The organism is Paenibacillus sp. LPE1-1-1.1 (assembly GCF_040676435.1).
GTDB lineage: Bacteria > Bacillota > Bacilli > Paenibacillales > Paenibacillaceae > Pristimantibacillus.
Genome location: NZ_JBEGHY010000023.1, coordinates 1,091,955 through 1,204,331 on the forward strand (window position 1 = coordinate 1,091,955; position 112,377 = coordinate 1,204,331).

General features: G+C 48.7%; 120 protein-coding genes, 1 other RNA gene, 2 pseudogenes and 2 riboswitches (2 of these 125 running past the window's edge). Of the genes and pseudogenes, 38 read left to right on the forward strand and 85 right to left on the reverse strand.

Features of this window, described 5'->3' with window-relative positions; genetic code table 11:
* Window positions 1-363, reverse strand: partial view of a rhomboid family intramembrane serine protease gene (locus tag MRBLPE1_RS21890; protein ID WP_364149353.1) — the 5' portion only. 285 nt of this gene lie to the left of the window's left edge; only the first 363 of its 648 coding nucleotides appear in the window; it begins with the start codon at window positions 361-363; the stop codon falls past the left edge of the window.
* Between the two features lie 100 nt (window positions 364-463).
* Here MRBLPE1_RS21890 and tpx point away from each other — a divergent pair, with 100 nt between their 5' ends.
* The gene (gene tpx, locus MRBLPE1_RS21895; protein ID WP_364149355.1) at window positions 464-982 is read left to right on the forward strand and encodes a thiol peroxidase; all 519 of its coding nucleotides are present in this window, start codon (window positions 464-466) and stop codon (window positions 980-982) included.
* A 77-nt stretch (window positions 983-1,059) separates the two neighbouring features.
* Here tpx and MRBLPE1_RS21900 read toward each other — a convergent pair whose 3' ends face one another.
* From MRBLPE1_RS21900 to MRBLPE1_RS21915, 4 genes are all read right to left on the reverse strand, one after another.
* Entirely contained in the window at window positions 1,060-1,449 is a 390-nt protein-coding gene (locus MRBLPE1_RS21900) for a DUF1499 domain-containing protein (protein WP_308997399.1), read from the reverse strand.
* Between the two features lie 112 nt (window positions 1,450-1,561).
* Window positions 1,562-1,744, reverse strand: a non-coding RNA gene (gene ssrS, locus MRBLPE1_RS21905) — 6S RNA.
* A gap of 47 nt (window positions 1,745-1,791) precedes the next feature.
* Window positions 1,792-2,568, reverse strand: a complete 777-nt coding sequence (locus MRBLPE1_RS21910; RefSeq protein ID WP_364149357.1) for a YesL family protein — start codon at window positions 2,566-2,568, stop codon at window positions 1,792-1,794.
* A 349-nt stretch (window positions 2,569-2,917) separates the two neighbouring features.
* On the reverse strand, window positions 2,918-4,519 hold the full coding sequence (locus MRBLPE1_RS21915) for a DEAD/DEAH box helicase (RefSeq protein WP_364149359.1): 1,602 nt from the start codon (window positions 4,517-4,519) through the stop codon (window positions 2,918-2,920).
* 155 nt (window positions 4,520-4,674) lie between these two features.
* Here MRBLPE1_RS21915 and MRBLPE1_RS21920 point away from each other — a divergent pair, with 155 nt between their 5' ends.
* From MRBLPE1_RS21920 to MRBLPE1_RS21930, 3 genes are all read left to right on the forward strand, one after another.
* Window positions 4,675-5,514 (forward strand): YitT family protein, encoded by an 840-nt coding sequence (locus MRBLPE1_RS21920; RefSeq protein WP_364149361.1) that lies wholly within the window; start codon window positions 4,675-4,677, stop codon window positions 5,512-5,514.
* Window positions 5,515-5,652: 138 nt separating this feature from the next.
* Window positions 5,653-5,847: a hypothetical protein gene (locus tag MRBLPE1_RS21925; RefSeq protein WP_308997402.1), complete on the forward strand. Its 195-nt coding sequence runs from the start codon at window positions 5,653-5,655 to the stop codon at window positions 5,845-5,847.
* Between the two features lie 218 nt (window positions 5,848-6,065).
* Window positions 6,066-7,262: a putative glycoside hydrolase gene (locus MRBLPE1_RS21930; protein WP_364149363.1), complete on the forward strand. Its 1,197-nt coding sequence runs from the start codon at window positions 6,066-6,068 to the stop codon at window positions 7,260-7,262.
* Between the two features lie 71 nt (window positions 7,263-7,333).
* Here MRBLPE1_RS21930 and pfkA read toward each other — a convergent pair whose 3' ends face one another.
* The 3 genes from pfkA to MRBLPE1_RS21945 form a co-directional block, all read right to left on the reverse strand.
* Complete coding sequence (gene pfkA / locus MRBLPE1_RS21935; RefSeq protein WP_364149364.1) at window positions 7,334-8,302, reverse strand: 6-phosphofructokinase; 969 nt, start codon at window positions 8,300-8,302, stop codon at window positions 7,334-7,336.
* Window positions 8,303-8,332: 30 nt separating this feature from the next.
* Complete coding sequence (locus MRBLPE1_RS21940) at window positions 8,333-9,361, reverse strand: tetraprenyl-beta-curcumene synthase family protein (RefSeq protein ID WP_364149777.1); 1,029 nt, start codon at window positions 9,359-9,361, stop codon at window positions 8,333-8,335.
* A gap of 78 nt (window positions 9,362-9,439) precedes the next feature.
* A complete protein-coding gene (locus tag MRBLPE1_RS21945; RefSeq protein WP_364149366.1) occupies window positions 9,440-9,757 on the reverse strand; it encodes a hypothetical protein in 318 nt (105 codons plus the stop codon).
* 133 nt (window positions 9,758-9,890) lie between these two features.
* On the opposite strand from MRBLPE1_RS21945, the gene MRBLPE1_RS21950 reads away from it, so the two are divergent.
* Window positions 9,891-11,078, forward strand: a complete 1,188-nt coding sequence (locus MRBLPE1_RS21950; protein ID WP_364149368.1) for an MFS transporter — start codon at window positions 9,891-9,893, stop codon at window positions 11,076-11,078.
* An 84-nt stretch (window positions 11,079-11,162) separates the two neighbouring features.
* Here MRBLPE1_RS21950 and MRBLPE1_RS21955 read toward each other — a convergent pair whose 3' ends face one another.
* The 3 genes from MRBLPE1_RS21955 to MRBLPE1_RS21965 all read right to left on the reverse strand — a co-directional run bounded on the left by MRBLPE1_RS21955 (window position 11,163) and on the right by MRBLPE1_RS21965 (window position 13,012).
* Window positions 11,163-11,882: a YebC/PmpR family DNA-binding transcriptional regulator gene (locus MRBLPE1_RS21955; RefSeq protein ID WP_364149370.1), complete on the reverse strand. Its 720-nt coding sequence runs from the start codon at window positions 11,880-11,882 to the stop codon at window positions 11,163-11,165.
* A 152-nt stretch (window positions 11,883-12,034) separates the two neighbouring features.
* The gene (locus tag MRBLPE1_RS21960) at window positions 12,035-12,232 is read right to left on the reverse strand and encodes a cold shock domain-containing protein (RefSeq protein WP_053376915.1); all 198 of its coding nucleotides are present in this window, start codon (window positions 12,230-12,232) and stop codon (window positions 12,035-12,037) included.
* Window positions 12,233-12,310: 78 nt separating this feature from the next.
* The gene (locus tag MRBLPE1_RS21965) at window positions 12,311-13,012 is read right to left on the reverse strand and encodes a class I SAM-dependent methyltransferase (RefSeq protein ID WP_364149371.1); all 702 of its coding nucleotides are present in this window, start codon (window positions 13,010-13,012) and stop codon (window positions 12,311-12,313) included.
* Between the two features lie 154 nt (window positions 13,013-13,166).
* On the opposite strand from MRBLPE1_RS21965, the gene MRBLPE1_RS21970 reads away from it, so the two are divergent.
* The 4 genes from MRBLPE1_RS21970 (at window position 13,167) to MRBLPE1_RS21985 (ending at window position 16,457) form a co-directional block, all read left to right on the forward strand.
* Window positions 13,167-13,400: a hypothetical protein gene (locus tag MRBLPE1_RS21970; protein ID WP_308997409.1), complete on the forward strand. Its 234-nt coding sequence runs from the start codon at window positions 13,167-13,169 to the stop codon at window positions 13,398-13,400.
* Between the two features lie 133 nt (window positions 13,401-13,533).
* Entirely contained in the window at window positions 13,534-13,716 is a 183-nt protein-coding gene (locus MRBLPE1_RS21975; protein WP_364149373.1) for a hypothetical protein, read from the forward strand.
* Window positions 13,717-13,910: 194 nt separating this feature from the next.
* On the forward strand, window positions 13,911-15,701 hold the full coding sequence (pepF, locus tag MRBLPE1_RS21980) for an oligoendopeptidase F (RefSeq protein ID WP_364149375.1): 1,791 nt from the start codon (window positions 13,911-13,913) through the stop codon (window positions 15,699-15,701).
* Window positions 15,702-15,746: 45 nt separating this feature from the next.
* On the forward strand, window positions 15,747-16,457 hold the full coding sequence (locus tag MRBLPE1_RS21985) for a GH25 family lysozyme (RefSeq protein ID WP_364149377.1): 711 nt from the start codon (window positions 15,747-15,749) through the stop codon (window positions 16,455-16,457).
* Window positions 16,458-16,466: 9 nt separating this feature from the next.
* Here MRBLPE1_RS21985 and MRBLPE1_RS21990 read toward each other — a convergent pair whose 3' ends face one another.
* From MRBLPE1_RS21990 to MRBLPE1_RS22050, 13 genes are all read right to left on the reverse strand, one after another.
* A complete protein-coding gene (locus MRBLPE1_RS21990; RefSeq protein ID WP_414698916.1) occupies window positions 16,467-17,057 on the reverse strand; it encodes a GNAT family N-acetyltransferase in 591 nt (196 codons plus the stop codon).
* Between the two features lie 216 nt (window positions 17,058-17,273).
* A complete protein-coding gene (locus tag MRBLPE1_RS21995) occupies window positions 17,274-17,552 on the reverse strand; it encodes a hypothetical protein (protein WP_364149379.1) in 279 nt (92 codons plus the stop codon).
* A 13-nt stretch (window positions 17,553-17,565) separates the two neighbouring features.
* The gene (locus tag MRBLPE1_RS22000) at window positions 17,566-17,658 is read right to left on the reverse strand and encodes a winged helix-turn-helix transcriptional regulator (RefSeq protein ID WP_364149779.1); all 93 of its coding nucleotides are present in this window, start codon (window positions 17,656-17,658) and stop codon (window positions 17,566-17,568) included.
* A 280-nt stretch (window positions 17,659-17,938) separates the two neighbouring features.
* On the reverse strand, window positions 17,939-18,805 hold the full coding sequence (locus MRBLPE1_RS22005; protein WP_364149380.1) for a DUF92 domain-containing protein: 867 nt from the start codon (window positions 18,803-18,805) through the stop codon (window positions 17,939-17,941).
* Between the two features lie 34 nt (window positions 18,806-18,839).
* Window positions 18,840-19,574 (reverse strand): glycerophosphodiester phosphodiesterase, encoded by a 735-nt coding sequence (locus tag MRBLPE1_RS22010; RefSeq protein WP_364149381.1) that lies wholly within the window; start codon window positions 19,572-19,574, stop codon window positions 18,840-18,842.
* A gap of 27 nt (window positions 19,575-19,601) precedes the next feature.
* On the reverse strand, window positions 19,602-20,921 hold the full coding sequence (locus tag MRBLPE1_RS22015) for a CapA family protein (protein ID WP_364149383.1): 1,320 nt from the start codon (window positions 20,919-20,921) through the stop codon (window positions 19,602-19,604).
* 99 nt (window positions 20,922-21,020) lie between these two features.
* Window positions 21,021-22,490: a protoporphyrinogen oxidase gene (gene hemG / locus MRBLPE1_RS22020; protein ID WP_364149385.1), complete on the reverse strand. Its 1,470-nt coding sequence runs from the start codon at window positions 22,488-22,490 to the stop codon at window positions 21,021-21,023.
* 5 nt (window positions 22,491-22,495) lie between these two features.
* Window positions 22,496-23,449 carry a ferrochelatase gene (gene hemH / locus MRBLPE1_RS22025; protein ID WP_364149387.1) on the reverse strand — a complete coding sequence of 318 codons (954 nt, stop codon included), beginning with the start codon at window positions 23,447-23,449 and terminating at the stop codon, window positions 22,496-22,498.
* Window positions 23,442-24,512: a uroporphyrinogen decarboxylase gene (hemE, locus tag MRBLPE1_RS22030; RefSeq protein WP_364149389.1), complete on the reverse strand. Its 1,071-nt coding sequence runs from the start codon at window positions 24,510-24,512 to the stop codon at window positions 23,442-23,444. The genes hemH and hemE overlap by 8 nt, the downstream gene beginning before the upstream one ends.
* Window positions 24,513-24,722: 210 nt before the next feature.
* Complete coding sequence (locus tag MRBLPE1_RS22035) at window positions 24,723-25,409, reverse strand: hypothetical protein (protein WP_364149391.1); 687 nt, start codon at window positions 25,407-25,409, stop codon at window positions 24,723-24,725.
* Between the two features lie 2 nt (window positions 25,410-25,411).
* The gene (locus MRBLPE1_RS22040; protein ID WP_364149392.1) at window positions 25,412-26,014 is read right to left on the reverse strand and encodes a hypothetical protein; all 603 of its coding nucleotides are present in this window, start codon (window positions 26,012-26,014) and stop codon (window positions 25,412-25,414) included.
* Complete coding sequence (gene pilM, locus MRBLPE1_RS22045) at window positions 26,011-27,054, reverse strand: type IV pilus biogenesis protein PilM (protein WP_364149394.1); 1,044 nt, start codon at window positions 27,052-27,054, stop codon at window positions 26,011-26,013. Before pilM ends, MRBLPE1_RS22040 begins: the two co-directional genes overlap by 4 nt.
* A gap of 36 nt (window positions 27,055-27,090) precedes the next feature.
* Window positions 27,091-29,040, reverse strand: a complete 1,950-nt coding sequence (locus MRBLPE1_RS22050) for a hypothetical protein (protein ID WP_364149396.1) — start codon at window positions 29,038-29,040, stop codon at window positions 27,091-27,093.
* A 73-nt stretch (window positions 29,041-29,113) separates the two neighbouring features.
* On the opposite strand from MRBLPE1_RS22050, the gene MRBLPE1_RS22055 reads away from it, so the two are divergent.
* Entirely contained in the window at window positions 29,114-29,569 is a 456-nt protein-coding gene (locus MRBLPE1_RS22055) for a type II secretion system protein (RefSeq protein WP_364149397.1), read from the forward strand.
* A 17-nt stretch (window positions 29,570-29,586) separates the two neighbouring features.
* The gene (locus MRBLPE1_RS22060; protein WP_364149399.1) at window positions 29,587-30,096 is read left to right on the forward strand and encodes a PulJ/GspJ family protein; all 510 of its coding nucleotides are present in this window, start codon (window positions 29,587-29,589) and stop codon (window positions 30,094-30,096) included.
* Here MRBLPE1_RS22060 and MRBLPE1_RS22065 read toward each other — a convergent pair.
* The 5 genes from MRBLPE1_RS22065 to MRBLPE1_RS22085 all read right to left on the reverse strand — a co-directional run bounded on the left by MRBLPE1_RS22065 (window position 30,093) and on the right by MRBLPE1_RS22085 (window position 35,518).
* Window positions 30,093-30,866: a prepilin peptidase gene (locus MRBLPE1_RS22065; protein ID WP_364149400.1), complete on the reverse strand. Its 774-nt coding sequence runs from the start codon at window positions 30,864-30,866 to the stop codon at window positions 30,093-30,095. The genes MRBLPE1_RS22060 and MRBLPE1_RS22065 overlap by 4 nt on opposite strands.
* 67 nt (window positions 30,867-30,933) lie before the next feature.
* Entirely contained in the window at window positions 30,934-31,293 is a 360-nt protein-coding gene (locus tag MRBLPE1_RS22070) for a prepilin-type N-terminal cleavage/methylation domain-containing protein (protein WP_364149402.1), read from the reverse strand.
* Between the two features lie 242 nt (window positions 31,294-31,535).
* Window positions 31,536-32,747, reverse strand: a complete 1,212-nt coding sequence (locus tag MRBLPE1_RS22075; protein ID WP_364149404.1) for a type II secretion system F family protein — start codon at window positions 32,745-32,747, stop codon at window positions 31,536-31,538.
* Window positions 32,748-32,780: 33 nt separating this feature from the next.
* Entirely contained in the window at window positions 32,781-33,827 is a 1,047-nt protein-coding gene (locus MRBLPE1_RS22080) for a type IV pilus twitching motility protein PilT (protein ID WP_414698906.1), read from the reverse strand.
* Window positions 33,828-33,850: 23 nt separating this feature from the next.
* Entirely contained in the window at window positions 33,851-35,518 is a 1,668-nt protein-coding gene (locus MRBLPE1_RS22085) for a GspE/PulE family protein (protein WP_364149407.1), read from the reverse strand.
* A gap of 410 nt (window positions 35,519-35,928) precedes the next feature.
* Here MRBLPE1_RS22085 and MRBLPE1_RS22090 point away from each other — a divergent pair, with 410 nt between their 5' ends.
* Window positions 35,929-37,149, forward strand: a complete 1,221-nt coding sequence (locus tag MRBLPE1_RS22090) for an MFS transporter (RefSeq protein WP_364149781.1) — start codon at window positions 35,929-35,931, stop codon at window positions 37,147-37,149.
* Window positions 37,150-38,500: 1,351 nt separating this feature from the next.
* On the opposite strand, the gene MRBLPE1_RS22095 is transcribed toward MRBLPE1_RS22090, so the two are convergent.
* Window positions 38,501-39,130, reverse strand: coding sequence for an O-methyltransferase (locus MRBLPE1_RS22095; RefSeq protein WP_364149409.1), 630 nt, complete (start codon window positions 39,128-39,130; stop codon window positions 38,501-38,503).
* Window positions 39,131-39,276: 146 nt separating this feature from the next.
* Here MRBLPE1_RS22095 and MRBLPE1_RS22100 point away from each other — a divergent pair, with 146 nt between their 5' ends.
* Together MRBLPE1_RS22100 and MRBLPE1_RS22105 are read left to right on the forward strand one after the other, a co-directional pair.
* Window positions 39,277-40,422, forward strand: a complete 1,146-nt coding sequence (locus tag MRBLPE1_RS22100; protein WP_364149411.1) for a THUMP domain-containing class I SAM-dependent RNA methyltransferase — start codon at window positions 39,277-39,279, stop codon at window positions 40,420-40,422.
* 24 nt (window positions 40,423-40,446) lie between these two features.
* Window positions 40,447-42,480 (forward strand): LTA synthase family protein, encoded by a 2,034-nt coding sequence (locus MRBLPE1_RS22105; protein WP_364149412.1) that lies wholly within the window; start codon window positions 40,447-40,449, stop codon window positions 42,478-42,480.
* 95 nt (window positions 42,481-42,575) lie between these two features.
* On the opposite strand, the gene MRBLPE1_RS22110 is transcribed toward MRBLPE1_RS22105, so the two are convergent.
* The 8 genes from MRBLPE1_RS22110 to racE form a co-directional block, all read right to left on the reverse strand.
* Window positions 42,576-44,015, reverse strand: coding sequence for a PDZ domain-containing protein (locus MRBLPE1_RS22110; RefSeq protein ID WP_364149414.1), 1,440 nt, complete (start codon window positions 44,013-44,015; stop codon window positions 42,576-42,578).
* Between the two features lie 84 nt (window positions 44,016-44,099).
* Entirely contained in the window at window positions 44,100-44,399 is a 300-nt protein-coding gene (locus MRBLPE1_RS22115) for a hypothetical protein (protein ID WP_364149415.1), read from the reverse strand.
* Window positions 44,362-44,976, reverse strand: coding sequence for a DUF3990 domain-containing protein (locus MRBLPE1_RS22120; protein ID WP_364149417.1), 615 nt, complete (start codon window positions 44,974-44,976; stop codon window positions 44,362-44,364). Before MRBLPE1_RS22120 ends, MRBLPE1_RS22115 begins: the two co-directional genes overlap by 38 nt.
* Before the next feature lie 91 nt (window positions 44,977-45,067).
* Complete coding sequence (locus MRBLPE1_RS22125; protein ID WP_364149419.1) at window positions 45,068-45,295, reverse strand: DUF1450 domain-containing protein; 228 nt, start codon at window positions 45,293-45,295, stop codon at window positions 45,068-45,070.
* Between the two features lie 37 nt (window positions 45,296-45,332).
* Window positions 45,333-45,635 (reverse strand): iron-sulfur cluster assembly accessory protein, encoded by a 303-nt coding sequence (locus MRBLPE1_RS22130; protein WP_308997436.1) that lies wholly within the window; start codon window positions 45,633-45,635, stop codon window positions 45,333-45,335.
* A 44-nt stretch (window positions 45,636-45,679) separates the two neighbouring features.
* Window positions 45,680-45,919, reverse strand: coding sequence for a hypothetical protein (locus MRBLPE1_RS22135; RefSeq protein WP_364149421.1), 240 nt, complete (start codon window positions 45,917-45,919; stop codon window positions 45,680-45,682).
* An 88-nt stretch (window positions 45,920-46,007) separates the two neighbouring features.
* A complete protein-coding gene (locus MRBLPE1_RS22140; protein ID WP_364149423.1) occupies window positions 46,008-46,892 on the reverse strand; it encodes a M14 family metallopeptidase in 885 nt (294 codons plus the stop codon).
* 130 nt (window positions 46,893-47,022) lie between these two features.
* Window positions 47,023-47,832 carry a glutamate racemase gene (racE, locus tag MRBLPE1_RS22145; protein ID WP_364149424.1) on the reverse strand — a complete coding sequence of 270 codons (810 nt, stop codon included), beginning with the start codon at window positions 47,830-47,832 and terminating at the stop codon, window positions 47,023-47,025.
* A 402-nt stretch (window positions 47,833-48,234) separates the two neighbouring features.
* On the opposite strand from racE, the gene MRBLPE1_RS22150 reads away from it, so the two are divergent.
* From MRBLPE1_RS22150 to MRBLPE1_RS22165, 4 genes are all read left to right on the forward strand, one after another.
* Window positions 48,235-48,621 carry a hypothetical protein gene (locus tag MRBLPE1_RS22150; RefSeq protein ID WP_364149425.1) on the forward strand — a complete coding sequence of 129 codons (387 nt, stop codon included), beginning with the start codon at window positions 48,235-48,237 and terminating at the stop codon, window positions 48,619-48,621.
* A gap of 164 nt (window positions 48,622-48,785) precedes the next feature.
* Window positions 48,786-49,592 carry an SDR family oxidoreductase gene (locus MRBLPE1_RS22155; RefSeq protein WP_364149426.1) on the forward strand — a complete coding sequence of 269 codons (807 nt, stop codon included), beginning with the start codon at window positions 48,786-48,788 and terminating at the stop codon, window positions 49,590-49,592.
* 50 nt (window positions 49,593-49,642) lie between these two features.
* Window positions 49,643-51,388, forward strand: coding sequence for an alpha-glycosidase (locus tag MRBLPE1_RS22160; protein ID WP_364149427.1), 1,746 nt, complete (start codon window positions 49,643-49,645; stop codon window positions 51,386-51,388).
* A 207-nt stretch (window positions 51,389-51,595) separates the two neighbouring features.
* Window positions 51,596-52,816, forward strand: a complete 1,221-nt coding sequence (locus tag MRBLPE1_RS22165) for a sugar phosphate nucleotidyltransferase (protein WP_364149428.1) — start codon at window positions 51,596-51,598, stop codon at window positions 52,814-52,816.
* A gap of 127 nt (window positions 52,817-52,943) precedes the next feature.
* On the opposite strand, the gene MRBLPE1_RS22170 is transcribed toward MRBLPE1_RS22165, so the two are convergent.
* From MRBLPE1_RS22170 to MRBLPE1_RS22190, 5 genes are all read right to left on the reverse strand, one after another.
* Complete coding sequence (locus tag MRBLPE1_RS22170; RefSeq protein WP_364149430.1) at window positions 52,944-53,345, reverse strand: YtxH domain-containing protein; 402 nt, start codon at window positions 53,343-53,345, stop codon at window positions 52,944-52,946.
* Window positions 53,346-53,394: 49 nt separating this feature from the next.
* The gene (locus MRBLPE1_RS22175) at window positions 53,395-53,874 is read right to left on the reverse strand and encodes a DUF948 domain-containing protein (protein WP_364149432.1); all 480 of its coding nucleotides are present in this window, start codon (window positions 53,872-53,874) and stop codon (window positions 53,395-53,397) included.
* 257 nt (window positions 53,875-54,131) lie between these two features.
* Window positions 54,132-54,791 carry a helix-turn-helix transcriptional regulator gene (locus MRBLPE1_RS22180; protein WP_364149783.1) on the reverse strand — a complete coding sequence of 220 codons (660 nt, stop codon included), beginning with the start codon at window positions 54,789-54,791 and terminating at the stop codon, window positions 54,132-54,134.
* Between the two features lie 238 nt (window positions 54,792-55,029).
* Complete coding sequence (locus MRBLPE1_RS22185; RefSeq protein WP_364149434.1) at window positions 55,030-55,449, reverse strand: DUF86 domain-containing protein; 420 nt, start codon at window positions 55,447-55,449, stop codon at window positions 55,030-55,032.
* A 152-nt stretch (window positions 55,450-55,601) separates the two neighbouring features.
* Window positions 55,602-55,889, reverse strand: a complete 288-nt coding sequence (locus MRBLPE1_RS22190) for a Dabb family protein (RefSeq protein ID WP_364149435.1) — start codon at window positions 55,887-55,889, stop codon at window positions 55,602-55,604.
* Between the two features lie 107 nt (window positions 55,890-55,996).
* On the opposite strand from MRBLPE1_RS22190, the gene MRBLPE1_RS22195 reads away from it, so the two are divergent.
* Complete coding sequence (locus MRBLPE1_RS22195) at window positions 55,997-56,263, forward strand: hypothetical protein (RefSeq protein ID WP_364149437.1); 267 nt, start codon at window positions 55,997-55,999, stop codon at window positions 56,261-56,263.
* Between the two features lie 68 nt (window positions 56,264-56,331).
* Here MRBLPE1_RS22195 and MRBLPE1_RS22200 read toward each other — a convergent pair whose 3' ends face one another.
* The 3 genes from MRBLPE1_RS22200 to MRBLPE1_RS22210 form a co-directional block, all read right to left on the reverse strand.
* A complete protein-coding gene (locus MRBLPE1_RS22200; RefSeq protein ID WP_364149439.1) occupies window positions 56,332-56,721 on the reverse strand; it encodes a cytochrome C oxidase subunit II in 390 nt (129 codons plus the stop codon).
* A 135-nt stretch (window positions 56,722-56,856) separates the two neighbouring features.
* Window positions 56,857-57,258, reverse strand: a complete 402-nt coding sequence (locus MRBLPE1_RS22205) for a hypothetical protein (RefSeq protein WP_364149441.1) — start codon at window positions 57,256-57,258, stop codon at window positions 56,857-56,859.
* A gap of 85 nt (window positions 57,259-57,343) precedes the next feature.
* Window positions 57,344-57,736 (reverse strand): phage holin family protein, encoded by a 393-nt coding sequence (locus MRBLPE1_RS22210; RefSeq protein WP_364149443.1) that lies wholly within the window; start codon window positions 57,734-57,736, stop codon window positions 57,344-57,346.
* A gap of 190 nt (window positions 57,737-57,926) precedes the next feature.
* Here MRBLPE1_RS22210 and MRBLPE1_RS22215 point away from each other — a divergent pair, with 190 nt between their 5' ends.
* From MRBLPE1_RS22215 to MRBLPE1_RS22235, 5 genes are all read left to right on the forward strand, one after another.
* The gene (locus MRBLPE1_RS22215) at window positions 57,927-58,946 is read left to right on the forward strand and encodes a potassium channel protein (protein ID WP_364149445.1); all 1,020 of its coding nucleotides are present in this window, start codon (window positions 57,927-57,929) and stop codon (window positions 58,944-58,946) included.
* Between the two features lie 5 nt (window positions 58,947-58,951).
* Entirely contained in the window at window positions 58,952-59,434 is a 483-nt protein-coding gene (locus MRBLPE1_RS22220) for a hypothetical protein (protein ID WP_364149447.1), read from the forward strand.
* Window positions 59,435-59,725: a hypothetical protein gene (locus tag MRBLPE1_RS22225; RefSeq protein WP_364149449.1), complete on the forward strand. Its 291-nt coding sequence runs from the start codon at window positions 59,435-59,437 to the stop codon at window positions 59,723-59,725.
* A 4-nt stretch (window positions 59,726-59,729) separates the two neighbouring features.
* Window positions 59,730-61,043 (forward strand): glutathionylspermidine synthase family protein, encoded by a 1,314-nt coding sequence (locus MRBLPE1_RS22230; RefSeq protein ID WP_364149451.1) that lies wholly within the window; start codon window positions 59,730-59,732, stop codon window positions 61,041-61,043.
* 178 nt (window positions 61,044-61,221) lie between these two features.
* Window positions 61,222-61,626 (forward strand): DUF350 domain-containing protein, encoded by a 405-nt coding sequence (locus MRBLPE1_RS22235; protein WP_364149452.1) that lies wholly within the window; start codon window positions 61,222-61,224, stop codon window positions 61,624-61,626.
* 32 nt (window positions 61,627-61,658) lie between these two features.
* Here the strand turns inward: MRBLPE1_RS22235 and MRBLPE1_RS22240 are convergent, their stop codons facing one another.
* The 3 genes from MRBLPE1_RS22240 to MRBLPE1_RS22250 form a co-directional block, all read right to left on the reverse strand.
* Window positions 61,659-61,892, reverse strand: coding sequence for a hypothetical protein (locus MRBLPE1_RS22240; RefSeq protein ID WP_364149453.1), 234 nt, complete (start codon window positions 61,890-61,892; stop codon window positions 61,659-61,661).
* A 102-nt stretch (window positions 61,893-61,994) separates the two neighbouring features.
* Complete coding sequence (locus MRBLPE1_RS22245; RefSeq protein ID WP_364149454.1) at window positions 61,995-62,561, reverse strand: GNAT family N-acetyltransferase; 567 nt, start codon at window positions 62,559-62,561, stop codon at window positions 61,995-61,997.
* A 244-nt stretch (window positions 62,562-62,805) separates the two neighbouring features.
* Window positions 62,806-63,114, reverse strand: coding sequence for an ArsR/SmtB family transcription factor (locus MRBLPE1_RS22250; RefSeq protein WP_364149456.1), 309 nt, complete (start codon window positions 63,112-63,114; stop codon window positions 62,806-62,808).
* Window positions 63,115-63,245: 131 nt separating this feature from the next.
* On the opposite strand from MRBLPE1_RS22250, the gene MRBLPE1_RS22255 reads away from it, so the two are divergent.
* The gene (locus tag MRBLPE1_RS22255) at window positions 63,246-64,640 is read left to right on the forward strand and encodes an MFS transporter (protein WP_364149457.1); all 1,395 of its coding nucleotides are present in this window, start codon (window positions 63,246-63,248) and stop codon (window positions 64,638-64,640) included.
* On the opposite strand, the pseudogene MRBLPE1_RS22260 reads toward MRBLPE1_RS22255, so the two are convergent.
* The 3 genes and pseudogenes from MRBLPE1_RS22260 to MRBLPE1_RS22270 form a co-directional block, all read right to left on the reverse strand.
* A pseudogene (locus MRBLPE1_RS22260) lies at window positions 64,635-65,341 on the reverse strand (DNA alkylation repair protein). The gene MRBLPE1_RS22255 and the pseudogene MRBLPE1_RS22260 sit on opposite strands and share 6 nt — an antisense overlap.
* Window positions 65,342-65,405: 64 nt before the next feature.
* Window positions 65,406-66,776: a hypothetical protein gene (locus MRBLPE1_RS22265; protein WP_364149459.1), complete on the reverse strand. Its 1,371-nt coding sequence runs from the start codon at window positions 66,774-66,776 to the stop codon at window positions 65,406-65,408.
* Between the two features lie 101 nt (window positions 66,777-66,877).
* Complete coding sequence (locus MRBLPE1_RS22270) at window positions 66,878-67,435, reverse strand: DUF1273 domain-containing protein (protein WP_364149461.1); 558 nt, start codon at window positions 67,433-67,435, stop codon at window positions 66,878-66,880.
* Window positions 67,436-67,523: 88 nt separating this feature from the next.
* Window positions 67,524-67,626, forward strand: a riboswitch (TPP riboswitch).
* 84 nt (window positions 67,627-67,710) lie between these two features.
* Here MRBLPE1_RS22270 and MRBLPE1_RS22275 point away from each other — a divergent pair.
* Genes MRBLPE1_RS22275 through thiD form a run of 4 tightly spaced genes read left to right on the forward strand, consistent with a single transcriptional unit; the run spans window position 67,711 to window position 71,104 of the window.
* Window positions 67,711-68,481 carry an ABC transporter ATP-binding protein gene (locus MRBLPE1_RS22275; protein WP_364149463.1) on the forward strand — a complete coding sequence of 257 codons (771 nt, stop codon included), beginning with the start codon at window positions 67,711-67,713 and terminating at the stop codon, window positions 68,479-68,481.
* Window positions 68,462-69,238: an ABC transporter permease gene (locus tag MRBLPE1_RS22280; RefSeq protein ID WP_364149464.1), complete on the forward strand. Its 777-nt coding sequence runs from the start codon at window positions 68,462-68,464 to the stop codon at window positions 69,236-69,238. Before MRBLPE1_RS22275 ends, MRBLPE1_RS22280 begins: the two co-directional genes overlap by 20 nt.
* The gene (locus MRBLPE1_RS22285; RefSeq protein ID WP_364149465.1) at window positions 69,235-70,269 is read left to right on the forward strand and encodes an ABC transporter substrate-binding protein; all 1,035 of its coding nucleotides are present in this window, start codon (window positions 69,235-69,237) and stop codon (window positions 70,267-70,269) included. Before MRBLPE1_RS22280 ends, MRBLPE1_RS22285 begins: the two co-directional genes overlap by 4 nt.
* A gap of 16 nt (window positions 70,270-70,285) precedes the next feature.
* On the forward strand, window positions 70,286-71,104 hold the full coding sequence (thiD, locus tag MRBLPE1_RS22290; RefSeq protein WP_364149466.1) for a bifunctional hydroxymethylpyrimidine kinase/phosphomethylpyrimidine kinase: 819 nt from the start codon (window positions 70,286-70,288) through the stop codon (window positions 71,102-71,104).
* 52 nt (window positions 71,105-71,156) lie between these two features.
* On the opposite strand, the gene MRBLPE1_RS22295 is transcribed toward thiD, so the two are convergent.
* The 6 genes from MRBLPE1_RS22295 to MRBLPE1_RS22320 form a co-directional block, all read right to left on the reverse strand.
* Complete coding sequence (locus tag MRBLPE1_RS22295; RefSeq protein ID WP_364149467.1) at window positions 71,157-71,360, reverse strand: hypothetical protein; 204 nt, start codon at window positions 71,358-71,360, stop codon at window positions 71,157-71,159.
* Between the two features lie 196 nt (window positions 71,361-71,556).
* Window positions 71,557-72,054 (reverse strand): preQ(1) synthase, encoded by a 498-nt coding sequence (gene queF / locus MRBLPE1_RS22300; RefSeq protein WP_364149469.1) that lies wholly within the window; start codon window positions 72,052-72,054, stop codon window positions 71,557-71,559.
* Window positions 72,055-72,085: 31 nt separating this feature from the next.
* Window positions 72,086-72,817: a 7-carboxy-7-deazaguanine synthase QueE gene (gene queE, locus MRBLPE1_RS22305; RefSeq protein ID WP_364149470.1), complete on the reverse strand. Its 732-nt coding sequence runs from the start codon at window positions 72,815-72,817 to the stop codon at window positions 72,086-72,088.
* Window positions 72,807-73,256 carry a 6-carboxytetrahydropterin synthase QueD gene (gene queD, locus MRBLPE1_RS22310; protein WP_364149471.1) on the reverse strand — a complete coding sequence of 150 codons (450 nt, stop codon included), beginning with the start codon at window positions 73,254-73,256 and terminating at the stop codon, window positions 72,807-72,809. The genes queE and queD overlap by 11 nt, the downstream gene beginning before the upstream one ends.
* The gene (queC, locus tag MRBLPE1_RS22315) at window positions 73,256-73,921 is read right to left on the reverse strand and encodes a 7-cyano-7-deazaguanine synthase QueC (protein ID WP_364149472.1); all 666 of its coding nucleotides are present in this window, start codon (window positions 73,919-73,921) and stop codon (window positions 73,256-73,258) included. The genes queD and queC overlap by 1 nt, the downstream gene beginning before the upstream one ends.
* Window positions 73,922-74,066: 145 nt before the next feature.
* A riboswitch (PreQ1 riboswitch) is annotated at window positions 74,067-74,110 on the reverse strand.
* Window positions 74,111-74,249: 139 nt separating this feature from the next.
* Window positions 74,250-74,771, reverse strand: a complete 522-nt coding sequence (locus MRBLPE1_RS22320) for a hypothetical protein (RefSeq protein WP_364149473.1) — start codon at window positions 74,769-74,771, stop codon at window positions 74,250-74,252.
* A 154-nt stretch (window positions 74,772-74,925) separates the two neighbouring features.
* Between MRBLPE1_RS22320 and MRBLPE1_RS22325 the strand changes: the two genes are divergently transcribed.
* Window positions 74,926-75,507, forward strand: coding sequence for a DJ-1/PfpI family protein (locus MRBLPE1_RS22325; protein WP_364149474.1), 582 nt, complete (start codon window positions 74,926-74,928; stop codon window positions 75,505-75,507).
* A 76-nt stretch (window positions 75,508-75,583) separates the two neighbouring features.
* Here the strand turns inward: MRBLPE1_RS22325 and MRBLPE1_RS22330 are convergent, their stop codons facing one another.
* Window positions 75,584-76,687, reverse strand: coding sequence for a rhamnogalacturonan acetylesterase (locus tag MRBLPE1_RS22330; RefSeq protein ID WP_364149475.1), 1,104 nt, complete (start codon window positions 76,685-76,687; stop codon window positions 75,584-75,586).
* Between the two features lie 280 nt (window positions 76,688-76,967).
* On the opposite strand from MRBLPE1_RS22330, the gene MRBLPE1_RS22335 reads away from it, so the two are divergent.
* Both MRBLPE1_RS22335 and MRBLPE1_RS22340 read left to right on the forward strand, forming a co-directional pair.
* Entirely contained in the window at window positions 76,968-77,870 is a 903-nt protein-coding gene (locus tag MRBLPE1_RS22335) for a J domain-containing protein (protein ID WP_364149477.1), read from the forward strand.
* A gap of 158 nt (window positions 77,871-78,028) precedes the next feature.
* The gene (locus MRBLPE1_RS22340) at window positions 78,029-78,502 is read left to right on the forward strand and encodes a pentapeptide repeat-containing protein (RefSeq protein ID WP_364149478.1); all 474 of its coding nucleotides are present in this window, start codon (window positions 78,029-78,031) and stop codon (window positions 78,500-78,502) included.
* Between the two features lie 96 nt (window positions 78,503-78,598).
* On the opposite strand, the gene MRBLPE1_RS22345 is transcribed toward MRBLPE1_RS22340, so the two are convergent.
* From MRBLPE1_RS22345 to MRBLPE1_RS22385, 9 genes are all read right to left on the reverse strand, one after another.
* A complete protein-coding gene (locus MRBLPE1_RS22345; RefSeq protein WP_364149480.1) occupies window positions 78,599-79,324 on the reverse strand; it encodes a FadR/GntR family transcriptional regulator in 726 nt (241 codons plus the stop codon).
* A 91-nt stretch (window positions 79,325-79,415) separates the two neighbouring features.
* Entirely contained in the window at window positions 79,416-80,141 is a 726-nt protein-coding gene (locus MRBLPE1_RS22350; protein ID WP_364149481.1) for a LutC/YkgG family protein, read from the reverse strand.
* The gene (locus MRBLPE1_RS22355; protein ID WP_364149483.1) at window positions 80,134-81,663 is read right to left on the reverse strand and encodes a LutB/LldF family L-lactate oxidation iron-sulfur protein; all 1,530 of its coding nucleotides are present in this window, start codon (window positions 81,661-81,663) and stop codon (window positions 80,134-80,136) included. The genes MRBLPE1_RS22350 and MRBLPE1_RS22355 overlap by 8 nt, the downstream gene beginning before the upstream one ends.
* A 1-nt stretch (window position 81,664) precedes the next feature.
* Window positions 81,665-82,387 carry a (Fe-S)-binding protein gene (locus tag MRBLPE1_RS22360; protein WP_364149485.1) on the reverse strand — a complete coding sequence of 241 codons (723 nt, stop codon included), beginning with the start codon at window positions 82,385-82,387 and terminating at the stop codon, window positions 81,665-81,667.
* A 980-nt stretch (window positions 82,388-83,367) separates the two neighbouring features.
* Window positions 83,368-84,126 carry a DeoR/GlpR family DNA-binding transcription regulator gene (locus MRBLPE1_RS22365; protein WP_364149487.1) on the reverse strand — a complete coding sequence of 253 codons (759 nt, stop codon included), beginning with the start codon at window positions 84,124-84,126 and terminating at the stop codon, window positions 83,368-83,370.
* A 36-nt stretch (window positions 84,127-84,162) separates the two neighbouring features.
* On the reverse strand, window positions 84,163-85,632 hold the full coding sequence (locus tag MRBLPE1_RS22370) for a rhamnulokinase (protein WP_364149489.1): 1,470 nt from the start codon (window positions 85,630-85,632) through the stop codon (window positions 84,163-84,165).
* Entirely contained in the window at window positions 85,629-86,849 is a 1,221-nt protein-coding gene (gene rhaI / locus MRBLPE1_RS22375; protein ID WP_364149490.1) for an L-rhamnose isomerase, read from the reverse strand. The genes MRBLPE1_RS22370 and rhaI overlap by 4 nt, the downstream gene beginning before the upstream one ends.
* Before the next feature lie 27 nt (window positions 86,850-86,876).
* Window positions 86,877-87,248 carry a sensory rhodopsin transducer gene (locus tag MRBLPE1_RS22380; RefSeq protein WP_364149492.1) on the reverse strand — a complete coding sequence of 124 codons (372 nt, stop codon included), beginning with the start codon at window positions 87,246-87,248 and terminating at the stop codon, window positions 86,877-86,879.
* A gap of 14 nt (window positions 87,249-87,262) precedes the next feature.
* Window positions 87,263-89,332, reverse strand: coding sequence for a bifunctional aldolase/short-chain dehydrogenase (locus MRBLPE1_RS22385; RefSeq protein WP_364149493.1), 2,070 nt, complete (start codon window positions 89,330-89,332; stop codon window positions 87,263-87,265).
* A 431-nt stretch (window positions 89,333-89,763) separates the two neighbouring features.
* Between MRBLPE1_RS22385 and MRBLPE1_RS22390 the strand changes: the two genes are divergently transcribed.
* Window positions 89,764-91,035, forward strand: a complete 1,272-nt coding sequence (locus MRBLPE1_RS22390; protein WP_364149494.1) for an MFS transporter — start codon at window positions 89,764-89,766, stop codon at window positions 91,033-91,035.
* 152 nt (window positions 91,036-91,187) lie between these two features.
* Here the strand turns inward: MRBLPE1_RS22390 and MRBLPE1_RS22395 are convergent, their stop codons facing one another.
* Window positions 91,188-92,093: an ArsR/SmtB family transcription factor gene (locus tag MRBLPE1_RS22395; RefSeq protein ID WP_364149495.1), complete on the reverse strand. Its 906-nt coding sequence runs from the start codon at window positions 92,091-92,093 to the stop codon at window positions 91,188-91,190.
* A gap of 186 nt (window positions 92,094-92,279) precedes the next feature.
* Here MRBLPE1_RS22395 and MRBLPE1_RS22400 point away from each other — a divergent pair, with 186 nt between their 5' ends.
* Window positions 92,280-93,446 (forward strand): iron-containing alcohol dehydrogenase, encoded by a 1,167-nt coding sequence (locus tag MRBLPE1_RS22400; RefSeq protein ID WP_364149496.1) that lies wholly within the window; start codon window positions 92,280-92,282, stop codon window positions 93,444-93,446.
* An 18-nt stretch (window positions 93,447-93,464) separates the two neighbouring features.
* Window positions 93,465-94,292, forward strand: a complete 828-nt coding sequence (locus tag MRBLPE1_RS22405; RefSeq protein ID WP_364149497.1) for an aldo/keto reductase — start codon at window positions 93,465-93,467, stop codon at window positions 94,290-94,292.
* Between the two features lie 112 nt (window positions 94,293-94,404).
* On the opposite strand, the gene MRBLPE1_RS22410 is transcribed toward MRBLPE1_RS22405, so the two are convergent.
* The 6 genes from MRBLPE1_RS22410 to MRBLPE1_RS22435 all read right to left on the reverse strand — a co-directional run bounded on the left by MRBLPE1_RS22410 (window position 94,405) and on the right by MRBLPE1_RS22435 (window position 98,947).
* Window positions 94,405-95,130 carry a Stf0 family sulfotransferase gene (locus MRBLPE1_RS22410; protein ID WP_364149499.1) on the reverse strand — a complete coding sequence of 242 codons (726 nt, stop codon included), beginning with the start codon at window positions 95,128-95,130 and terminating at the stop codon, window positions 94,405-94,407.
* A complete protein-coding gene (cysC, locus tag MRBLPE1_RS22415) occupies window positions 95,127-95,711 on the reverse strand; it encodes an adenylyl-sulfate kinase (RefSeq protein ID WP_364149500.1) in 585 nt (194 codons plus the stop codon). Before cysC ends, MRBLPE1_RS22410 begins: the two co-directional genes overlap by 4 nt.
* Window positions 95,712-95,969: 258 nt before the next feature.
* Window positions 95,970-97,403 carry a serine hydrolase domain-containing protein gene (locus MRBLPE1_RS22420; RefSeq protein WP_364149502.1) on the reverse strand — a complete coding sequence of 478 codons (1,434 nt, stop codon included), beginning with the start codon at window positions 97,401-97,403 and terminating at the stop codon, window positions 95,970-95,972.
* A gap of 142 nt (window positions 97,404-97,545) precedes the next feature.
* On the reverse strand, window positions 97,546-97,698 hold the full coding sequence (locus tag MRBLPE1_RS22425; protein WP_364149801.1) for a hypothetical protein: 153 nt from the start codon (window positions 97,696-97,698) through the stop codon (window positions 97,546-97,548).
* Window positions 97,699-97,703: 5 nt separating this feature from the next.
* A complete protein-coding gene (locus MRBLPE1_RS22430; RefSeq protein WP_364149503.1) occupies window positions 97,704-98,087 on the reverse strand; it encodes a YciI family protein in 384 nt (127 codons plus the stop codon).
* Window positions 98,088-98,272: 185 nt separating this feature from the next.
* Window positions 98,273-98,947, reverse strand: a complete 675-nt coding sequence (locus tag MRBLPE1_RS22435) for an HAD family hydrolase (protein ID WP_364149504.1) — start codon at window positions 98,945-98,947, stop codon at window positions 98,273-98,275.
* A 550-nt stretch (window positions 98,948-99,497) separates the two neighbouring features.
* On the opposite strand from MRBLPE1_RS22435, the gene MRBLPE1_RS22440 reads away from it, so the two are divergent.
* Window positions 99,498-100,400, forward strand: a complete 903-nt coding sequence (locus MRBLPE1_RS22440; RefSeq protein WP_364149505.1) for a cation diffusion facilitator family transporter — start codon at window positions 99,498-99,500, stop codon at window positions 100,398-100,400.
* A gap of 122 nt (window positions 100,401-100,522) precedes the next feature.
* On the opposite strand, the gene MRBLPE1_RS22445 is transcribed toward MRBLPE1_RS22440, so the two are convergent.
* The 3 genes and pseudogenes from MRBLPE1_RS22445 to MRBLPE1_RS22455 form a co-directional block, all read right to left on the reverse strand.
* Complete coding sequence (locus tag MRBLPE1_RS22445) at window positions 100,523-102,025, reverse strand: phospholipase D family protein (protein ID WP_364149507.1); 1,503 nt, start codon at window positions 102,023-102,025, stop codon at window positions 100,523-100,525.
* Between the two features lie 226 nt (window positions 102,026-102,251).
* A pseudogene (locus MRBLPE1_RS22450) lies at window positions 102,252-102,356 on the reverse strand (VOC family protein); the annotation flags it as partial.
* Between the two features lie 198 nt (window positions 102,357-102,554).
* Window positions 102,555-102,785 (reverse strand): hypothetical protein, encoded by a 231-nt coding sequence (locus MRBLPE1_RS22455; protein ID WP_364149508.1) that lies wholly within the window; start codon window positions 102,783-102,785, stop codon window positions 102,555-102,557.
* Window positions 102,786-102,998: 213 nt separating this feature from the next.
* Between MRBLPE1_RS22455 and MRBLPE1_RS22460 the strand changes: the two genes are divergently transcribed.
* Window positions 102,999-103,388 carry a DUF1259 domain-containing protein gene (locus MRBLPE1_RS22460; RefSeq protein WP_364149510.1) on the forward strand — a complete coding sequence of 130 codons (390 nt, stop codon included), beginning with the start codon at window positions 102,999-103,001 and terminating at the stop codon, window positions 103,386-103,388.
* Between the two features lie 163 nt (window positions 103,389-103,551).
* On the opposite strand, the gene MRBLPE1_RS22465 is transcribed toward MRBLPE1_RS22460, so the two are convergent.
* Window positions 103,552-104,430, reverse strand: a complete 879-nt coding sequence (locus tag MRBLPE1_RS22465; protein ID WP_364149512.1) for a hypothetical protein — start codon at window positions 104,428-104,430, stop codon at window positions 103,552-103,554.
* Between the two features lie 201 nt (window positions 104,431-104,631).
* Here MRBLPE1_RS22465 and MRBLPE1_RS22470 point away from each other — a divergent pair, with 201 nt between their 5' ends.
* Window positions 104,632-104,910, forward strand: a complete 279-nt coding sequence (locus MRBLPE1_RS22470; protein ID WP_364149513.1) for a hypothetical protein — start codon at window positions 104,632-104,634, stop codon at window positions 104,908-104,910.
* Window positions 104,911-104,978: 68 nt separating this feature from the next.
* On the opposite strand, the gene MRBLPE1_RS22475 is transcribed toward MRBLPE1_RS22470, so the two are convergent.
* From MRBLPE1_RS22475 to yjfF, 6 genes are all read right to left on the reverse strand, one after another.
* Window positions 104,979-106,139 carry a sn-glycerol-1-phosphate dehydrogenase gene (locus MRBLPE1_RS22475; RefSeq protein ID WP_364149515.1) on the reverse strand — a complete coding sequence of 387 codons (1,161 nt, stop codon included), beginning with the start codon at window positions 106,137-106,139 and terminating at the stop codon, window positions 104,979-104,981.
* A 94-nt stretch (window positions 106,140-106,233) separates the two neighbouring features.
* Window positions 106,234-108,120, reverse strand: a complete 1,887-nt coding sequence (locus tag MRBLPE1_RS22480; protein WP_364149516.1) for a substrate-binding domain-containing protein — start codon at window positions 108,118-108,120, stop codon at window positions 106,234-106,236.
* Window positions 108,117-109,328: a response regulator transcription factor gene (locus MRBLPE1_RS22485; RefSeq protein ID WP_364149517.1), complete on the reverse strand. Its 1,212-nt coding sequence runs from the start codon at window positions 109,326-109,328 to the stop codon at window positions 108,117-108,119. The genes MRBLPE1_RS22480 and MRBLPE1_RS22485 overlap by 4 nt, the downstream gene beginning before the upstream one ends.
* Before the next feature lie 24 nt (window positions 109,329-109,352).
* Entirely contained in the window at window positions 109,353-111,125 is a 1,773-nt protein-coding gene (locus MRBLPE1_RS22490; RefSeq protein WP_364149519.1) for a cache domain-containing sensor histidine kinase, read from the reverse strand.
* A gap of 119 nt (window positions 111,126-111,244) precedes the next feature.
* Window positions 111,245-112,297 (reverse strand): ABC transporter substrate-binding protein, encoded by a 1,053-nt coding sequence (locus tag MRBLPE1_RS22495; protein WP_364149520.1) that lies wholly within the window; start codon window positions 112,295-112,297, stop codon window positions 111,245-111,247.
* A 70-nt stretch (window positions 112,298-112,367) separates the two neighbouring features.
* On the reverse strand, window positions 112,368-112,377 hold the 3' end of the coding sequence (gene yjfF / locus MRBLPE1_RS22500; RefSeq protein ID WP_364149522.1) for a galactofuranose ABC transporter, permease protein YjfF. 1,019 nt of this gene lie beyond the right edge of the window; 10 of the gene's 1,029 nt are visible here — the last part of the coding sequence; the start codon falls outside the window, past its right edge; its stop codon occupies window positions 112,368-112,370.

Sequence of the window (112,377 nt, forward strand, 5' to 3'; positions counted from 1 at the left end):
AAAGGCACTCATTGCATTGCCCCCGATCCCGCACAACAAATAAAAAAACAAATATCGGACTTGTTTTAACAAATGCTCCAGCGGCGGCGCGAAAACAAGCAAAGCAAACATGTTGTACAGCAAATGCTCTATTCCGGAATGCATAAAAATAGATGTAACATACCGCCATGGCTCCTGCATCCCAAACGGATTGTTCTCGGCATCCGTTACGAAGGCACCGAATTTAGCAGCATCGTAAGCATTATTAGGATCGCCATTCCAGGCGATTATAATGAAATATACGATGTTTAATGCAATTAAGACGGACGTTACGGGATAAAGCTTTAAGTACGAGCGAAAGCTTTCATAACGAATGAAGATCATAGGATCATCCCTTTTCTATCCAACAATTGGACAAGGCCGTTTCATAACGATTATAATTAATCAGGTATTCACCATACAATTTAGAGGAGGAATTATTCGAATGTCACAAGAACGTAATGGAGCCGCTACTTTCAAGGGCAATCCGATCACTTTGGTAGGGCCTGAATTGAAAGTAGGAGATAAAGCTCCTGATTTCAACCTTAACAAATCGCTTGTCGAGAATGTTTCTCTCAAGGACTACTCCGGTAAAATTAAACTAATCAGCGTTGTGCCATCCATCGACACAGGCGTTTGCGACGCGCAAACGCGTCGTTTCAATGAAGCTGCCGGTTCGCTTGGTGACAACGTCGTCGTATTAACCGTTAGCGTAGATCTCCCCTTCGCGCAAGCACGCTGGTGCGGCGCGGCAGGAATCGATAAAGTTGTATTGCTTTCTGACTACAAAGCACACAGCTTTGGCGAGTCATACGGCGTATACATCAAAGAACTCGGTTTAGACCAACGCTCAATCTTCGTGCTCGACGCTAACGATACGATTCAATACGTGGAATATCTGCCTGAAATGACGGAGCATCCGAATTACGAACAAGCGATCAACGCAGTCAAAGCGCTCGCATAAGAACGACAACTCCATTTTTTTCGTAATGATTGCAAACAAAGCGAGTGAAGGATACCCTTCCTCGCTTTGTTTATGTATTAATTATTAACTTTGAATGCAGCAAGCTTCTTATCAAGTGTACGGTACAGATCCAGGATGACTCTGTAATTGGAACCAAGATCCCCTAGTGAACCGCGGGAGGCTGAATAAATATCGACAGCCGATTGCAGCGGGTTTACGCTAATAACGGAAACGGTAATGTCCATCGTCCTGCCAAAGGCCGTGCGCTTCTCGAGAACAATTTCCCCAACGGATTGCACTTCGTGCAGCACCTTATAACCTTGCATTTTCTTAAGAGTCGATATCACTTCTTCCCAAGCCTTATCTTTCGACAGCTTGTAGAAATGAGATTTGAGCATTGGATCCTTAGCTCTGTCACCAGTCTGTTCATGACTACGCAGCAGCCCGATCAAGGTCCGCTTCAACAACAACGATCTCCCCCTCCGGCATCTATGTACAATACTCTATATGATACCATGATTTGTCCAATGAAAAAAGAGCTATTGCTGGATTTAACCAGCAAATGCTCTTTATTTGAAAATGGAACCCGCCTATGCCGTCCGACTCACATGTTTCTGAACCCGCTTACGCAGGTGGGTGACCGCAGAACCGCTTTTGAGATCCCCTTTCGGGGGCATGTCAGCTACGTTTCGATTTTGGTCTCCCGTGAAACAGCCATTGGTTCAAAACAGCGTAAAGCCGTAACGAGCATCGCAGGAGGTATTGCTATTATAGACCGTACAAAAGAAAAAGTAAACTTTGATCAGCTGTTATTTACTGGTGCCGGTCGAATCATCCTTAACAAGGTCGATTCGGTCAAGCTCTGCAGCTTTCTCCGCCTCTTCTTCCTCTGCCAACCGTGCTTTTTCCGCTTGATCCTGAAGCTTTTGGTAAATCAAATGAAAGTTCCAGAATGCTAGGTAAGCGATGATGCTTCCCATGAAGAACGGAATGAGAAACGTAAACCTTGTGCTGAAATAGATAACCGCACCGCTCATGATAGCTGTAGACAGCGAGCGGAAAGGTTTACCGATCGTGATAAGAACAGCATTTTTCAGCAATTGAAACGTTTTCATATGATAATGGACAAGCATCGAGAAAAAATTAAATAGCGATACGATTAACAGCACAAGAAACGCTATAAAAATATATGACAGCAAGTTCAATTGTTCACGATAAACAATAAAGTCAACAATCATAATTGCCAGCAATATCGTGTAAATAATACCGCCAAGCATACTTTGTTTATAATTTTCCTTGTAGCCGCGGAAAAACGTTTTGAATAACGCTACATCCGCCTCGCCCATTACCCATTTACGAGCAACCGCAAACATAGCTGCTGTTGCAGGAAATAAAGTAAACGGAGCAACGACCGCCATTGCGATGAGAGCAGAATACACTTGATTTGGATCCTGTGACAAAAGCAATCCCCATGCGAAGAACACGAATGGAATTGAACATACTAGCCACAATACATTAATAACCGATAACCTCATGATCCATTCGGAAATTCGGTAAAAACCACCCATTAGCCCTCTTGGTTCCATAGGATCTGCCTCCAGAAAAGTAAGATTACTCCCATCAAACTACCTAACATCGGTAACAAACCTCAGGCCTGCCAGGCTATCGTCTGCGCGGTTGAAACCTAACCGCATAGGATATATGCCCAAACGCCATTTAAAGTTCATAAGGCGTCTGCTTTACGAAAAACGCAGATTGCGGTTTATCCACCTTTGCAGGTTTCATTCTCGTTTTGTTTTTTCTTCTTGTTATCGTTAGTCAATGCGTTTCGTACTAACCCAAACTATAGAAGAACAATAAAAGAACCGAGGACGTCCGGATGCCCGTTAGGGATCACGGACTTCCTCGGTTTTTTCGAAAATATATGGTTAACGATTAGTTGTTTGAAAAGCTGTCGGTCGAGCTTTTTGGACGACGGTTCTCAGGACGTCCTTCGCTGCTTCTCTTGCCAGCATAACCGCCGCTGCTGCCGCCGCGTGTTTCGTAACCGCCGCGCGAGCTGCCGCCTGTGCTGCTGCCGCTGCTGCGTCTGTCATCGCGTCCACGGTATCCGCCGCCGCTTGTGCTGCCGCTGCGATTGCCGCCGTATGAAGAAGACGATCCGCTGCGGTTAAATGGACGACCATTGGAACGAATATCCGGCTTGCGTTTTTTCGCGCGAAGCGGATCTTCCGGTGTCAATTCGATTTCAACGTTTTTCTTCTCGCCAGTTAGCAATTTGATCGCTGCGGAAAGCAAATGCACGGAGTCATATTGCTCAAGCAATTGAATCGAAATCGCTTTGTACTCAGAGAATTCATCGTTTTGAACGACTTCAAGAAGACGTTCAGCCGTAACGCGTTGCTTGCCTTCAATTGCTTCCGCAATGCTTGGAAGCGGCTTGCGGTTCATTTTCTGGCGGGTTACTTTCTCGATGAAGTGCAGGTGATCCGTCTCACGAGGAGTAACGAATGACCAAGCTGTACCTTCTTTGCCCGCGCGGCCTGTACGGCCGATACGGTGAACGTAGCTCTCAGGGTCCTGCGGAAGGTCAAAGTTGATAACATGCGTTACGCCCGAGACATCGAGTCCGCGAGCAGCAACGTCAGTCGCTACCAATACATCAATGCTTCCGTCGCGGAATTTGCGCATTACGCTGTCCCGTTGGTTCTGAGACAAGTCGCCGTGCAAGCCATCAGCAGTGTATCCGCGTTTTTGGAGCGCTTCGCTTAGCTCGTCAACCCGGCGTTTAGTACGGCCGAAAATGATAGCTAGCTCAGGGGATTCCATATCAAGCAAACGGCTAAGTGCTTCGAACTTTTGACGTTCATGCACTTCGATGTAAGATTGCTCGATAAGCGGAGCCGTAATTTGTTTAGGAATTACGGAAACATGCTCAGGGTTTTTCAGAAATTGTTGTGCGAGTTTCTGAATGTTTGTCGGCATTGTTGCAGAGAACAGCATCGTGTGGCGCTCATCCGGTACTTGCTTCAAGATGGATTGAATATCTTCCATGAAGCCCATATCGAGCATTTCATCTGCTTCATCCAAAATGACGGTTTGTACATCTTCCAGACGAATGGTCTTACGGTTGATGTGATCGAGCAAACGTCCTGGCGTACCGATAATAATTTGAGGCTTCTTTTTCAATGCACGGATTTGACGACCAATTTCTTGTCCACCGTAAATCGGCAACGAGCGGAGACCTTTGTATCGGGTTAACTTCCCGATCTCGTCAGCCACTTGAATAGCGAGTTCACGGGTTGGCGTCATTATTAATGCGACAATGCGTTCCTCGCTTGTCGGAATTTTGTTAATGAGCGGAATTCCGAATGCCGCTGTCTTTCCTGTACCCGTTTGTGCTTGGCCAATTAGATCTTGCCCAGCCATAGCAATAGGGATCGCTTTGTCTTGAATCGGGGTAGATTCCTCGAATCCAAGTTCGGTAATTGCTTGCAACACTTTTGGTTCCAAGCCAAATTCAGCAAATGTTTTCAAACTTTTCTCAAACTCCTTTTATCTGCAGCCTACTTAAGAATATCCAAATCATTATAGCACACAATCAATCGTGAATACCAGTAAAGCAAATAAAGCCATACTAAGCATGGCAATATGTACAAATTAAACACGTCAATTACATTGGAGCGATCGTAATGAATCCCCATTCCCTGCGCTACCTAATTACCGTGCCGATTATGACATTCGGCGCCTTTCTCATCGCAATCGGCTTCAATCTTTTTCTTATCCCGCACCAGCTGCTAAGCGGCGGCATTTCAGGAATATCCATGATGATCGGGTATATTACCGGCGGGAACATCGGCTGGTTATTTTTAATCCTCAATTTGCCTGTTCTGATCTGGGGTTGGTATGCGGTGGGCCATCGGTTTATTATGTGGAGCGTCTATACCGTTATCGCATCGACATTATTTCTGCAGCTCATACCGGTTATGAAAATTGCTGACGACATCGTGCTTGGCGCCGTATTCGGAGGAATTATCATCGGCTTCGGCAGCGGGCTGACGCTTCGCTACGGGGGATCGTCAGGCGGCTTCGATATCATTGCTTCCATCGTGACGCGAAAACGCGATTTGCCGGTTGGGATGATTATTTTCATATTAAACGGCGCAGTCATTGCGATATTGGTGTTTTTTACGAAAAATTGGGATTCCGCCCTTTACTCGCTGTTGTCGATTTTTTCTGCCGGCAAGGTAGTAGATCTCATACATGTGAGGCATATTAAGCTAACGGCTTTCATCATCACGACAAAGACCGATGAGCTGCTGCTCAAGCTACTCTCTCATCCCCGCGGCATTACAATCATTAAAACCCGAGGCGCCTTTTCCTTTACCGAGCGCGATATGCTTATGACGGTCAGAACGAAGTATGAATTAGCCGAGCTTAGCAAGACCGTCACCTCGATTGACCCGCATGCTTTCATTAACATTGTAGAGACAGTGGGAGTCATCGGCGATTTTTCCAGGCCAAAAGACTAAATCATCTACGCAAGAATGGATTTTCCACAGTATCCCTATGTTTTTGAAAATGATCCTGATATAATGTTTGTATCCCGTACCTTAGGTTTCTTGCCATATGATTTCCCCTAACCATTAGATATGAAAGGGTGATGCTCAATGGATATGGAAACGGTCAAATTGTCTCAAATTGTAGAGAAGCTTGCCCCAGAGCTTAGTCCTTTTCTTACGAAACGCGAAATGGACATCAGCATTGTGCTGCGTGACGGACTTTCCTTACTCGAGCCCGCTGACGCGATGGAAATTGTTCAGCACAGTATTTGCAACCAGCAGAGAGAAGCTTTGTTACAATGACAATGCGGGACACACGGATTATTAATGCGCCAGTCGAGACAATCTCGGCTGGCTTTTTGTTTGTTTTCCCTCCGTTTCGAGTGCTATTTTTCTAAAGAAAACGAAGCCTATATGCATTTAAAATACATATACTTTCATTAGAATTCAAAAAAGTTAATGACCCAGCCCTACAACCTGCTTTATAATTTGATCAGAATAGCTAACGGGGAGAGAGCAAAATGGACATCATCATTTCTTCATTGCTGCTGCTGTACAGCTTGCTCACTGGAAGCGGAGAACCTAGCGCCGCAGCCAAGCAGCTTGCAATTGCCTACTTAAATTCCGCCGCTGGTCAAACGATCATACAACCGGAATCAACAGCGAATGGGGAAATAATTCCCGTCGCTTCGGACCCGGCAACCGTAAAAAAAGATCCTCAGCCCGACACTCCGCCGATAAAAGGAATTTACGTCACAGCGCATAGCGCTGGCGGGGCTCGCATGGAGACTTTGTTAAAACTGCTTGACGCTACCGAACTGAACAGCATGGTCATTGATATTAAAGATGATAACGGGTACATAACCTATCCGACGTCTACGCCCGAACTGCAAGAGGTTGGCGCATCCAAGAAATACATCCGAGACATCAATGGACTCATGGAAACGTTAAAAAAACATAACATTTATCCGATCGCAAGAATTGTCGTGTTCAAGGATACCGTACTCGCCCGCAAGCAGCCTCAGCTCTCCTTCCTTCACCAGGACGGTACGATTTGGAAAAATGCACGCGGCGAAAGCTTCGTCAATCCTTATCGCAAGGAAGTATGGGATTATAACATCGCTGTCGCGAAGGAAGCGGCAAAGCTTGGCTTCAAGGAAATTCAGTTCGACTATGTGCGTTTCCCTGAGGGCTTCGAGAACAAGGCCGCATCGCTCACCTTTAACAAATCGGAGCTAAGCCGCGTTGATACGGTGGCCGGTTTTGTTAAATACGCGCGCGAACAGCTGGAGCCGCTTGGCGTCAGAGTTTCGGTCGATATTTTCGGCTACGCCGCATCGGTGCCGGCTGCCGAAGGAATCGGCCAAGATTTCGTGAAAATATCCAACGACGTTCATGTTATCTCACCCATGGTTTATCCGAGCCATTACAGCACGGGATGGTTCAAACAGAAGGATCCTGACCGCAGTCCTTATGAAACCATTAAAGGAGCTATGCTCGATACCCACAAAAAACTGGATCCAACCCAAGATCTAAAGCCGATTATACGGCCATGGATTCAGGATTTCACAGCAAGCTGGCTCGGCAGCGGACATTACATGAAATACGGAAAAGCCGAGGTCGAAGCTCAAATTAAAGCATTGAAAGATACGGGGATTAACGAGTACCTGCTCTGGAATGCCGGAAACAAATATTCACCAAATGTTGCATACAAGTAACCTGGCCGAATGAAAAAAAGTCCACCATCGCCGAGACAGCGAGGTGGACTTTTTTTTCATTCGGCCGTGCTTTATTGAGAAAGGCGAAGAGCCAGTTCATACATGCCCATGTCAAACGGCTTCTTCGAATTTACGACCGTGTCAATGTCTGTCGTTACAAGTTCTCCGCGAATCACGCCGCAGGCTTTACCTGAATCGCCGGCCATTAGCTGTCTCACGGCAAAATCACCAAGACGGCTTGCCAAAATGCGATCGATTGCGGTTGGCGTACCGCCGCGCTGAATATGGCCAAGTACAGTTACACGGGGCTCAATGCCGCTGTTAGCCGTAATTTGCTGCGCGACTTCCTCGCCTTTGCCTGCGCCTTCTGCCACGACAATAATACTATGGCGCTTCCCTTTGGCAAAATTATTTTTCATACGTTCCGCAACCTCTGTCAGCTCAAAAGGAACCTCCGGCACGAGAATCGTTTCCGCGCCGCTTGCAAGACCCGCGTGAAGCGCGATATCGCCGCAATGCCGGCCCATAACCTCAACGATCGACGAACGCTCATGCGAGGACATCGTATCGCGAATTTTGTTGATGGCATCGACAACGATACTTACCGCAGTGTCAAAGCCAATGGTAATATCGGTAAACGGAATATCGTTATCGATCGTCCCCGGAAGCCCCATCGTCTTAATGCCCAGCTTGCTCAGCTTGTTAGCGCCTTGGTATGAGCCGTCTCCGCCGATAACGACCAAGCCGTCAATGCCTCTTGAACGGAGAACTTCCGCCCCGCGCTGCTGGCCTTCCGCCGTCATAAACTCCTTGCATCTTGCGGTTTGCAAAATCGTGCCGCCGCGTTGAATAATATCGCCGACGCTCCGTAAGTCCATTTGCCGAAGGTCATCGTTAATAAGCCCCTGATAACCGCGTTGAACGCCGTATACGTCCAGTCCGTGAAATAAAGCACTCCTTACCACAGCGCGAACGGCTGCGTTCATTCCTTGCGAATCTCCTCCGCTTGTCAGTACCGCGATTGATTTGACTGCAGACATGGTTCATTCCTCCACATTGTTAATTTATAGTTAAGCCTGTTGTTTGCGAATCCAGATGCTATTTATAAGGAAAAACATACGCGTTAGCGGACTGTTCTTCATTAGCCTCCTCGACACATCTCTAACATCCGCCTGATGGCGAACCTTCGGGTCTGACAAATACAAGGCTAAAAGCCCCTCAATAATCAAACGATGAAAACGCGATGCGGGAAGCTGCTTCACATCCTCACGCGCCCGGTTCACTATGGTGCCGAGGCGCTCAACAAGCAGACCTTCATTATCGTAGTAATTGCAAAAGTTAAGGTCTCCGCCTGCTTGGTCCTCTGCCTGATCAATTAAATAATCGAGCAAAATATGAAGACCGCATACATGAGGAAAATAAATATTTCGGATAGAGGCTGCGTCCTCTTTGGACAGCCGGTCCTCAGTGGCGGCTAGAAAAAGCATAAACATGCCGAGCGTCGAGCCCGCCGCCGCCGCAAATTCGTTCCACTGCAAATTCGGATAATCACTGCAATGCCGTGACCACCACGCAAGGAGATGCTCCTCGCGTAAATCCTTGCGTATATGCTTGTACACCTGCAAATCCCCATATAAGGTTACCAGTTCGGTTACTTGCTGTTGAACGCTTCCGTACGAAGGCAATAGTGCGACTTGCAATTGGCATATTCGCACGAGATGGTGCAAATAACCTCCATCTTCCTTCTCGCTGCGCAAAGCATAATAATCCTGAAGCTGTGCTTCGGGATTAACGGCATCAAGCATGGATTGATGCAATAACCGGAAATCATCGGGATCGAGCGAAGTGCTGCGGTCGCATAAATTGTCCAAATAGTCGCTAATCGTCTGCAAAGCGACAATTAACGGGATGAGCACATGTCTGTGCTCAAGGCTCGCAGCCGCGTAAACACTGCCGCCCTGGCAATGGAATTTCTTGCTGTCCATGCTGCTGAGGGCTTGATTCCGCAGCTCTTGATCCGGTATCCGCTGCGCCATCAGCCGAAGCTTCACAAGCTCCTTCTCTACTTCCGGTAATACATACTTATAAACGCGATGCATGAGTTTAAGTGGGCTTTGAGGCACCCGATTGCCTGTTAAAGTCGTCAATCTCACGATGCACGTTTCCTCCAAACATGTTCAGGAATGTCGGCGCGATTCCAATTGCTGGTCGATGCGGGACCAGATGTGGAGATCGTTAATCCTACTTGCATAATCGGCAATTTCATAGTTTAGTATACAGGATTGCTCAAAGCTCTCTTCTTCAAACAGCTCCGCCTGCTTTTTATTGATGATCTGTTCAAATTCCATTACCCGGTCAGGGATCGTCCCGCGTATCCATTCCCATCGTTCGACGATTTCAAGCTGAACATTCGCTGCATAATGCTCCCATTCCATATCCAACACGGGAATATGGATCCGAAGCCTTTCATTCCAGTCAAAACGAAAAGCATTCATTGTAAACCTCCACCTCTAAATGTAACATCTCAGGACATAATAATCCAGCTTCAAATCTCATTGGTCCGATTCTTAATCCATGCTATACTGGTATCCATATTGTTTAAGACAGAGATGGAGTGAGCTTTCAAAAATGGATACGCCCGAAACAGTCACAATAGAGCGCTCATCGACTGCCCGCAAGGAGACGCTTTCGCTCCGAATATTCAGTTTCTCCGCCTACTCGACAGCTGCGATGGTCGTTGCCTTTATTCCGCTTTACTTTCTGGACAGAGGTTTTTCGGAACAGCAAATTGGCATTATTTATTCAACCGGGCCTTTCATATCGATTTTTGCAAATATCATCCTCGGTCTCGCCAGCGATAAATACCGAACGATTAAAAAACTGCTTATGCTATTGTTATTCGGACAGCTCGTCATGATATCGCTGTTATTTCCGATTGAAAATTTTGCGCTGGTTTGCCTCGTTATGATGGGCTTTTATTTTTTTCAGACACCCATCAACCCATTAAGCGACAGCCTGCTGCTGTTATCTAGCCAATATACGGGAACGCCCTATGCCCTCATCCGGATTTTCGGCTCGCTTGGCTTTGCAGTAACCGCATTCACCTTCGGACTTATATTAAAAGAAATCGGCTCCACCTGGACTTTGCCGCTTGCTCTAACCACGATTGCCATTACGCTGATCTTAACGACCCGAATCAGGGATTATCAAGGAAGCGCGCGTAAAATCGATTTTTCCGGTTTTTTCAAGCTTTTACGCCAACGCGACGTGCTGCTGTTCTTTTTAATTATCCTAACCATCTCCATCCCCCACCGGATGTATGAAGGATTTCTAGCGGTAACGATGCGTCAAATGGGTGCAAGTGATTCTCTTGTCGGTCTTGCTTGGCTCGTATCCGCTTTGAGCGAAATTCCGATCTTGTTCCTGCTCGGCAAATACGGCCATAAATTCAAGGAGCTTCCTTTGCTGATGATTGCTTCTATTATGTATGCCGTAAGATTGTGGCTGCTCAGCGATATACAGGATCCGCGCTGGGTGATCGCGACGCAGGCGATGCACAGCATTTCGTTCGGCATTTATTTCTCTACGGCGCTCCGTTATCTTTCAAGGCTCATTCCCGATGAGTACCGTGCGTCCGGCCAGGCAGTGTATGCCGTTATCTGGACCGGCCTGGCAGGCGTAATCAGCGGGATGTTCGGCGGTTTTATATACGAGCATTTCGGACGCGAGGTATTTTTCAAGATGGGTGCCGGCTTTGCCATTGCAGCAGCCGCAGCTTTCCTTGCCAGATACTACTTCAGCCGGACAGAACGGTAAAATAGCAAAAAACAACAAAAGGGCTGCTCTTAGCGTCGAATACCACACGCTAAGAGCAGCCCTTTCTATCGTGGAATGAACAGCCTATTCCGCGATTTCAAAATTCGAATAAACATCCTGCACATCATCGTTGTCTTCGAAAGCATCCATCATTTTTTGAAGCTTTTCCGCGTTCTCGCCTTCAACCTTGACCATATTTTGCGGCAGCCAACGAACGCCGGCATTTACGAACGTAAAGCCTTCCTGCTCCAAGGCATTTTTGACCTGCTCGAATTCATGCGGATGCGTCAAAATTTCAAAGCTGTCGTCATTAACGACAACATCTTCAGCACCTGCTTCAAGCGCAACCATCATCATGGAATCCTCATCGGTTTCATGCGCCTCGCGATCAACGACGAGCAGCCCTTTGTGGTCGAACATATAGCCGACGCATCCGCTCTCTCCCATGTTACCGCCGCGTTTGTTAAACGCTGAACGAACATCAGCTGCCGTACGGTTCCGATTGTCCGTCAAGCATTTTACCATGATCGCTACGCCGCCCGGGCCGTAGCCTTCGTACATGATATCCTCGTATTCGACGCCATCGCCGGCGCCTGCCGCCTTTTTGATCGCACGTTCAATATTATCATTCGGCATTTGCTCTGCTCTTGCATTGGCAATGGCTGTTTTCAACCCGAAGTTCGCATCCGGATTGGGTCCGCCTCTGCGGGCTTGAACGTAAATTTCACGTCCCAGCTTAACGAACTTGTTATTTTTAGCCTGATCGGCCTTCCCTTTACGGTCTTTGAACAATTTAAATTTCATTATGCTCGCTCCCCTGACAAAGTTTCCAAGCAACAGTTTATCACCGCTGATAGGACTTGGTCAATGAAAGCGAGATCAAACATTCATTCATTATAAGAAAGGACTCCCTGTTGTCAGGGAGCCCTTTTCCATCGTTTATTCGCACATTGTTCCTATAGTTTAGTGACGTTGGCCGCTTGAGCGCCGCGGTTACCCTCAGTAATGTCGAATTCGACCGCTTGCCCTTCATCCAAAGATTTGAAACCATCGCTTTGAATCGCCGAGAAATGTACAAATACGTCTTCTCCGCCCTCTGTTTGGATAAAGCCGTAGCCTTTCTCCGCATTAAACCATTTAACTGTTCCTTTCAATTGAACAACCTCCTAGATATGACCGCCGTTTAGAACGGCGAGTAGAATTATTATATCGATCCGAATTCCAAAAAGCAATTAAAGTAAAATCTTCAAAAAATGACTGGATCCAGGAATAAACGGCAGTCTCGATGGGCATAATTCCGTTTTGCCGCCATTTGCCTTTATGGAATCCAGAAGCTGATCAAGCTCGGGGTATGGCTTCCAGTCCAAAGAAATCAGGGGATAAATGCGAATTTGACCGCCAGGCTTACAAATCCGCATTAAATCCATAATCGCATGTATATGAAATTCAGGTCCGAATTGGTTCGCGTACAGAAACATAAAATGACTGCAAAGAATCAGTGAAAATTGATCATCGCCAAAAGGAAGCTCCGGAAGCTTACCCGCTAGATAACGCTTAGATTTTTTGCTGTCCAAAACATTCGATTTGAACAATTCGATTGACGTTTCCCTGCCTGCCCTATGCTTCTCTATCGAACCATAATAGCTCCAATCGAAATTCTCCTGCAGCTTGGCAAGCTTTGCGGTCGATGTCTCGATTTCCTGCTCGGCCTCAGTAATCCATTTCTCGATCCCAGCGTCGTATCGCGGATCTACAGCATAAGCGGAATACCCTCTCGCATTCACTTCTGCCGTAAAGGAAGATCCTCCAGCAGCTACATCGAGCACCTCTCCATGCGCCAAGTCCGAAGGCTCTAAATCAAACATCCTCACATACTCCTCATAGCTTCTGCATGTCATAGCAACACCGATTTGCTCATAGCTCATCTTACTCATTCCTGCACTCTCCTCTTCTCGTCTCATCTCTTCTCATCTCAGCAAAATCTGTGCCGACGACTTCAGCTTCTTATGGCCCCATATTGATTACCGCCGCCATAATGGCTATGATGATAAGAATACCATAATTAACTACTAAAAGGATGAAAAAAAAATGTTCAAAAAACACGAAATCTACAAAACCGACAAATACAATATGCTGACGGTAGAAGTACAAGGCAAGACGCTTATCGTAAGGGAAATTTCCGATCAATGGGGCGAAGACACGCATACGTTCATCAGTCGTCCGGAAATGCTGCACTGGGCACAAAACCGCTTCCGCGCAACCGACTTTGTTGGCCGCGAAGAAGAGCTTGAAGCCATCATGCGCGCGTTAAAGGAAGTTTAATACCGGAATTTCCGATGGACGGGCAGGAAAAATTAACCTGTGCGGCGAACATATCGTTACGTATCCGCGCATAGGTACAATTAGACTGCTGTCCTTTTTTAGCCAGTTCAGTATCAGGAGGATTTACTCGCAAATGGATGCTACAGCTTCAATTATTTTTATCATTGCAGCCTTCTCGCTTGGAGCAATCGTCATTATGAAGCGCGACTCCTTGCCCACTGGCCTGCGCCGGGGTCTTGCACTCGTTTCCATCGCATTTATTGCGTTTGCGTTTTTTATGATCGTTTATGCATTTTTTACGATGGGTAAAGCTTAGCCGGCAGAGCACTGAATATTCATGATCCTCTGCGGACATAGTAGAAACAAACTGTGTTCCGAGGTGATAAATGGATGAAATGGCTGCCTCTGCTGCTTGCTTTAAGCCTGGTCCCGGGAGCTGCTCCTTCCAATCAGGCAGCTCCCCAAACCGGGCATGCCTTACCAACCTTAACCATACCTAGGAGGAATTCGATGAATCACGTACCTAAACGATCAGAATCCGCACCTGAGACCCGCTGGAAGCTTGAGGATATTTTTGAGAGCCAAGCGGCATGGGATAAGGAATATGCGGAAGCAAAAGCACTAATCAAAAAAATACCGGAATTCCAAGGTAAACTGGCAGATGTCGCCCAGCTTAAAGCCTGCTTCGAGCTTGAAGACGAGCTTTCCATGCATGTGGAACGGCTTTATGTATATGCAAATATGAAGCATCACGAGGATACGGCGGAAGCGACTTATCAGGCGCTATCCGATAAATCCAAAAAAATCAGCGTTGAATCCGGCGAAGCGCTCTCCTTTATAACGCCTGAAGTGCTTAGCCTCTCGGATGAAAAGCTGGATGCCATCATTTCCGATGAATCCGTGGCGAAATTCCGCCATACGCTCGAGGAAATGCGCCGCCAAAAGGCTCATGTCTTATCCAAGAACGAAGAAGCGCTGCTTGCGCAGGTCGGCAATATCAGCTCCGCTCCGGGAACGGTATTCAACATGCTGAACAATGCGGATCTCAAATTCCCTAAGGTGAAAAACGAGAACGGCGAAGAAATCGAGCTGACGCACGGCCGCTACATACAATTTCTCGAAAGCAAAAATCAAGATGTTCGCCGCGAAGCGTTCAAAGCAGTATACGATACTTACGGCAAGCTGAAAAACACGCTCGCAACGACCTTGACATCAAACGTTACAAAAAATATTTTCTACGCCAAGGCGCGCAAATATGATTCCGTTCTGGATATGTCTCTCTACGGTGACAACATTCCGAAGGAAGTGTATACGAACCTAGTCGATACCATCCATAAGCATCTTCCGCTCATGCACCGCTACATGGAGCTTCGGAAAAAGCTGCTCGGCTTAGACGAGCTTCACATGTACGATTTGTTCGCGCCGCTCGTTGATGAATTCAACCTGGACATTACCTACGAGGAAGCGAAGAAAACGGTAAGCGAAAGCTTGAAGCCGCTGGGCGAGGATTATTTGAAGGTGCTGCAAGAGGGCTTTGACAACGGCTGGATTGATGTTTACGAGAATGAAGGTAAACGCAGCGGCGCTTACAGCTGGGGCGCATTCGGAACGCATCCGTATGTCCTTCTCAACCATAAAGACAATTTAAACAGCATGTTCACGTTGACGCATGAAATGGGTCACGCGCTTCATTCCCATTACTCGGACACGAATCAGAACTACCGCGATGCGCAGTATACGATTTTCCTGGCAGAGGTTGCTTCTACATTGAACGAGGCCCTGCTAATGGATTATCTCCTGAACAAATCAACAGACCCGAAGGAAAAAATGTACTTGCTGACTTATTACGCGGATCAGTTCCGTACGACCGTATTCCGTCAGACGATGTTTGCCGAATTCGAGAAAATCATCCATGAGCGTTCCGAAGAAGGCGAGTCGCTGACACCGCAGGATCTTAATCAGATTTATTATGATCTAAATGTCCAGTATTACGGCCCAGGCATGGTCGTTGATAAAGACATCGAAATGGAATGGGCACGCATTCCCCATTTCTATAACAGCTTCTATGTGTACAAATACGCGACAGGTTTCTCTGCTGCGACCAGCTTCTCCAAACAAATATTGGAGGAAGGCGAGCCGGCAGTCGAGCGATACCTCGGCTTCCTGAAGAGCGGCGGCAGCGACTTCTCGATCAACATTTTGAAGAAAGCCGGTGTCGACATGTCTTCTCCGGAACCGATCGAGCAAGCGATGAGCGTATTCGAAGAGCTGATCGGACAAATGGAACAGCTGACGAAATAGCGTATAGTTTGGAATGACCGTCAAGGGGACTTGGCGGTCTTTTTATTGTTTTTGCAAATCGCGGTCTTGCTCGGATTAGCTTTAATATGTTGCGTATTGGAGTACAAAGGCATCATTTGGCACAATAGTATTTTTGCCATGGAGTATGAAATTAAAGGTCTCGACGTTTCTCATTATCAAGGAGACGTGGAATGGAAATCGGTTGCAGAAACGGAGAAATACCAATTTGTCTATATGAAAGCGACAGAAGGAAATGATTTTACGGATGATACCTTCATGCAGAACTGGGAAGGCGCCAAAGAAAACGGCTTTTTGACGGGCGCTTACCATTTTTTCTCGGCAAGAAGCACGGGTGAGCAGCAGGCCGATCATTTTATAAGCGTAGTACCGAAAGAGGCAGCCAGCCTGCCTCCCGTGATCGATATCGAAATCGCGTTGACTCATGATCCTGCAATCATTGAGCAAGAATTAATGACGATGAGCGAGAAGCTGGAGCAAACCTATAACAAAAAACCGGTTCTCTACGTCACGTATGACACGTTCAACAAGTATATCGCCGGCGGTTTCGAGGGCTATGACATCTGGATTCGGGATATTGTGAAATTTCCAACCTTAAAAGGAAAACAGAATTGGTTGTTATGGCAGTACAGCAACCGCGGACGCGTAGTTGGCTTCGACGCCTATGTGGATATATATGCATTTAAAGGAAATCAAGCAGACTTTGATTTTAAATTTAAGGGAAAGGCTATTTTGTAACGGTTAAGATCATTGCGTTTCTAATCGGTTCAGCCAGTCCGGTTTGCTGTAAAGATAATGATTGTAAGCTTTGCCTTCAATCTCAATGATGCTTGAAAAAGCGAATCCGCATTTTTGAATGACTCTGTTCGGCGGGTGATTGGTAAGCAGGGCTATCGCATGCAGCTCGCTGATATCGGTATTTTCAAACAAATAGTTGATAAGGCCCTGCGCAGCTTGCGTCGTATAACCTTTTCCGCGATGATGCTTGGAAATGGCAAACATGATTTCCCTGCCCGGCGACGGCAGCTCCTCTTTGATTCCTGTGCAGCACCAACCGATGAACTCCCCCGTCTCTTTCAATACAATGCCCAGCCGCAATCGGAGCTCGCCAATGCGCCCTCCAGCTGCAACCGCGCTTAGGAACTGCCTGTTCTCTGCGATTTCGTAATTGGCCATCCAGTCTTGACGTGTCTCCCTAGACACGTTCCAGCCTGGCAGCAGCTCATATATTTCCGGCTGCCAGGTCAGTGCTTGCAGTGCATCCAAATCCGATAAGGCATACTCCCTTAAAAATATAGAATCGCAATCAACGATAAACCGATCATCTGCGCAAATCATACAGAGAAGCTCATTCTCAGGCGTAACGACGCCGTTTAAAAAACCATCCAAACAAAAAATCTCCACACCGCATTTGCGGCATTGACCCACTTGTTCTTGCATAAAGCCTCCTTGTGATTATTAATTTTTTAAAACTCAAAAATGTGTCCATCCCTATAAATTTTATTGAGCTCCCGGAAATATTCTTCCTTAACGAAAAACAACCGGGGACAATCATCAAACCAATCCGCATTCGTCCCAATCATCAGGGCACATAAGTATAGGCAATACTCCCTTTTGCTGTACGTATCTTCTCCTCAAAAACTCGATTTCCTCGGATTGGTTTATCCAACCGGACATGGTCGGGACTAATCCTAACAAATCTTTTCCTGGGAGTTTTTGATCCAACCACACATCAAGCGGAATATCGTTTATTACGATATTTAAATGCTCATTCTTGCAATATTTGCTTTTCATATTTTTCACTTCGATCCGGTCGTTTCGTTTAAGCTCCATCGTACCATGTCCCCTAGTTCATTTCTGAATCCCGAATAATGAGACCGTCCACCTCCAGCTCTCGAAGCTGAAGGGTGAGCATGCGCTGCGCAATCTCAGGAAAGATCCCTCTCTCCTATTATGGTTATAGCATATGAAATGAACATTTACACTATATTCTAAAAGCACATAAGGAGTAGAAAGCTATGAAGGTAACGGAAAAAAGAAGGTTTTCGTTTATGGGGTTTCAGGCAAGCAGGGAGGCTTATGCCGGTCATCATTCGGGGAACATAGGCGAATCTATGGATATCTTCGTAATAATCGAGAGAGCCCTTGGATAGGCAAGCAAATCAACATAAAAAACGGCTCAGGGGCATTCATCTCCCCTGAGCCGTCTATGGTTCCGGTCATAACATCCACTGACCGATTGCCCATGCCAGCACGCCTGCGAACAACGACGACAGGAGGTTCACCCTGTCGTTATTCAGCCAGGCGAAGCCGCGCACTTTCACCGCCGTGCTGCCGCAATGCGCGGCGCGTTCGGTTTCGCTGCCGCATACCTGGCAGCGAAACATGGCCTGGCCGGTTGCGCCGAGCAGCGAGTCGGCGAAGGCACCGGCCAGGCCGGCGGCGGCCGCGGCGGCGATGTATGCCGCCGCTGCGGCTCCGCCGCCTGGCGTACCCGCAGCAGCCTCTGCTGGCTGCGGGGCCGCGAGCAGCAGCGCGGCAACGGCGCCGATGAACACGGCGCCTGCGAGCGCTGCTGCGCTGCCGAGCGGCGTGACTCCGCCGCTCGTGCCTGCCGTAACCGGCTTGCCGCTCGTGACCGACCGCGGCGCCGTCCTGCTAAGGGCACCGATCTCGGTGGCCCAGGTATCCGCGTTAACGGCTGCCATCACGCCGATGTACGCGAACAGCCACCCTTGATCCGGCCACATCGCATTCGCGGCGCAAAGGATCAAGCCCGCGCCTCCGTTTGCCCAGACCTGGCCGGCATCGCGCCTGCCAGTCTTCTCATATTTTGCTTCAGCCGTTTCTTTGGCGTGATGCTTCCGCTTCCATTTGGACAAAAGGCTGGAAGAAACAAAAAAAGCGATCAATAAACCGAACCACACCGGTTCCCCCAGCGTAACGAAGCCTGTTCCCATCACAACCGCCGACCACGCGCCCGAAGCGGACAACGAGCGTACGCCGTAAGCTGCTGCAGCGATCATTCCGCTGCCGAGTAAACCGGCAAGGAGCCGAAGCCACCAATCATCTATCCACCCAACCATATAACGAGCAACCTCCTGCTTGTAGTGTTAGCAGCTAAACGCGCACTAAGCGCAATTCATGCCAACGCTCCGGATAATTCGTGCAGATCAGAAGCTCGGGATCGAGCGCGGCGATTTTTCGCATGGCCCGTTTTTCGTTAATCGTCCAAGCCATGACTTGTATGCCGGCTTGTTTCATAAGCGCGACCCGTTCCTTGTTCAGCTTCGTGTAGCTGATGGAAAGAAAATCCGTACCAAGCTCCTTCATTTCCTTCGGCAGCGTATTCCTCCAGCCGTCAATAATGAGACCGGTGCGAATTTCGCCGGCGAGCCGTTTCATCCGGTATAAGGTGCCTTCATGGAAGGATGTAATGACCACTTCCTTCATCGCATCGTAAGCTTCAATGCATTCCAATACCTTCTGCTCAATCATGGGATAACGGATTCCGTCTGTTTTCAGCTCGATATTGAGCTTGCAGCGGCCCACCGCCTCTTTGAGCACCTGCGCAAGCGTCGGAACAGGCTCGCCCTGATATTTTTGAGAGAACCAATTGCCCGCATCCAGCGCTGTCAGCTGCGCAGCAGACAAGCTTTTTACATCGCCTTTCCCATTCGTCGTTCTGCGCAGCGTGTAATCATGGATAACAACCGGCACATGGTCTTTCGATAGATGAACGTCAATTTCAATCCATTCCACGTTTGGATCATCCAGGGCTAACCGTATAGCTGCCATCGTATTTTCCGGCGCGCGGCTGGACCAGCCTCGGTGCGCTACGCACGGATTATTCATGAAGCGATCATCCTTTCAGCAGGTTCATTATTCAGGCTTAAGCGCGCCGTCTTCCCCCAGCGTTACGCCAAAAGAAATCGAGCTGAGACGGTCGAGTACCGCTTTTGCCTTTCCCCCCTCTAAGGGAGTCGGCTGCGCATTGACCGTAAACATCGGATGAAATGTCATTTCGCAATCGCCGCTTTTTGTGCAAACGGCATCCAGAACGCCTGTCTCGCCTGCCGTTTCCTTCGGATAAGAGGTAAAAATGAAGTTTCCTAAACTGTATGCGATCCATTTGCCTTTATACATTTCAAAGCCTTGCAGCACATGCGGATGGCTGCCGATGACGAGATCCGCGCCCGCATCAATATATTGTTTACCAAAATCCTTCTGGTACGGCTCGGGCTGATCAACCCGTTCTTTGCCCCAGTGCACCATGACAACGACGATATCCGCCACTTTTTTCGCTTTAGCGACAGCTTCCTGCGCCCGCCGCGTATCATAGCTTTCAGCTACTCCCGCAATGTTCTTGTCCGCCTTCCACGAGGAGAACGGAACGACTCGGCTCAGTCCGATATAAGCGACCTTAATGCCGCGAACCTCTTTGATCACGGGCGCAAAAGCTTCCGTATCGTTATTGCCCGCACCCATATGCGATATGCCTGCTTCGTCCAAATAGTTCATCGTGTCGAGCATGCCTTCAACACCTTGATCGAGTGCATGGTTGTTAGCCAGGCTCATAATATCAAATCCGGCATCGCGCATCGCTGGCAGGACATCCGGCGAACCTTTGAAAACATATGGCGTTCCTTCTACCGGAACTCCCCTTGTCGTAATCGGAAATTCCAAATTTCCGGCGGTTAGATCCGGCTCGCTTAAATACAGCATCGAGGGTTTGTACAGAAAAGGATAACCTTCCTTATCCGTTATCGGGCTCACATAGTCAGCGACCAGCAAATCGCCGACGAACGACAGGCTGATTTTATCCTCGTTGCTACCCTCCATGCCTGGCTCCGTCACCGTATTTTCATCTTCTGAAACAGGGGGCTCGGGTTCGTTTTCACTCGTGTTTTCAGACGCGTCTACATCTGCAGGCGCATTCAGATCTTCCGCCGTATCGGTATCGGAGACATTATTGGTCTCCCCTGCTCCATCAGGCTTAATCGCTTGTTCCTGATTTTTATTATCGCCTTTTGATATGCCAAATACATCTTTCAATTTATCTGAATTCGCTGCCGCGAGCCATGCGCCAATCACGATGATAATGATGCCTAGCAGCGTGAAATTAATCATGATAAGCCTGCGAAGCCGCTTTTTACGCTTCAGCTTGTCCTGCTGATGCGCTTCGGAACGTGAGATGGACATGGAAATAGGCTCCTCTATAATCGATTTAAAAGTCTTGTATCGTTAGACTCTCCTATTATAGCAATGAACCACCTTCGAGAGGAAAACAAATCTTGCATTTTAGTCTTTAAGAATAGCCTGCGCCGCTTCCTTGCCCTGCCTTATGCAATCCGGCAGACCGACGCCGTCGAAAGCTGCTCCCGTTATCCAGACGCCTGGCAGTTCCCGTTCAAAACGATCGCGCAGCTGCTTCATATTCGTAACATGTCCCACCGGATATTGCGGCATCGAGCGAGGCAATCTCGTTATTTCAACGAACGCCGGTTCCGCTTTAATCCCCATGGTTTCTTCGATATCGCGCCGTACGGCTTTGATCAGCTCGGCATCAGGCAGATTCACGCTTTCCTCATCGCCCGATCGTCCGACATAACAGCGCAGCAGCACCTTATCGCTCGGACTCGTATGCAGCCATTTATTCGACGTCCAAGTGCAGGCTGTAATATGCAGCCCTTCAGAGCGCGGCACAACAAACCCCGATCCGTCAAAATCAATCCCGAATGTCGCTTTATCAAAAGCCATCACGACATTCGCTACCGAGACATAATTGACCGCGCGAAGCTCGCTGCAATCCGTCAAAGGCTCCAGCAGCTCTGCTGCATTATAAGCAGGGGCCGTCATAACGATTCGGTCTGCCAGCAGCCTCTCGCCGCTATCAAGTACAATTTCGTACCTTGCCTGGTCTTCTTCCAAAGCTGTATCGTTATTTGCGTCCGCTGAGCTGCCCGTTTTGCGTTTTATCTCAATGACCTTCGTGTCCAGGCGCCTCTCCGCCTTGCTCAGCGCACGGTCAAGCGCATTGACTAGCGTACTCAACCCGCCCTTAAACGTCAAAAAGGTACCGCCCTTGGCAACGGCCGGCAAAGCGCCTGCTGCTGCGACCGCCTTGCGGTTATGCTGCATGCCGCGAATCAGGCTTCCATGCTTGCGCTCCGATGCAGCGAACTGCGGAAAGGTCGCCTGCAGGCTAAGCTTCTTCAAGTCGCCGGCATATATGCCGGCAAGCAGCGGCTCGGCGATGCGCCGCATCACTTGATTGCCGACGCGGCGCTCTAGGAAACCGCCAAGCGATTCATCGGTTTGCTCCTTGCGAACCGGCAGCACTAAATCCATTAACGCTCGCAGCTTTCCGCCCCAAGACAATAAACCGGTTTTCACGAATGGCGCAATCTCGGTCGGTATGCCCAGAACAAGTCCGGCCGGCATCGGAAACAGCTTTTGTTGATGCAAAATATAGGTTTTTTTCGCTCCCGGATTCGTTGTCGTCAACTCGTCTTCCAGACCAAGCTCCGTTGCCAAATCAATGATGGCCAGCTTCCGCGCCAAAAAAGAATCCGGCCCTTTCTCGATGACGAAGCCGTCACGCTGCAGCGTATTTATTTTTCCGCCAAAGACAGGAGCACTGTCTACGATTGTCATTTCAAGCTCCTTGCCCTGCCGCTCCGCTTCCCGCTGCAAATAAAAAGCGGAGCTCAGTCCGCTGATCCCTCCGCCAATAATGACAATTCGATCAGGTTTTCCGATTCTCCGCATCTCTTTCATTCCTTCCCGTGGCCGGCCAATGCCTCAATGACCGATTCCGCCAACGTTTCCATATATAGTGGATCGCGATTCAGCATCGCGATACGATCCAAAGTCATATCCAGCTGTTTTGCCGCAGCCTGCGCTTCGATATCAAGGTCATACAATACCTCCAAATGATCCGATACAAAGCCCACCGGCGCAACGAGCACCGCTTTAACGCCTTCTTCTGCAAGCACGGGCAAGGTTTCCAAAATATCCGGACCGAGCCACGGTTCCCTTGTGCGGCCTGCGCTTTGCCAAGTAAACTGCCAATCCTTCACATTCGCTGCTTTAGCTACCGCAGCCGAGGTCTCAAGCAGCTGCTGCTCGTAAGGATCGCCCATCTCGCGAATCTTAACAGGCAGACTGTGCGCGCTGAACAGCACCTTTACGTTTTCTTCACCGTTAGAAGCATCAGCCAAACGGGCAAGTCCGTCCGCTACACGGTCCGTAAGGGCTTGAAGCAGCTTCGGATGCATGTGATACTGCTTCACGAAAGTCATCGTTATGCCAAGCTCTTTCGCCTTCTCCTCCGCGCGCTTGATGTAGCTGCCGACGCTCATGGTTGAAAAATGCGGCGCCAGCACGATGCCGACCGCTTCCGCGATGCCGTCTTTCGCCATCTGGTCAACACCGTCTTCGATATACGGCTTTGCATGCTTCAAGCCCTGGTAGCAGCTGAATTTGCCCGGAGCCAGCTGCTCCAGCTTATCCTGCAAGCCGGCTACCTGCCCGTTTGTATTTTCGCGGAGCGGAAACACGCCGCCTACAATGGCTTCGTACCGGCCCTTCAGCTCAGCCAGCAGCTCCGGCGTAGGAGCATTCCCGCGTCTGATATGCGTGTAATAGGTTTCTACGTCATCCATTGATTCCGGCGTGCCATAGGACATGACAAGCACGCCGATCTTCTTTGCATTCGGTTCAGACATGACTTGCCTCCTTCTTGCTGCGCGCCGCTATGGCTTTATTCGAATACGAATGTACAAATGCAGTCAGTTCAGCAAGTTTCTCAAGCGAAGCTTCAGGGAATAGGCCATGGCCCAGGTTGAAAATAAAACCAGGCTCTTCGATTCCGCTGTCTATGATTTCTTTCGCATACGATTCAATGACACTTATCGGCGCCGTCAGAATCGTAGGATCCAAATTGCCCTGCACGGCGAATCCGTTATCCAGTCTTCTTCTTCCTTCCGCAATCGATACGCGCCAATCAAGACCGATCACATCAGCCTTTACATGATGCAATTCGGGAAGCAGCTCTCCCGAGCTCACGCCTGGAAAATAAATTTTTGGCTGCGGCAAATCCGACAGCTCCGCGAAAATGCGTTCAATCGTCGGCAATACGAATTGCCGGAAGTCCGCAGGCGTCAATGCGCCGACCCAGCTGTCGAACAACTGAAACGCTTTGCCGCCAGCCGCAATATGCGCGCGTAAATAAGTAATGACCATATCGCCAAGCTTGCGCATCAGCTCATGCCAAAGCTTCGGCTCGCTGTACATCATTTCCTTCGTGCGCAAATAGTTTTTCGAAGGTCTTCCTTCTATCAAATAGCTCGCAATCGTGAACGGCGCTCCCGCGAATGTGATCAGCGGAACTTCAAGCTCTCGGTCAAGAATCCGAATCGTCTCGATAACGTGACTGAGGTCCCCTTCAACGTCTATGGGTTTAAGCCGTTCAATGTCAGCCGCGGAACGAATCGGATTCGCTATGACTGGTCCGATGTTCGCGACAATATCAAAGTCTATTCCGATGGAAGCCACCGGGTTCATAATGTCTGAGTAAAGAATTGCTGCATCAACGCCCAGCTTGCGAATCGGCATCATCGTAACCTCGGCAGCAAGCTCCGGTTGTTTGCAAATTTCAAGAAGTGAATATTTTTCCTTTATTTTGCGATAGTCAGGATCGTATCTTCCGGCCTGACGCATGTACCATACAGGTATTTGATCAACGTGTTCCTTCTGGCAAGCCCGTATGAAACGGTCGTTATAAGGCATTCCCGTTCCCCATTTCTATGTATTTTCCTATGCTTCCATTATGCCCTTTTTCGGTAAACCTAACAACCGCCGTCACCAAGGTTCCTATGACAATAGTATGACAATCAGCCTTTGGTTGCATGAAGGATGAATGAAAAAAAAGATGGCTTCATAAATATGAGCTTAACGCCCCGCTTACAAAGTCATCTGCCAATGCCTATTTGGTCATAATTATGCCGCTGTTTCGGAGAGTTCTTCCGCTTCGCTTTTCTTAGTAAAGGAATCTGCAAATTGCGGGAAAATATACGTTTGAATGGTCATTCGCAAGGAAAGCACCGCTTTATCCTTTTGAATAGAAGCAAAGGTATATAAGTCGGGATAATCCTGGTTAATCGTTTCTTTGCTCAATTCGGCCATCGTCCATTTTTGCAAAGCGAACAGCCTTGGATAATTGTGCAAATGATCGATAAACAGCAGCATATTCGGCAAATGTCCAACGACATTGACTTCAAACGAGGTCGATACCGTGCCGTTTGGGCTCACGCTGCTCTCTGCCGTCTGCCCTTCATCATTCCCATTCTTTTGCGTGATATAGCCTAAAGGCGTACCAGACATTTGAGCCAGCTCGCGAAAAATTTCAACATTAACCGAATCTGCCCTCTTTACAGGCACGCGGTTCAGCAGCTCTTCTATTTGATCATCAGTTATTTTTTCGGTAGCATACTCGCTTTGAACCGTTTGCAGGGCAGCGCTGTATTGTACGACGCCTTTCTTGGCTTCCTTAAGGTCACCAAGCTCCGGCAGTACGTATAGGAATAACGCCGCGACATTCAGAATGGCAAATAGGGTTATCGCAATAACGTACAGCATTTGGCTTTGCGTTAACGGCGACTTGAACGGATTCAACTTGATCTCCATCGTTATTGAGCTCCTTTCGCGTCTGAAAGTTCAATGTTGAGCATCAGCTTATATACTGCTTTTCTTGTTGTCTTGATCGCTTGTCCGCTTGCAGTATCTGATGGCACAGCCTCCGATGTCGTTTGGTCATCCGGCTTTTTAAAGAATGAAATTAAAGCCACATCCTTCAAATCTTCTTCTTGTTCCAGCTTATGCATATAGCCGGTAACTTCCAGTGCCGTTTTGAAATCCAGCTCCATCTTTAATTTCGGTTCGTCCTCCACGCTAATCGTCACGATTTTGGTTGTCGAAGGCAGATGGCTTATGATCGCTTTCAAATAGGGCTTCCATTCGGTCCGCGTCTGTTCTAGCTCCGCTAATATTGACTGTGCCTGGTTATAACCGTCAACTTTTACTTTCAAGTCGCCGCTTTTGCGGATTTGATTGATTTCCTGTTCGAGGCGCAACCTCTCCAGCTCTACGCCGTCCGCTTCGGAATGCCATGCTGCAATATAATAGATTTGTGCGCCTAGCAAAAGGACCAACATTATCAAAAGAAGCGGCATAAGCTGCGGATTACGCGAGCTTGACTTTTGCTTCGCTGGCAATAAGTTAATGGATTTCATGCGTCCTTCCCCCTTAATGCAAGCCCTAGCGGCACAGCATAGGTCGGGATGCTCCATACTTCCGAGCTTTCGGCTACAGGCAGCTGCTCCCAATGGAACAGCGATACAGGGGGCGTAAGGCGGTCATCCATTAAAGCCGCCAGCTTGCCGATTTCCGGCACATCTCCGGAGAGCCAAATCCGGCTGAAGGTTCGCTCCCCTTTGTTTAAATTATAATAGAAGAAATTCATTAGGCGCTCCAGCTCGGCGATCAGATCCTGCGCGGCATTCAGGTAGGTTTGTTCAGGGCTGGCAAAGCTGTCCAGCCAAGCGTTTTTCTCCGCAGCAGGCTCATTGACGTAGGTTTTGAAAGAAACCTCGACATTGCGCGTTATTTTGAAATGGCCATCCTCGATAATGGTAATGTCCGCATTTAATTCGTTTACGTTGACGATTAGGTTAATCCCATCTGTCTCGAGCAAGCCCTGTTCTATAAGCCGCAGCAAAGAAAAGGACTTAATCTCGATGCTGCACGGAATGAGGTCCAACTGCTCAAAGACATCCACATAATCCTGTAAAATACTAGTCGGTGCGGCAACGACCAGCACCTCGCATAAATTCGCCCCCTCTGCCTGGGCATCCTTCGGGTCTGCCTCCGTTCTTGGAAGTTTAATAAAGTCGTAGGAAGGATCATCGAACGCCATGCTTAAATTGTTTTTCATCTCGAACTGTACAAGCTTCTTCAGCTCCGCGTTCGCAATATCCGGGAGTTTAATGCTTCTCACCATCGCTGTCTGGCTCGGAATCGCAAAATGTGCGTATTTCGTACTAAACCGTTTAGAATTGAGCGCCGTTTTCACTACAGCTTGCAGCTTCTCTTTATCGATGACTTTGCCGTCATCAACGATGCCTGCCGGTATTGGCACCGCAGCATAGTTTAATAACCGAATGTCTTTTTTTCCTTTTTGCTGAATTTCGCATATCTTCACTTGGTTATCCGTAATTTCAATGCCCAGGGTTTGGTGCCCGTTAGCTAGTCTTCTCAATATGGATTGGTTCATCTCTCATCCCCCTCAAGGCAGCGTACCTTTTAACCATTATTTAATACAAATGCTTTCCTGCTTGTTTCCGGAATTAAGATCATTGGTATACCAGCTTTCCGCATATTGCGGATTAAAGGAGGTCGTTCCCCCGACATAAAAACCTTTCATCCTGTTTTTCTTCCAATCACTCGTTAGATTATGGAACGTTGCATTCTTAAACACGAGCAGCATATTGCCGATATCGAGGCTGCCCACAAGTGTCCAGTTGTCAAACTTAAGATCGGTTTTTGATATGAGGTTTTCGCCGATTTTTATGGTTACGTCTGATTTCACCGTATTTTGAAAAGCAATGCTTCCTTTGGTGACGAATGAACCGTTAATATTGAACGTTTTCTCCAGTGTGCTCTCAGCCGTAAAGTTCCCTTCAACGACCACGTTCCCTTTTACATTAAAATCATGAATCGTATTTTTAAATAGAAAATTGCCTTTTACGAGAATGGATCCCTGTACGTTAAAGTTTTGTTTTATTACGTCAGTGAAAGTAAAGTCATTATTTACGATAACATCCCCGCCAATAACGAAACCGTACACCGTGTTGCTGAACTTCAGATATCCGTTTACTTTTAAGGAACCCCCGATCGAAAACAATCCCGGAACGTTATTTCTTGACTCGGCAATCGGATGCAAGAACTCCATGCTGCCTTTAACAGCTACGCTCTTTTTGATATCGAAGCTTGCAATTCCGTTTGTTGCTTTTATATTTCCTTTAACGACCATTCCGCCGTTCACATGCCATTGCAGTATCGTATTGTCATAATTGATATCCCCGGCAACGAGAATATCGCCTTTCACGGTAATGTTTTTAAGCGTGTTTTTTACGTTCAGGCTGCCGCCTACGATCAGGTCGCCATCGATGACGATCGTTTCATTCGTGCCGCCATCGCCAATAACGACATTCCCTTTCACGATAACATCTTGCTTAAACGTAATTTGCTTGTTGGCCTTAAGCTCCCGAAAGCGTAAATTCCCGCCGACTTTTACGTCTCCATCAAACAGGATTTGGGCATCTACAATATCTTTAAAATATAAATCTCCGTTAGCGACGACGGAGTTTCCGTTGCTGTCTGCGCTCACGATCATATCCTGCGTAATTCTCGTGCTCGATGAACCGGCAATATTCACGTTACCCGCATTAATAATCGCTGGTCCCGTTTGATATTTGGACACATCGCTTGCCGTTACCGTGCTGCTAAGCGCTGTAGCCTCATTAAAGCGATTATCAGCGAATACATTTTGGAATGCATCTGCAATCGCGGCCGCCGAATTGTTTATATAATAATCAGCCGTTCCACCGAACCAGTCTTGAAACTGCTGATCGGTAAAACTGTTCAGAATATGCGTCAACGGCAGGGTTTGTCCCGTTTCCGGCTGGATATAACATGCCGCGAATAATTTATTGTTTTGCGCAGTCGTGCTGTTTTTGAGCAGAACCTTACTGCCTGCAGCAGGTACTGGAGCTGTTGGCGTTGGCGTCGGACCTGGTGTCGGCGTCGGTGTCTGCGATGGCACAATGACAACCGGCGGGGCTGTAGGAACAAATAGCGGTGTCAGCGAATACTTGAGCGTACTTGCTCTTACTTGATTACCTACGCCGTGATCGGATTGAAAAGTAACCGCTACCGGCTTATTTGCGCTGTCCCTCACAACTTCAGCGTTAACGTTCAATTCATCCATTTGGTTTATGACTTGCACAAGCCGCTCAATGTTTAACTCCGTATTGGCAGATTCATCAAATGCTTTCATATCCTCATACATTCTAGCGAACACCGTCATGCCCGAATGCGCCTCGGTAAACGACTTCTCCGAATTGGCATTCGTCTTGGCTTGCAGCAGGCCGATATTCGTACTCATAGCAAGCGGTGCAACAACAAGAGTAAGCATGACGATAAATCCAAAAACGAGCATCAACGTGCCGCCTTTTTCAGGCTGTCTAGATTTTGTCATTGCCTTTTCCTCCTTATACATATTATTCTAGGAGTAAATCAATCTGACTACTTTACTATGATGGAGGCGCCCGATGCGTAATCAGAAGGGATTAACATTGATCGAAGTGATGGGCTCGATCGTCTTGCTTGGCATCGCTATTTTAGGCATCACCTACATATTGCAGCAATCTTCTATCGACACGAAATCGAATGAGAGAACGGATGATGCCGTTGTAGCAGCCCGCAACGTGATGGAAGAGATCAAAAGCAAGCTTAAATCAACGACACTTCAAACGACAATATATGGACAAGCCCTGTCTCTTCAAAATCTTCGTGACCGTTCTTCCGCAACGCTCTATTATCCTAATTCAGGAAATCGGCGTTATGAGCTGCGAATCCAATCGTACGCGACTACCTTGGGTGACGTTTCGCTTACGAATACCCTGGTTTCTGACTTAGATAGCCTCTTCAGAAGAGTAACCGTCACCTGCATCGATTTATCTACGAATAAGGAATTCGAGTTAGAAGCTTATGTGGAATTCAAATAAATACTGGCGGTGATGACATGCATAAGTGGCTCAAAAACGAAAAAGGACTAACTCTCGTCGAAGTAACCGGCGTACTCGTTCTTTCGGTCATCATTCTAGGTTTCTTGATCTATATGTTGAACTATTCCAACAACAGCCTGAAGCAGGTGTCAGCCAGAGAACAGACATTACAGCAATCCCGCGATATTATGAGCCAAGTTGTCAAAACGGTTCGCAAGGGCTATGCTCCGACATCCTTAATAAGCAGCTCCAGCAACCTTCGCCTTGTCAGTGCGGGCAACGATGAGGTTGTCGATTATATTTACAACAGCGCTTCGAAATCTCTTACCGTCTCCTATACCTCAAAAGACGCTAGCGGCATGATCGCTGCTTCGCCCTCCTCAAGCTTTACCTATGCGGATACCGTTCAAGCTATTTTGTTTGATGTGAAGGACGGCCGGATCGAGATTACGCTCACCATGCAGCTTCCCAACCATTTGACCAAAACAACGTCAACCGTCGTCTATACCACGCAGCGAAACAGCTAAAACGAAAGTAAAGAAAAATACCATGCAATCAAACCGTTCCCCCAATAATAGGCTGCGAGAGCACCTGCGGCTATATAGGGTCCGAACGGTATTGTTTTGCCCTTGGAATGGGCACCTGCTGCAATTAATGCGATTCCCCCGATTAATCCAAATAAACTGGCGAGAAACAGACTTAGCAAGGTAAGCTTAACTCCTAATATTAGGCCGATAAACACATACAGCTTAATGTCGCCGCCACCCATCGTCTCCTTCTTCAACAGCCAACTGCCTAGGATGCCAATAATCAGCAAAGCCCCGCTGCCGGCAAATGCAGCGAAACCATAATTCAATAACGGAAGCGGATGTACGAGCAATCGCACAAGGATTGCGCCAATGACACCGACCGTCACCACTTTATTTGGAATAATCATATCGGTAAGATCGGTTTGAACGATAATGATGAGGATACCTATCAAAAATAGCACGGCAATCAGCTCTAGCTGCCAGCCCAGCATAAACGCAGCATGCGCAAACAATAACGTAGTGACGAGATCGCCTATCGCATAACGCCAAACGACGGCTGGATTCCCCTTTGATCGTGTAAGCTTGGCCAGCATTAACGATAGTAAAGGAATAATTGCATACCGCTTCGGCTTTTGTTTGTTATTCAGGTCGTAAGTAGGCGGGTATGCGGGCAGAAGCCGACTATCCCATTGGATAGCTGCTGCGCTAAGTACACCGCTGAGAAGCAGTCCCAGAAGCGCAAAAGCAGTAATAGCTATTGGAGTCACTTGATCCCGTCCTTGCTTGGAAATTTATAGAAAGGCAACCCGGTTGGGTTGCCTTTCTATTGAAAATTTATGGAGATGCCACTTTTTCCACTTCAATTGACCATCCGCCAGTAGTTTTTGTTCCAGTAATAGTTCTTGCTGCTTTATCATTAAATGTGATTGCCTTGTTAAGATAACCACCTGTAACTAGAGTAGCTTGAGTGACTTCAGTTCCTGAAGCCAGTTCAGGGTCCTGATCTATAAAATAACGCAATGCAGCTTCCTCAATCATTTTTTCACTAGCAGTATCTGCTTTTGTTTTCGATTTTTCAATAGTTCCACCAATAGCCGGAATAGCGATCGCTGCAATAATCCCCACGATAACTAGAACTGCAAGCAGCTCGATTAGCGTAAGACCCTTTTGATTCCGTTTCAATGCCATCAACATAAAACATTCTCCTCTCAATTTTGAGAAATTATATATAACTAGTGAAACCAAGGATAAGGACCATGAAAAGAAAAAGACTGCTGCAATCCTCTTTAATGGTTGCTGTTGCTGTCCATAGAGCTATTTACCCATTTGGGCACTATAGCAAACGAAAAAGTTAACCCATTCTTTTTTTCGAATCAGCTCTGAGCATGGGGTACATCAATGCTCAGATTATGTGAACCTATTTTGAAGATGCCGAACTACAAATAACTCTGCATCATTTTAAAGGTAGGCATCATAACCGCCATTACGATTACGCCGACTACGCCTGTTAACAACACGATCATTAGCGGCTCCAGCAGCGCCTTTAGACGGTCAGCCATCTGATCAACGTCCGCTTCATAGAAATCGGCTACTTTATCAAGCATATCCTCAGTAGCCCCGGAACGCTCGCCGATTGCGATCATTTGCACGACCATCGGCGGAAACAGACTCGACTGCTTAAGAGGCTCCGACATCGATTCGCCGCTAAGCACCTTCTCCCGGATATCCGAGATAACTTTGCTGATCGCTTCATTGCCAACAACATTCGATACGATGGACAAGCCCTGCATAATCGGAATGGCTGCCGCGATAAGCGAGCTAAAGGTGCGCGAGAAACGGGCGATTGCCTGCTTATGCCATAAGGTTCCGAATACAGGCACTTTGAGCAGCAAGTAATCAAGCTTTTGTCGTCCAGCCGCTGTACGGCGTATCAACTTCCATACCAGACTCGGAACAAACATCGCACCGATGACGAGATACCAGAACCTTTGCATAAACTCGCTGACGGCCATAACGATCCGAGTAGGCAGAGGCAGCTCGATCCCCATCCCGGCAAAGCTGGTGACGTATTGCGGAATGACAAAGAGCATCATGAAGATGACCACAAGAATCATCATTACAAGCATGACTACCGGATAAACCATCGCTGATTTAACCTTTTCCCTCGTATTGCGCTCCTTCTCGAAGAAAATGGCAAGCCTATCAAGCATGACATCCAGGTTTCCTGCAACTTCTCCGGCTTGCACCATGCTGACAAATACGGTCGTGAACACGGATGGATATGCCGCAACAGATTCGGAGAACTGTTTGCCTCCGCGCATTTCCTCGGCAATCGTAACAAGCAATTTGGACAATGTTTTACTTGGCGTCTGCTCGCTAAGAATCTGTATGGACTCTACTAAACTAACACCCGCGCGGTACATGGTTGCCAGTTGTCTGCAAAACACCGTAAAATGATCCATTTTGACACGGGGGCCGCCAAACGAAATGTCCTTGTACAGCGTCGTTTCGTTTGTATCCAAAATATCTGTCACCCATAAACCCTTTTCGACGAGCGCCTCGCGTGCGCGCTGCATCGAATGGGCCTCTTGAATGCCAACTGATTTTTTGCCGCTGGAAGTGACGGCTTTGTATCGGTATTTCGGCATTTTACCCACTCCATTAAAACTCGATTGTAAATCCTACAGCTCGCCAAATCCGAATAACGCCTCGCGTGCATCATCCATTTTGACAAGCCCCTGCTGAACCAGCTCACGCAGCGCGAATTCCATCGTTTGCATACCCTGTGCCTTGCCGGTTTGCATGACGGAACGGATTTGGTAAATCTTCTCCGATCGAATCAGGTTGGCTACGGCCGGCGTGTTAACCAGCACCTCGAAGGCTGCTGTCCGTCCTTTGCCGCTTGGCATTGGGAGCAGACGCTGCGAGATCACTCCAAGTAATACGGCTGCCAGTTGAATCCGGATTTGTGATTGCATCGCTGGCGGAAACACATCGATAATACGGTCAATCGTCTGCGGCGCATCTGCTGTATGTAAGGTGGCAAATACGAGATGTCCGGTCTCTGCCGCGCTTATCGCCGTGCTGATGGTCTCCAAATCCCGCATTTCTCCGACAAGCACGATATCCGGATCCTGCCTCAGCGCTGCCCGCAAGCCGTGGGAGAAGGACGGCGTATCCAGCCCAATTTCTCTTTGGTTGACCATCGATTTTTTGTGGTCGTAAATAAACTCAATCGGATCCTCCAGCGTTATGATATGGGCGTTCTCCGTTTGGTTCAAGTGATTGATTATCGATGCCAATGTCGTTGACTTCCCGCTTCCTGTCGGGCCGGTCACAAGCAGTAACCCTTGCGGTTTCTTGGCAAAATCCATCGCTATGCGAGGGAGCCGAAGCTCCTCCATCGAAGGAATACGTCCGGGTACAATCCGTATCGCCAGACCAATGCTTCCGCGCTGCTTATAAGCATTTATGCGAAATCTTGCCAGTCCCGCAACGCCGTACGAAAAGTCGACGTCACCGTTTTCCTGCAGCGCTGCGTAATGCTCTTCCGTCATAAACTGCTTGGCAAGCTCGAGCGTATCCTTTGGCTTCAGAAGCGTGCCGTCCAATGGTACGAGCTCGCCGTGGATCCGAAAAACAATCGGCGAGTTTACCGTAATATGGATATCAGACGCTTGTTTTGAATGAGCTAGGTAAAGCAGTTCCTCCGCCTGCATGAACAGCATCCTCCTCGCCCTACGATTTCTTTTTATTCACCTTGTCCGAGAACACGGAAAACCTCGGTGACCGTTGTTTGGCCTTCGACCGCTTTCGTTAATCCGTCCACTAAAATCGGGACCATCCCCTGCTTTAACGCATGTTCGTAATACTCGTTATCGGAGCGCTTGGAAATAATCAACGCCCGCATGCCATTATCAATGAGCAGCACTTCATGAATTGCCAATCTTCCCTTATAACCGGTTCGGCCGCATTCGCCGCAGCCAGTGCCCTTATACAGATGCTCCGCGCGGATTCCCTGCGCCGCAATCAGCTCCAATTCTTTATCGATCGGCGTGTACTTCTCTTTGCAGTGCTTGCAAATACGTCTGACCAGGCGCTGGGCTACGATACAATTGACGGCAGACGAGATTAGGAAAGGCTCCACGCCCATATCAATCAGCCTTGTTATCGAATTGACCGCGTTATTCGTATGCAGCGTGCTCAATACGAGATGTCCGGTCATCGCTGCCCTGACTGAAATTTCCGCTGTCTCCGAATCACGAATTTCACCAAGCATGACGATATTCGGATCTTGCCGCAAAATAGCTCTTAAACCTCTAGCGAACGTAAGTCCCGATTGCGGATTCACCTGTACCTGGTTAACGCCCTCGAGCTGATACTCGACGGGATCCTCGACGGTAATAATATTGACGTCGTCTTTGTTTAAGTGGGCAAGCGCAGAATATAATGTCGTTGATTTCCCGCTTCCAGTTGGACCAGTAATAAGGACAACGCCATACGCCATTTCAATGCTTTTGCGAAATAAGGCTTCATTATGGCCGGATAACGCCAGCTTTGATATGTCTGCCAGCGAGTTGCCAAGATCCAATACCCGAATAACAACCTTCTCGCCATGAATAGTCGGGAGCGTCGATACCCGAACATCAACCTTGCGGTAATCGATATCGAGCTCTACCCGTCCATCCTGCGGCAGTCGGCGCTCGGCAACGTTCAGATTCGCCATGATTTTGATGCGGGCTACGATAATGCCATGCATGTTAGGTGGCAATGTCCGTTCAGTCCGCATAACCCCGTCCACCCGGTAACGTATTCTAAAGCTGTCGTCCTGCGGGTCCATATGTATATCGCTAGCCCCGAGTTGAACGGCTTGGACAATGATCTGGTTCACGGTCTTCACTACGGGCGAATCCTCATCCTGGATAGTGTGATCCTCTTCAATATCTTTCAATTGCAGGTTCTGGCTGATCTGCTTAATCGTGTCCTGCAATCCGTAATATCGGCTGATTGCCCGCAAAAGCTCGTCCTTTGAGGCAATGACCGGTTCGACTCTAAGACCTGTAGCGATTCTGATTTCATCGATTGCAAAATAATCAAGCGGGTCTGCCATGGCTAAAATAAGCTTATTGCCTTCCATTCGAATCGGCATCACGCAGTGCTGATCAGCTAGTTTTTGAGAGATAAGCTGAATAATTTTCGAATCTATCTTTTGACGGTAGATTTGCACATGGGGAATACCGAGTTGGAACTCCAGAACCTCGATAAATTGCTGTTGTGTAATGAAGCCTTTGGAAATTAACACATCACCTAGCCGTGTCTTCAATTCCCGTTGTAGAACTAACGCTTGCTGGAGCTGTTCATCGGTAATTACGCCGGCCTCGACTAGCAAATCACCTATTCGCTTGCGGGTACCTGACATAATCCATCACCAACTATCAATAAATTTGAAAATAATGTAAAACAATAAACATTAACGCCACTCAGCTTACTTTATTAAATCAATTATGGCAGGGAACAACAATGACTTTTATCCTATTTACAAAACTTAAATATAATCACATTTACCCATTAATAATATTAATTTTCATAAACATAAGCAGTAAGAACCACGACAATCTGTCGATATACAAAATATTTTGCTATTTAATGTCGAAACTCACTTTTATTCTACTACAATTTTGCTGAAAATGAACTGAAAATTTTCTGTTTTTCATAGGTTTCTTCATTAAATTTTAAAAGAAATATGTAGAATAATCATGACTCGAGCGTTCATGTTATTTCAGTTTATGCGTGAGGCATTCGACTTATCGGATATGTTATAATTTGCATATGGAACAATGGAAGAAAAATTTGATCGTGTTGTGGTTCGGACAGTTTCTCGTTATGGCTGGAATGACGATGATCATTCCGTTCTTGTCCCTCTATTTGCAATTTGATTTGGGTTTGACTGATAAGCATGAGATCGGCGTATGGGCAGGCATTATTTTTGCCGGAAACTTCGTGACGTCATTTATTTTCCAGCCGATCTGGGGCAAAATGGCTGATCGTTACGGTCGTAAAATGATGCTGCTTCGCTCGGGCTTCGGGATGTCGATCGTGATGGTACTGATGGGCTTTGCCACAAATCCTTGGCATTTGCTGCTCCTTCGGATGGTTAACGGAACGATTTCCGGGTTCAACCCTGCTTCAATTGCTTTGATTTCGGCTACAACGCCAAAAAACCGGATGGGCTTCGCGATGGGAACGATTCAATCCGGCGGAATTGCCGGAACGATACTCGGGCCTTTTATCGGCGGCTTACTGGCGGATACCATCGGTTTCCGGCCGATCTTTTATTTGACGGGAGCTTTGTTGTTCGCCGCTTCCCTGCTTGCGTTATTTGTCGTTAAAGAACCGTTTGACCGCATGAAAGCAGCTGCGCGCGTGCAAGCATCCGTCATCGAAGGCTTTCGCAAGCTAAGCGGGATTCCTCAGCTTACCGCGTTATTTGCCGTTACCTTCCTCATCCAATTCGCGATGATGAGCCCGATGACGCTTATTCCGCTTTATGTTCAAGAGCTGCACGGAACAACGGCTAACCTTGCCTTCTTTGCCGGCTTCGTTGGCTCCGTAACGGGGCTTTCCAATCTTGTCGCCTCGCCGCTTCTCGGGAAGCTTAGCGACCGCATCGGCGCGGAGCGCGTACTTGGAGTTGCGCTTGTCGGAGCCTCTTTGGCCTTTATACCGCAAGCATTGGCAGGAACGGTATGGCAGCTGCTCATTGCTCGCTTTGTACTAGGGATTTTCCTTGGGGGGCTTATTCCAGCCGTAAACTCCCTTATCCGAAAATACACTCCGGATGGTATGGAGAGCCGTTCCTACAGCTTCAATACCAGCACGATGAGCCTGGGCAACATGATCGGCCCGATAACGGGCGGCGCCCTCTCCGGCTGGATCGGCATTCAAGGCTTGTTCCTTCTATCTGCGGTTATGCTCATGATAAACGCGGGTTGGGTATGGCAGTCACTGCTTCGCAAACGGTCGATGCCGCAGCAAGGCAAAAATGGCTGATCACGTTGATAGCGTAACTTGAATAACGTGCAGGAGATGATGGTCTCCTGCACGTTATTTTTTACCGACCTTGTGATAGCGCATCACCTTATTGGCTGACAGATAGCGCATCGATATCAAAAGCCCAGCCATCCTCCGATCTTGCCACAGGTTGAAACGTTGATAGCGCTTTGTAAGCGCACATAGGTGCTTACAGAGCACCTACACACGCTACTCTAGCGCTGTAAGAGCACATACGTGCTTAAAGACTCCTTTCGCCCCCACGCACACGACGATTCCACCTTGTAAGCGCACATAGGTGCTTACAGAACAGAAACACACGTTACTCTATCGCTGTAAGAACACATTCGTGCTTACAGACTCCTTTCGCCCCCACACACGCCGATTTCACACTGTAAGTGCACATCGGTGCTTACAGAACAGAAACACACGTTACTCTATCACCGTAAGAACACATATGAGCTTAAAGCATCCTTTCGCCCTTTCACACACGCCGGTTCCTCTCTGATAGCGCACATAGGTGCTTACAGTCCAAAAGCACACACTACTTTAGCGCTGTAAGAACACATACGTGCTTACAGACTCCTTTCGCCCCCACGCACACGCCGATTCCGCTCTGTAAGCGCACATACGTGCTTACAGCACACCAATTCACGTTTCACTAGCGCTATAAGAGCACATACGTTCTTACAGACTCCTTTCGCCCCCACGCACACGCCGATATCACTCTGTAAGCGCACATACGTGCTTACAGTACAGAAACACACGTTACTCTTTCACCGTAAGAACAAAAATGAGCTTAAAACCTCCTTTCGCCCCCACACACACGCCGATTCCACCCTGTAAGCGCACATTGGTGCTTACAGAACAGAAACACACGTTACTCTATCGCTGTAAGAACACATTCGTGCTTACAGACTCCTTTCGCCCCCACGCACACGACGATTCCACACTGTAAGCGCGCATTGGTGCTTACAGTACAGAAACACACGTTACTCTTTCGCCGTAAGAACAAAAATGAGCTTAAAACCTCCTTTCGACCCCACGCACACGCCGATTCTACTCTGTAAGCGCACATAGGTGCTTACAGACCAAAAGCACACACTACTTTAGCGCTGTAAGAACGCATACGTGCTTACAGCCTCCTTTCACCCCCACGCACACGCCGATATCACTCAGTAAGCGCACATACGTGCTTACAGAACACCAACACGCGCTACTCTAGCGCTGTAATAACACATACGCGCTTACACCCTCCTTTCAACCTCCCGCACACCCTAATAACGATCAAAACACCAAAAATACGATGAGCCCGCTCAGCTATTGCCGAGCGGGCTCATCGTATTCAGGTTTATTTCACGATAGCGATTGCTAGTCCGTCGTAGCCCGGCAGCACCGTGCTTTGCAGACGTTCGTCCGTGGCAATCGTTTCATTAAAGGAGCGCACCGCTTGAACGGACGGCCCCTCCTTGGCAGGGTTGGTCGTTCTTCCCCGCAGCAGAATGTTGTCTCCTACGATAACAGCGCCCGGGTTTGCCAGCGCAATCGCGTAATCGAGATAGACCGGATAGCCTTCTTTGTCCGCATCGATGAAAAAGAAATCAAATTTCCGCCCCGCCGATACCAGCTCCGCCAAGCTTTGCTTCGCATCGCCAACCATATAATCTACTTTATCGCCTAAACCGGCTGCTTCCATATGCTCCTTCGCCAGGTCCGCATAGTTTTGCAGCAGCTCAAGCGATACCAGCTTGCCGCCTTCCTGCAGACCGCGTGCCAGGCAAATTCCGCTGTACCCGCCCAGTGCGCCAATCTCTACGATACTTTGTGCTTTCCTCAGCGATACAAGCATCGTAAGCAGCCTGCCATAACCGTCCGCGACCGAAATATCCGGCATTCCGTTCGCCGCTATGCCCGCTTTTACACGCTCAAGATCCGCATCCATTCCATAAAGGGAATCCACATACTGTTCATTCAGTAACATAATTCTGTTCTCTCCAATTTTACAATTTGTAAAAACAAGCTAGTTTGTCCTATACTTGATTGTATGTTTTTGTTTACGGGGTTACAAGCTTAGGCTTTTGAAGCAGCACCTATAAACGCAAAGAATGAATGAAATGAGTGTGTAAAATGGAAAAGTTACAGCTAATCGCAACCGCGCCGATGGGGCTTGAAGCAGTTGTCGCACGCGAGCTGAAGGATTTAGGCTATACCGAGCTTCAGGTGGAAAACGGCCGCGTTAATTTCACGGGCGGGCCTATCGATATTTGCCGCACCAATCTTTGGCTGCGCACCGCAGGCAGAATATTAATAAAGATGGGAGAATTCCCTGCCACGACCTTTGATGAGCTGTTCGAGGGCACGAAAGCGCTCGATTGGCCGACGTGGATACCGAATGACGGCGAATTCCCCGTTAACGGACGCTCGCAAAAATCACAGCTGACCAGCGTTCCAGCCTGTCAGAGCATCGTCAAGAAAGCAGTCGTCGATAAAATGTCGGAGCGTTACGGCACCGAGTGGTTTCCCGAGGACGGAGGCCGGTACGTCATCGAAGTCACGCTCATGAATGACCGCGCCATGCTAACGCTGGACACGACAGGCGACGGCCTGCATAAGCGCGGTTACCGCAAAGTGGCTACCGAAGCGCCAATCCGCGAAACGCTTGCCGCCGCTCTCGTTCAACTAAGCCGCTGGCGTCCAGAACGTCCGCTTTATGATCCTTTTTGCGGCTCCGGCACGATTCTAATCGAAGCTGCGATGATTGGTTGGAATATCGCGCCAGGGCTCCGTCGCAGCTTTAACAGCGAAGGCTGGCCGCTGATCCCGAATGAGCTGTGGGACGAAGCGCGCGATGAAGCGTTTGATTTGGTGAAGGATGATATTCCGCTGCAAATTGCCGGTTCCGATATAGACCCTGGAGCTATCGAAATCGCAGAGGCAGCCATTAAGAAAGCCGGCTTCGGCAAAGAAATAAAGCTAACTGTCCAGCCTGTTGCCAAGGTAAAGCTGCAAGGCGATTACGGTGTTATTATTACGAATCCGCCTTACGGGGAGCGTCTGGGGGATGACGAGCAAGCCGAAGCTGCCATGCGTCAGTTTGGCTTGACTGCGCTCCATTATCCAACATGGTCCTATTTCTCGATTAGCCCTTCGACTTCCATTGAGCATTATTTCGGCCGCAACGCCGACAAGAAGCGCAAGTTGTTCAACGGCCGTATCGAATGTAATTACCTGCAATTTTTCGGGCCACTTCCTCCTCGCGGAAATCGCTTGTAAGTGCATAGGGAGGATATTTTACAAATGTTATGGAATGATCAAAAACCGGTACGCCGCAGCATGGGCATGCTTCTGATAGGGCTTGAACGATTCAGGGTTATTGATTTGCTGCTGTTTGTTGCCGTCATGGTGGCCAAGCTCTATTTGTTTTCGGAAATCCTTCATGTCGCGAATATGAAAATGACACGTACGGATGCGATCATTGAACTTGGAGCCGTTCTGTTATTCAGCTTTTGGACGATTTGGCTGCCCGTCCGCGGGCGAATCATTTCTCTAATCATTCTGAATGTGATTGCAACGCTAGTTTTATATGCCGATATAATTTACTACCGCTACTTTCAAGATTTAATCTCGATCCCGGTGTTGCTCCAATTTAGCCAAGTAGATTCCTTAGGTGAAAGCATCGGCACGCTTCTCCGCGCGAAGGATTTTATTTTGTTCCTGGATTGGATGATTATTGTTCCGTTTGCAATCTACTTGCTGCGGCATGGACGAAGCGAGCTTCGACGCGCGAACGAATTCCGCCGGAAGCCCGCCGTTTGGCAAAAGACGGCTGTCCGCGTCGTGCTAAGCGCCGTTATTTTCGGAATCGGCGCCTCGATGGTGTTCACGAATGTGAACGAAGCTAAGCGAACCTGGGGACAAGGTATTTTTGAAGGCAATTGGTGGAACCTTTCGATTTACAACGTAACGGGCGGGTTAGGCTTTCACGGCTATGATATTTACCGGTACGTGAAGCAAAACTGGCTTGATGCGGAGACCGTTACAGCCGCGCAAACCATGGAAGCCAAAAACTGGATTGAAGCGCGCGGCGAAGTGCGCGGCGCTCTTGAGTTAGACCCGCTGTATGGCGCCTATGCAGGAAGCAACGTTTTGATGGTGCAGCTCGAGGCCTTTCAAAACTTTATGATCCATCAAACGATTGGCGGTCAAGAGATTACGCCGCATTTGAATGATCTGATCGGGCATAGTGCTTATTTCAGCCAGTTCTACCATCAGACTGCCCAAGGAAGAACCTCGGATGCCGACTTTACGGCAAACTGTTCCATGCAGCCCGTCTCCAACGGTTCCGTGTTTATCCAATACGCACCGAACGAGTTCGACTGCATGTCCAGTACCTTGAAAGCAAACGATTATGGAACATCCGTCTTCCACGCCTATGAGGGCGGCTTTTGGAATCGGAACACGATGTATAACAATATGAAGTATGACCAGTTTTACAGCCTAAAGCATTTTACGCTGGATGAAAAAATCGGCTGGGCGCTTGGCGACAAATCCTTCTTCAGACAGTCGCTGGATGTTATTTCCGAACAACAACAGCCTTTCTATTCGTTTCTCATCACCTTGTCGAGCCATTACCCCTTTACGATGCCGGCCAAGGAGAAAAGCCTTAGCTTAGGCGAGCTGGACGGCACGATCATGGGCGATTACCTCCAGTCCATTCATTATGTGGACGCCGCGCTTGGCGAGCTGGTTGATCGCATGAAAGCGGAAGGCCTCTGGGATAATACCATTCTGGTCATGTACGGCGATCACGACAACTCGATTAAGGATTGGTCCCTGCCCGAAACATTCCTTGGCAAGCCATTGAACGACGTTGAGCGCCAAATGATGCTCAGGCAGGTTCCTTTGCTCGTGCATTTGCCGAGAAGCGAGCATGCAGGAACCTACGCTAATGTCGGCGGACAGCTTGATGTAACGCCTACGGTCATGCATCTTCTCGGGATATCAACGGCCAATCAGCACTTGATTGGAACGCCGCTTCTTACTGAAAAGCCGCTTGCCGGCAAAAAGGTTGTGCTCCGAAACGGCGCTTTCACGGACGGAACCGTTTATTACATCCCTTCTACCGATGGCATCGTAGAAAACGGAGCCTGCTGGAACATCCCAAGCAATACGGTTACGGATATGAATGCCTGCATCGGTGCTATTGATAGTTCACGGACCGAGCTGAACATGTCCGACCAAATCGTGATGAATAACCTTATCGAAGACTTCAAGGAGCAATCGGCTACCGAGGCACGCGGCGGCAATGACACAGAAACCGCGGCCCGTTAACTGGCCCCTCTGCAAAGCTGGCTTCCTGCTTCAAATAACTAAAAAAAGCTCTCTAGCCTATGGCATAGAGAGCTTTTTCAATTTACAAACGAATACTATTTTTTATGCTGCGCAAGCCAAGCCAGCACCTCATCAATCGTTTTGACGGGGACAATGTTCAATTCCTGCGCGCCGCTGCGGGCTTCCTCCTCCAATGCTGCCGGTACAAAAAACACATCTGCATCCGTGCGGCTGATCGCATAGGCCTTTTGCTTGATGCCCCCGATAAGTCCAATGGATCCATCCGCCTCAATCGTCCCTGTCCCTGCAACCTGATTGCCATACGTCACACCGCCGGGCGTCAGCTGGTCAATAATGGCAAGCGTCAGCATAGCACCGTGCGACGGGCCGCCGATATGCGCCATAAATCGCTTGTAATCCATATTTCTTGGCGTATCCAGCAGCAGCTCCGTTTGCACGGAAATACCGAATACCGGACGCTCCGGGGAATCGGCCGAAGCTCTCGTCGCAACATTGGCCTGTGTTACCTTACCGGATCTTCTTAGGGTAAGAGCAACGCTTGCTCCGGGCTTAACCGACTTCTCCATATAAGCGGTCATGTCACTAACCGTACGGACAGCTTGTCCATCCAGCTTATCGATGATATCTCCTGCCTGCAGCTGCTGTTCGGCGGGACTGTCTTTTACGACTGCCACTACCCTGACACCGTCTGCTGTGATGCCGCTCCCGATTCCGGCCTTCTTCATCGCCACAGCCGCTGCCAAGCTGTTCGCATCCGTCTTCATAAGGACGACCTGCGCATACGTTTCGGTAAGCGGCGGCTCATCCTCCGGAATCTTCTCGAAGCTGTACATGGGGAGCAAGCTTGCATACAGCCAATCTGCGGGCACTGCGGGCCTGTCAAATACAAGCACGCCATTGATTGTGCCGCCTTGCTGGCCTCCCTCCACATGCGCGTAACGGTTCATGTTAAGCGTCATGCCCGGATACGTCACCTGATAGCCGGTAGGAAAAAGCAAAGCGAAGAGCAATAGCGCCGTAACCAATAAAACAACGGCCCCGCGCCTTGGCAGCCAATGCGGGACAAGCCTTTTCTTGCTTACAGGCAATTTCCCCTTTTGTTCGATCATCAACCCCGCCGACCACTTCCGCTCGGTTCCTTCGCTCAGAAGCAGATCGGCATAGACAAACGGAACGGCGGCCCCAATAATAAGAAGCAGCTGAACAAGCTTCTCCGGCTCCAGCAGCACATATCCCGCTCCAACGATGCAGAGACCGGCCGCTGCCAGCCGCAAAATCTGCATAGCGATCGCTAAGCCCTTCCTTTTTCGCTGCTGCCATATCCCCAGCAAAGCGCCCGCTGCCCAGCAAAGCGGCACGATTGCGAGCAAATAAAACAACCTATCAATCATTTCAATCCACTGCATCCCGCTGTCCGTCTTAAGCGGCGCCGGCAGCCATATAAGCTCTGACGCAACTAAGCAAGCAAACGCTGCAGCGATTCCGAAAATATAATAAACGGCCGGCTTCCGCATTTTTCTTCCTCCTATGTTCCCTAAGCCTCGTATAGGCATCAGCCGCTAAACAAACAAAAAACCCGACGAGCAGGGTCGCGGGTCTTACTTCGTTTGCAAATATTGGCGTTCTTCCGATTCGATGCCCCGATCCCTCAGCTCGCCTTTCTCTATGCCTTGGATGCGCTCAAGCCACTGCGACGGAGGATGATTCATCCGGCGCGCGCGATCGAGCAGCTGCGCGTATTCGCCGCAATTGTCGTAGCCTCCAAGCCTGCGTACGACCTCGATATACTCTACCACCAATGCTCTCGCATCAGCGGCCGCGTAACCATGTCCGCTGGCCAGCGCTTCCACAATCCCGCGCTCATACAAGCTTAACCTGATCTGTGCTTTCACCTTCATGATACATCCACCTGCTTCCCGTATAAATATGGTAGCCGACAAGCTTTAAATGCGCTTCCCAACGTTCGGAGCAAAATACGACTTGATTGCCGAGCCTCAGCGAATCCAGCTTCCTGCCTTTGCGCGATACCGTGATCTGTTCATAAAACCAATGCTCATCTTTCTTTAATTGTACTGCTTTATGTACGATTTTTCCAGTGTCATTGTCCGCCATCGGTCCGATTATAATGTCTGGATGCGTTTCGCAGGGATCTTCTCCCTTCACGGTTGCCTTGCGATGAGCATAAATAAAGGATGCCCACGCAGGCGAATCGGAAAGGAAAAGCAGCGGCTCTACCCGATCGGGCACAGAAGTAAGCTCTACGACAAGCACGCAGGGTTTTCCTCCGTCCCATGACTCCTTCGCTGCTTTATGCGACCACTTCCGCGCCTGCTCGACCGAAATCGTCGTATAGAAGCCTTCTCCAAAATCTTTCCCCGGACGCCAGTATGGCGAATTTAGCAGCTTTCTCCCAAATGATTGCACCGTATCGCTCGTTGTTCCATGATATAACAGCTGCGGCGTCGTTATGTCCACCCTCGTGCTCCTTCCGTTGCTATTCCTATAGGCTTACAACTATACAAAAACCCCGCGAAAAATAAACTCTCGCAGGGTCTTGTTGTCCGTGTCATTTTTTCTTGATGTAAGGAATGACCTTCTCAATGGCCTCATCCTCGGTTACCGCCTTAATGTAACGGCCATTAATAAAAATAAATGCGTAGCGGGCGCATGGCCCGCAGTAGGATTTGCAGCCCACGCGGATTTCCGCGTCAGGCACTAGCTTTTGCAGCTTGGGCACAATCGATTTCATCTTCATGTGCTTGCATTTGTCACAAACGCGTATGTCGTTAGCCATCATTCATCTTCCTATTTCAACCGGATACGTATGAATCCTAATGATCGCCGTGGTTGCCCTTGGTTGGATTCGTTACGGCAAAACCTTCTTCAGGCACGTAGAAATAATCGATGCGTACGCCGTCTAAGAAAGCATTGTCTTTCTCCAAAATAACGTCGATGCCTTTATCCGTCGAAACGACTACGTCTTTGTCCGTCGGCTCATCGATCCCCATGCCGTAATGCGCATGGTCGCCGTGCGAATGCGTCACGTAAATGCGCAGCAGCTTTCCTTCGTTCTCCGGCTTGTCCAGCTCGACTTGCAATACCTTTGCGGCGTTTTTTGAAATTCTGCAGTTCATGAATGATCCAGCTCCTCTTATCGTTAGCCTTGCGGCAATATTTATTATTTTATATTATACTTGGTCTCCATTCTACGGGCAAACCATTCTGCAAGCAGCATCGTAACCGCAATATCGTCAACCGGCAGAAACGGCAGCGGGAGCACGTCAGGCAGTACCCAATAGAGGAAAACAGGCACGGAAAAGATCAGCTTGTCCAGCAGTGAAACATTCTTTGACCGAAGCAGCTGAAAAATACGGACAAATGTCCGGCGCCAGTGGCGCAGCGACAGCAATTTACGCATCAGAAATCCCACCTTTGCTGAGCTTTTCCGATTATTATAGCATATGCGCGCGCCGTTTGCCTCCTCCGGGGTAAACGGCCAAAGGCCGCTAAAGACGAAGCATCTCTAGCAGCAGCGGCTGAAGCTCCATGTAAATATTATCAAAATTGCTCATCGGCAAAGGATTTTCGCCGAACCCCGCCTCCACGGTAAATCCGGGCCTGCGAAACCTTTGAATGTACCAATCCTTGTACCCCGCGTCGCTGCCCGTCAGCTTCACCGCTTCGTACCCGCTTACCCTCGCCAGCCTTTTGGCAAGCTGTTCCGACTCTGCAGGCTCGTAATCACGGTAATTCCAATAGATTTCCCTTCCCTGCGTATGAAGCGCCATAACGGTATGGAAGCCCATCCTTTCCGTAAAACGAGCCATGGCCATCGCCTCCGGCTCACTGAGCGGATAAGGTCCGGGATAATCGCGCGGTCCGGGCCCTTCCATTCCCCTGCGCTTGCACTCCTCATGCCAAAACGCGGGAAACTGATCATTCAGATCCACGCCTCGAATATTCGCTTTCCAACTGCCGAACTTGTCGGAGCCTCCATTCCATTCGGTCAGCTGCCGGTGATAGGGATGCGAAGCCGGCAGGCCATGCTGCGCAAGATCTACCCCGTCAGGATTAACCATCGGTACGATCCATAAGGTTACATCCCTGCAAAGCTCGTTCGCGTGCTGGCCGCCGATCTGCTCGCCGTTGCAATACGCTGCCGATAAGTCCGCGACAAAACGCATCAACAAAGCAGACGTAATCCATTCATTCGCGTGAAAAGCGCCATTCATGTGAACAAGGCGCGAACCGCTGCCGCAGCGCAGCGCCAGCAGGGGCTTGCCCATCACGCTCTCTCCAATGACATGTGCCGACAGAAAGGGGTATCTGCCCGATAGCTGCCTGACGCCCTCCAGCAAATCGGGATAACCGTAGCTTTGTACGGAGTACATGGCAATCGCCTCCAGCTCGATCGATTTGTTCCCTTCATGTTATGCGCTTCCCGACCTGTCCTATGTGGCAACCGACAAAAAAGAAGCCGGGCCCCGGCAGGCTCGGCTTCTATTTATTCTTTCGGAGGACTTAAACGATATTCGGTATTTGCCATACAACCGGCGTCAGCTCGATTTGCTTGCCCAGCCACTGCTGCGTAATCATTTTGAACATTTGCGGATCGCCGCTGCAAAAAAACTGATGCACAGGCAATTGTTCTACCCGCGAGAGCTTCCCGTTCTTATACAGAATGTCACTAATTTCGCGTGCCGTCTCATCTGCCGAGCTGATCAGTTTGACCCGCTGACCCATGACCTCGGAAATCGTTTCCGCCAAAAACGGATAATGCGTGCAGCCGAGTATAAGCGTATCCATCGGGAAACCTCGCAAATGGCCAATCGAGCTTCGCACCGTTTCATAGGTTTCGAGGGAGCGGAAATTCCCTTTCTCTACTAACGGGACAAACCGCGGACAGGCTTCGCTGATAACCTTTACATTAGGCGAGAGCTCTCTCAAAGCCTGCTCATAAGCTCCGCTCTTTATGGTGCCTTCCGTGCCGATAACGCCGACGCAGCCCGTAACCGTCAGGCCGATTGCAGCTCTTGCTCCGGGGTTAATGACCCCGACTACGGGTACCGTGACTCTGGAACGGATATCTTCAAGTCCTGCGGCGGTGGCGGTATTGCATGCTATAACTATCATTTTCGGATTAAACTGTATTAAATAATCGACAATTTCTCTTGTAAAACGAATAATTTCTTCTGAAGACCGAGGACCATAAGGCGTCCGGGCCGTGTCTCCAAAATACAGTATTTTTTCTCGCGGCAGTTGGCGCATGACTTCCTTGGCAACGGTGAGGCCGCCAACGCCTGAATCTAGTATCGCAATCGGTTGCTGCACAAACACACCGCTTTCTTAAACAAAATATAATAAATCCAGACAAAATAGCATATGAATACAGGCACAAAAACGTACCTACATCTTATCGCATAATTGGACAAGGTTCAACGACGCGGCATGTCAAAAAACAGCTTCTTATTGCGGATTAACCGAGCAGTACAAGCTCCCAAAAGACGGGCTCCTGCCTTCTCCATTTTCCTGTTGACAACTTAAATGTATATCACTTAGAACGATTCCACAGAGCCATGACGGCAACCCACCGCAAGATCGGAACACTCATTTCGCAGAAGCTGGACAATGACTTGACCGCTCCCCAATGCTTTATTTTGAGCATTATTTCAAACGAACGGAACATTACCGTCTCCCAGCACATTCTTCCGTCAAATCGGCGGCACTTTCGGAATGACCTTGCTCGGCGCTGTCATGAATATGCAGTCGAGCAGCCACTTGAAAGAACGCCTTGTTCCGCTGCTCGGTGAGCTGCCCGAGGAAGCGAAGACATTCGCAGACCAAACCTCGGCTACCGTTGCTTCGAATCCGCAGGCGATTTATTCGACGCTGCTTGATCCGAAAGTGCTTGCGCAATTTCCGAAGGAGCTGACCGACAAAATGGTGCCTGTCGTAAAATCGACGCTGATCGATTCGCTGCATACCGTGTTTTGGGTCGGCCTCGTATTCATACTGATCGGAACGGCGCTTACGCTTCTGCTTAAAAACGTAAAGCTCATTCAGCCTGAGAAGGCGGATAAAACTTCCGAGAGCCCGGAGCCGCAATTAAACCACATTTAATTTCTTTTTCTTAAACGGGACCGCGAATGGCTGCCTAAAGCAGCATCGCGGTCCTTTTTCTTTTGGCTGCGCGCAGGCTGTTTAGTTAGCTCCGTTTCGGGTACATAAAAGTAGAAACTAGTGAACTCAGCATAGGGACAAGTATGAATAAGGAGGACGATTCGATGACGGAAAAGAAAAATCCGAATGGACGTTTACAGGGTAAAATAGCGCTGATTACAGGTGCAGGCTCCGGAATCGGCAAAGCAACTGCGCTGAAATTTGCCAAGGAAGGCGCCGATTTGGTCCTTCTGGATGTGAAGGAAGAGGCCATGGAAGACGTTTGCCGCAAAGTACATAAGTATAACGTCGAATGCCTATCTATCGAGACGGATATTTCCAATGAAATTCAGCTTGCGAACGCATATCGGCAGATAAGGGACCGATTCGGCCGACTCGATATCGTATATGCCAATGCCGGCATTAACGGCGTCTTGACGCCGATTGAATTGATGGATTTCGATGATTGGAACACAACGCTGCAGGTCAATTTGAGCGGCACCTTCCTCACCGTGAAACATGCGATCCCGTTATTGAAGGCCAAAGGCGGCAGCATTTTGATTACAAGCTCTATCAACGGGAATCGCGTCTTCTCCAATATTGGCTTCAGCGCATACAGCAGTACGAAAGCTGGTCAGGTCGCATTTGCCAAAATGGCTGCGCTTGAGCTTGCCCAGTACAAAATCCGCGTAAACGTCATCTGCCCCGGAGCGATCGAAACCAATATCGAGGAAAACACCGAACGAACGCCTGAGCTGGATCGCGTAACGATCCCCGTGGAATTCCCTGAGGGGGATCATCCGCTTGAGGACGGGCCTGGCAGCGCCGCGCAGGTGGCTAAGCTGGCTCTGTTCCTTGCCTCCGAGGATTCCAGTCACATTTCAGGCACAACCGTATACATCGACGGCGCGGAGTCCTTGCTGCGGGGATAATGCCGTTATTTTGAATAGGCAATTCCAAATAGAAAAAGGAGCGGGAGCCAATGTTCAAAGAATGCCTGCATCACTCATCCGATTTAAAATGGGCCTATGCCTATGATTGCGATACCTTCCATCTCAGGCTCCGCACCAAAAGAGACGACGTTGAAGAAGCCGTGGCCGTCACCGGAGACAAATACGACTGGGAAAAACATTCGATCGATATCCAAATGGAAAAAATAGCGGCAGACTCCTTATATGATTACTGGGAGGCTGTCATTAAGCCGGAGTTTCGGCGTTTTTCTTACGGTTTTCGCGTCAGCAGCGGAGATGAAACCTTATGGCTGACCGAAAATGGGATCTTTGAGGAGCAGCCGACCCCGCCGGGCGGCTACTTTGAAGTCCCTTTTATTCATGCCATTGATTTGTTTGACGCGCCTGAATGGGCAAAGTCCGCTATCTTCTATCAGATTATGCCAGACCGCTTCGCCAATGGAGACACGGGCAACGATCCGGAAGGCATACGCCCTTGGGGCGAAACGCCGGGCGGCGAAGACCATTTCGGCGGCGATCTGCAGGGTATCATCGATAATCTAAAGCATTTAACCGATTTGGGCATCAATGCGATCTATATGACGCCTCTCTTCACGGCACCGTCTAACCACAAATACGACACGATCGATTACAAGCAAATCGATCCGCAGTTCGGTGATGCCCAGCTGCTCAAAAAACTCGTAAAGGCTTGCCATGAGCTTGGCATTCGCGTCGTGCTGGACGCTGTCTTTAATCATACGAGCGAGCAATTCCCTCCCTTCCAGGACGTCATTCAAAACGGAGAAAACTCCCGGTACAAGGATTGGTTCCATCTCAGCAGCTTCCCCGTCGAAGTGAAGGATGGCATCCCGAATTATGCGACCTTCGGCTTTTACGGCAATATGCCTAAGCTGAATACTGCCCATCCCGAGGTGAAGCAGTACTTGCTCGACATCGCGGTGTACTGGATGAAGGAAGCCGATATCGACGGCTGGAGGCTCGATGTCGCCAATGAAATCGACCACGCTTTCTGGCGCGATTTCCGGACCGCTGTCAAAACCGAAAAACCCGATGCATTTATTATCGGCGAAGTATGGGGCAACTCCCTAAACTGGCTGCATGGGGATGAATTTGATTCCGCCATGAATTATCCTTTCACCAATGAGGTGACCGATTTTTTCAACTCCGCCGACAGCGCTGCTTCGGCTTTCGCCGACCAAATCAGCCGGCTGCTTATGCGCTATCCGCAGCAAACGAACGAGGCCTTATTTAATCTCCTATCCAGCCATGACATCCCGCGTGCGGGAACAAGATTCGGCGGCAATAAGGATCGTTTGAAGCTTGCCATTGTATTCATGCTAACCTCGATGGGCATTCCCTGCATTTACTACGGAGATGAGGTTGGCATAGACGGCGGCAATGATCCGGACTGCCGTAAATGCATGGAGTGGGATACCGGTAAGCAGGACCGTGAGCTGTTTGACTTCTATCAGATTCTAATCTCCCTTCGCAAAGAGCATGCCGTCCTGCGTGACGGACGATTCCGCTTCCTGCATGCAGATAACGAGAGCGGTACGCTGCTCTTCGAACGGTTAAACGGCAAGCAGCATTTTACCATTTGGATGAACAACACGGAGGATACGGTTACGCTCAAACATCCTATGAACACTGACGATTGGCATGATGCCCTTACGAACGATGAGGTCCTTACCATCGATGAACAGCTTCAAATCGAGCTTGCACCGCTTGACTTCAGAATCCTATACCGCAACATTTAAATGCATAAAGGCCCACATCTTGTCATATTGACAGGGTATGGGCCTTTTTTCTGTTTGTATCTTCTCCATTCTAACCTATGGGAAGAAATTAGCTCGCGCGCTCCACCTTTTTTAAATTATCGGTTTCAAACTCGTTTTTGAAGGTTAATGATTCAATAACAGAACGCAGCAAAATTAACCACACTTACCAGACAGGGGGAAATTGAATTGAACAGTCCTACGGAATGTATTGCCATGTTATTAGCAGGTGGAGAAGGACGCCGGTTAGCGCCGCTGACGAGTAATGCCGCCAAGCCCATCATCCCCTTCGGTGACCGCTATCGAATGATCGATTTCCCATTGAATAACTGTGCAAATTCAAATATTAAAACCATTGGCGTACTCACGCAGTACTGTGCCGATAGCGTCCATAAATATGTATTGACAGATAAACGCGAAGAAGAGGCGAAAAACACGCCAAACGGTGTTTCCATTCTGCCCTCCTCGCGCAAATGCGCGGACGGATATGCAGGTACCGCAGATGCCATTTACCAGAACATGGATTATATTGACCGGCATAATCCCGAGCATGTGCTCATACTCTCAGGCGACCATATTTACGAAATGGACTATAAGCCGATGCTCGAATTCCATAAAAACCGCAGCGCAGCCGTAACTATTGCGGTCAAACAAGTCCCTTGGCGGGAAGCAAGCCGTTTTGGCATCCTCAAAACGGATGAGCAGTTCCGGGTCAGCTCGTTCCATGAGAAGCCTGTTGAGCCAAATAGTAATTTAGCTTCAATGGGCATTTATTTGTTCCGCTGGGCGGAGCTGAAAAAATACCTTTTGCTGGATGCCGCAAACCCCGATTCCAACCATGATTTTGGCAAAGATGTTATTCCTGCCATTCTTTCCTCCAAAGCCAATATGGTCGCTTATCCTTATGAGGGCTACTGGCGCGATGTCGGTACGATCGACAGCTTATGGGAAGCAAACATGGACCTTTTGGACGGTGAGCTGAAGCTGGGCAGCCAGGACTGGAAGGTACAAGCCGGTGTACATAACGCCATGGAAAAACCTTATTTGAGCCAGAAAGCTACGGTCACGGATTCCATTCTTCATCCGGCATGCGCGGTTGAGGCAGATGTCACGCGTTCTGTCATTTGCACAGGCGTAACGATTGGCGCCGAAAGCGAGATTTACGAGAGCATTATCATGCCAGGTGCCAGAATCGGAAGAAACGTTACCATTCACCGGGCGATCATCGGTGAGGGTGCGGTCATTCATGACGGTGCGTTTATCGGAAAATTAAACGATGAGATATCGGTAGTTGGCCCAGGTGAAGCGATTACCGCGGCAGCACCGGCCTTAAAGGATTATCAAATGGAACCGATGGCTACTTTGCTGAGCTCTTCGCCAAATCGGGTTCATAGCAATGTTCTCGGATAAAAGCTTAATATTAAACAAGGCAATCCGCTGAAGCTTTGGCTCCGCGCGGATTGCCTTGTTTTTTAGCATGTCATTTAGCTACCCGTCATACTTTTTTGGCGATTTCATTCCTTTATCCAAAAATGGATTAATTTTCTTTGGCTACGGCTGCTTCTGTCTCTCCTGCTTCGATCGCGCTTACGGCCTCGTCGCTTCCGGCTGCCGGCAATGTTTCTATTGAGGCTTCCGTTTCTTCCGTGCCTTTGCTGCGCGCCCTGACACTGCTCACGACATTGCTTGCCGCCTGCTTCGTTTTATCGGCAATCTGAATGGCTTGATCACCGATTTGTTTGGCGATGCGGCCCGTTGTATCTCCCACTTGGCCTGCCACCTTTACCGTCGTGTCGCTTACTTTCTGAGCGCCGACCGAAATATCATGACGCAGCTCCTTACCTGGCTTTGGAGCCAATAACAATGCCGTAATCGAGCCAACGACACCTCCGGCTAATGCGCCTAGGAAAAATCCTTTTGTTTGTTTACGTGTTGACATTTTTTTTGCTCCTTTCGATTTTAGCGCGCGATTCGCCTTTTACAACTGACTAGGTTTCCGATTCGAATACGGGGCCATGATGTTCATCCTCAGCGGTTGTTTCTGGCTTTCGGCTAGTTTGCCACAGCTGCCACGCAGCCATTCCTAGCTCAGCCCATTCAAGCGCTTCGCCGACCTGCCGCTTCGTCCTATACCGCTTCGCATGCTGTTCGGCCGATTCCGATAGTACGGACGTGATGCGCTCGGCTACCGATGTCGTATGCGCAATCGCCCCGCCAACCTGACCCGCTGCCTCGAACAGCTTGCTTGCCGCTTGCAGCTGGCGATGGGCTTCTCGGATTGTTTCCTCTGCCGGTTGTATAAGCCCGCTTATCTCTAGGCTCAGCTTATGCAAATCCTGCCGCATCGCTTCTGCCTCCGCTTGTACCTGGCCCAGCCTGCTTAGCGCTGACCGTAATGCCACGAGAATGCCTGCCGCTAAAATGACAAATGCTCCCGCGGCGATTCCTGCGATCCACGTCATGACCATACCCGTATCCCTCCTCCTCCGTCAATTGCAGGGCCTTACGTTTCAAAGTCCTAGACGAATGCCCACTTGCGTAATGACAGTATAATCAGCATGGGCTTGTCATGACACAACCTCATGAAAAATCATAACCGGACCGGATCCATTTGTTTTTTGGGCAAAATAGTAAATACGGAAGCAAATACAAAAAAAGCCGTCTTCGCAAATCCTTTGGGATTTGCAAAAACGGCCTTAACAGGCTTTACTCGCTCGCTCGTTCGTTAACCGATTTGGTAACTGCACTTGCCTCCGCCTTTGGCCAAACACTCCGTTCGCACAACGGGGACGTCTAACAGAGATTTAAACAAGGAAAGCTCGCAGCTGCAAGCTTGAAGGTATTTGCCGGCAACCTGGGCAATCGGACAGTTATATTCGTACAGCATGTAGCTGCCGTCGGACTTCGCTTCCGTTTCCGCCATATAACCTCCCGCGTTTTGAATCGCGGCAAGCTCGCTAACCTTCTGCTCCAAGCTCTTGCCCGCCATCCGCGGCTCATAGCGCTCCAGCAGCTTTTTCTTGCGCCCTTCGAACATCCGGTCAATAAGCTCTGCGGTATCCGGGTCATCCGCCAGCTCATCAAGCAAATCCAGTGCAAGCAAATGATAATTTTTCGGAAAAAGCTCATCTGCTTCAGCCGTCAGTTCATAGGCATGGAGCGGTCTGCCCATCGCTTGGCGAACGGCAATGATCGAAATGCTGCCTTCGCTCTCCAACGCATACATATGGCGCCGTATTGCCATTTCCGTCAATCCCAATTCGTTTGACAAGTCGCCGGCATACATTCTGCCGCCCGTCTTCAGCAGCATCAAAATTCGCTCGCGCGTAGAATGATCTCCCTGCGTTGCCGCTTTGACCCCCGCAGCGCTTGATGTTTTTATCAGCTTCAACCCTTCACCTCCTTCGCAGGCTTGATAGCGTCATTGTAACGTATTTTAACTTTTTCGTAAATGAACCAATTCTAACCGGTTATTGCCGTCCTCTTCGGTAAATGTCATCGTTTCGCGGTGATCTATCCACCATTTATAGTGATAACGCATAAATTCTTCTATGGCAAAAAAAACGGCTGCAGCCGTTAAATTGCGGCTGCAGCTCGCTTTACTTGGAATACTGTACAAACCGTTACAACTCGCGTTCCAGATATTCCTCGATCGCTTGCTTATAGGCAGGCAATACCGTTGGAAGCGTACGGGCAAGCGGATGCAGCTCCGTTCTCTCCCAGACATAATAGTCCTGTACCAGCGGCTTACGCAGCTTTACGAGCGCGATCAGCGTATCCTGCATGTCCGCTGGAAACGCGCCCGCTTCACCCGTAATTTCAATGATGTCCTCATAGCTGCTCGCATCCCGCAAGATAAACCCGTCAATCAGGAAGCTTCCGACATCCGTCACCGTTTCGATGGCTAGATGCAGCGCTCTTTCCTGAGCCAAGCCCTCAAGCAATGTGGCCTGCCAATTTGAGGCAAGCATGTCCAGCGCGGATGCGATTTCGGTAATCGATTGGAGCCGTACTGCTATTTGTTCTCGATTCACATAATACATCGGTCAGTCGCCCGCTTTCAGCCTTGTTTCTTCTTCTTCGACTTGCGTTTAAGCCACGCCACCATTATGATGCTGCTAAAAATAATAACCAGCAAATAAGTCATTATTTCATAAACGTCTCTCATGTCGCTCATTATTCGTTAACCTGCCTCTCAGCTTTCAAAATCAACGCTGACGGAAGCTTCGCGGACCTGCATCATATGCTCAATAACCTTTTTATGAACAGGATGCACTTGGTAAACCTCCAGCGCTTCCAAAGAATCGAGTTTCGTAATGAGCGCAATATCGTAAGAACGCTCCGAATGCAGCACATCAATGCCTACTTCAATGGACTTTAGCACTTCGATTTTGCCTTCCATATCTCTAAGCACCTGTGCGGTACGTGCGACGTTTTCTTTGCTGCCATCTTTTAATTTAAAGAAAACAATATGTGTTAACATTTGTTGTTCCTCCTCTGATTTCATTGTATAAATTTCAAGCGTTTGTCACATAATAACCTATGCAGTCGCATTACGGCAATCTTTAACAAGAAGGAGATCGGTACGTTATGCGCTATCGGGTTACGATTATTGCTACATTGATTGGACTAGCCATTTGCTTGTTCAACTATACCGGTTATGACCCTCACAATTTCGTTTTCTTCATGCTCAGCATCCCGGCGTGGGTCGTTGATTTATTTGTCGACGTACACGAGGTAAGCGTCCTGCTTATGTACGCACTTACCATCCTGACATGGGCTTTGCTCGGTTTTATCGCCGATGTTCTCATTGCGCGCGGACGTGAAAACGAACGTTATCCCCGCTCGGCGCGTTAGCTTCAAACCAACAAAAAGGAGCCTTTCGGCTCCTTTCGCGTTTTTACAGCACATTCATCAACGGGGTATTAGGCAGCTTCAACGATAAGCGTAGAATGCATCGTTGTGTGTCCTTGCCCGCATGGAATGGAGCAATAGATCTTGTAAGTGCCCGGTTCCGTAAATTCCAAATCCGTTTCCGGATGATCGTTATCCAAAGCTACTTCAAGCTCGTCAATATGTAGCCCGTGAATACCGCTTTTATTCGACAGCTTCAGTCTAACCTTGTCTCCAACCTTGACTTTGTACTCTTCTTGATCGAATACGAAATCGTTAGAAGCAACTACTTTCAACAAACTCATGCCCTCTGGCAGCGAGGCAGACTCGTCAACCGGTTTAGCGGGCAGGGCGAATGTGAGCAAATATAAGCCCAGCAACGACGCCGCTGTAAATAACGTAAACATAATCCACTTGTGCATTGCTATGTGCTCCCCTTTGCGTTCATAATGTCTACCTCTTATATTACATAAGATTGTCCGAAGTTCTCAACCTTAAACTACGGAAAGAGGAAAAGTTTTTTCGTTATTTTGACAAAACCATGAACAAATTCAAAATTAGCTGGACAAATACTGTTTTAATACCCGTTCAGACTCCGCCTTGACAAAGCCCCATAGCATAAAAAAACGGTGATGGTAGCCTCTGCAGACATAATCGGCGTGCAGACCGTCCGCTTGGCGTCTTTCTTCATAAACCTTGATGCCCATTTCCCGAAACTGCCTTTTGATCGCAGCGAGGTCAAGCAGCACCCTGTCCTGCATGCCGCGCATCATGGATTCATAAAACCGCGGGAGCTTTATTGCGGATGTTCCGATCACACGTATATCATGATCCAAAATACGCATGACAATTCCAAGCAGAACAAACCGTTTGACCAGCTCCAGCTCCTCTTCGGTCTGTATCGGCGGACTTGCTGCCGTTCTAACTTTGCCGCGGGTTGTTTCCTCGTTAGCGGCCATTGCTACCCCTCCAGATAAGAACATTTGTTCTTATTATAGCGATTTGCCGCGATTTCATGCAAGCTAAATAAGTTTTATCCAAAAGTTACCGTTTATCCTTTAGCACTTCGATGATCTTGCGCAGCTGCTCCGGTAGCGGAAGGCCGAGCCTGCCGTAATTTTCTGTGATGGATATCAGCTCATTCGCCAAATAGAAATAAATGGCGGCGCCCATTGTCACATTATTGGTTTCCAGCAATATATCTATTCGATGGGCGAGTAAAATAACGAGCAGCGTCAATCCCTTGCGTGTCAGTCCCCATGATCCGATGACGCTGTTTAATCCTTTTCCTTCTTTAATGGCGGCGGCGACTCCCGTAATATAATCAATTCCCATTGCCACAACCAATAAAGTAAGAGATTCCTGCCAGCTGCCGAAAGCAAACGTAAGAATAGAACCCATAAGACCGCAAATCGAGCATAACCAGATCAAGGACATTTTCGCCGCCTCCCCCTTCATTTCCATGTATAATACTATATGCGCGAAAACGTATGGCTGTCCGTCCTCCTTATGGCTGGCTGGCTGTTTTCTATGAAAAAGGCGCTCGCCTAATCTTATTGCGATATTGGAAAATGCTAGAAAAGATAGTATTGTGTATAAAGCAATATATCGAATGAGGGTGACAGGCATGCAGTTATTTTTGAAACTTACCGTAAAGCTACTTCGTTTAAACAATTACTTTGTCGTCTTGCTTACGTTATTGCTTGTATTTGTCAGCTCTATCCTCGCATTTCTGCTGGAGCCGGATACCTTCGGACACTGGTTTAATGCTTTTTGGTGGGTCATGACGACGGTGGCGACAGTCGGCTATGGCGATTTCTTCCCCAAGAGCATTCCCGGCAAAATACTCGCTATGCTGCTCTACGTGTTCGGCATTGGCTTGCTCAGCTTATTGATCGGAAAGATTATCGATTCCATAGCTGAACTTCAACGAAGAAGAGAAGGTGGAAAATTGAAATATCAAGGCCGTGATCACATCATCGTCATTAATTGGAGCAAAAAAGCGCAGCTGGCCGTAGAGGATTTGCTCGACTCGGATCCCGGTATTGCCATCATTGTCATTGATAACAGCGATAAGCATCCCTTTGACCAGCCTCGGGTGCATTTTGTAAGCGGCGATCCGACATCGCCCGAGGTGCTTGCGATAGCTGGCATTCAAAGCGCCCGTTCGGCGATCATTTTTGCCGATCCCCGCATTGAGGATACCTCGCTCATCGACGGAAAATCGCTATTGATCGCTTCCAGCATTGAACAGGCCGCTCCTGCGGTCCATACGACGGTGGAAATCGTGCTGGAGAAGCATATTCTCAATTTCCGGCACGTACAAGTAAATGATTTTATTTTATCGCATGATGCCGTTTCGAGGTTGGCCGTACGATCCGCGTTAAAGGAAGGCAACGTCGATATCTTCATGCAGCTGCTCAGCAGAAAATACGGCGAGGACGTCTATGAGATTCCGGTCGACCCCGGCTGGGCGACATATGGCGATGCTTTCCAAGCGCTGCTCACAAAGGGAGCTACGCTCATTGCGGACCGCACCGACATGGGCATTAACCGCAGGCTTGGTGAATCGATCCCGAGCAATGCCCGCTTATTCGTGATCTCCAATGACGAGACCATTGCCAAAATTAGATCAGAGAGGAAGTAATTCTAGTGAATAACGTGCTGACTTACCTGGAATGGTCCGAACCGGATCTACGCGTGGTACGGACCATAACGGAAGCTGCCGTAACTCGTGACGATATTTTTGTGCGCAAGCTGGTGAATGCGACTGTATTCCGCAACGCCTTGTTCGAGCATACGGCGAACGAGTGCGAGGACGGCAAACGCCATCATATTTATGCCAAGCCTTACAATGAATTCGACGACGCAGTTTACGGGCAAGCCATTCGGAATGCCTTGCATGAGTACGTCACCGTCTCGCCTTATATGGAAGTCGAATACCTGCTTTGGAACGGCTACCGCTTTAATCCTTGCGCTTTGCCGCTCCTTCAACCGGCCAGCCCTCTCGCGTTTGCCCAGCTTTTGCTCGATCATTATATTGTGAGCGAGCAGAAAACCTATGAGACGGTCTATACCGTCTACGACATGGACCGAAGCAAAATCGTTGTTTTTTTGAAAGGAGTGAACCTTTAGATGTCCGATGAACAGGCAAAGGCAGCCGGCTCCAAATTAAAAGCGAGAAGCCAGAAGGCGCTTGCCTTCGCTCTGCTGCTCACCGTTCCCGTTGCGCTCAGCGGCTGCAATACGTCGAGCTCGCGTGTGTGCGTGGATAATGATAATGACGGCTATTGCGATGATGACGGCTCAAGCCGCGGCAGCACCTATATTTCAAACGGCAAAACGTATAAAAAATCTTCCAGCTACAAATCCAGCTCCTCGAAGGGCTTCGGCAGCTCCGGCATAAAGAGCAGCAGCGGAGGCTGATTCTATGAAACGTGTCATCCCGCTTACACTAACTCATGAAGAATTGTTTCAAGGCGATCTCGCCGAACGAATTCCATACCATCGTATGTATGGCAAGCAATACTGCCTGCCTTCGGTAACAGGGTATGCACGGGCTGAATACGAGGAGCTCCAAGCCGCCTCAGAGCAAGTAGACCGCATTTACTGGAAAGCGCTGCGGTTTGTTCAGCGGCATTTGCCCGATGAGTTTTTAAAGGCACAATTAGGCATTCATCCCTCCCTTATTCGGGCAGCGCGTATAGAGACGCCTTGCCACGGGGTATCCAGGCAGGATTGGATCCTATCGGCGCAGGGCATGAAATGCATTGAAAATAATACCGATACGCCGACCGGCATTCCGGAAACGGCCTTTTTGGGAAATGCGGTCGTCACCCGACACACGGCGTTTCGTTCCGCTTCCGCGGGAATGGACGAAGCGCTGGGGCAAGCTTTCCAGCGGCTGGTTCATCATTACCGAAGCGCAGGCTTAACCGGATCGATCGCCTGCACCTGCTACGATTGGCATGTCGAGGACAAATGCAATACGGAATATATCATGAATGTCATTTCCGGGCTTGGTTATTCCGTTATCTTCGTTCCTCTGGACCAGCTCGTGATCGCGGAGGGGGACGGATTGTATGGAAACGGCGAGCGCATCGATATCTTATACCGGCTATATCCGCTTGAATATTTGATTCATGATACCGAGGAAGAAACAGGCCTGCCTGTCGGTGAGGCACTTATGGAGCTTGTTGAGCAAGGGCGGCTGGGGTTGATTAATCCGCCGCAAAGCATTCTCACGCAAAGCAAAGGCTTCATGGCGCTCATTTGGGCGTTATATGAGAGGAACGAACAATCCGCAGACCTGCTTGGCCATCCGCTTTTTGACGAGGCAGAGCTCCAGATCATTCAGAAATATCTTCTTCCCTCCTATTTCGAGGGCACCGTATTCGTTCGGCAGCAAATTCCTTATGTCGCCAAAAGCTACTGGGGACGCGAAGGCAAGGGAACCACTCTCTTTGCGGGGGACGGAACGCTGGAAAGCGAAGAATGGGGGATTCAAGAGGATGGGGACGAAACCGAGGAAATCAAGCAGTACTACAGCGAGCAGCAAAAAATTTATCAGCAGCGCGTGACGATGCAGGAAGTCGCGTTGCATACCGAGGCCGGCCCGCTCCAAGGGTACTTATTAACCGGAGCCTACGTCATCGGCGGCGCTTTCGCGGGCCTGCTGCCACGCGTAGGCTCGAAGATAACCGGAGACATGGCCTATTACTGCCCCGCCGCCATCGTGGAATAACGGCGTATGCTTTCGAAGCGAGTTTTGCTTCACAAAACTTTAAGCGTATGCTTTCGAAGCGAGTTTTGCTTCACAAAACTTTAAGCGTCTGCTTTCGAAGCGAGTTTTGCTTCACAAAACTTTAAGCGTATGCTTTCGAAGCGAGTTTTGCTTCACAAAACTTTAAGGAGGAACAAAAATGAATGAATTTTTGCAAAATGCCGGCAACGTTGGAATCGGCCTTGTTCTTCTGCTCGTCATTTTAGGCGGAGGCGCATTTGTATTCAGTAAGCTGACTCGTTACAATGACGCCGCGGAAATCAACAAAGGCAATCAAGCCGCGGGCATTTACATGGGCAGCAAGCTGCTCGGCTTGTGTATCATTGTTGCAATGGTGTCGTACAGCTCCGATTCATGGGTATCCATGTTGATTTGGTCTGCTATAGGCATCGCCATTTTATGCCTCGTTTATGTATTATTCGATTTTCTTACGCCGCGCTTTAAAGTGTGTGAGCAGATCGAGCAAGGAAACCTAGCCGTCGCACAGCTTCTTCGTTCGATCATCATCGGGGTATCGATTGTGATCGGTACATTCTTAATGTAATCTTTACTAAAAAAAGCCGCCTCACAGCAGAATCATATTGCTGTGCAGCGGCTTTTTTTCATCTTATAAATGCAAAAGGAACCATCGCTGTAATTCGCGTGATTCCTTCGGTGTTTTTTATTTAGCTTCGCTTGTTTCTCTTGTAAAGTCGGGGTGCGTTTTAACGACGGATTGACGCCCTGCCAGCTCCCTCGCAGCGCATCCGGCGCCATGCGCCCTTGCTGCGCCAGCTTCTGTCTTGCTTTTTTTGCTTTGCTCATGGACATGGTTCTTACCCTCCCGGTAATTTGGTTTAACGTTTTGCGAATCATAGTCCGCTTCCCTCTATTATACGCGGGATGGCTCATTTGCGAAAGTCGTTACAGCATTTACAAGCGCCTATAATCCTTGCGCAGCATGGAAAATTGCAGAAGCTCCACAACCTGCCCTTGCTCGAACTCGTATTCCCGCAATTCGCTGTCCTGCCTAAAACCCAGCTTAGCCAGCAAGCCGATGGAGGCCGTGTTAGCAGGATCTACTTTTGCTTCGATGCAGTGCAATTTCATGCAATCGAAACCAAAAGCGAGGATCGGCGCCGATACTTCGCTCATGATTCCTTTCCGCCAATAGCCGGGAGCCAAATCATAGCCTATCTCGGTACGGGCATACTCTTTCTCGTAATGAAGAAATCCGCAGGTTCCGATGACCTTGCCCGTAAGCTTATCCTCAATTAACCACCGTATGCCCACCTGAAGAGCGAACGTTTCGAGATGCCAATTCATCTCTTGCCAAGCCTCCGCTTGATCGGACAGCGGCAGCAGCGGCGTATATTTCACAACCTCGCTATCCGAATAAAGCTCATAAAGATCAGCGACATCCCGTTCCTCTGACTTTCTCAAAATAAACCGTTCGGTCTCCAGTCGGGGAAAAGTCTGAAATGAGAACGCCATTGCCATTTATCCAGCCCCTTTTATCATAGCAAATCGAAATCGGCTCGTGCTAAACATTGAATGCAATGCTTGCTGCATACAAAATAACCGCCGATTGCGGCGGTAAAAGAACGGAGCCTCACTGACACTCACAACATGATTACAAAACAAAACTTTGAACCCTTTCGCGTACCTAAAATTGTCGCTTCACCCGTTGCCGAAGTACTGCTTTATTTTAGCGCAAACAGCCGAGAAAATACATCACATTATGTTATATAAGGGCTTCGGGACGTATGATCGCTGCCAACAGTCCAGGAAAGCGGGTATTCAAATCATCGGCGCGCACCGTCAAAAAATGCTGGGTCCCTTGCTTGCGTACATTCAGTACGCCAGCCTCCCGCAGAGTGCGGACATGATGGGTCATCGTAGATTTTACAACCGGAATATCAAAGTGACCGCAGGGCTGCTCGCCGCTTCTCACGATCGTGGTTACGATACGAAGACGAATGGGATCGCTAAGTGCATACAATACGGAAGTCAGCTCAATATCCTCTCGGTTCGGATGAAATAAAATTTTCAAACGCCTTCACTCCTGTCTGTCTCGTCATTCCTTTATTGCATTATAACATAGCCCATGCTATATTTTCATTGTACGATAATTATCGTACAATGAAAATATAGAGAGACACAAATACTCGCCTTGGAGGTTGTATGAGAAACACTGCCGCAGTTAACGTCCCGCCTTTAATATCCGAGGAACGCCCCGCTTTTCGGGACGCCCTTGTCATTCCCCTTCTAGGACTGACGATCATTATCGTCATTATGAATACCATGATGTTCAATTTGGCGCTGCCTCAGGTAACGGCCGAATTTACGCTTTCACCGACTGCCGCCTCTTGGATCATAACGGGGTATTCGATCGTCTTTGCCATTTCATCCATCACGTTTAGCCGGCTGTCCGATTTTGTGCCTATCCGCCTTTTGCTGACCGTTGGATTAATCGCGATGGGCGGAGCGTCCGTGCTCGGTTTTTTTAGCCATCATTATACGCTGCTTCTAGTAGCCCGGCTGTTTCAAGCCTCGGGAGCCGGGTCGGTGCTTAGCTTAACCATCGTGCTCATTACCCGTTTCATTCCGCTCGCCAGACGCGGGAAAGCGATGGCGCTCATTACTTCGGCCGCTTCGCTTGGACTAGGGCTCGGCCCTGTAATCGGCGGCGCCATTACCCAGTACTTAGGCTGGAATGACCTGTTCATCGTAACCGGCATTTCACTGCTGCTGATCCCGGTATTCTACCGTCTCCTGCCGAATGAGGCTTCGAACAAGGGCTCCTTCGATGTCATTGGCGCTGCCCTTGTCGGTATCGGTTCAACAGGCGTACTGCTGTATATAACCAACCATTTTTGGGTCGCGCTTATCGGCGGCGTTACCGCGCTGGTCTTGTTTTGGATACGAATCAACCGCGCTGCGAATCCGTTCGTCCAGCCTTCGTTATTCCGCAACAAACGATATATCCGTCTGATTTCGCTCGGCATTATTTCGTATATCAATAATTTTGCAACGCTTTTCTTGCTGCCGCAGGTGCTCATTCACTTATTCGAGCTCACGCCGGGCCAAGCCGGTCTCATTATTTTCCCCGGAGCGCTCGTAGCGATGCTGGCCTCGGGCCGCATCGGAAAAATAATCGACCGGTACGGAAACAGCCTGCTGCTTCGCGTCGCGCCTTGGCCTTTGCTCCTCGCGGCCGTTTTCTTTGCTCTTTTCGCAGATCGCTCCGTCTATGTTGTGATGGTCATTTATATTTTGATGAGCGTAGGCTTCTCTGCTTTAAACTCAGGCGTATCTAACGAGCTGTCGAGAATCTTGCCCGGTGAGCATGTAGGAGCAGGCATGGGCTTGTTCCAGCTGTCCCAATTCATTAGCGGTGCTTTTAGCGTCGCGATCAGCGGGATCATCCTATCCGCGCAAAGCGAGCTGCCGCTAAGCCAAGCATTCTCCAACATTTTTTGGGGCATGGGTTTGATTGCCGTATTCGCCATTGCGGCCTCTTGGTTGTATTACGCATCAGCGAAGCAGCAGCAACTAGGTCGGCATACACGGTTATGAACCCGATAAATGCTTCAAAGCCTCCTTCTTGCTGAGCGGCGAGAGCGGCGTTTCTTTAACAAACCGATGCACGCTGGCTGCATCGGTTTTTGCATATTCCCGAAGCGCCCAGCCGATCGCCTTGCGTATAAAAAATTCGCTTTCATCCTTCGTAATGCGTATATAGCCGAATAAACGCTCCGTATCGGTGTGATGCTTATAGCGCAGTTGAAACAATAACGCGGTCCGGCGCAGCCACATATTTTCCGATACTATCCATCGCTCCGTGTAGGCATCGATTAATTCCGGGTATTTCGAGAGCTGATAGCCAACTAAATGAGAAGCCAAAAAATCGACCGTATCCCACCAGGAATGGGTCGTTATCCAGCGCTCCAGCCGATCGATATGCGTGGGCAAGGCCTCCTTGCCGTATTCTCCAGCAACCCCATCGCAATGTAATGAAACTCGCGTTCGGGCAGCTGCCATAAATACTCCGCCGTTTCAAGCAGTTCTTCTCCCTTCGGCTTATCATGCTGTTTCCAAAATGCCCGCAGCAGCGCTGTTCTCTCCGGCGTTTTAATCCCAAGAAATACAAACTGGCCGCGCATGTATGCTTCCATCGGCAATGCTTTTTCCGGATCGGCATGCTCCCTAAACAGAGCTTCGAGCGCCTTCGCAATATTTGTCATCAAAGCGGCCTCCTTTTCCTTGAACGATAACATAAAGCAGCCCCGGCCATCAATCACGGCCGGGGCTGCTTCAATATTCGTTTAAGAATGAATGCCGTTAAGCCGCTTCACCATTCAAATACCTGTAGAATGGCTTATCGACCCAGAATTGCTTCGGCGTAACCGCCACATTTGGATCAATCGCTTTAAATCCTGCCACTACCTTGGCGGAATCCTCATTCAGCGAGAAAGGATTAACGGTATAAGGACTGTCTGGATCCGTAATAAAATTGTTCGTAATGATTTCATAATCCTTTAGCTCGGTTTGCGAATAGTAAAGCGGCTGCCACCAGGATGCGGCAATCAGGCCCGCTTGGCCCTCTTCATTTTTCTTCGCATACGTCAAAATCACGTTTTGGAAAGCTTCTTTGTCAGCCGCATTCGCAAATTCGAATGCAAGGTCATATTCTTTATCGTAATTAATGTAATTGCCGTTTTCAATTTGCACGACATTAGGTCCCGGCGTGCCCCATTCGGCTAAAAAGATAAAAGCGGAAGTCTTCGGTTCGAACTGTACCTTGGCGTTCAAGCCTTCGCTGCGCAGCAGGCCGATCAGCTGAACCGCATGCTTAAAGTCGGAATGCCCGTAGATAAGGGACAGGGAATCAATGAAATTAGCATCGAAACGGGAGTCTTTGATATTGTAACCCGTAATTAAATCCTGTTTTAGCGCGGTGTTGACAATCGTTTGCAGCTTAGGAGCGTTAATGATATCGGAAGTCTCGTATGCCGTGTTCAGCTTCGCAAAAATATCGCTGTCGTTCACATAGCCGAGATACTTTTTGTACAGGCCTTTCGTAATTAACACTTTGCCGAGCAGCGTATGGATCAATTGTGAGCTGGCTGCATTTTTCGGCTTAAAGCCGGAATAAAGGTCAGCCGTCAACAGGCCTGCATCCACCGCGGCTGCAACCTCTTGCGCGCCTTTCGTGCCGAGCGCGCTGTTTTTTACATTCAGCTTCGCCAATGCTTTATTCACCTTAGCGGCGGGGTATGTATACGCAAGCTCCTTCAGGTCGGCCGCCCTTACCGCAATCGCAACAGCAACGGCATTGGTGAGCACTTGCTCGCCTTGAATGGAAGGTCCGGATAAAATTCCGTTTTCATACAATGCCGCAGCCGATGCGTACAGCTCGCTGCCAGGCTGCACGTCGGAAAAGGTTACCGCTTTGCCCGAGGGCTCGTAGCCAAGAATAGCTGCGACGGCTTCAATAAACTCGCCTTTCGTCACTGTGCCGGAGAAGCTGACATCGAATTTCTCCTTCAAAAACTGTTTATACTGCGCCGCGCCGTCTTCCTGTGAAGCTGAAGAAGCTGGTACAGCTGCAGCTGGAGATGCCGCAAAGGCCGTGGACTGCGCAAAAAGAATAGAAAAGGACAAAAGAAGCGCTCCCAGCAGTTTCGCATATGAAGCTTGTGTTTTTCCCATGAACATAACCTCCGTGTTTTTTATAATTCCGATGAATTTAATCGGGAATAAGTAATTTCCATAGTATACCAACAAAAAAACACAAGTGTCAATGAATATATTCAGTATTCCGAATACAAATGGTCATCGTCCGCGATGCTTTGAATATCCTCGGAGCTGATGCTGATATAGGCATAGCCCTCCGCCTGCTGCTTCTTTAATGCTTTTTCTTTGAAAAACTTCGGGCTGCCTTCGCCTGCATCCTCATCGTAGACGAGCAGAATGCCGTCCGTTTTGCGGAACAGCAGCTCGTCCCGCGCTGTAAACTGCCATATGCCGTTATACGGCTGGTTGCTGACCGACGCGTAATAATCGACCCCTTTTAAAACCTGCTGGTAAAATTCCTTTTTATCGTCCTTCCACTTTTCTTCCGGGTTGCTGTAAGCCGAGATGATGGACAGCCTCAAGTGAGGATAAATTTCTTTGAGCGAGATCACTACCTCGCAAGCCCATAGATCAACACCGTATTGGCCGGGCGTAATGACCCATTCCAAGCCGTCTTCAATAAGGGGAACCAGCTTGCCCATCAGCGCTTTTTTGATATAAACGATGCCCTCATGCTTTTGGCTGAAAATATTAAGCTCATGGGCGCGATAGCCTGTAACGAGTAAATTTTTCATTTTGTTCAACGCCTTTTCGGATAATTATGGTTTACATCTCTCCAGTGTATGCTATAGTAGAAAAAATACAAATTGAATATCGACCTAATTAATTCACTAGGGGAGTCTTACGGCTGAGATGGAGCACATGCTCCGGACCCTTGGAACCTGATCTGGATCATTCCAGCGGAGGGAAGTGGAGCAGAAGCATTCATTCATGCGCGCAAGCCTTGTTGAACGTTAGACCCGCTCATTTTCCTTCGGAAATGGGTGGGTCTTTATTTGTTTACGGGGGGATGCGTATTACCGCGTTATTATCGCTTCATCAGTTAGGCTACTCGTTTGCTTCCACCTCAGAGAAACCGATCTTATCCCATTTATCCTTAGAAGCATACGCAGGGGAATTCGTATCGATCATCGGCGCAAGCGGCTCTGGCAAAAGCACCCTTTTCAAGCTGATTGCCGGATTGCTGCAGCCTATTCAAGGCGAAATCAGGCTGCGCGGCAAGCCTGCGCCGGATCGGCTGGGCAAGATCGCCTATATGCCGCAGCAGGATTTGCTGCTTCCCTGGAGAACAGTGCTCGAGAATTGCTTGCTTCCGCTTGAGCTGGCGCGGGGGAAGCAGCTGACCGGCATCTCCCGCATCACGGAGCTGCTTGAGCATTTCGGTCTCGCAGGCTATGAACATGCTTATCCCGATGAGCTGTCCGGAGGCATGCGGCAGAGAGTTGCTTTCTTGCGGACCCTCGTGACCGGCCAAGAGCTGCTCCTGCTCGATGAGCCTTTCGGAGCACTGGATGCCATGACCAAACGCGGCATGCATAAGTGGCTGCTAGAGCTTTGGGGCAGCCTGCACAAAACAGTCCTCTTCATTACGCATGATCTCGAGGAGGCTATTTTGCTCAGTGACCGCATTTATTTACTTTCCGGGAATGAACCGCAGGGCGTTCAGGAGATCATCGTCAAGCTGCCTAGGCCAAGACATTATGAGCAAAATTACGAACCGGAATTTGTAATGCTGCGACAAGATTTGGAGCGAAGGCTGCATGCGCAAACCACTTTTTAAAAAATGGCTGAACGATTACGGCCTCTTTATCCTGCTGCTCGCCTGCCTGCTGCTGGCATGGGAGTGGGTTGTACGCATAGGCTGGGTTCCTGCCTTCATTCTTCCTGCTCCGACCTCGATCGGCGGGGCTTTTATCGGTGACAGCCAGCTTCTGCTCGGCCGGCATATGCTCGCTACGCTGCGCGAAGTCGCGTTAGGCTTTCTCTTATCCGTCTTGATCGGCGTCGCCCTCGCCGCAGGCATGCAAGCCTCCCGGACGCTGGAGAAGGCGCTGTATCCGTTCATTGTCATCAGCCAGACGATCCCGCTCATCGCCCTGTCACCGATCTTCATCATGTGGTTCGGCTACACGATTTGGAGCAAGGTCGCCGTCGTATTCTTAACGGCCTTCTTCCCGATCGTTGTCAGCACGTATGACGGGCTTCGGAAGGGAGACCGCGAATACCGGGAGCTGCTGCTGACGATGGGCGCGACGCGCTGGGACATTTTCCGCAAAATACAAATCCCGATCGCGCTGCCCTCCTTTTTCTCGGGACTGAAGCTGGCCATCGTGTATTGCGTCGTTGGCGCCACAATTGGCGAGTGGCTTGGAGGCAATGAAGGACTTGGCTATTACAGCCGCAGAATGTCGAGCAGCTTGAATGCTGATTCGATGTTTGCAGCCGTCTCCCTGTTATCCCTGATCGGCATCGTCTTATTCGCTGCCATCGTGCTTTTGGAAAAAACGATATTAAAGAAAAGAGGAAAAAAGAAATGATCGCAATAACAAAATTGAAAGCGGCGGCTCCGCTGCTATTGGCGGCACTGCTGTTCATCAGCGGCTGCGGCGGCGATGCTGCCACAAACAATAAGGAAACCTCTGCGTCTCCCGCCCCCGCTGCCGAGACGAAGCTCGAGAAGATCAGCATTATGCTCGACTGGTACCCGAATGCCGTTCATTCCTTCCTATATGCCGCACAGAAGAACGGTTATTTCGAGCAGCAAGGACTTGAGGTGGATATTCAGATGCCTGCCGATACAAACGACGCATTGAAGCTCGTAGCGGCCGGTAAAGTCGATCTGGCCCTCAGTTACCAGCCGCAGGTGCTGATGGCTCGCGGCGAGAATATTCCCGTGAAGTCGATTGCAGCGATCGTTCGGCATCCGCTCAATCATCTCATGGTGCCGGAAGGCGGAAATATCAAATCGCCGAAGGATCTGGTCGGCAAAAAAGTCGGTTATTCCTCCATTCCGCTATACGAAGCCATGATGCGCACAATGATCAAGCAGGATGGCGGAGATTCTCAAAATGTCGACATGATCGATGTAGGCTTTGACTTTATTCCCGCTGTTGCCACCAATAATGTGGATGCCATCATAGGCGGATTCATCAATCATGAGCAATTGCTGTTAGCCAAGGAAGGACATGTCATGACGGCAATCAATCCTGCAGATTTTGGCGTGCCTGATTATTATGAGCTTGTGCTCGTTGCCAGCGATCAAGGGCTTAGCGAGAAGCAAGCGCTGTTCAAGAAATTTATTAACGCTATAACCAAAGGACAGCAATACGTTTCGGAGCAGGCAGAGCAGGCGCTGGCCATCTTGTTCGAGCATGAAGACCAAACCTCTCCCCTCGATAAGGAAATCGAAAAGAAGAGCTTGGAGATCCTCCTGCCCCTTATGGATGCGGGAGAGCAAGCGTTCGGATATCAGGATCCCGCTTCGTGGGCCCAAGTTAAGGATTGGTTAACTTCGAATGAGCTGCTGCCGCCTGACCTAAAGGCCGAGGATGCCTTTTCAAATTTATAATGGAGGAGATTAGTCGATGAAACGATATAAAGCGCTAACGATTGCAGGCTCGGATAGCGGCGGCGGCGCAGGCATTCAAGCCGATCTAAAAACCTTTCAGGAGCTTGGCGCCTATGGGATGTCCGTCATTACCGCCGTTACTGCCCAGAATACGCTTGGCGTTCAGGGCGTTTATCCGATGGAGGCCGCAGCCATTCGAAAGCAGCTTGATTCCATTGGCGAAGACCTGACGCCCTCAGCCCTAAAGACAGGCATGCTGTTCAGTAGTGAGATCATCGAGATCGTGGCCGCAAAAATCAAGCATTACGGATGGCAAAACTTGATCATCGATCCTGTTATGGTAGCTAAAGGCGGCTCCCCGCTGCTTCAGCAGGAGGCCGTTCGAACGCTGATTAAGCATTTGCTGCCGCTCGCGCTTGTGACTACGCCTAACATTCCGGAAGCAGAGCTGCTCGCCAAAATGCCGATAAGAACACTAAGCGACCGTGAGGAAGCCGCCAAGATTTTGTTTCAAATGGGCTCCCGGTATGTTGTCATAAAGGGCGGCCACAGCTCCGCTAGCGAGCGTCTCGTCGATCTTATGTATGACGGCAAATCTTTTGTTTTTTTAGAAAGCAAGCGCATCGACACAAGGCACACGCATGGGACCGGTTGTACCTTCTCAGCGGCGGTTACTGCCGAAATCGCGCAAGGAAAAACGGTACCCGAGGCGATTCGAACCGCCAAAGCCTTCATTCAAGCAGCCATCGAGCACCAGCTCGGCTTCGGCGGCGGACACGGGCCTACGAATCATTTTGCTTACCGGAGCAGTCATACGGGCACACGCTTGCCGTAATGTCTAGAATCATAACAAACGCCGCTTCCCACTAGGAAGCGGCGTTCTATGTTTATAAGCGAAGCCGCATTATGGTCTCCGCATTAGGCAGCTTCTCCATCGCCATCGAAGACTCCATGAAGCTTACGGCTATTACATATTTCGCCTGCTCGGAGTCCTCCGCGGCATGGACACGTTCAGGCACCACGCCATAGCTCGTCAACGCCGCAGCAATCGTAATAAGCAATACTGACATACATAACGCATTTCGAATCATCGAATGTCCGCTCCTATTCCCACCGTCTCTTTTTCATTAATAAAAATAAGTATAGGTGATTTCTATCGAAATGAAATGGACTTCGGGAAGGATAGGGTACTGGACCTTAGGCTGGCAAAAAAAAAGCCTTACTCCGAAGAGTATAGGCTAGATTGCAGCTGTATCCTTGCGATTTCAAACGTATACAAGGGAAACGTTAGCGATTATCCACTTTTTCCGGGTACAAGTCGTGATTCATGAGGCGATGCTCCGCCATTTGTTCATATTTGGTGCCCGGTTTGCCCCAGTTGCAATACGGGTCAATGGAGATGCCGCCGCGAGGCGTGAATTTGCCCCATACTTCGATATACCTTGGATTCATTAGGGCAATTAAATCATTCATAATAATGTTCATGCAATCCTCGTGAAAATCGCCGTGATTGCGGAAGCTGAACAAGTACAGCTTCAACGACTTGCTCTCTACCATTTTGTGGTCCGGAATATAAGAGATGTAGATGGTGGCAAAATCCGGCTGACCCGTCATCGGGCATAGGCTCGTAAATTCCGGGCAATTAAACTTAACGAAATAATCCCGGTTCGGATGTTTGTTATCAAACGCCTCCAGAATGTCCGGGGTATAATTAAATGCGTATTGCGTACCTTGGTTGCCAAGCAGCGTGACGCCGTTTAGCTCCTCCTTGCTTCTTCCTTCCATAATCCCTGCCGCCCTTCCTGTTTTTTTTGGTTTAAACGCCCTTCTTATTGCCCCATACCCAGGTATGAAGCTGCGGGAGCACATGGACCCGCTTCAGCTCCGTGTTCCCCATCACCTGTCCAATCAGCCATTCATAACGCTCCAGCAAATAGGGAAGCATCAAGGCAGGATCTGTTTCCTGCAGCTGGCCGTTCCCTGCTTGCAAATAAATAGGGACCAGCGGATAACGCTGATGGACAGAGGTTGCGTATTCGAGATCCGCTTCGTCAAATACGACTGTTTTCAAAGAAAAGCTAGTGTTTCCCGCCGTTAGCTTGGATACAATGTCATCAAGCACCGCCCAATCCGTTTGCATCCCCGAGCTTGGCGGCTTTGGCGACAAGGTCAGCTCGTCGATCGACCAAAACCAGTCCTGCCATCGGCTGCCCTGCGTCTCCAGTGCAACGCTAATCCCCTGCTCGTGAAGCAGATCAATCAATGCGTTCAGCTGCGGCAGCAGCGCAGGGTTCCCGCCGGATATCGTCACATGATCAAAAACGTCTCCTCCGGCTGCCTTCAATTGCTCTATAATTTCATTTGCCGTCAGCATCCGAATATCTGCTTTGGCGCTGCCATCCCACGTAAATGCCGAATCGCACCAAGAGCAGCTGTAGTCGCAGCCTGCCGTGCGGACGAACATCGTTTTGCGGCCAATGACCATGCCTTCCCCTTGAACGGTTGGCCCGAACACTTCCAGAACCGGAATCCGCTTGTTAGCCTGCATCATAATCCGCCTTTCTCTTCGGACGGTAGATGCAGTAGCTCGTCGGCGTTTCACGCAGATAAACCTGAATGCATTGCGGCTGGTTCACCGTGCCGTCCAAATGCTTCTGTACGATTTCGGCAATCGTGCGCGCGACCACTTCCGTCGTCGGAAAACGATTGGACTGCTCGTCGCTGAAGCTTTCCTTGTCGTCATTGAGCAGCGAATGGTCGAACCGGTCGTGAATAAGACGCTTAATAATCGCAAAGTTGACTAAAAACCCTGCCGCATCAAGCTCATCGCCCACGATCGTTACATTCGCGTAATACGTATGTCCATGGAGCTGCTGGCATTTGCCCGCTTCCTCGGCCGGCACGAAATGGGCCGCGGCAAAATGAAAATCCTTGTTCAGCTCATAGCAATACGGGTGCTGGGCAACGGGATAGACCTGCTGCAGCATTATGATTGTACTCCCTGTGCGCGCTTGGCAAGATATTCATCCAGTCCTTTTCTCCGAAGCAGGCACGCCGGGCATTCCCCGCAGCCGTCAGCAACAATGCCGTTGTAGCAGGTCAATGTCCGCGAGCGTACAAATTCGAACGCGCCCAGCTCATCCGCAAGCTCCCATGTCTCTGCTTTATTCAGCCACATCAGCGGCGTATCGATAACAAAGGGATAATCCATCGATAAATTAAGCGTCACATTCAGTGATTTTACGAATACATCCCGGCAGTCCGGGTAACCGCTGAAGTCCGTTTCGCATACGCCCGTCACGATATGCTTCGCGCCAAGCTGCTTGGCAAGGACGGCCGCAAAGGTAAGAAATAAGAGATTTCGTCCGTCGACAAAAGTGGACGGGAGCTCTCCTTCTTTATGTTCAATCGCAATATCATCTCTTGTCAGCGCATTAGGCGCCAATTGATTGAGCAGGGACATATCGAGAACGTGATGCTTAATATTCAGCTCCTTGGCAATATCCGCCGCGCAATCCAGCTCCTGCTTATGCCGCTGTCCGTAATTAAACGTAACGGCCTCTACCTCCGAGAACCGTTCCATTGCCCAAAACAAACAAGTGGTGCTATCTTGGCCGCCGCTAAACACGACAACCGCCTTTTCCTTTTTCATGCTGCATCTCCCTCTCTGGTTTGAGAAGATCGAGCTCGCCTGACATCCTTCATCGATGGTTAAAAAACCAAAGAAACGGCGCGAAACGGTTGGAACCGGTTCGCGCCGAACGCAAAAACGACGATGTCACCCGACGGGACAATCGTTTCGCATAGTTTTTTATAGAGGGAGTTCGCGAACCTCTCCCGGCCGCTATTCCCATAATGGACATAGCCCGGAATTTCTTCTTTAGTTGGTTATTCTCAAGTACTATAGCATAGCTTGGGCTTTATGGATACAGACAGTATTTTACTGGGAAAAACAGGGATAGGAAGTTTGCCTACCCCCGTTATCCCGCAGCCTCATTGAGCTGCGTCAATGTTTGCAGCATATGCGTAATCAGCTCGGGAATGTCGTCCATTTGTTCCTCGTTAATTTGCCGGTTAAAGCTTAGCTCGATTACATTCGAATAAATAGGCGCTTCTGTACCGTATACGTAACTGATCGTCTGCGTAGGCACCGTATCGGGCTCCCAAATCCGCCGCATGATCTGCTCGACCAGCTTGCACTGTTCGTTTATGTCATGCATTTCCATATAGAAACGCAAACGCAGCGAACAGGACGGCGTCTCCCCCTTCAGCTCCAAAATTTCAGCCGCCAAATCCTTCAGCGAGGCGGTAAGCTGAATCTCTGCCGATACGGTAGCACGCTCAGCCAGCTTGAATTGAAGCGCAAATTCCCGCGACATAACAGCCAGCTCCAAACGGTCCTTTCGATTTATAATATCGATCTTCCGATCGAGCGTGTCCAAATCGTAAAGCTGGTTTTCAAACGCTACTTTCAAATTCTCGAATACGGTTGGATCAAACATCGCTGCTTCCTCTTTTCGCCTGCAATATACTCCTTGCTATTGTAATTCAAATTCCGAACCGAATCGAGCCTGTTGACGGTTATTTTAATGATTCTGCTATACCAGAAGGTATAGATGTAATATTATTACAGAAAGAAAGGTCGGTGCTGCGGTAATGAAAATAGCTTTTATTTTATTCGACGGCGTTACTTTTTTGGATTTTGTCGGCTTTTATGACGGGATAACACGCTTAAAATATTTCGAAGAAACGAAAGCCTTCACTTGGGATATTTGTGCGCTTCAAGATGAGGTTACCGATGAGCTTGGCATGACGATAAAAATTAATAAAATCAAACCTGCGTTAGCTGACTACGATATGGTGTTCATCCCGGGCGGGTTTGGGACGAGGGCGCTCCGCTATGATGAATCCTTTATCGCTTGGATCAAGGAAGCAAAGGATGCGCATTATCTCATCTCCGTTTGTACGGGGTCCCTTCTATTAGGTGCAGCCGGATTTTTGGAAAATAGAAAAGCGACTACGCATCCTTATGCTTATGATTTATTGGCGCCTTATTGCCAGGAGGTAGTCCATGCCCGCATTGTAAGGGACGGCAGCGTGATTACCGGCGGCGGCGTAGCCACCTCTATCGATTTGGCTCTTTACGTCATCCGCTTGTTCCTCAGTGAGCAAGACTTGCAGAACATAAAAAAACAAATGGATTACCCTTATGACATGCAGGATATGGTAACCTATTAAATCATCCCTCACGGATGCGAAACACAAAAAAGAGACCCATCCGGAAAACACGGATCGGTCTCTTATTCTGCACACCTTATCTTAAATACAGCTGAAGCGGAGACAAGCCGAGCTCCCGCACGCCTTCCGCAACCAATCCGGCAATTCGGATGCCGCCGAGCTCTTGGAAATGCGTATCATCCTGTGCGCCGTTTGGAAAATGAATAAATTCGCCCGGATAGGCCCACATGAATAATGCTTTCGAGGGCTCGTCTCCCAGCTGCTCGTACAAAGCTTTGCTTTTGGCCGCCAAATCGATGAGCGGAACGTCCTGCTCTTCCGCAAGTTCCTTCATGCCGAGCAAATAATCGCCATGCGTATCGATAATCCGTCCCTGTCCGTCAAACTTGCGGCGATGCATCGGCGTGATCAGTACAGGCTTTGCGTCGCGCGCACGCGCTTCTTCCACATAAACGGCAAGCATTTCCTTGTAGCTGCCAAACGGCTCCGTTGCCCGCTCCTCGTCCGGCTTCTCGTCGTTATGTCCGAATTGAATCCACAAATAATCACCTGGTTTGATTTGTTCCAGGATAGCGGCAAGCCGGCCTTCATTAATAAAGCTTCTTGAGCTTCTGCCTGACTTCGCATGATTGTCAATCGCGACATCCGTCTTAAAATACAACGGCAGCATCTGTCCCCAACCCGCATAAGGAAACGTATCCTGATCGGTCACGGTCGAATCGCCCGCCAAATAAATGGTCGTTGCTTGCTTCGCTTCGTCAATTTGCAGCGCATTGATCCGCGGCGCGATGCCGGAGAACGCAAGCCGGAGACAGCCGTCTGTCACTTTAACGGTAAAGCTGTGTACCGCATATTGTCCCGCCGAGGTTACCGCCTTATTAAGCACAATGCGCCCAACGCCGTATTTTAAAGTAGTAGAAGTCGGAGCGATCGCATCGCCGATCGTGGCTGTTACCGTATACAGGCCGTTAGGGAGGTCAACCCTAAACACCGCTTCCAAAGGGATGCAGAATGCGCCCCGCAGGCGGTCCTGCTCATCGCGGTTACGCGAAGTTACCTGCTCATTTGTCTCAAAGCCGTAGCCGGGCACCTCGCTGTATACCGAGCTGGGCAGCACTTGTATATGCGGGGAAGCCGGCGCGCTGCCGATTCCGAAATCGAATGTAAACGAAACAGTCATGAATGCACCATCCTATACGATTATTGTCCTATTGTTAGAATAGCAAATAAAGCGAGGATGGGAAGCCAATAATTCGGCTATTTTGTTCAAATTTCAGACCCGCTGCAAATCGAAGACTGCTGGCGGGCACACGCCGCTCGTTTATCGACGCAAATGGCAGCGAGTAACCGGATACGACAAATGAACGCTAGAATGCGTCAAAATTTGCGTTACCCGCGGAATTCCGTATACTAATAGATAGGAATCATATAGGTGCTATTTTCTAATTGAGGTGACACGAGTGGACGAGTTAAAACAAGCCTATGCAACAATGGGGCTGCCAGAGCTTGCGGCCAAAGAGGAAGTGGAGAAGCGTTATACGACGCTTATGCGCCAAGCCCGCTCCAGGACGCAGCAGCAGAAGGACAACGCAGAAGGCTCGGAGGATTCTTTTGCAAAGATTACGCAGGCGTACCGGCTTATTTTGGAGTATGAGGATCGCAAGCTGACCGATGCTTTCAATGAGCAGGAATACGGCAAATACAAGAAAATGGCTGGACAAGCCCAGAAAATGGATCATTTTTGGCGCTATTACAGATTCCACACGCTCGGAGCAATCGCAGCAGTCGCACTTATTATTTACGGGGTTATCAGCTTTATGAACTATCGCGAGGAACAGGAACGGCTCGCCAATCTGCCGCCTGTCGATTTGAATGTATCCTTTATGGGCAATTACATGCTGAAGGAGGATGCGCCGAAAGAAGAGCCGATTGAGACCGCGCTTTTGACAGCGTTTCCCGAATGGAAGAGATTCGTAGCAAGCGTTACCATGGTTCCTTCAGATGAGCAGGCACAATATGCCTATATGCAAAAGGCCGTACTCGTCTTAGCGACCGAGCATCCGGATGTTTATATCATGGATAAGGGTATTTTCGAATGGGTAGGCAAGCAAGGCGTCCTTATGAATCTTGATGATGATGTCAGCGGCGAGCTTAAACCGCTTATGAAGGACGGAGTCGCGAAAAAGCTGAAAACCGATGAAGATACCGAGGAGCATGTTTACGGTATTGATCTCAGCAACAGCTCGCTCGTTGATCAAGTGCCGCTGTATAAAGAGAGCATGATTATCGGCATCCGTCTTGACAGCAAAAATCCCGATAAAGCAAAAGCATTTATTAAAAAGTATTTAGCCACTATAAAATAAAAACAAGCATCGAAAGCCCGAATGCTGCACTCATTTTCATAATGAATGCAGCCTTCGGGCTTACTTTTTTTAGCAAGCTTCAGCTGTTGTTTTTTGGTAGAATAATGAAATAAACGGCGTTTCTGATTACAATATATCGGCAGAGGAGTTTGCTAAGGATGGAATCGAACGGTAAACGTTTAGAATTAGAAATGGCTGATATCTCCGGCTCCAAATTTCATAAAGTGAACGCGGAAGGTTCGGTTTTTGACGATGTAAATTTAGCCAAAACGCAAATACATAACGCCAACATGAGCAGCATGACTTTGGATGATGTAAATATGTCCCATTTCAACATTTCGAATGCAAATATAACCGGCCTTGAACTTAAAAATGCGAATCTGAGCCATGCCTTGTTTGATCATATTCATTTATTCGGAACAGAATTTCGTAATGTTGTGCTTCCGAGTGCGAAGGATGGAAACGTTCATCCTGATGGGGAATACAAACCGGTCGTTTTCCGGCAATCCGATTTGAGCGGCGCGCAGTTTATAAATTGCAATTTATCCAACCTGGATATCCGTGACTGCAATATCGCCGGATTGAGGATCAATGGCGTATTGATTGAGGATTTAATCAAGGCACAGCAATAAACATAGAGGTAATACGAACATAAAAAGGCTGACATCACCGGGCATTTAGCCTGCTGAGCCAGCCTTCTATTATTTTATCAACCAATAGCCGCTTACTCAGCTCTCGCCCAAGTGCTTTAAGACAATGCGCTCAATATGCTGCAGATGCTGCTTCATCCGTTCGGCTGCGAGCTCGGAATCCCGCTGTACGATCGCCTCGAAAATCGCCGAATGCTCCATAAAAAGGCGCTCCGCGACAGCCGCGCTTGCGTACAGCTCCACCCGCCGAATATCATGGATCGCCGTTTCGATATGATTCATGATCGACTCGAATAAACGGACCATGATCGAATTATGCGTAGCTCTTGCAAGCGTCAGATGGAATTGAAGATCCAGCCGTTCACCCTCCGCCTCATCGCCCGCGGTACGTTTCATTTCCTCGATGAGTACCTGAAGCTGATGAAGATCCGTCTCCGTATGCTTCACCGCTGCTATAGCCGCGTTCGATACTTCAAGCGATTCACGTGCCTCTAACAGCTCCAGCACCGTCTTACGGTTCATGCGAAGCGACTCCAGCTCCGGCAGCTCCATATCCGCCGGAACGCTGCGAATGACACGGCAGCCGCCTCCTTGGCGAATTTCAATCAGCCCCATCGCTTTCAGCGCGCTGAGCGCCTCGCGGGTTGTCGAACGTCCGACGCCGAATTGCTCGGACATTTGCTTGGTGGAAGGAAGCTTATCGCCCACCTTCAGCTTGCCTTCGATAATAAGACGCTTCACCTGCTCGGTAATTTCCTCGTAATGATTTCGCTTCGACAGCTTCTCTACATCTAATGACGGCATAACCTGTCACCTCCCAAGCGTTAACGCTGATTTAACCATTAAGCGGCGTTTAACCGCCGTTTCGCAGTGTCATTCTTCTCTCGCTATACGCTTACCCGACGAGCAGCGCATATACGATACCCGGTCCGTGAACGCCGATCGTCAGATCATTTTCAATGTCAGAGGAACGGCTCGGTCCCGAAATAAAGTGAATGCCTGCCGGGAGCTGCTCTCTGCCTGCCTCATCGAAAGTAACGAGTACTTCGCCAAGCCTAGTCTTCAGCCGTTCTATAGGGATAATAATAATGAGCACGGTTGGAAGCAAGCTGACCGAACGCCCTTTATTCGGAGCCGATAATACGGTAACCGAACCTGTATACGCGACGGCATGATCCGCAATGACGATGCCAAAATCCGCTTCAGCCGCGCGCGCGCGCCAATATTGCTCATCATCCGTATTCCACGTCGATACTTTTGCATCGGTCAGCGAGTCTTCCAAAGCCAGCGCATCCAGTTCCGGCTGGTTCTGGCGAATGACATATTTGGCACTCATCTCCTCCGCCTTTTGAACGATAAACGCCTTTGCCTCTTCCATCGATGGAAGACGGGCAATATGACCGCCAACCGATAGGAAATTGTCCGTAAAGGCTTGGATTCGCTCCTCTTCCGTCCATTCGAACGCGTTCCAGAAATCAGGCGCTCCGCGGAACGGATGCTGCGGCTTCTCGTACATTCTCGGATGTCTCAGCTTAGCGGCAATGCCGTTCATAAACTGCTCCTGCTTCAATTTCGATTCCGCTTCAAGCTTCTCAAGCCACTGCTTATGCGTATCAGCCATGTCCGTGTCCTCCTTTGCCCTGCTTCTCATCCAGCTCGCGCTTTCGCACCAGCTCCTCCATCCGGTTTTGCATGGACGGCTCCATCTGCTTAAGCCCTTGCTTCAGCTCTTGGTCGAGCGTCCCCCAGCGATCGCGGAACGATTCCTTCGGTAGGCTAGGCGTAACGCGATAGGTGTTCCAGCCTTTAAGCGGCCCAAGCTTCGTCTTGATGACTCCGCTGCGCACGACCAGCTTCTGGCCCAGCTTCCCTAATCGCAGTACGCCGCCAAGCCGCGAGGAATTTCCCATGACGGTGGCGAAGCCCTGCATGCCGATCGACTCCATCTTGCTGCCGTTTCCGCTTTCCACCTTGCGTCTGCGCAAATAAACAAGCATGTCGTGAAGCGGTATTTTGACCGGACAAGCCTCATAACAAGCGCCGCATAAGCTGGAGGCGTTAGCGACATCGTCCCATTCGGCAATGTTTTTATTCAAGGAAGGCGTCAGGACGGCTCCAATCGGGCCGCTGTAGGTGCTGCCGTAAGCATGGCCGCCAATATGGCGGTATACCGGACAAGCATTCAAGCATGCGCCGCAGCGGATACAATTCAGCAGCTCTTGAAATTCAGGGTCACCCAGCTGGAGCGAGCGCCCGTTGTCGATGATGATGATATGCATCTCATCAGGCCCGTCCGCATCCTCGGAGCGGCGCGGCCCGGTAATGCCAGACATATACATCGTCAGCTTTTGGCCTGTTGCCGAACGCGGCAGGAGCGTCGCCATAACCTCGAGATCGGACCAGGAAGGAATGATGCGCTCCATGCCCATCAACGTAATTTGCGTTTTCGGCACGGTGGTAACCATGCGTGCATTGCCTTCGTTTTCAAAAAGCACCATCGATCCCGTCTCCGCAATCGCGAAGTTGCAGCCGGTCATGCCGATCTCGGCATCGAGAAACTTCTCGCGCAGCTTTTTGCGAACGAAGCCCGCAAGGGCCGTCGTGTCCGGGGGAAGCGTGTAGCCCGCTTCTTTGGAGAGCAGATCGGCGATTTGATAACGGTTTTTATGAATGGCCGGTATGACGATATGGGAAGGCATTTCGCCCGCAAGCTGAATAATATACTCGCCCAAGTCCGTTTCTACCGCTTCAACGCCGATAGATTCCAGCGCATGATTGAGATGAAGCTCCTCGGACACCATCGATTTTGATTTTACGACCGACTTGGCGCCCGCATGCTCGGCAATATCCAGCGTTAGCTCAACGGCCTCCTCCGCCGTATTCGCAAAATGCACATGGACCCCGTTTGCCCGCGCGTTGTTCACGAACAAGTTCAAATAATAATCGAGATGGGCAATCGTATGGAGTCGGATTTGCCTGCCGCGCTCCCGCCACTCCTCCCAGTTGCCATGCTCGTCTGTCGCTTTTTTCTTCCCGTTGCGCAGCCGTTCCGTAGTAAACCGCACCGCTTTGCGTAAAAATTCATCATTAAGCGCCAGATCCGCCCTTGCTTTTACGGTTGCTTCCGTCTTTGAGCCTGCCATCCTATTTCACCCCTTCATAGAGAAGCTCTGCCAGATGCATGACGCGAACGGGCTCATTGCGATAACGCAGATTGCCGGCAATATTAAGCAAGCAGGCCATATCCAGACCGACTAATACTTCTGCTTCCGTCTCCAGCACGTGATCAACCTTTTCAGTCACCATCGCACCGGAGATATCGGCCATTTTGACCGCAAACGTCCCGCCGAAGCCGCAGCAATCCTCTGCGAAAGGCAGCGGTACAAGCTCCAGCCCTTTCACGTTTTGAATTAGTGCGAGCGGTTCATCCTTTACCCCGAGAATCCTGCTTCCGTGGCAGGATGGATGATAGGTGACTTTATGCGGAAATGCAGCGCCAACGTCCGTAACACCCAGCACCTGCACCAAAAATTGGGTAAATTCAAATGATTTGCTTTGCAGCTTATTCGCCCTCTTCAGCATAACCGGGTCATCTTCAAACAGCTTCGGATAATGATGGATCATGCCCGTGCAAGAGCCGGATGGCGAAATAACGAAATCACTGTCTTCAAAGGCATCCAAAATCGTTTTCGCGGATTCCCTCGCTTCCTTCCAATAGCCGCTGTTAAAGGCAGGTTGCCCGCAGCAGGTTTGCACCGTAGGAAACTCCAATGAAACCCCATACTTTGCGAGCAAGCGCACCATCGCTTCGCCGACTCTTGGATACAACGCATCGCTCAGGCAAGTAATAAATAATGAGACCTTCACACCCGCACCCCTCTCGTGATTCTTATGTTTATTTTATCAGGTTGTCAGACAAGTTTGAATAAAAAAATTTACTTTTGCAAGTAACCGTGCCGTTTGTAGGCATTGTAAGAACCTATAGGTGCTTACAGCCACTTAAGAAGTTGCTTTGAGCGCTGTAAGAACACATATGCGCTTACAATCCACTTTTGCGAGTAACCATCCCGTTTGCGGGTGTTGTAAGAACTTATAGGTGCTTACAGCCACTTTAAAACGTTGCTTGAGCGGCTGTAAGAACACATATGCGCTTACAATCCACTTTAGCGAGAAACCGTGACGTTTGTGTGCGTTGTAAGAACCTATTGGTGCTTACAGCCACTTTTATGTGTAACCGTGCCGTTTGCGAACGCTTTTAGAACCTATTGGTGCTTACAGCTACTTAAGAAGTTGCTTTGAGCGCTGTAAGAACACATATGCGCTTACAATCTACTTTAGCGAGAAACCGTGCCGTTTGTGCGCGTTGTAAGAACCTATAGGTGCTTACAGCCACTAAAGGACGCTGCTTTTGACGCTGTAAGAACACATATGCGCTTACAATCCACTTTTGCGAGTAACCATCCCGTTTGCGGGTGTTGTAAGAACTTATAGGTGCTTACAGCCACTTTAAAACGTTGCTTGAGCGGCTGTAAGAACACATATGCGCTTACAATCCACTTTAGCGAGTAACCGTGCCGTTTGTGCGCGTTGTAAGAACCTATTGGTGCTTACAGCCACTTTAAGACGCTGCTTTGGACGCCGTAAGAACACATACGCGCTTACAATCCCCTTTTATGAGTAACCGTGTCGATTGCGGTTGTTGTAAGAACCTATTGGTACTTACAGCCACTTAAGACGTTGCTTTGAGCGCCGTAAGAACATATATGCGCTTACACCGCTACAACCCCCATCACCCTACAAACGAAGAACAGCGCTGCGCTTCTGCTGAAGCCAGCGCCGTCTCTGTTCTAAACCGTGGTAACGGAAATTTGCTTGTCATTCAGCTGGGTGAGCAGCGAGGGTGACAGGCGACCGTCCGTAATAATCGTGTCGACATCACTCAAATCAGCGACATGCGTAAATGCTTGTACGCCGAACTTGCTGGAGTCGGCGAGCAGAATCACCTGATCTGCCATACCGACCATTTTGTGCTTAATGCGTGCTTGCAGCTCATTCGACTCGCTGATCCCGCGCTCCAAATGAACGCCCTTGCACGAGAAAAAAGCTTTATCCACATGATACGCATCGAGGGAACGCTCTGCTAACGGACCGACATAGGACAAAGAGCGCGAGGCTAAAATACCGCCCGTCGAGATCACTTCGATCTTTTCCTTGCTGCTCAGCTCCATCGCTACTTTAATCGAGTTAGTGAGCACCGTAAGCGGAATATCCGGCATGCTTGCCGCCATATACCACGCTGTCGTGCTGGCATCGAGCAGAATACGATCTTTGGGCTGAATCAGCTTAATCGCTTCCTCGGCTATCCTCTTCTTCTCGTCCGCTTGCGCAATCTCTCTCTCAAAATAAGGAATTTCCGGCTGCTGATCCTTCACGCTAACCGCACCGCCATGGGAGCGGCGCAAACGTCCGGCTTGCTCCAAGCGGTCGAGATCACGCCGAATCGTTTCCTCGGTCACCTGACATAGCTCAGCCAGCTCCGTTACCCGGATGCTGCCTCTCTCATTAACCAGCTGTACAATTTTGTCGTATCGTTCCTGGGCCAGCATAGCGTACCTCTTTCACACTTATATTTGAATTCGCCTTTAAGCGATTCCTGTCTTGTCTTTAAATAATACGTAAGCTTGCTCCCAAGCTTCCTTTTGGTCAGGCTCGTAAACATCAACCGGGAAGGACTCCCGAATGACCTTGCGCGCTTCCCAAATGTCCGCAAGCTGACCGCTGGCAATCCACTGCACGATCATGTTGCCGATTGCGCTGCCCTCGACGGGGCCTGCCCATACCGGCTTGCCGATCGCATTTGCGGTCCACTTGCACAGCAGCGTATTCTGAATGCCGCCGCCCACCATATGCAATCCGCTAAAGCTTTGGCCGGACAATTGCTCGGTTAGCTCAAGCACATGACGGTACTTCAAGGCTAAGCTCTCCAAAATGCAGCGAACGATCGCTCCCGCATCCGAAGGCGCCGTTTGCCCTGTACGCAAGCAATATTCCGTTATTCGAGCCGGCATATCGCCAGGATGTAGAAACAAAGGATCATCCGGATCGATGAATGCGGCGAACGGCGCCGTCTCATCGGCCAGCTTTACTAATTCGGGGAAGGAATAAGAAATTCCTGCTCGCTCCCACGACCGTCTGCATTCCTGCAAAATCCATAAGCCCATAATGTTCTTCAGCAGGCGATAAGTGCCGTAAACGCCGCCTTCATTGGTGAAATTCAACTGCTGAGCCTGTTCATTGATAACCGGGGCATCTACCTCCGTACCCATCAGTGACCATGTGCCGCAGCTCAAGTACGCAAACGACCGATCAAGGGCAGGCACCGCCGCAACCGCTGAACCGGTATCATGCTCCGCTGCCGCATAGACGGGAACGGATTCGATACTTAGCTCCTCGCAAAGAGATGCCCTTAGGCTCCCAACCTTCGCGCCAGGCTGAACAACTTTGCCGAACAAGTCCGGCGATATGCCGATTGCGCGAATCAGCTCTTCATCCCAACTGCCCGTTACTGGATTATACAGCTGGGTTGTCGTCGCATTGGAGAACTCATTGTACATTTCGCCGGTTAGGAAATAGCGGAGCAAATCCGGAATCATTAGAAAATGCTTCGCATCCCTCAGCAATGGCGAATCCGTCTTTTTCAAAGCTGCCAGCTGATAAATCGTATTGAACGGAAGAAATTGAATGCCCGTCTTCTCGAAAATACCGGTTGCCGTCAGTTCGCTGACGACCTCCTCCATCACGCCATCCGTGTGGTGGTCGCGATAATGATAAGGATTGCCGAGCAGCTCGCCATGGCTTCCGATCAAACCGAAATCGACTGCCCAAGAATCAATCGCAATACTGTCCAGCTTTATCTCGCGATGCTTTACTTTAAGCAGTCCCTGCTTGAGCTCATGCAGCAGCCGCAAAATATCCCACTGCAGCCGATCGCCTACCTGCACCGGATCATTCGCGAACCGGTGCAGCTCCTCGACCTCGATCTTGCCGTTATTCAGTCGGCCGAGCAGCGCTCTTCCGCTGCTCGCGCCGAGATCAAAAGCGAGAATGGTCACCAGCTGGCACCACCCTTGCCTCTCACTAAAATGTCCTTGCCATAGCTGCTGCTGAGGTAGGCTTTCATCGGATCAAGCGGCAAGCCCTGCTCTTCGCGGATTGCGTGAAGCAGCGGCGTCACGTCAAATTCAAATGCGCGGCGAACGGCATCTTCAGCGCCCAGAACATCATTCCGTTCAGCCGCATCGTTGACTTCGTCGTGGTTGATGAGAAGCGCCTTAGCGAACTGTGTTTGTACGTTCAGTACGGAACGCAGCATCGCCGGAATTTTTTGTTCGATATTATGCGATTGGTCGATCATGTAAGCGATATTGTCCACATTGCTGCGAATGGCAGCATCCGAGTCGCCTGCCGCGCTTAAAATTTGATAGAAAATCAAGAACAGCTCGTACGGGTTAACGGAGCCTACGATTAAATCATCATCCGCATACTTGCGGCTGTTGAAGTGGAAGCCGCCAAGACGCTTCTCGTCGATCAAATAAGCGACGATGTGCTCGATATTCGCCCCTGGCAGGTGATGGCCCGTATCCACTAGCACTTCAGCTTGCGGCCCGAGCTTTTGCGCGAGGTTATAAGCCATGCCCCAGTCCGCAAGATCCGTGTGGTAGAAAGCAGGCTCAAAGCATTTATACTCAATGAGCATTCTCATTTGCGGTGTCATGGCATTGTACATTTCGGTTAAAGCCTCTTGCATCCAAGCTTTGCGCTTACGGATATGTCCTTGGCCCGGGTAATTTGTTCCGTCGGCGAACCATAAGCTAAGATCGCGTGAGCCTGTTTCCTTGGCAATGTCAACGCATTCCAGCAAATGATCGGTCGCTTTCCGGCGCACCGCAGCATCCGAATTCGTTACGCTTCCGAGCATGTATTCCTCATCCTGGAATAGGTTCGGATTAACTGCTCCGATGGAAAGCCCGAGATTCTCGGCATGGTTTCTAAGCTTGCCGTAATCCTCAACCTTATCCCATGGGATATGAATAGCTACAGACGGAGCAAGGCCCGTCAGGTTGTGCACCTGCGCCGCATCCTCGAATTTCTCGAACGGATTGCGGGGAACGCCTTCTTTTTGAAACACCTTAAAGCGAGTACCTGAGTCCCCGTAACCCCAAGATGGCGTCTCGATTTTGAGCGCTTTCAATCTTGTTTTCACATCATCTAAATTAATACCTCTAGCTTGCTGCTGCTCTTCGAAAAACGCGTATGCGCGGTCGGACATATCGAACACCCTTTCAAGTTTGGTTAATTATTTCATAGGAAAAGCCATAGTAGACATTAACGTGTTTTCTGCCTGCGTAGAGTCTAGTCGGCTGTATTGTACAATGATCGGGATATCGCTCTGCACCTCGATGGCATAAGGAACGCCGATTGGAATCGACGCTCCCTCCTTCATCAAAGAACTCGTACGGATATGCTTTGTACGTCTGCCTTGAACGACAACCAAAATATCTTCAATCGGCTCGCGGTCCTCAAAATAAATCGTGATACGGATAAGTGCTTCTTCCGAGGAACAGTTCAGTACGCAAATCGATTCATGGCTCGTGAGCGCTCCCGTGCTATCCGGCGGAATGAAACCGTCCGGAATGTACCAGTTCTTTTCCCCTCTTGCTTGGAACATAGGCAGCATTCCTCCTAACGGGTGAAAGCAGCAGGTACGCCGCCATCAATAGTCAGCATGCAGCCAGTCGTTTTATCCGCTTTGGAGGATGCGAAGAACGCAATGCCTTCCGCGATGTCGCGCGGATAAATGTTCACCAGCAGCGTCGTGCGTTTGCGGTAGTATTCTTCCAATTGATCCGGTTCAATGCCGTAAGCCGCGGCACGTTCATTGCGCCAGCTGCCGTTCCAGATCGCAGAGCCTTGCAAGATCGCATCCGGCAAAATCGTGTTCACGCGGATTCCGAATTCGCCGCCTTCTGCTGCAATACAACGAGCCAGGTGAGCTTCAAGCGCTTTTGCCGCGCTGTACGCGGAAGCATTTTTACCTGCGTACACCGAGTTTTTGGAGCCGATGAATACCATGTTGCCGCCGATGCTTTGCTGTTTCATCAATTTAAAGGCTTCGCGTGCCACCAAGAAATAACCCGTGCCCAGCACGTTCATGTTCAGGTTCCACTCTTTTAGGGATGTCTCATCGAACGGGCTCGAAGTCGCAAGACCCGCGTTGTTCACAATGATGTCCACGCCGCCGTATGCAAGCGCCGTTTCAGCATAGGCTGCCACAACCTGCTCTTCGCTGGTTACGTCCATTTTCACGGCTGTCGCGCGGTTATCGCCGAATTTCTCGTTGATTTCTGCGGCAACCTTCTGTGCGCCCTCTAGATTAAGGTCAGCAAGTACGACATGCGCACCCTCGGATACTAGCCGGCGTGCCGTTTCGCTGCCAATGCCGCCTGCGCCGCCTGTAATGAAGGCAACCTTGCGGGAAAATTCGGTTTCAGCGGGAGCAAGGGACAACTTGTAAAGCTCAAGCGGCCAGTATTCCACGTTGTAGGATTCATTTTCGCTAAGCGAAACGAAATCTCCGAGCGCCGTTGCGCCGCGCATAACCGCAATCGCACGGTGATAAAGCGCGCCGCTGACCTGTGCCATAGCCCAGCTCTTGCCTGTATTGATCATGCCGATACCTGGGATCAGAATCACGCGAGGCGCGGCTTCGAACATAACGTCGCCTTCGTTTTTATTGCGATCGAAATACGCTTTGTACTGCTCCTTGTATGCAGCGATACCTTCCGATAATTTCGCTTTCAGGCCATCGATATCCTCTGCATTCGGCGTCCAGTCAATAAACAAAGGAACAACCTTCGTGTGTACGAGATGATCCGGACAAGCAGCGCCAACCTGGGACAATTGCGGGGAATCCTGCCCGCTTACGAATGCTAGCACATCCGCTTCATCGTCAAAGGTCAAAATCATTTTCTTCGCATCGCTTACTGCGCCGCGAATGGTTGGCATCACTTGTGCAGCTACGCTTCTGCGCACATCTGCTTCAAGCACTTCGTATTTTACGCCGCCGAAAAGGGACGCTTCGTCAAAACGGGATTCAATGAAAGCTTCCGCTTCGGAAATGATTTTGATCGTTTGCGCGTAACATTCCTCGCTCGTTTCACCCCAAGTAACCAGTCCGTGCTTCTCCATAAGCACAAGCTCCGCATTAGGATTAGCAAGAACGCCTTCCGCAATCATTTTCGATAGGTTAAAACCGGGGCGAACATAAGGGACCCATACGAAGCGGTCGCCAAAAATTTCTTTCGCAAGAGCTTTACCGTTGTCTGCGCAGCACAAGCTAATAATAGAATCCGGATGCGTATGGTCAACATGTTTAAATGGAAGGAAAGCATGCAGCAGCGTTTCAATGGAAGCGCGCGGGTGCTTCGAATCGATCATGCAGTTGACAAGGTAAGCAACCATCACCTCGTCCGGCATTTCAGAGCGTTCGAATAGCGGGCGGATATCATCCATGCGAAGACCCGTAAAGTTGCCTGCTTTCATGGAAGCAAGGTCAGAACCGCTTCCTTTCACATACATCACTTCAACGTCGCGTCCGCGGAAATCCTTCACGGTTGTTTTGCTTGAAGTATTGCCTCCGCCGTAGTTGCAAACGCGGCGATCTGCGCCGATGATGTTGGAACGGTAGACAAGCTCGGCTAATCCGCCTTCAAGCTGCGATGCTTTTTCGTTTTCCCATAAACTCTGTACCATGAATATACCTCCGAATGTTGTTTTGTATTTGTTTGAATTGATCATATCATATTTGTTTTCTTTTGAATATACATTTTTCAAACACAAACAGAAATGATTTTGGAAGTAAATTGATCTCTCAAAAATAAACAGACAAATAAAAAGATTTTCTCCCGAGGAAATGTTTTAAACATAAAAAGAAACAAATGAATCGGAAAATATCCTTCTAAAAGCAGCAATATGTACAAGCATCGATCCCATCGATTAAATTTCATAGACAAATTCTTTTTAATTTGAAGGAGATTGCTTTTGCGAATAATGTTAGATGAAAATAAAGTGTTAGACTAAAAAATAAATTTGTTAACAAATAAAATAAAGATACAGACTGCCCGGAAGTCCACATATCCTATACAATAAAAGCATTCGGTTCATTCATTCAGGAGGCCAAGCTTATGAGGTCATTTTCGAAGGAAGAAAAAAGCTGGATGTGGTACGACTGGGGGCATTCCGCCTACTCCATCATCATTTCTACAGCCGTCTTCCCGCTTTTCTACAAAGCGGCGGCTGAGGACGCTGGCGTTAGCGCCGCGAATTCTACGGCTTACCTGGGATATGCGATTGCGATTTCGACGTTTATCCTCGCCCTGTTAGGCCCAATCATGGGCACGATTGCCGATTATAAAGGGTTCAAAAAAACGTTTTTTGCCGCTTTCAGCTTGCTTGGTATCGTCGCTACCGCGCTGCTCACGTTTATTCCGAACGATAGTTGGGAGCTGCTGCTCGTCTGTTATATGTTCATTGCGATAGGCTCGGCGGGCTCCAATGTGTTCTACGACGCCTTCCTCGTGGACGTCACCAACGACGAACGGATGAACAAGGTGTCTGCCCGCGGATTTGCCCTCGGGTATATTGGGAGCACGATTCCTTTTATCATCAGCATTGCGATCATTCTTCTTGCTGGGCAAGAGGTTCTGCCCATCTCCGTCACGGCGGCGAGCCAAATCGCGTTCTTCATTACTGCCCTCTGGTGGGGCGTCTTCACCCTGCCCATGCTCCGCAACGTACACCAGAAGCATTACTTGAACCGCGAGCCTCGCATCGTCGCGAACAGCTTCAAGCGCCTCTACGAGACCTTAAAGCAAATCAAGCAGCATCGCGCGATTTTCCTTTTCTTGCTCGCTTATTTTTTCTACATCGACGGCGTAGGTACGATCATTACGATGTCCACCGCCTATGGAACCGATCTCGGCATAGAATCGACGGATCTGCTCATCATATTGTTCGTCACGCAAGTCGTCGCCGCTCCGTTCGCGATGTTATACGGGCGTCTGGCGGATCGGTTCTCGGGCAAAATCATGCTATACGTCGGCATCTGCGTCTATATCATCGTATGTATCTACGCGTATTTCATGAAGTCGGCGTTCGACTTCTGGGTGCTTGCGATGCTGGTCGCCACCTCGCAAGGCGGCATTCAGGCGCTGAGCCGGGCTTACTTCGCGCGGATGGTGCCAAAAGAGAACGCTAACCGGTTTTTCGGGTTTTATAATATTTTCGACAAATTCGCTTCGATACTGGGCCCCCTTCTCGTCGGTGTAACCGCGCAGCTCACCGGCCACACGAGCATGGGCATATTCAGCCTCGTCATCCTGTTCATCGTAGGTATCGTCATTCTCATGCGAGTGCCGGAGCCGATGACCATGAAAAAGGTGGATAAACCTGGTTGAAGCTGAAACAGAAAGAGGCGGCTCTCGTTCAGTTGGAGGATGTTTTTCCTTATTCTTTTGAGCGGTCAGCAGAGGCGTTTATATACAAAAAAAGATGCCTCACAAGGTCTAGATGACCTAATGGGGCACACTTTTCACAGATTACAACTATATCATTGGCACCTCAGCGTCACTTCGATATCTTGGTTGTAGTTGCCGAAGCCTTTGCCAAACAAAGTAACGCCGCCGCAGTTTTTCGCAGCGGTGCTGCTTGAAATACGGAACAATATTTCTTTGTCGTAAGCCAGCATGAGCTCGTCAATCGTAACCGCCGACACTAGAATCCCGTCAATAAACGATCCCTGCTTGTTTACCCGAATCGTTTTAATTAAGCCATGCTGGATGTTTTTATGCCACCACTCGGGTGTATACAAGCCTCTTGCGCTGCCGAAATCCCCTGGGTAGGTCCATACCCCAACCCCCACACCGTTTATCACAAAAGAAATGTCCGATGGCAAATGATTGACGCTGCACGGCGTATCCGAGCAAATCTCCATCGAAATTTCAAGCGATTCGGGCATTTCATTATTTACCATGTAATTAGGTATCCGATATTCAACAAAGCCGGATCCGAACCAAATCACCTTGGCTTGCACATGCTCCGGATCGGCAAAATACCGCGGATCGTCGCACATGCCGATCATTTGAGTATCCGAAGCAAGTCCGCAGGTCGGCTTAATTTGATAAGACGAATAATGGCCGACCGGGAGTGATACCTCATAACGCTTTGCTTCATCTTTTACCGGCGAGCTCTTGAATAGCAGCATCGTCTGTGTAAGGTGGAGATGGCAGATTTTCTGCATACCGCGCTTGCCTGCTACGCTCTCGCAGCGGACAATCCCCGCTTCCTCCAACATATGAATATGCCTGGTTACTATAGGAGACTTTATGTCTAGCGCCTCAGACAAGCTTTTGATATTCATCGGTTGAATGCCGAGCAATTCGATCATTTTCACCCGTGTCAGCGATGAGAGGCATTCAAGAAACTTAATATTACGACTGCTTACTTCGACTTCCATTCCGGCTTCCCCTTCGACTCTATCTCATTGCCAATCATTATATAACTAAAAAGTTAACCTTTCAATGCTTATTTTCGGTATAACTTGACAATTTAATTCGATTTCACTAAAATAAACGGCGTATACATAACTTAAAAGATATTTAGTTACCTAATTAGTTATCTAAATAATTCTAGGAGGTACAGCATGAACTCATTTCAATTCGTAAACCCGACCCACATTATTTTCGGTGAAGGCACTGCTGATCAAGTAGGGAAGCTTACTTCAAAATACGGAAAAACGGTCCTGCTCGTTTATGGCTCAGGCAGCGTCAAAAAAACGGGTTTATACGATAAAACCGTCGGCCTGCTGCAAGAAGCCGGCATCACCGTGCACGAGCTTCCTAATATTGAACCTAACCCCCGCCTGACTACCGTCAAAAAAGGAATCGACCTTTGCCGCGAGCATGGCGTTGATTTCATTCTCGCAGTCGGAGGCGGCAGTGTCATTGACGCTTCCAAAGCGATTGCTGCAGGCGTCCCTTACAAAGGCGATGTTTGGGATTTCTTCACAGGCAAAGCTGTAATCGAAGACGCTCTGCCGATCGGCACTATTTTGACGCTGGCTGCAACCGGTTCTGAAATGAACGGCTCCTCAGTCGTTACGAATTGGGAAGAGAACCTAAAACGTGCCTTTGGCAGCCCCCATACTTATCCTAAGTTCTCCATTCTCGATCCGACGCTTACCTATACGGTACCGCGCAATCACACCGTTAACGGGGCTGTCGACATTATGTCGCATGTCTTCGAACAATACTTCAGCTTAACGGAAAACACGCCTCTGCAGGAACGCTTCTGTGAATCCATCCTGCAAACCGTCATCGAAAACGTTGAAATCGCGCTCGAAAATCCAGAGGACGCCGCTGCGCGGGCAAACCTGATGTGGTGCGGCACGATGGCATTAAACGGCGGCATGATCAGCGTCGGCATGGCCAATGACTGGGCTTCCCACGGCATTGAGCATGAAGTAAGCGCGATATATGATATCCCGCACGGCGCCGGCCTCGCGGTTATTTTTCCGAATTGGATGAAATACGTGCATGAGGAGCGGATCGACCGTTTCGTGCAATATGCAACACGCGTATGGGGTGTAAATCCGGAAGGGAAATCCGACAAGGAAATTGCACTCGAAGGCATTCAAGCTACAAGGGACTTCTTCACGCGGATTGGAGCCGAGTCGCGTCTTGCCGACTTCGAGATCGGAAGCGAAAAGCTGGACCGCATGGCTGAAGAAGCCGTTCGTTACGGCGCAATCGGTTCATTCAAACGTTTGGAAAAGCAGGATGTTAAAGCGATTTTGGAATTATCTTTATAATAGGGAGGTTATATCTCAATGACTAAAGCGCTAATTGAATCCACTACATTAAGCAACGGCGTGAAGATGCCTTGGCTAGGCCTTGGCGTATGGAAAGTTAAGGATGACGGCGAGGCAGAAAGAACGGTTGCTTCCGCCATTGAAGCTGGTTACAGAAGTATCGATACTGCTGCTGCCTATAATAATGAAACGGGCGTTGGCGCAGGAATTCGCAACAGCGGTATCGCTCGTGACGAAATATTTGTAACGACAAAGATTTGGAATGCCCATCAAGGCTATGAAACTACGCTTTCGGCATTCGAAGACAGCAGAAAGAAGCTTGGCATTGACGTTGTCGATCTGCTGCTCATTCACTGGCCAGTTAAGGAAAAGTACACGGAAACCTGGCGCGCTCTTGAGAAGCTTTACCGTGACGGCTACGTACGGGCGATTGGAGTCAGCAATTTTCAGATTCATCATCTGCGGGATGTCATTACCTCCGGAGAGTTTGTTCCGATGGTTAATCAAGTGGAATACCACCCGCTTCTCACGCAAGCAGAGCTTCATCAATTTGCAAAAAGCAGCAATATCCAGCTGATGGCATGGAGTCCGCTTATGCAAGGTAATCTGGATCACAGCATTCTTGCAGAGATCGGCGCGAAATACGGCAAGTCACCTGCTCAGGTCGTGCTTCGCTGGGATCTTCAGAATGGAGTCGTTACGATTCCAAAGTCGGTTAATCCCGTTCGCCTGAAGGAAAATGCGGATATTTTCGACTTTGAGCTGAATGCGGATGAAGTCGCTCAAATTAGCGCGCTTAACCGTGATCACCGCTTTGGTCCCGACCCGGATAATTTCAATTTTTAATCCGGCCACAACGTATAATATAACGATATTACATTGAAAAAGCGGCTGTCTAAAACATTTGAAAATGTTTTGGACAGCCGCTTTAACTTTGCTATTGGACCAACGTCCTGCCTTACCATCTTATATTTTCCCATTCCTTCTGGCGTTCTTCCCGAAACCTTTGCACCCACTGCTCTGAAACATCATCCGCTAGTCGGTCCAAGGACGGCGGGGATATGTTAACGTTGTCCGTAGGAATGGCTAAAAATTCTAATACTTTCATGACGGTTCCCTCGTAATCTAGAATAAAATCCTCGTAGACAATCGTCAGCGGAATGATCCCCTCTTCCGAGAAAAATTGTTCCATAGCCGCTTCACGAATCGAGCTTTCTATAAATAAATGATTAATTGCATCGAAACTATATTTATCGGAAATATCTTGCTCTTGCGGCTTTTCGCCATATTTTCTATGCCACTCCCCGGATACAATCGCGCGCCACCAAGAAACAGCCAATCGCACTTTGTTTCTCCTCGTCATCCAAATATGCTTGTTGCAATTGGGAAAAGCTGTGCGCCATACTTCAGCCTGTGTTGCCGTTTCAGGAAGTTCATAAAGCTTTCTGAATCCCTGAATCCACTCCGGTGTTAGACAAGTCTTCACCCCGAATACCCCATTAGAGGTTGTGCCCTCTTTCCACATGGCTTCAACTTCTGCTTTACTGATTGTATTCGGGTCTCTGGGGTGCATCCATTCACAAGGATTGCCTGCTGCGCCAGTGGAAGAAAGCGCATAGTTCAATAGAGTGCTCCCCGTACGCTGCGAAAACCAAATGGTATAACTCTGCTTAGGCGGTTTCATAGAATCCTCTCTTTCTGTGCGCTTCCGGCATAGTTTTTGATAATGAACTCCACAAGTGCATGCATTCCGTTTTCTACGGATTCCTGTTCTGTGTTTATCGTCAGCTCCGCGCGAATAGGCGGCTCATAGATGGAATCAATCCCTGTGAATCCTTGAATCTCGCCCGTTCTTGCTTTTTGGTATAGCCCTTTTGGATCACGCCGTTCACAGGTTTCAAGCGAGCATTTCACATAGACTTCAGCGAACTCATCCGCTTGAAAGCGATGCCTGATTTTATCTCTAACCGTTCTTGAAGGCGAGATCATGGAAACGAGAACAACAAAACCGGCATTTAAGAACATCATTGCGACTTCTGAAGCTCTCCGCATATTTTCTTTACGGTCATTTTCTGAAAATCCAAGATCTTGATTTAGCCCTTGCCTTAGCTGGTCTCCGTCAATGACAATACACCGGATTCCGCGGTTTAACAGTTCTTTTTCAGCCATGCGGGATAAGGTTGTTTTGCCAGCTCCCGATAGACCTGTAAACCAAAAAACACCGCCTTTATGGCCATTTGCTGCTTCCCAATCGTTTCTATTCATCGTTCGCTTTCCTTTCCATGAGAACAAACGAATCCGTTCCCACATTTATATCTAGTCTATTCGTTTATCTCATCGTAATCGAGGTATTATTTAATTTTAAAGAAATATTACCTGCCTCTTCTCACATAAAACAAACAAGCCACATGTAATGCGGCTTGTTTGTCGTATTGTTCTTGATTTCCGGCCATCGATGACAAAAGCATAAAGTACCGTGTTACCGCACGGCAGCCTTTGTCGGTTCTGAATCTTAAGCTAGGCCTACTCCGTCATCCGCCCTCGAATTTCCGCCAGATCGGGTAAAACATTCGATTTGTGGTTCATCACTATTTTATCCCCATCAAACAAAATCCGGCTTGTCATGGCGAATGGCGTTTCGATAAACCTCAGGGTCAGTAGAAGCGTATCCTCCTGCTCCCAGGTAAAACTGGAAACAACGCGTTTATCCCCATCCTGTAGCAGCCCCGTGATTCCCTCCAACCATTCCCCCCGGCCGAGGTTAATACGATATTCATTATCTTCTTTGCTCAGTACGACGACTGCATGATTGTCAATAAAGGTAATGGAAATGCCTTTCCAATTTTGTTCATTGTCATCGAGCTTGTAATTCTTACCGGAGATAGCTGCTTCCAACGGTGAATCCGGCTGTAGCCGCGGCAGTTGAATGGCTAGACCCTGCAGCCTCTCCGAAAGTTTTGTTAGTGAATCCTCATCCGAGGAAAGCGGTGACGGCTCCATTGCCGGAAGCAAGTGATCCCACACGGCATCTAAGACACCCTGTAGATCGTTTGTGCCGCTGGTCATCGCCAGCACGGCATCCTGTTCCGGCATCACGATACAAAACTGGCCAAACGCGCCATCGCCGCGATATACTCCATGCCGGCATCGCCAAAACTGGTAGCCATAGCCCTGAGCCCAATCACTTTCACCGCCGTCTCCATTGGCTATTTGCTTGGACGTTGCCTCTTCAATCCACGACTCCTGCAAAAGACACTGACCGTTCCATACGCCTTTTTGAAGATAAAGCTGGCTGAACTTAGCGATATCCTCCGTGGTCACGTTCAATCCCCAGCCACCGACATGTATACCCAGGGGACAGGATTCCCAAGTCGCCCCCTCAATACCAAGCGGTTCAAACAAACGCGGCTGTAGATATTCCAGCAAAGTTTGGCCAGTCACCTTCTGCAGGATGGCTGACAACATATATGTAGCACCGCTGTTGTAAACAAAATGTGTACCGGGTACATGCTCGACGGGATCATGAAGAAAAACCTTAGCCCAATTTCCGTCTTCGCTCTGGGTCATCTTAGTTGTTGTATCCTTATCGTGGCCCGTTCCCATCATTAGCAAATGACGAATGCGCATTGCGGATAGATTCGGCTCAATTACCTCAGGAGCATCTTCCGGGAAGAACGATACGACGGTGTCGTCCAGCGACAGTTTCCCTTCCGAAGCGGCGAAACCGATGGCCGTTGAGGTAAAGCTTTTGCTGAGTGAGAACAGCATATGCGGAATATCTGATGCATAAGGCTTCCACCACCCTTCTGCTACCACCTGCCCGTGCCTGAGCAGCATAAGACTATGCAGCTCCAAATTACTTTCTTTTACGGCATTCAAAAATTCAATTACAGCTGTGGAGGGAATTCCTTGTGCTTCCGGCTGACTTCTGGGTAAATGCAGATTTGTCATTTCCATCATTTCATTCCTCCTTTATAGTAATAACTTACTGCAACCGGAGAGGACTGGCAAGTAATTTTGTGAGCGCTCTCATAAAATAACAAACAAACCGGCTATCATTATATACCTCCTGATGATAACCGGTTATTCGCCTTCTAATTTAATCTACGGCAATCCTATCGCCTTTACTATTCGGTTGAGAAATCACCAAAAACTCGATTTCATCGTTTGACTTATTAAACATTTGATGCTCTCCCCAAATATAATGTTCGGCACTGCGTTTGCTTATTTTCATTTCAATATCTCCCGTCAATTAAACTAGACCTCCCGTTCCCTATTTTCGAAATAGTGAATAGGGCGGATCTCTATGCCCCAGCCAAGCTGCTCACCCGCACCCACTTGCGTAGTTGGATGTAAGGAGGCCACCCGGATGGCTTCCTCCATATCCCGTGCTTCTATGAGGAATGCACTGCCGATCATCTCCTTCGTTTCAATAAAAGGGCCGTCAATAACCCTTACCTTTCCGTTCACAAGCCGCAAGCTTTTGCTTTCCAAGTCGAGGCCAGCATCAATGATCACTTTGCCGCTCTCGTAGAATCCCTCAAGGCGGGCCTGGCATTCGCCCATGATAGCATCAATCTCCGTCTTAGGCCGGTTATCCATTTTCTCTGGTTCGAAGTAACCCAAACATAAGTATTTCATTTGCATTCTCCTTTATTGGCAGGATTTTGGCTTGCCCTGGTCCCTCTGCGATTGGGCTGGTCTTATACTTGCCTATACTAAGTCGACGAACGGATTACAGCAAAGTCGACATACCCCCAATAAAATTTTCAAAAAAATCCGGCAGCTCTTTAAATACTTAAATCCTATCTTGACGGTTGCTGTAATTACACAAACAAAGGAATCAATTCTTTTAACGAATTTATGACGTAATCTGGAGAATAACTTTCTGGCAATGTTTTGTTTTTCCGATTAATCCAAGCAACCTTAATTCCTGCGTTTTGGGCACCTGCAACATCACTTGTGAGTGAGTCACCTACATGCAGCACCTCTTTGGGGTTAAGATGGAATGCCGCAAGGGCCTGATGAAACATCTCTGGTCTTGGCTTATAAGATTTTACGTCCTCGCTGGTAATAACATTTTCGAACGATAATCCGTTATGATTAATTGCCGATTGAATATCTTTTCGGTCGATATTCGAAAGGATTATTTTCGGGACACGGATACTACTTAAAAATATATGGGTATCCTCGAATAGTTGAGGGGATTGCCATTGATCAAACAAAATTTCGCTAAGTTCTCTTGGATTTTCAGTTGAGTTGTAAAAGGCAATGGTATTCTGTAAAGATGATAGTTCGATTTCACGTTGAGTTTTAAATTTATCGCCATACGACGAGTAAAAAGTTTTAGAAAAGGAATCCCACCAATAGCGTCCGATGTCCTTGGCTGTAGTTTGTGCTGAGGTCGATGCCAAAATTTTTTGGCATATCTCTTCAATAAACACATCATCCTCGTGCACGAGTGTACCGTAAAAATCAAGAAATACCGCTTTATACATCATCTCGAAACACGCCTCTTCTCATCGCTTATTAGAAAAACAAGCACACTACTCAGACTTCTTCAAGAACTCTTAAAAAGTAATATTCAAATGTCCCTAATATCATCATGTAATTGTCAGAATAATAAAAGACAAGGAACACGCATGTTAATACGGTGGCGCCGAGTGGTAACCATTTCAACATACTTGTTTTTGACTTCTTCAAATAAATTATATATAGAAATAAGTAACTTATTATCGTAAATATTGAAAGATAAAAATAAAAAGATACAGCTGCTATATCCGTTGAAGGCAATTTCACTACTTTATCCCCTTTATATCTAAAGCTGTAAATAATACTTTATCACGACTTTATTTATTGCACAATTCTTCCATTTTTCCTGTTTAGGATTTGTTGTTTTGCGCAAGAGCAACATAATTAGCTTATACAAACTCTATTGGTGTCTAGTAAGATTTCTTACATAGGGCAAGACTGTTTCTCTAGACCCACATGAAGCTCGTTCTGTATAATGACACGGTACCTTTCAACGACGCTGGAGGATTGACAATTCAAATGGAATCAACAAACAGACAATCGGCTTTTGCAATTTGGACAAGCTTAATTAGCAATATTCTTTTAACAGTCATGAAACTTAGTGTTGGTCTGCTTTTTAGCAGCCAGGTTCTCATTGCGGATGGCGTACATAACGCAGGTGACGTATTTGCGACTGCAGCCGCTTTGGTTTCAATGATGATTTCAAAACGGCCGCCCGATAAAGACCATCCCTATGGACACGGTAAAGCGGAGGTTATCGGTGCTGGTATTGTAGCCGTGGTACTGCTCCTTGCAGCTGTCTACATGGGTTATCACTCGGTCATGGCTCTGATGGAGCCGCCTCATGAAGCATCAGTACTTGTTCTCATCGCAGCAGGAATCTCACTGGTATGGAAACAGTGGCTGTATGTCTACACCATCCGAATCGGCAAAAATACCAACAGCAGCGGCTTGATCGCAACCGCTTATGACCATTTAGCTGATGTTTACGCTTCTCTTGCTGCCGTTATCGGAATCGGGCTAGCCATGCTTGGAGAATATTATAATATTCATTTTTTGAAATACGGAGATCCAATCGCGGGTATCATTGTCGCATATTTTGTCCTCAAGCTGGCGATTCACATGGGACGAACTTCAGTTGATGTATTGATGGAGAAAAACATAGATGACGATAAAATGGAGGAAATTTTACAGCTGGTTCAGTCCATCCCGGAAGTAAAAAGAATTGACCGTATACGGGCTAGAGAGCATGGCCATTACATGATTGTTGATGTTCGGGTAGGGATTCCGGCTGAGTTGAGCGTTCAAGAGGGCCATGATATTAGTAAGAAAATAAAGCAGGCCATCAAAGACCAAAACCCAATTGTTGAAGAGGTTCTGGTTCATTTAAATCCATGGTACAAGGAAAATAGCAAAAAATAAGTGTACCTGTAATTTGAGATGGGGATAGTAATGCAAGTGATTTTCGTAGATGATGAAGAGGGCTGCCTAGGAGGCAGCCCTTTTATTTGAGATATCCCTATTTTATTTTGTGCTAAAAGAAGCTAAAACGTAGTGAAATCCAGCAAGCCCTGCACTCTATATAATATACGTTTCAAAAATACTGTCTCCTCCTGATAGGCACTGTAATCCAAGGTATACTCTGCGCCTTCATTTTCCCATAACTTCTCGAAATACTGCTGAACCTGCTTGGAGACTCTGCTGTTCTCGGAAGCTTCGACTTTCAGATTGGTCTCTAAATTCAAATCATCCAAATTACGCGTGGTATAGTTACCTGATCCATTGTGAATCGTCACATCGCCCTTATGACGAATGAGCATCAGCTTCGTGTGGAACTGCTCCTTTTCCGTATTGTACCATCGGATTTGAATGCGATCATTCGACTTGTTTATCAGCTCGGAGGCTACCGGCCGGTTCGGAATGCCGATCTTTTCGCTGCCAAAAGCATTCTGGTTGGGATCGAGTATCAAACGAATCTCTACGCCCCTCTCAGATGCTTTCAAAAGCTCCTCGATCACCTGCCTGTCTGCGAGATAAAACATCCCTAGCCAAATCAAATCACCGGATTCCGTTTTGGATAAGTCCTGGCTTACATGCTTCAAGATCTTTCCTTCCGTTAAGAGCCGTACCCGGATATCGCCCTTTTCTTGAGCCGCCTTGCTGTATGTAGGCAGTTTAAAGGAATCCGACATCCCGACAGCCGCTTGCTCACTAGCCAGCGCGTCCCCAATGATATTGCCATTTACCTTGAAGCCGCTGTTTGAGCTAAAGTAACTTGCGTCATGGGGATTTGCAGTAGATACGATAAGCGACTTATCCGTCACGATAACCTTACGGTGGTTGGCTTTGATATTCAGCAGCTTCATATAGGAGCGCAGAGTCATATCAGGAGCAGCCGTTGCCATTTTATTCGTTACCCAGCCCTCTCCTGCTTCCCCGAACCACTGCGCGAAAATACGCCAACCTGCTGAATACAGCGGATTAGAGTCCCGCAATGGATCTACATCGGTAATATGTGTATGGATGCCTGCAGCATGTAATCGTTCAAGCTCCGACGCAGGATGCGACCCGTAAGAAGTATTGACTTCATCCGTTATAAAGACGATGTCCATCTGTGGATATTTCATCTTTTGGGCGATCAGCCTGTCCGTCAAGTTTCTGCTGAGTGAAGGGAAAGACTGCTCTTTATCGTAAAGGCTGTTATATAAAAACATATCGATTACGATAAACTCTGTTGCTTCTTCGATCGCTTTATAAACAGAATTAAAGATCATTTGTTCTGTTTTGATCTGGCCTTCTGATGACCCATGGGAGGTTAAATCATATAAAAAATCAATATCCTGCTCCGTTACATAATGGACAGGCCCTTCCATGGAAATGCCTTCAGGCAAAGGTTTTTCAGAATGGTAGGTAGCCACGCAGGCATAAAAAACCATAAATAGCAGGAAAGCAATCAACCACAAATTTTTGGTTTTTTTGTAGTTTTTCTTTGGTCGAACATCGAGAGTCGGAGATATGGGGGCACTTACCGGGTTCGTTTGGTTCATGGATTGGACTCTCTCCTCTTTTCATCATCTATGTATTACTACCGCGTTCGAATAAGAGTGAAACAACACAATATTTAACTTTGGCTTGAAAAATAACCTGTTGGTCCTATGATGACTGTCCAACAAAAAAACAGCGGCAGCCATGGACAAGAAAAAAGTCCTGGACTTCCGCTGTTAAATAAATGAAACGTATCTAGATTGGTAAATCATTATGCATGTCTAATCATTATCTGCTTTTTTCCATTACGGCAAAGTAATTTTCTTCTTTGTCTGCAAAGTTAAATACTTTTCCGAAAGGCATATTAACAATTTCTCCGACTTTAACCTCTTTGCAGATTTACTTCGCCGATGTAATGAGATTATTTCTTCTTGCTTTGCATTGAAGCACCAAGCGCGGCACCTATCGCAATAATGAAACTCCTATTGAAACTCCTAATGCCAGTCCACTTGCCTTCATTTCGTTTGAATTTTTTTCACAATCCATCGATTACGTCCCCATTTCTGAGACTTTCATGTCTTAAGGCGAATACTAACGAAAAAAACTAATTATAACGGTTGCCGCGCCCATTAACGCCAAAATCGAAAAGAAAACGTAGCCGAAGACTCTTAGGGGCCGCGGCATGGTATTTAAATCTATTTTTTTCATTGGTCCTCCGGCCTCAATATTTTGAATAGAGCGAAGGTTCTCATCGACAAAATTATCGTTATGATATAATTCCCCCTTCTCAGGTTGGGTTTCATGAATGTTATTTGCGCTCATTCGGAGTCCCCTTTCTAGATTACCTTATGGAATATTTTACCACAAAAACGGCGTTTATGAAACCAAATAATGCTCACGCTTGTGCCAAAGAAATATGGTTTAGTGCAGCCCGGTGCTTTTTATTTAAAAACTGATTGCTGTATTAGGTGATAATCCGTTTCAACCCTGTTCATGTGCTCATACCATAAAAAGAAAACAGGGGAGGAAACAAGTATGAAAAATAACGGATCGCTTTGCCAGCAGTTCTCAAGGATTATTGGCGGCCAACCCGGCTTCGCTGGAGGGAAATGTGTATCGACCATTACCCGAGATCAACTAAGAGCAACAATTTTGGGAAAAAGATTTAGTGTAACGTCTTCTTTTTCGTTCGAATCTTTAAATACTAGTACTGGCAGAGCACTATGTTTAGGTAGAGGAGCATTCTTACAAAAAGAAGTCAATACATTCATTTCGGCCATTCGAAAGCAAGGAATAAAAGTAACGTCTGTTCGCAACGAGTGGCTGTTCGAGCAACCACGGCTGATTTATATCAATATTGAATCGGTTGATAGACCGCTCATTTTCGCAAGAAAAATCAGGCGAGCCTTGGATGCAATTCAGTAAGTCCCTTCTTTGCACTGAATCCCAAGACCTACACATAAGGCTTGCGGCAAAATCTATCGGTTTATAATGCTCTCCGCATATGGTCGAGATGCGGTAAGAGCAGCTTCTTTAGGACACAGCGAAAGTAAGGAAGCCCGGGCAGGATGCCCGGGCTTTTTCATTTTTAATGAGACACCTCGTCCGGCATCAGCTGCCACAACAAGTCGAACGCTTTCTGCTCCACCCGGAAGAACAGATGGGCGGTCGAATACCAAACATAGCCGTTGTGGAACAAGCGAAGCGTGACGACGCTCTGATCCGTAAGCCGCAGGTGAAGGAAACGTTGATCAGGCTCATCGAAAATGCCTACGTTCTGCAGCTCCTCCTGCTTAATCGGCTTAGCATCGCCGAGCGCCGCCAGGAAGGCGGAGATTGCTGTGTTATCCGATTGCAGCGCCTGCTTCTCTTCTTTGCCGTAATTCCAGCTGTTAAACGATTCCCACTCAGCCGATTGAATCCGTCCATCCAGCCGAAGCAGGCCGAAGACATCCTTTCCGCTGTATACTCGAATGCCGTTCAGGCATTCGTAGAACTCCGTGATGACGTCGCCATTATCCAATTGTTCATACGACATAATGCGAAACTTCGGGTCGTACCCCGTTACTGTATACATGTCGACCTGCCCGATGCTGGAAGCAAATTCGGTGGCGAAGGCGTCCTGCTTGCTCCACTCGTCGATCGTTCCGATCGTCCGGCCGAGCTTGTCGCCTACGAGCTTCGCCGCGTCCTCCGGCGAAATCTTGGTACTCGTCTGCGTGTAGATCCGGCCTTGGTAGACGACAAGACCGATCATATCCGCGTTCTCAAGTTTCTGGTTCGGCAGATCGATGCGCGGAATCTCGATCCCGCCGCCGGATCCGGCGCCGGCTTGATTTTCGGTTAGAGCAGCGCCCTGCACCGGCGTTTGCACCTTCGCCAGTTCGTTCGTTTTCGTGCCGCAGCCGGTCATCGCGGCAGCTAAGGACAGGATCAGCATCGCCCTCAGCGGACGGATTCTTTTCATTCGATCACCCTCCCGTTCTTATAGACGGACGGTTTTAAAGAAGAGTTGCAATCTAGGGGTAAGGTAATGCACATTCCCATGTATATGGTTTTTTTGTAATTTTCGAAACATTATCTTGCTTGTTTGCGTTACTAGGATAGCAAGGAATATGAGAATACAGGTTTGAAAAAAGCACTAACGAACCTAATAAAGGAGTACTCTATGAACCGAATAACAAAACGAACATTATTGTCCATGTTATCAATTTCGTTAATCTATATCCTTTTTTTCCCGCTCCCTATTCCCGAATTGACAATTAGAAGAGATCTGTTAACTACATCACCGTTAGTTGCATTAACTGGGGAGGTCATTGAGGGTAAAATTAAGAATGACCCCAAATATGGGGATTTATATATTGTGCCTGAAGTCGATTTATCTTTCATTTATGTAAAAACGAATAAAATAGGATGGTATGTTGTCTCTCGCGGTACCGCACCTTAACTTCTATATCTTTGTGAAGAAAACGGCTCCATCCCGCACACAAGGACGAAGCCGTTTGATTTGATATGTTAAACCGCGTTTAAAGCGCGCAATAAGGTGTAGCGATTCGGTCTTACCTGATGGGCCTCCTGCAGGCTTCGCATCAGCAGCTCTTCATCTACGCCAAGCTCCTCTGTCGTCGATGGTCCGCCGACCTGCTTCAGCCAACCTCTAATCATCGTTTCATCCGGAAGAGCCGCTATCGCTTCCCGCACCTTCTCCGGGTTAACCGTAAAGGCAAGCCCTGCCTCCTCCGATGCGAGGCGGTGATAAAGCTTGGAAATTTCCGCGCAGGCTACGCCAACCTTTGCGCCGTGCAGAAGCTGTCTTTTGCCTAGGCGAATATATTCCATCTCCCAATAATGCGAAAGATGATGCTCGGCACCTGATGCTGAATGCGACTGTCCAAACAATAACATAGCGAGTCCGGATTCAATAAGTGCCTCTATTAATATACGAATACCGTCTTGATCGCGGCTGGCAATTTGCTCGACATGCTCAACGCATTTATGAAGCGCGATTCGCGTAATTTCCGCTACCTCTTCCGAATACGGCTCGCCGCCCTCTGATGCGCCAAAGCTCCAATCGAATAACGAGGTATATTTGCCCAGCATATCGCCAAAGCCTGCCGCTACCATTGCAGCCGGAGCTTTTGATAGAATGTCCAGGTCTGCGAATATCGCATCGGGTCCGATGGCGGCAATGGTCTTCTTCTCGCCGCGGATGATGATTGGAGCTCCTTTGGAATTAAAGCCGTCGACCGATGGCGCTGTCGGAACCGAAACAAAAGGAATGCCCGCCGTATACGCGGCATATCTGGAAATATCATGGATCGTACCCGAGCCGGCGGCAACGACAACCTGGGCATTTTTCTGCTGAATATCGAGCAGCAGCTGCACGATCGAGGCTTCGTCGGCAATCACGTCACCTTGGCGATCAGGCTTAATGAGCGTAACCTGAACGGCAATGCCAAGCGCAGCTATTGCTTCCTCAAGCGTCTCACCCGCGATGCCATAGGTAATCGCATCCGCCGCGATAACAACCTGGGTATACTGCCGTTCCTTCAAATAAGGAGCAACCTCTTGAATGGCGCCCGCTTCGACGAGCAATGGATTTATTTCAATCGACCGCAGCGTTTCTTCGTCAAAGCCTGCTGCAATCTGTTTGACTCTTTCGATCAAGGATGACATAGCATCGCCTCTTTTCACTAGGGTATGCTTTATTCTGCTCTCGCGGAGCTGAGCTTGTCAACTTATGCGGACGAGAATGCCAAAGCTCCTTGAATCAATATTCTCGGCTTGCCAGTGCTGTTTTGGCGGATTCCTGCGTAAACACGCCTTCAGACGTGATGATTTTCATTGGCAGCTCCTTGCCCTCCGACAAATCCTTGACTGCTTTCATCAGCTGAGGTCCAAGCAGCGCATTACATTCCACCGCAAAGCTCAGCTTGCCGATACTGAGCGCTTTAAGCGCAGATTTGGTCGCGTCAACGGAAATAATGATAATATCCTTTCCCGGCCGCAAACCGAAATCTTCAATGGCCTCAATGGCACCCAGCGCCATATCGTCATTATGGGAATAAACGACCTTAATCTTGGAGCCCTGCCGCTCTAATGCCGCAGCCATTAGTTCTTTCCCCTGCTTCTTCGTGAAGTCTCCCTGCAGCGACTCAAGCATCATAAAGGTCTTATCGGTCTGGATAACTTCCCTAAACCCTTGCTTGCGCCCGACTGCCGGAGCGGAATGCTGCGTGCCTTGAAGTTCAACGATTGGATAGCTTTCTCCTTCCTCAGCCTGTTGAATAAGCCATCTTGCTGCACGTCGTCCCTCTTCGCGAAAGTCCGATCCAATATAAGCGGTCCAAAGGGTATCATCGCTGACGTTGACCTCGCGGTCCGATAAAATAACCGGTATTCCCGCTTCCTTCGCCTCTTTCAGTACCTCATCCCAGCCGGTTTCCGTCTTAGGCGAGAAAGCAATCACATCGACCTTCTGCTTAATAAACCGGCGAATAAGCTCGATTTGCTTATCCTGCGATTGCTCGGCATTCTCATAAAGCAGCTCTACGCCAGCCTCCTTCGCAGCATCAATAACCGACTTCGTATGCGCAATGCGCCATCCGCTCTCCATCCCTACCTGCGCAAACCCCACAACGAGAGGAGCATCGGTTTGGTCCGGCGATGGAGCAGGAGACGGCGAATTAGACGATTCGCTGTTAAGCGTGGATGGATCTGTTATTTTCTGGCTCCGCAAAATAATCTTCTTCGGAATGCCCTTTTCCTTGTTCAAAATATCAATCGCATACTGAATCGCTTCCTTGCCGCCCGGCGGACTCGTAAAGGTTCCGGTCAGCTTGTTCTTCGATACGAGCTGCAAGCTCCCGTTCTCGGAATTAACCCCGTCAATGCCTATAATATTGACATGGTTCATGTTAAGCTTTTGCAGAGCTCGATAAGCTCCCAGCGCCATAGCCTCATTTTGGGCAAATATTAAATCAACGTCGTGATTCTCCTTTAACCAGCTGACCAATAAATCCTCCGACAAGTCACGCTGCCAATCCCCGTTCATCGTCTGGACAATGCTCAGCTTAGAATCCTGAATCGCGTCCCGGAAACCCTTGCTGCGTTCTTCGACGGTTGGCGAGCCTGCTAATCCTTGCATTTCAACGATTTTTCCGCCGGATGCCCCCAAGGTCTCCCTTGCGAATTCACCTGCTTTCCTGCCGATCATTTCATCATCCGTACCGACATATAGCGTGTAATCATAACCCGCGACACCCCGTCCCAGCACAATTACGGGAATATCCTTGTAAACGGAGCTTACCGTTGGCGTTAGCGCGACCGGATCATCGAGCGAAATTATAAGCAGGTCTATGCCGTAGCCCATCAGTTTCTTTACATCCTGCGCCTGCTGGTCGCTGCTTTGCGCCGCATCGGTAAAGATGACGCGCATGTCTCCGTGCTTCCCGACTTCCTGCTCGATCTCCTCATTCATGGCTACGCGCCAAGGCTCGCTTAAATTCGGCTGCGACACACCTATCAAATACTTATAGCCGATATCGCTTTCTTTACCTGGGTTCTCAGAATTCAAAATGCAAGAACGAAGGAGCAGAGCCGCGGCAATAAACAGCGCAAAAAGAAGAATAAACCTAAAAGCATTCCTTCCGATCATGACCGTATTCCTTTCTTGTAAACCATGGGAGAGGTCCCGGTCACCTTCTTAAACGCGCTGCTAAAATAATGCTGGCTGCTGTACCCAACCTTCTCCGCAATTTCATAAACCTTATATAAAGGATCGCTCATAAGCTGAATCGCTTTGCGAATACGCACCTCTGTCAAATAATCAATAAAAGAGAGACCCAGCTCACGCTTGAGCTGCTTGCTTAAATAAGTAGGGCTAACCTGTACGCCTTCCGCCACATCGCCAAGCGTCAATGCGGGCATGCCGTAATTCCGATCGATAAATTTTTTGGTCAAAATAACGATGGGAGACAAGCTTCCTTTATGGCCAAGCTCCTTCAATAAGGTCCGGTGCAGGGCTGGCAGCATATCGGCTGATTCAGCTGCCTGCTGTTCAACGATAATGGTCTTCTCCAGCAGCGACTCCATCTTGTCTTGGATCTTCGTGCCTAGCAGCAGCCACCTTGCATAGTTATCAATACTGCCCAGCACGATAATATGGCCTTTCTTGTCATTGAGAACCACATGATTCCTTGCTCCTTCGGCAGCGAGCAGGTCCTCTGTAATATTTTTTAATGCAAACTCTAGTAAATCCCGGTCCCATACCCGCATAGACTTGCCGGATTCCACATTTTGAATGACTTTAAACGCAATTAATCCGACAGCCCCTGCCCAGCCTAGTTTTAAAAAAGCCGTTTGGCCGTGAATTTCCTCCGGAGCTACGATGCCATCCAGCCATTTCAACAAAAAAGAATCTCGGATGGCGATGGAATTTGTTTTGAGCTGCTGGTCCATCCATACCATTTTCCGCTCCTTATCCCGTTCTTGCTCGAGCTCGCTAATCGCTTTCCGCACGACGCCCTCCAATTTGGCCTTCACGACTGGCTTCAACATATACTCAAAGACATGAAGCTTTACCGCCTGCTGCGCATACCGGAATTCATCATGTCCGGAGATCACAATCACGATGCAGCGTTCCAGCGTTTGCCGCAGCCTCTCGATGAACTCTAATCCGTCGACAAAGGGCATGCAAATATCGACGAACAGAATATCCGGTTTTCGTTCTGCCGCAAGCTCAAGCGCCTCCAAACCGTTCTCGGCTTCGCCGACCAGTTCGATGCCCAGTTCTTCCCAAGGCAGCACCTTTGCGAGCCCCCTTCGAATCTTCGGCTCATCATCTGCAATAAGCAGCTTCCACATGTGATTACCACCCGCCATTCAAAATTATCCAAGCATTAATGGAAGTCTAACCATGATTTTAGATCCCTGTCCTCGTTCGCTCTCGATGGTCAGCCCGTAGCCGGACCCGTGGGAAAGCTTGATTCTCTCATTCACGTTATACAAGCCATAACCCCGATCCTCGCTGCTCTGTCTTATGGCATGGAACGATTCATTCATTTGGGCCAGCCTTTCGGGCTCAAACCCGATCCCGTCATCCGCGACAACGAGCACCAGCTTATTGTCCTCTTTGTAGCCAGAAATCTGGATCTTGCCTACGCCATGCTTTGCCTTGATGCCATGATAAATCGCATTCTCGACGAGCGGCTGCAAAATGATTTTGAGCACGTTTTGCGACTCCAGCTCCTTCGGGATATCGATCGTGTAGGACAGCTTATCCTCATACCTGGCCATTTGTATGATCAGATAGCTCTCGACATGCTGCATCTCGTCGCTGAGCGGAATGACCTCCCGTCCCTTGCTGAGACTAATCCGGAACAAATGAGTGAGCGCGACGACAATATCGACGATATCGTCCGCATCCCGGTCCTGCGCCATCCACTGTATCGTATCCAGCGTATTGTAGAGAAAATGAGGCTTGATTTGCGCTTGTAAAATTTTCAGCTCTGCCTCGCGTTTTTCTTTTTGCTCCAAATAAACCAGATGAATCAAATTGTCGATTTCCTGCACCATATTATTAAAGCTGTTGCCCAGCTCCCCGATTTCATCCTTGGTCTTGCTCGGAAAACGCAGATGCAGCTCGCCCTCTTCCACCTTCTTCATTAAACTGCGCAGCTTGCCCACGGGACGAACGATTGAGTTCGTAAAGTAAAGGGAAGCCAGAAAGGCAAGAAGCAAGGTAACCAGCGCAATGATGACCGTATAAAATTGAATATCGGCAACGACCTGCAGCGATTCCTTCAGCGGGAATACGCCGACGATGCGCCAATCAAATTCCGGAAACGTGTTATAGATCATTTGGTATTCCAGATCGTCAATATAGCGAAAAACCTTGCCCGAACGCCCTTCCATCCATTGTCCGGATATGCGATATACGATCGGGTTTACGGGCGAGTAAACGACTCCGCCGCTTTCATCCATAATGAAGATAAAGCCGCTCTTGCCAAGCGAGGCCGACTCCACGATATCCTGAATGATATCGAGTTTCATATCGATCAGAATAACCCCCAGCACATTGCCGGTTTGCGGATCCTTTACCGCTCTAACGAACGATAGTACCTGATCGGCGCTTAGATTTTGCTCTGCTCTAATATTTCTGCCTATCGGGTGGCTGAACAAGTGGATGTGATCCGGGGCAAGAACGGCTTTTTTATACCACTGCTCATCCGTCATCGGATCCCTTGTTATTTGCTCCAGTCCGCTGCTGGCAAACTGATTGTTACCGCTTACAATCATTACCCCCGCGATTTCAACATGCTTCTCAATGTAAACCCCCTGAAGCTTTCGCACCTCATCTTCCAAACGGTCGAGATGAACGGATTCCGTATTGGTCCACCTCATAAACTGAATCACCGACGTATCCTGCGACAGGTAATAAATGATGTTGTCCATTTCTTGTATGTATACTTCAATATGGTTTTTAACCTGGTCCATCATCTGCACCGTGTGTGCATTCGTTTCCTCTTCGATCGCATTCTTATACAGCGTGCTGCCCAAAAAGCTGAGCGCTAAAATTGAAAATAACGTAATGATGACGAAATAAAACAAAAGCTTGAAACGGATACTTCTATTCGCAAATAAACCGCTCAGCATAGACATCTAATCCGTCCTTATAAAATAATGATCTATTTACATTTTAATTCAAAAAACGAAACTACAAAAGAGAAATTTCTCTTGAGTAGTTTCGTATTTTCCTTACTTTTCCATTAACTTATAAATTAATATTTACGGTTAGGCAAAGCATCGATTGCTTTTTGGCCAAAATATACATCCTCATCGGATTTGATCCATTTTTCGAGCGTTTTGCCCTCTTTGTAATCAAGGATAGCTTGCTTCAGCTGCGGTCCTAGCAGCGGATTACATTCAACGGTGACGTTCATTTTTCCTTCCGCAATCGCTTCGAAAGCGGCTTTAATGCCGTCTACGCCGATGATTTTAATATCAGTGCCTGGCTTCAAGCCAGCTTCTTCGATCGCTTGAATAGCGCCTAGGGCCATGTCGTCATTGTGAGCGTAAACGACTTGGATGTTTTTATCCTTTTTCAAATATGCTTCCATAACCTCTTTGCCTTTGGCACGTGTGAATTCACCGGTTTGGGAATATACGATTTTGTAGCCGGCTTCGCCAGCGATTGCATCTTCAAAGCCTTTTTTACGGTCATTCGCTGCGCTTGCTCCAACAGTGCCTTCAAGCTGAACAATGTTTACTTGCGCGCCTGCTCCGAATTCCTCGATCATCCATTTTGCGGCATTTTGACCTTCTAGAATAAAGTCGGAGCCGATGAAGGATACATACAGGTCTTCGTTTCCTTTCGTAATGCCGCGGTCCAGCAGGAATACTGGGATGTTAGCATCCTTCGCTTCCTTCAAAACCGTTTCCCAGCCTGATTCTACAACCGGCGCAAGACCGATTGCGTCTACTTTCTGAGCAATGAAGGTACGAATGGCTTTAATTTGGTTTTCTTGTTTTTGCTGCGCATCCGAAAATTTCAGCTCAAAGCCCGGATCATCGCCAAATGTTGCTTTGACCGAATCCGTCTCCGCATCGCGCCAGCCGCTTTCGGCACCGATTTGGGCAAAGCCGACAATAAGCTTCTTATCGGCAGCGGGCGGCGCTTCGGTTGCCGCATTTTCTGTTTTCGGCTCGTTTGTCGCATTTCCGCTTGCCGGTTTGTTCCCCCCATTGTTGCTGTTGCTGCCACAGCCAGCGATTAAACCTACCAGCATAATCGTAGCAAGCATGGTCATGAAAAACGGTTTCTTTCTGTTCATCCTTACTTCCTCCCTTTCGAACTTGTAATGGCTACACGTTAAATATACAAATTTTATAATCGGTCTGTATTTACAAATTA

Bases quoted from the DNA above. Each gene is read 5' to 3' on its own strand.
- tpx (WP_364149355.1), top strand. From the start codon at position 464: ATGTCACAAGAACGTAATGGAGCCGCTACTTTCAAGGGCAATCCGATC.
- MRBLPE1_RS21910 (WP_364149357.1), bottom strand. From the start codon at position 2,568: ATGGAACCAAGAGGGCTAATGGGTGGTTTTTACCGAATTTCCGAATGG.
- MRBLPE1_RS21920 (WP_364149361.1), top strand. From the start codon at position 4,675: ATGAATCCCCATTCCCTGCGCTACCTAATTACCGTGCCGATTATGACA.
- MRBLPE1_RS21925 (WP_308997402.1), top strand. From the start codon at position 5,653: ATGGATATGGAAACGGTCAAATTGTCTCAAATTGTAGAGAAGCTTGCC.
- MRBLPE1_RS21930 (WP_364149363.1), top strand. From the start codon at position 6,066: ATGGACATCATCATTTCTTCATTGCTGCTGCTGTACAGCTTGCTCACT.
- pfkA (WP_364149364.1), bottom strand. From the start codon at position 8,302: ATGTCTGCAGTCAAATCAATCGCGGTACTGACAAGCGGAGGAGATTCG.
- MRBLPE1_RS21940 (WP_364149777.1), bottom strand. From the start codon at position 9,361: ATGCATCGCGTTTATAAGTATGTATTACCGGAAGTAGAGAAGGAGCTT.
- MRBLPE1_RS21945 (WP_364149366.1), bottom strand. From the start codon at position 9,757: ATGAATGCTTTTCGTTTTGACTGGAATGAAAGGCTTCGGATCCATATT.
- MRBLPE1_RS21950 (WP_364149368.1), top strand. From the start codon at position 9,891: ATGGATACGCCCGAAACAGTCACAATAGAGCGCTCATCGACTGCCCGC.
- MRBLPE1_RS21955 (WP_364149370.1), bottom strand. From the start codon at position 11,882: ATGAAATTTAAATTGTTCAAAGACCGTAAAGGGAAGGCCGATCAGGCT.
- MRBLPE1_RS21965 (WP_364149371.1), bottom strand. From the start codon at position 13,012: ATGAGTAAGATGAGCTATGAGCAAATCGGTGTTGCTATGACATGCAGA.
- MRBLPE1_RS21970 (WP_308997409.1), top strand. From the start codon at position 13,167: ATGTTCAAAAAACACGAAATCTACAAAACCGACAAATACAATATGCTG.
- MRBLPE1_RS21975 (WP_364149373.1), top strand. From the start codon at position 13,534: ATGGATGCTACAGCTTCAATTATTTTTATCATTGCAGCCTTCTCGCTT.
- pepF (WP_364149375.1), top strand. From the start codon at position 13,911: ATGAATCACGTACCTAAACGATCAGAATCCGCACCTGAGACCCGCTGG.
- MRBLPE1_RS21990 (WP_414698916.1), bottom strand. From the start codon at position 17,057: ATGATTTGCGCAGATGATCGGTTTATCGTTGATTGCGATTCTATATTT.
- MRBLPE1_RS21995 (WP_364149379.1), bottom strand. From the start codon at position 17,552: ATGGAGCTTAAACGAAACGACCGGATCGAAGTGAAAAATATGAAAAGC.
- MRBLPE1_RS22005 (WP_364149380.1), bottom strand. From the start codon at position 18,805: ATGGTTGGGTGGATAGATGATTGGTGGCTTCGGCTCCTTGCCGGTTTA.
- MRBLPE1_RS22010 (WP_364149381.1), bottom strand. From the start codon at position 19,574: ATGAATAATCCGTGCGTAGCGCACCGAGGCTGGTCCAGCCGCGCGCCG.
- MRBLPE1_RS22015 (WP_364149383.1), bottom strand. From the start codon at position 20,921: ATGTCCATCTCACGTTCCGAAGCGCATCAGCAGGACAAGCTGAAGCGT.
- hemG (WP_364149385.1), bottom strand. From the start codon at position 22,490: ATGCGGAGAATCGGAAAACCTGATCGAATTGTCATTATTGGCGGAGGG.
- hemH (WP_364149387.1), bottom strand. From the start codon at position 23,449: ATGTCTGAACCGAATGCAAAGAAGATCGGCGTGCTTGTCATGTCCTAT.
- hemE (WP_364149389.1), bottom strand. From the start codon at position 24,512: ATGCCTTATAACGACCGTTTCATACGGGCTTGCCAGAAGGAACACGTT.
- MRBLPE1_RS22035 (WP_364149391.1), bottom strand. From the start codon at position 25,409: ATGGAGATCAAGTTGAATCCGTTCAAGTCGCCGTTAACGCAAAGCCAA.
- MRBLPE1_RS22040 (WP_364149392.1), bottom strand. From the start codon at position 26,014: ATGAAATCCATTAACTTATTGCCAGCGAAGCAAAAGTCAAGCTCGCGT.
- pilM (WP_364149394.1), bottom strand. From the start codon at position 27,054: ATGAACCAATCCATATTGAGAAGACTAGCTAACGGGCACCAAACCCTG.
- MRBLPE1_RS22050 (WP_364149396.1), bottom strand. From the start codon at position 29,040: ATGACAAAATCTAGACAGCCTGAAAAAGGCGGCACGTTGATGCTCGTT.
- MRBLPE1_RS22055 (WP_364149397.1), top strand. From the start codon at position 29,114: ATGCGTAATCAGAAGGGATTAACATTGATCGAAGTGATGGGCTCGATC.
- MRBLPE1_RS22060 (WP_364149399.1), top strand. From the start codon at position 29,587: ATGCATAAGTGGCTCAAAAACGAAAAAGGACTAACTCTCGTCGAAGTA.
- MRBLPE1_RS22070 (WP_364149402.1), bottom strand. From the start codon at position 31,293: ATGTTGATGGCATTGAAACGGAATCAAAAGGGTCTTACGCTAATCGAG.
- MRBLPE1_RS22075 (WP_364149404.1), bottom strand. From the start codon at position 32,747: ATGCCGAAATACCGATACAAAGCCGTCACTTCCAGCGGCAAAAAATCA.
- MRBLPE1_RS22080 (WP_414698906.1), bottom strand. From the start codon at position 33,827: ATGCTGTTCATGCAGGCGGAGGAACTGCTTTACCTAGCTCATTCAAAA.
- MRBLPE1_RS22085 (WP_364149407.1), bottom strand. From the start codon at position 35,518: ATGTCAGGTACCCGCAAGCGAATAGGTGATTTGCTAGTCGAGGCCGGC.
- MRBLPE1_RS22090 (WP_364149781.1), top strand. From the start codon at position 35,929: ATGGAACAATGGAAGAAAAATTTGATCGTGTTGTGGTTCGGACAGTTT.
- MRBLPE1_RS22095 (WP_364149409.1), bottom strand. From the start codon at position 39,130: ATGTTACTGAATGAACAGTATGTGGATTCCCTTTATGGAATGGATGCG.
- MRBLPE1_RS22100 (WP_364149411.1), top strand. From the start codon at position 39,277: ATGGAAAAGTTACAGCTAATCGCAACCGCGCCGATGGGGCTTGAAGCA.
- MRBLPE1_RS22105 (WP_364149412.1), top strand. From the start codon at position 40,447: ATGTTATGGAATGATCAAAAACCGGTACGCCGCAGCATGGGCATGCTT.
- MRBLPE1_RS22110 (WP_364149414.1), bottom strand. From the start codon at position 44,015: ATGCGGAAGCCGGCCGTTTATTATATTTTCGGAATCGCTGCAGCGTTT.
- MRBLPE1_RS22115 (WP_364149415.1), bottom strand. From the start codon at position 44,399: ATGAAGGTGAAAGCACAGATCAGGTTAAGCTTGTATGAGCGCGGGATT.
- MRBLPE1_RS22125 (WP_364149419.1), bottom strand. From the start codon at position 45,295: ATGGCTAACGACATACGCGTTTGTGACAAATGCAAGCACATGAAGATG.
- MRBLPE1_RS22130 (WP_308997436.1), bottom strand. From the start codon at position 45,635: ATGAACTGCAGAATTTCAAAAAACGCCGCAAAGGTATTGCAAGTCGAG.
- MRBLPE1_RS22135 (WP_364149421.1), bottom strand. From the start codon at position 45,919: ATGCGTAAATTGCTGTCGCTGCGCCACTGGCGCCGGACATTTGTCCGT.
- MRBLPE1_RS22140 (WP_364149423.1), bottom strand. From the start codon at position 46,892: ATGTACTCCGTACAAAGCTACGGTTATCCCGATTTGCTGGAGGGCGTC.
- MRBLPE1_RS22150 (WP_364149425.1), top strand. From the start codon at position 48,235: ATGACCTTGCTCGGCGCTGTCATGAATATGCAGTCGAGCAGCCACTTG.
- MRBLPE1_RS22155 (WP_364149426.1), top strand. From the start codon at position 48,786: ATGACGGAAAAGAAAAATCCGAATGGACGTTTACAGGGTAAAATAGCG.
- MRBLPE1_RS22160 (WP_364149427.1), top strand. From the start codon at position 49,643: ATGTTCAAAGAATGCCTGCATCACTCATCCGATTTAAAATGGGCCTAT.
- MRBLPE1_RS22170 (WP_364149430.1), bottom strand. From the start codon at position 53,345: ATGTCAACACGTAAACAAACAAAAGGATTTTTCCTAGGCGCATTAGCC.
- MRBLPE1_RS22175 (WP_364149432.1), bottom strand. From the start codon at position 53,874: ATGGTCATGACGTGGATCGCAGGAATCGCCGCGGGAGCATTTGTCATT.
- MRBLPE1_RS22185 (WP_364149434.1), bottom strand. From the start codon at position 55,449: ATGTATTATGTGAATCGAGAACAAATAGCAGTACGGCTCCAATCGATT.
- MRBLPE1_RS22190 (WP_364149435.1), bottom strand. From the start codon at position 55,889: ATGTTAACACATATTGTTTTCTTTAAATTAAAAGATGGCAGCAAAGAA.
- MRBLPE1_RS22195 (WP_364149437.1), top strand. From the start codon at position 55,997: ATGCGCTATCGGGTTACGATTATTGCTACATTGATTGGACTAGCCATT.
- MRBLPE1_RS22200 (WP_364149439.1), bottom strand. From the start codon at position 56,721: ATGCACAAGTGGATTATGTTTACGTTATTTACAGCGGCGTCGTTGCTG.
- MRBLPE1_RS22205 (WP_364149441.1), bottom strand. From the start codon at position 57,258: ATGGCCGCTAACGAGGAAACAACCCGCGGCAAAGTTAGAACGGCAGCA.
- MRBLPE1_RS22210 (WP_364149443.1), bottom strand. From the start codon at position 57,736: ATGTCCTTGATCTGGTTATGCTCGATTTGCGGTCTTATGGGTTCTATT.
- MRBLPE1_RS22215 (WP_364149445.1), top strand. From the start codon at position 57,927: ATGCAGTTATTTTTGAAACTTACCGTAAAGCTACTTCGTTTAAACAAT.
- MRBLPE1_RS22225 (WP_364149449.1), top strand. From the start codon at position 59,435: ATGTCCGATGAACAGGCAAAGGCAGCCGGCTCCAAATTAAAAGCGAGA.
- MRBLPE1_RS22230 (WP_364149451.1), top strand. From the start codon at position 59,730: ATGAAACGTGTCATCCCGCTTACACTAACTCATGAAGAATTGTTTCAA.
- MRBLPE1_RS22235 (WP_364149452.1), top strand. From the start codon at position 61,222: ATGAATGAATTTTTGCAAAATGCCGGCAACGTTGGAATCGGCCTTGTT.
- MRBLPE1_RS22240 (WP_364149453.1), bottom strand. From the start codon at position 61,892: ATGTCCATGAGCAAAGCAAAAAAAGCAAGACAGAAGCTGGCGCAGCAA.
- MRBLPE1_RS22245 (WP_364149454.1), bottom strand. From the start codon at position 62,561: ATGGCAATGGCGTTCTCATTTCAGACTTTTCCCCGACTGGAGACCGAA.
- MRBLPE1_RS22255 (WP_364149457.1), top strand. From the start codon at position 63,246: ATGAGAAACACTGCCGCAGTTAACGTCCCGCCTTTAATATCCGAGGAA.
- MRBLPE1_RS22265 (WP_364149459.1), bottom strand. From the start codon at position 66,776: ATGGGAAAAACACAAGCTTCATATGCGAAACTGCTGGGAGCGCTTCTT.
- MRBLPE1_RS22270 (WP_364149461.1), bottom strand. From the start codon at position 67,435: ATGAAAAATTTACTCGTTACAGGCTATCGCGCCCATGAGCTTAATATT.
- MRBLPE1_RS22275 (WP_364149463.1), top strand. From the start codon at position 67,711: ATGCGTATTACCGCGTTATTATCGCTTCATCAGTTAGGCTACTCGTTT.
- MRBLPE1_RS22280 (WP_364149464.1), top strand. From the start codon at position 68,462: ATGCGCAAACCACTTTTTAAAAAATGGCTGAACGATTACGGCCTCTTT.
- MRBLPE1_RS22285 (WP_364149465.1), top strand. From the start codon at position 69,235: ATGATCGCAATAACAAAATTGAAAGCGGCGGCTCCGCTGCTATTGGCG.
- thiD (WP_364149466.1), top strand. From the start codon at position 70,286: ATGAAACGATATAAAGCGCTAACGATTGCAGGCTCGGATAGCGGCGGC.
- MRBLPE1_RS22295 (WP_364149467.1), bottom strand. From the start codon at position 71,360: ATGATTCGAAATGCGTTATGTATGTCAGTATTGCTTATTACGATTGCT.
- queF (WP_364149469.1), bottom strand. From the start codon at position 72,054: ATGGAAGGAAGAAGCAAGGAGGAGCTAAACGGCGTCACGCTGCTTGGC.
- queE (WP_364149470.1), bottom strand. From the start codon at position 72,817: ATGCAGGCTAACAAGCGGATTCCGGTTCTGGAAGTGTTCGGGCCAACC.
- queD (WP_364149471.1), bottom strand. From the start codon at position 73,256: ATGCTGCAGCAGGTCTATCCCGTTGCCCAGCACCCGTATTGCTATGAG.
- queC (WP_364149472.1), bottom strand. From the start codon at position 73,921: ATGAAAAAGGAAAAGGCGGTTGTCGTGTTTAGCGGCGGCCAAGATAGC.
- MRBLPE1_RS22320 (WP_364149473.1), bottom strand. From the start codon at position 74,771: ATGTTTGATCCAACCGTATTCGAGAATTTGAAAGTAGCGTTTGAAAAC.
- MRBLPE1_RS22325 (WP_364149474.1), top strand. From the start codon at position 74,926: ATGAAAATAGCTTTTATTTTATTCGACGGCGTTACTTTTTTGGATTTT.
- MRBLPE1_RS22330 (WP_364149475.1), bottom strand. From the start codon at position 76,687: ATGACTGTTTCGTTTACATTCGATTTCGGAATCGGCAGCGCGCCGGCT.
- MRBLPE1_RS22340 (WP_364149478.1), top strand. From the start codon at position 78,029: ATGGAATCGAACGGTAAACGTTTAGAATTAGAAATGGCTGATATCTCC.
- MRBLPE1_RS22345 (WP_364149480.1), bottom strand. From the start codon at position 79,324: ATGCCGTCATTAGATGTAGAGAAGCTGTCGAAGCGAAATCATTACGAG.
- MRBLPE1_RS22350 (WP_364149481.1), bottom strand. From the start codon at position 80,141: ATGGCTGATACGCATAAGCAGTGGCTTGAGAAGCTTGAAGCGGAATCG.
- MRBLPE1_RS22355 (WP_364149483.1), bottom strand. From the start codon at position 81,663: ATGGCAGGCTCAAAGACGGAAGCAACCGTAAAAGCAAGGGCGGATCTG.
- MRBLPE1_RS22365 (WP_364149487.1), bottom strand. From the start codon at position 84,126: ATGCTGGCCCAGGAACGATACGACAAAATTGTACAGCTGGTTAATGAG.
- rhaI (WP_364149490.1), bottom strand. From the start codon at position 86,849: ATGTCCGACCGCGCATACGCGTTTTTCGAAGAGCAGCAGCAAGCTAGA.
- MRBLPE1_RS22380 (WP_364149492.1), bottom strand. From the start codon at position 87,248: ATGTTCCAAGCAAGAGGGGAAAAGAACTGGTACATTCCGGACGGTTTC.
- MRBLPE1_RS22385 (WP_364149493.1), bottom strand. From the start codon at position 89,332: ATGGTACAGAGTTTATGGGAAAACGAAAAAGCATCGCAGCTTGAAGGC.
- MRBLPE1_RS22390 (WP_364149494.1), top strand. From the start codon at position 89,764: ATGAGGTCATTTTCGAAGGAAGAAAAAAGCTGGATGTGGTACGACTGG.
- MRBLPE1_RS22395 (WP_364149495.1), bottom strand. From the start codon at position 92,093: ATGGAAGTCGAAGTAAGCAGTCGTAATATTAAGTTTCTTGAATGCCTC.
- MRBLPE1_RS22400 (WP_364149496.1), top strand. From the start codon at position 92,280: ATGAACTCATTTCAATTCGTAAACCCGACCCACATTATTTTCGGTGAA.
- MRBLPE1_RS22405 (WP_364149497.1), top strand. From the start codon at position 93,465: ATGACTAAAGCGCTAATTGAATCCACTACATTAAGCAACGGCGTGAAG.
- MRBLPE1_RS22410 (WP_364149499.1), bottom strand. From the start codon at position 95,130: ATGAAACCGCCTAAGCAGAGTTATACCATTTGGTTTTCGCAGCGTACG.
- cysC (WP_364149500.1), bottom strand. From the start codon at position 95,711: ATGAATAGAAACGATTGGGAAGCAGCAAATGGCCATAAAGGCGGTGTT.
- MRBLPE1_RS22420 (WP_364149502.1), bottom strand. From the start codon at position 97,403: ATGGAAATGACAAATCTGCATTTACCCAGAAGTCAGCCGGAAGCACAA.
- MRBLPE1_RS22430 (WP_364149503.1), bottom strand. From the start codon at position 98,087: ATGAAATACTTATGTTTGGGTTACTTCGAACCAGAGAAAATGGATAAC.
- MRBLPE1_RS22435 (WP_364149504.1), bottom strand. From the start codon at position 98,947: ATGATGTATAAAGCGGTATTTCTTGATTTTTACGGTACACTCGTGCAC.
- MRBLPE1_RS22440 (WP_364149505.1), top strand. From the start codon at position 99,498: ATGGAATCAACAAACAGACAATCGGCTTTTGCAATTTGGACAAGCTTA.
- MRBLPE1_RS22445 (WP_364149507.1), bottom strand. From the start codon at position 102,025: ATGAACCAAACGAACCCGGTAAGTGCCCCCATATCTCCGACTCTCGAT.
- MRBLPE1_RS22455 (WP_364149508.1), bottom strand. From the start codon at position 102,785: ATGAGCGCAAATAACATTCATGAAACCCAACCTGAGAAGGGGGAATTA.
- MRBLPE1_RS22460 (WP_364149510.1), top strand. From the start codon at position 102,999: ATGAAAAATAACGGATCGCTTTGCCAGCAGTTCTCAAGGATTATTGGC.
- MRBLPE1_RS22465 (WP_364149512.1), bottom strand. From the start codon at position 104,430: ATGAAAAGAATCCGTCCGCTGAGGGCGATGCTGATCCTGTCCTTAGCT.
- MRBLPE1_RS22470 (WP_364149513.1), top strand. From the start codon at position 104,632: ATGAACCGAATAACAAAACGAACATTATTGTCCATGTTATCAATTTCG.
- MRBLPE1_RS22475 (WP_364149515.1), bottom strand. From the start codon at position 106,139: ATGTCATCCTTGATCGAAAGAGTCAAACAGATTGCAGCAGGCTTTGAC.
- MRBLPE1_RS22480 (WP_364149516.1), bottom strand. From the start codon at position 108,120: ATGATCGGAAGGAATGCTTTTAGGTTTATTCTTCTTTTTGCGCTGTTT.
- MRBLPE1_RS22485 (WP_364149517.1), bottom strand. From the start codon at position 109,328: ATGTGGAAGCTGCTTATTGCAGATGATGAGCCGAAGATTCGAAGGGGG.
- MRBLPE1_RS22490 (WP_364149519.1), bottom strand. From the start codon at position 111,125: ATGTCTATGCTGAGCGGTTTATTTGCGAATAGAAGTATCCGTTTCAAG.
- MRBLPE1_RS22495 (WP_364149520.1), bottom strand. From the start codon at position 112,297: ATGAACAGAAAGAAACCGTTTTTCATGACCATGCTTGCTACGATTATG.